Annotated in this window: 82 protein-coding genes and 2 riboswitches; of the genes, 52 read left to right on the top strand and 30 right to left on the bottom strand. The window is 53.2% G+C overall.

What is annotated here, in order from left to right:
* Window positions 1–179: 179 nt before the first annotated feature.
* Window positions 180–452 (bottom strand): DUF4242 domain-containing protein, encoded by a 273-nt coding sequence (locus RC73_RS10390; protein WP_039034576.1) that lies wholly within the window; start codon window positions 450–452, stop codon window positions 180–182.
* Window positions 453–689: 237 nt separating this feature from the next.
* Here RC73_RS10390 and RC73_RS10395 point away from each other — a divergent pair, with 237 nt between their 5' ends.
* The 3 genes from RC73_RS10395 (at window position 690) to mog (ending at window position 2,668) form a co-directional block, all read left to right on the top strand.
* Complete coding sequence (locus RC73_RS10395; RefSeq protein WP_052248131.1) at window positions 690–1,205, top strand: NlpC/P60 family protein; 516 nt, start codon at window positions 690–692, stop codon at window positions 1,203–1,205.
* Between the two features lie 16 nt (window positions 1,206–1,221).
* The gene (locus RC73_RS10400) at window positions 1,222–2,061 is read left to right on the top strand and encodes a hypothetical protein (RefSeq protein WP_052248132.1); all 840 of its coding nucleotides are present in this window, start codon (window positions 1,222–1,224) and stop codon (window positions 2,059–2,061) included.
* A gap of 73 nt (window positions 2,062–2,134) precedes the next feature.
* Window positions 2,135–2,668: a molybdopterin adenylyltransferase gene (mog, locus tag RC73_RS10405; RefSeq protein ID WP_039034577.1), complete on the top strand. Its 534-nt coding sequence runs from the start codon at window positions 2,135–2,137 to the stop codon at window positions 2,666–2,668.
* Between the two features lie 124 nt (window positions 2,669–2,792).
* On the opposite strand, the gene RC73_RS10410 is transcribed toward mog, so the two are convergent.
* From RC73_RS10410 to RC73_RS10420, 3 genes are read right to left on the bottom strand one after another with little or no spacing between them, the layout of a single operon-like run.
* A complete protein-coding gene (locus RC73_RS10410) occupies window positions 2,793–3,929 on the bottom strand; it encodes an ABC transporter permease (RefSeq protein WP_372584299.1) in 1,137 nt (378 codons plus the stop codon).
* Window positions 3,926–4,660 carry an ABC transporter ATP-binding protein gene (locus RC73_RS10415; RefSeq protein ID WP_025888473.1) on the bottom strand — a complete coding sequence of 245 codons (735 nt, stop codon included), beginning with the start codon at window positions 4,658–4,660 and terminating at the stop codon, window positions 3,926–3,928. Before RC73_RS10415 ends, RC73_RS10410 begins: the two co-directional genes overlap by 4 nt.
* On the bottom strand, window positions 4,657–6,147 hold the full coding sequence (locus tag RC73_RS10420; RefSeq protein WP_039034578.1) for an alpha/beta fold hydrolase: 1,491 nt from the start codon (window positions 6,145–6,147) through the stop codon (window positions 4,657–4,659). The genes RC73_RS10415 and RC73_RS10420 overlap by 4 nt, the downstream gene beginning before the upstream one ends.
* 83 nt (window positions 6,148–6,230) lie before the next feature.
* Here RC73_RS10420 and RC73_RS10425 point away from each other — a divergent pair, with 83 nt between their 5' ends.
* The 5 genes from RC73_RS10425 to RC73_RS10450 all read left to right on the top strand — a co-directional run bounded on the left by RC73_RS10425 (window position 6,231) and on the right by RC73_RS10450 (window position 11,383).
* Window positions 6,231–6,614: a GntR family transcriptional regulator gene (locus RC73_RS10425; RefSeq protein ID WP_039034579.1), complete on the top strand. Its 384-nt coding sequence runs from the start codon at window positions 6,231–6,233 to the stop codon at window positions 6,612–6,614.
* A 12-nt stretch (window positions 6,615–6,626) separates the two neighbouring features.
* A complete protein-coding gene (locus tag RC73_RS10430; RefSeq protein WP_039034580.1) occupies window positions 6,627–7,478 on the top strand; it encodes an ABC transporter ATP-binding protein in 852 nt (283 codons plus the stop codon).
* Window positions 7,475–8,707: a hypothetical protein gene (locus RC73_RS10435; protein WP_039034581.1), complete on the top strand. Its 1,233-nt coding sequence runs from the start codon at window positions 7,475–7,477 to the stop codon at window positions 8,705–8,707. The genes RC73_RS10430 and RC73_RS10435 overlap by 4 nt, the downstream gene beginning before the upstream one ends.
* A 137-nt stretch (window positions 8,708–8,844) precedes the next feature.
* A complete protein-coding gene (locus tag RC73_RS10440) occupies window positions 8,845–10,638 on the top strand; it encodes an AMP-dependent synthetase/ligase (RefSeq protein WP_039034582.1) in 1,794 nt (597 codons plus the stop codon).
* A gap of 346 nt (window positions 10,639–10,984) precedes the next feature.
* Window positions 10,985–11,383: an acyl-CoA thioesterase gene (locus RC73_RS10450; protein ID WP_039034584.1), complete on the top strand. Its 399-nt coding sequence runs from the start codon at window positions 10,985–10,987 to the stop codon at window positions 11,381–11,383.
* A 37-nt stretch (window positions 11,384–11,420) separates the two neighbouring features.
* Here the strand turns inward: RC73_RS10450 and RC73_RS10455 are convergent, their stop codons facing one another.
* A complete protein-coding gene (locus tag RC73_RS10455; RefSeq protein WP_233962818.1) occupies window positions 11,421–12,248 on the bottom strand; it encodes an AraC family transcriptional regulator in 828 nt (275 codons plus the stop codon).
* 86 nt (window positions 12,249–12,334) lie between these two features.
* Between RC73_RS10455 and RC73_RS10460 the strand changes: the two genes are divergently transcribed.
* Window positions 12,335–13,033 (top strand): glutamine amidotransferase-related protein, encoded by a 699-nt coding sequence (locus tag RC73_RS10460; protein ID WP_039034585.1) that lies wholly within the window; start codon window positions 12,335–12,337, stop codon window positions 13,031–13,033.
* Between the two features lie 109 nt (window positions 13,034–13,142).
* On the opposite strand, the gene RC73_RS10465 is transcribed toward RC73_RS10460, so the two are convergent.
* From RC73_RS10465 to RC73_RS10490, 6 genes are all read right to left on the bottom strand, one after another.
* Complete coding sequence (locus RC73_RS10465; RefSeq protein WP_039034586.1) at window positions 13,143–16,637, bottom strand: hypothetical protein; 3,495 nt, start codon at window positions 16,635–16,637, stop codon at window positions 13,143–13,145.
* A gap of 125 nt (window positions 16,638–16,762) precedes the next feature.
* Entirely contained in the window at window positions 16,763–17,665 is a 903-nt protein-coding gene (gene pbpG, locus RC73_RS10470; protein ID WP_082014298.1) for a D-alanyl-D-alanine endopeptidase, read from the bottom strand.
* A gap of 74 nt (window positions 17,666–17,739) precedes the next feature.
* Window positions 17,740–18,165 carry an acyl-CoA thioesterase gene (locus RC73_RS10475; RefSeq protein WP_039034587.1) on the bottom strand — a complete coding sequence of 142 codons (426 nt, stop codon included), beginning with the start codon at window positions 18,163–18,165 and terminating at the stop codon, window positions 17,740–17,742.
* Between the two features lie 173 nt (window positions 18,166–18,338).
* Complete coding sequence (gene mtnC, locus RC73_RS10480; RefSeq protein ID WP_039034588.1) at window positions 18,339–19,019, bottom strand: acireductone synthase; 681 nt, start codon at window positions 19,017–19,019, stop codon at window positions 18,339–18,341.
* 239 nt (window positions 19,020–19,258) lie between these two features.
* On the bottom strand, window positions 19,259–22,390 hold the full coding sequence (locus RC73_RS10485) for an efflux RND transporter permease subunit (protein WP_039034589.1): 3,132 nt from the start codon (window positions 22,388–22,390) through the stop codon (window positions 19,259–19,261).
* 13 nt (window positions 22,391–22,403) lie between these two features.
* Entirely contained in the window at window positions 22,404–23,546 is a 1,143-nt protein-coding gene (locus RC73_RS10490; protein WP_039034590.1) for an efflux RND transporter periplasmic adaptor subunit, read from the bottom strand.
* 468 nt (window positions 23,547–24,014) lie between these two features.
* On the opposite strand from RC73_RS10490, the gene RC73_RS10495 reads away from it, so the two are divergent.
* Both RC73_RS10495 and RC73_RS10500 read left to right on the top strand, forming a co-directional pair.
* On the top strand, window positions 24,015–24,962 hold the full coding sequence (locus tag RC73_RS10495) for a LysR family transcriptional regulator (protein ID WP_039034591.1): 948 nt from the start codon (window positions 24,015–24,017) through the stop codon (window positions 24,960–24,962).
* A 139-nt stretch (window positions 24,963–25,101) separates the two neighbouring features.
* Window positions 25,102–25,839: a TorF family putative porin gene (locus RC73_RS10500; protein WP_039034592.1), complete on the top strand. Its 738-nt coding sequence runs from the start codon at window positions 25,102–25,104 to the stop codon at window positions 25,837–25,839.
* Between the two features lie 156 nt (window positions 25,840–25,995).
* On the opposite strand, the gene RC73_RS10505 is transcribed toward RC73_RS10500, so the two are convergent.
* Window positions 25,996–26,460 carry a GNAT family N-acetyltransferase gene (locus RC73_RS10505; protein WP_308428155.1) on the bottom strand — a complete coding sequence of 155 codons (465 nt, stop codon included), beginning with the start codon at window positions 26,458–26,460 and terminating at the stop codon, window positions 25,996–25,998.
* Window positions 26,461–26,544: 84 nt separating this feature from the next.
* The gene (locus RC73_RS10510; protein ID WP_039034594.1) at window positions 26,545–27,204 is read right to left on the bottom strand and encodes a 7-cyano-7-deazaguanine/7-aminomethyl-7-deazaguanine transporter; all 660 of its coding nucleotides are present in this window, start codon (window positions 27,202–27,204) and stop codon (window positions 26,545–26,547) included.
* 237 nt (window positions 27,205–27,441) lie between these two features.
* On the opposite strand from RC73_RS10510, the gene RC73_RS10515 reads away from it, so the two are divergent.
* On the top strand, window positions 27,442–28,188 hold the full coding sequence (locus RC73_RS10515) for a substrate-binding periplasmic protein (protein WP_039034595.1): 747 nt from the start codon (window positions 27,442–27,444) through the stop codon (window positions 28,186–28,188).
* Here the strand turns inward: RC73_RS10515 and RC73_RS10520 are convergent.
* Window positions 28,185–29,543, bottom strand: a complete 1,359-nt coding sequence (locus tag RC73_RS10520) for an isochorismate synthase (protein ID WP_039034596.1) — start codon at window positions 29,541–29,543, stop codon at window positions 28,185–28,187. The genes RC73_RS10515 and RC73_RS10520 overlap by 4 nt on opposite strands.
* Window positions 29,544–29,893: 350 nt before the next feature.
* On the opposite strand from RC73_RS10520, the gene RC73_RS10525 reads away from it, so the two are divergent.
* The 8 genes from RC73_RS10525 (at window position 29,894) to RC73_RS10560 (ending at window position 37,627) form a co-directional block, all read left to right on the top strand.
* On the top strand, window positions 29,894–32,065 hold the full coding sequence (locus RC73_RS10525) for a TonB-dependent receptor plug domain-containing protein (protein WP_039034597.1): 2,172 nt from the start codon (window positions 29,894–29,896) through the stop codon (window positions 32,063–32,065).
* 2 nt (window positions 32,066–32,067) lie between these two features.
* Window positions 32,068–33,417 (top strand): ATP-binding cassette domain-containing protein, encoded by a 1,350-nt coding sequence (locus RC73_RS10530; protein ID WP_039034598.1) that lies wholly within the window; start codon window positions 32,068–32,070, stop codon window positions 33,415–33,417.
* The gene (locus RC73_RS10535; protein ID WP_143078389.1) at window positions 33,407–34,090 is read left to right on the top strand and encodes an energy-coupling factor transporter transmembrane component T; all 684 of its coding nucleotides are present in this window, start codon (window positions 33,407–33,409) and stop codon (window positions 34,088–34,090) included. The genes RC73_RS10530 and RC73_RS10535 overlap by 11 nt, the downstream gene beginning before the upstream one ends.
* Window positions 34,077–34,631, top strand: a complete 555-nt coding sequence (locus tag RC73_RS10540; protein ID WP_039034599.1) for a hypothetical protein — start codon at window positions 34,077–34,079, stop codon at window positions 34,629–34,631. Before RC73_RS10535 ends, RC73_RS10540 begins: the two co-directional genes overlap by 14 nt.
* A 13-nt stretch (window positions 34,632–34,644) precedes the next feature.
* Window positions 34,645–35,376 (top strand): DNA-binding protein, encoded by a 732-nt coding sequence (locus RC73_RS10545; RefSeq protein ID WP_039034600.1) that lies wholly within the window; start codon window positions 34,645–34,647, stop codon window positions 35,374–35,376.
* A complete protein-coding gene (locus RC73_RS10550; protein ID WP_039034601.1) occupies window positions 35,377–35,592 on the top strand; it encodes a hypothetical protein in 216 nt (71 codons plus the stop codon).
* A 160-nt stretch (window positions 35,593–35,752) separates the two neighbouring features.
* Window positions 35,753–36,934 (top strand): HD-GYP domain-containing protein, encoded by a 1,182-nt coding sequence (locus RC73_RS10555; protein WP_039034602.1) that lies wholly within the window; start codon window positions 35,753–35,755, stop codon window positions 36,932–36,934.
* Window positions 36,935–37,009: 75 nt separating this feature from the next.
* Window positions 37,010–37,627, top strand: coding sequence for a paraquat-inducible protein A (locus tag RC73_RS10560; RefSeq protein ID WP_039034603.1), 618 nt, complete (start codon window positions 37,010–37,012; stop codon window positions 37,625–37,627).
* Here the strand turns inward: RC73_RS10560 and RC73_RS10565 are convergent.
* Genes RC73_RS10565 through RC73_RS10580 form a run of 4 tightly spaced genes read right to left on the bottom strand, consistent with a single transcriptional unit; the run spans window position 37,618 to window position 43,172 of the window.
* On the bottom strand, window positions 37,618–37,923 hold the full coding sequence (locus RC73_RS10565) for a DUF3240 family protein (protein ID WP_025009174.1): 306 nt from the start codon (window positions 37,921–37,923) through the stop codon (window positions 37,618–37,620). The genes RC73_RS10560 and RC73_RS10565 overlap by 10 nt on opposite strands.
* Complete coding sequence (locus tag RC73_RS10570) at window positions 37,920–40,973, bottom strand: efflux RND transporter permease subunit (protein WP_039034604.1); 3,054 nt, start codon at window positions 40,971–40,973, stop codon at window positions 37,920–37,922. The genes RC73_RS10565 and RC73_RS10570 overlap by 4 nt, the downstream gene beginning before the upstream one ends.
* Before the next feature lies 1 nt (window position 40,974).
* Window positions 40,975–41,997 (bottom strand): hypothetical protein, encoded by a 1,023-nt coding sequence (locus RC73_RS10575; RefSeq protein ID WP_039034605.1) that lies wholly within the window; start codon window positions 41,995–41,997, stop codon window positions 40,975–40,977.
* Window positions 41,994–43,172 carry a TolC family protein gene (locus RC73_RS10580; RefSeq protein ID WP_052248134.1) on the bottom strand — a complete coding sequence of 393 codons (1,179 nt, stop codon included), beginning with the start codon at window positions 43,170–43,172 and terminating at the stop codon, window positions 41,994–41,996. The genes RC73_RS10575 and RC73_RS10580 overlap by 4 nt, the downstream gene beginning before the upstream one ends.
* A 150-nt stretch (window positions 43,173–43,322) precedes the next feature.
* Between RC73_RS10580 and RC73_RS10585 the strand changes: the two genes are divergently transcribed.
* On the top strand, window positions 43,323–43,847 hold the full coding sequence (locus RC73_RS10585; protein ID WP_039034606.1) for a helix-turn-helix transcriptional regulator: 525 nt from the start codon (window positions 43,323–43,325) through the stop codon (window positions 43,845–43,847).
* A 394-nt stretch (window positions 43,848–44,241) separates the two neighbouring features.
* Here RC73_RS10585 and RC73_RS10590 read toward each other — a convergent pair whose 3' ends face one another.
* Both RC73_RS10590 and RC73_RS10595 read right to left on the bottom strand, forming a co-directional pair.
* A complete protein-coding gene (locus RC73_RS10590) occupies window positions 44,242–45,165 on the bottom strand; it encodes a YeiH family protein (RefSeq protein ID WP_052248135.1) in 924 nt (307 codons plus the stop codon).
* 227 nt (window positions 45,166–45,392) lie between these two features.
* Window positions 45,393–45,947, bottom strand: coding sequence for a hypothetical protein (locus RC73_RS10595; RefSeq protein WP_039034607.1), 555 nt, complete (start codon window positions 45,945–45,947; stop codon window positions 45,393–45,395).
* A 146-nt stretch (window positions 45,948–46,093) separates the two neighbouring features.
* On the opposite strand from RC73_RS10595, the gene RC73_RS10600 reads away from it, so the two are divergent.
* The gene (locus RC73_RS10600) at window positions 46,094–47,632 is read left to right on the top strand and encodes a DUF3612 domain-containing protein (RefSeq protein WP_052248136.1); all 1,539 of its coding nucleotides are present in this window, start codon (window positions 46,094–46,096) and stop codon (window positions 47,630–47,632) included.
* A 102-nt stretch (window positions 47,633–47,734) separates the two neighbouring features.
* On the opposite strand, the gene RC73_RS10605 is transcribed toward RC73_RS10600, so the two are convergent.
* The 3 genes from RC73_RS10605 to RC73_RS10615 all read right to left on the bottom strand — a co-directional run bounded on the left by RC73_RS10605 (window position 47,735) and on the right by RC73_RS10615 (window position 52,038).
* The gene (locus RC73_RS10605) at window positions 47,735–48,052 is read right to left on the bottom strand and encodes a hypothetical protein (RefSeq protein WP_039034608.1); all 318 of its coding nucleotides are present in this window, start codon (window positions 48,050–48,052) and stop codon (window positions 47,735–47,737) included.
* Between the two features lie 151 nt (window positions 48,053–48,203).
* A complete protein-coding gene (locus RC73_RS10610; RefSeq protein WP_039034609.1) occupies window positions 48,204–50,114 on the bottom strand; it encodes a methyl-accepting chemotaxis protein in 1,911 nt (636 codons plus the stop codon).
* 274 nt (window positions 50,115–50,388) lie between these two features.
* Entirely contained in the window at window positions 50,389–52,038 is a 1,650-nt protein-coding gene (locus RC73_RS10615; RefSeq protein WP_039034647.1) for an electron transfer flavoprotein-ubiquinone oxidoreductase, read from the bottom strand.
* 232 nt (window positions 52,039–52,270) lie between these two features.
* Window positions 52,271–52,406: riboswitch (molybdenum cofactor riboswitch) on the top strand.
* Window positions 52,407–52,441: 35 nt separating this feature from the next.
* Between RC73_RS10615 and moaA the strand changes: the two genes are divergently transcribed.
* From moaA to RC73_RS20100, 14 genes are all read left to right on the top strand, one after another.
* On the top strand, window positions 52,442–53,374 hold the full coding sequence (gene moaA, locus RC73_RS10620) for a GTP 3',8-cyclase MoaA (protein WP_229800075.1): 933 nt from the start codon (window positions 52,442–52,444) through the stop codon (window positions 53,372–53,374).
* 70 nt (window positions 53,375–53,444) lie between these two features.
* Complete coding sequence (gene moaB, locus RC73_RS10625) at window positions 53,445–53,975, top strand: molybdenum cofactor biosynthesis protein B (protein WP_039034611.1); 531 nt, start codon at window positions 53,445–53,447, stop codon at window positions 53,973–53,975.
* Complete coding sequence (gene moaC, locus RC73_RS10630) at window positions 53,968–54,444, top strand: cyclic pyranopterin monophosphate synthase MoaC (RefSeq protein ID WP_025889198.1); 477 nt, start codon at window positions 53,968–53,970, stop codon at window positions 54,442–54,444. Before moaB ends, moaC begins: the two co-directional genes overlap by 8 nt.
* A gap of 4 nt (window positions 54,445–54,448) precedes the next feature.
* A complete protein-coding gene (moaD, locus tag RC73_RS10635) occupies window positions 54,449–54,697 on the top strand; it encodes a molybdopterin synthase sulfur carrier subunit (RefSeq protein ID WP_039034612.1) in 249 nt (82 codons plus the stop codon).
* Window position 54,698: 1 nt separating this feature from the next.
* Window positions 54,699–55,157, top strand: coding sequence for a molybdopterin synthase catalytic subunit MoaE (moaE, locus tag RC73_RS10640; protein WP_039034613.1), 459 nt, complete (start codon window positions 54,699–54,701; stop codon window positions 55,155–55,157).
* A 12-nt stretch (window positions 55,158–55,169) separates the two neighbouring features.
* Complete coding sequence (modA, locus tag RC73_RS10645) at window positions 55,170–55,970, top strand: molybdate ABC transporter substrate-binding protein (protein WP_039034614.1); 801 nt, start codon at window positions 55,170–55,172, stop codon at window positions 55,968–55,970.
* The gene (modB, locus tag RC73_RS10650) at window positions 55,971–56,636 is read left to right on the top strand and encodes a molybdate ABC transporter permease subunit (RefSeq protein ID WP_039034615.1); all 666 of its coding nucleotides are present in this window, start codon (window positions 55,971–55,973) and stop codon (window positions 56,634–56,636) included. It begins immediately after the preceding gene.
* Window positions 56,633–57,727: an ABC transporter ATP-binding protein gene (locus tag RC73_RS10655; protein WP_052248137.1), complete on the top strand. Its 1,095-nt coding sequence runs from the start codon at window positions 56,633–56,635 to the stop codon at window positions 57,725–57,727. Before modB ends, RC73_RS10655 begins: the two co-directional genes overlap by 4 nt.
* Window positions 57,728–57,848: 121 nt before the next feature.
* Window positions 57,849–58,211 (top strand): YgiW/YdeI family stress tolerance OB fold protein, encoded by a 363-nt coding sequence (locus RC73_RS10660; protein ID WP_039034616.1) that lies wholly within the window; start codon window positions 57,849–57,851, stop codon window positions 58,209–58,211.
* Window positions 58,212–58,266: 55 nt separating this feature from the next.
* Complete coding sequence (locus RC73_RS10665) at window positions 58,267–58,788, top strand: PepSY domain-containing protein (RefSeq protein WP_039034617.1); 522 nt, start codon at window positions 58,267–58,269, stop codon at window positions 58,786–58,788.
* 2 nt (window positions 58,789–58,790) lie between these two features.
* Entirely contained in the window at window positions 58,791–59,468 is a 678-nt protein-coding gene (locus RC73_RS10670; protein WP_039034618.1) for a response regulator transcription factor, read from the top strand.
* Window positions 59,469–59,517: 49 nt separating this feature from the next.
* Entirely contained in the window at window positions 59,518–60,780 is a 1,263-nt protein-coding gene (locus RC73_RS10675) for a sensor histidine kinase (RefSeq protein WP_039034649.1), read from the top strand.
* 3 nt (window positions 60,781–60,783) lie between these two features.
* Window positions 60,784–61,464 carry a TIGR01621 family pseudouridine synthase gene (locus RC73_RS10680; protein ID WP_039034619.1) on the top strand — a complete coding sequence of 227 codons (681 nt, stop codon included), beginning with the start codon at window positions 60,784–60,786 and terminating at the stop codon, window positions 61,462–61,464.
* A gap of 116 nt (window positions 61,465–61,580) precedes the next feature.
* Entirely contained in the window at window positions 61,581–61,748 is a 168-nt protein-coding gene (locus RC73_RS20100; RefSeq protein WP_039034620.1) for a YqaE/Pmp3 family membrane protein, read from the top strand.
* Between the two features lie 85 nt (window positions 61,749–61,833).
* On the opposite strand, the gene RC73_RS10690 is transcribed toward RC73_RS20100, so the two are convergent.
* Entirely contained in the window at window positions 61,834–62,490 is a 657-nt protein-coding gene (locus RC73_RS10690) for an FMN-dependent NADH-azoreductase (protein WP_039034621.1), read from the bottom strand.
* Between the two features lie 108 nt (window positions 62,491–62,598).
* On the opposite strand from RC73_RS10690, the gene RC73_RS10695 reads away from it, so the two are divergent.
* Window positions 62,599–63,483, top strand: a complete 885-nt coding sequence (locus RC73_RS10695; protein ID WP_039034622.1) for a LysR substrate-binding domain-containing protein — start codon at window positions 62,599–62,601, stop codon at window positions 63,481–63,483.
* On the opposite strand, the gene RC73_RS10700 is transcribed toward RC73_RS10695, so the two are convergent.
* Window positions 63,452–63,961 (bottom strand): M23 family metallopeptidase, encoded by a 510-nt coding sequence (locus RC73_RS10700; protein ID WP_028780729.1) that lies wholly within the window; start codon window positions 63,959–63,961, stop codon window positions 63,452–63,454. The two genes, RC73_RS10695 and RC73_RS10700, sit on opposite strands and share 32 nt — an antisense overlap.
* Before the next feature lie 210 nt (window positions 63,962–64,171).
* On the bottom strand, window positions 64,172–64,831 hold the full coding sequence (locus RC73_RS10705) for a Bax inhibitor-1 family protein (protein ID WP_039034623.1): 660 nt from the start codon (window positions 64,829–64,831) through the stop codon (window positions 64,172–64,174).
* Between the two features lie 272 nt (window positions 64,832–65,103).
* On the opposite strand from RC73_RS10705, the gene RC73_RS10710 reads away from it, so the two are divergent.
* Complete coding sequence (locus RC73_RS10710) at window positions 65,104–66,933, top strand: LamG-like jellyroll fold domain-containing protein (RefSeq protein ID WP_052248139.1); 1,830 nt, start codon at window positions 65,104–65,106, stop codon at window positions 66,931–66,933.
* A gap of 50 nt (window positions 66,934–66,983) precedes the next feature.
* Here the strand turns inward: RC73_RS10710 and moeB are convergent, their stop codons facing one another.
* Both moeB and moeA read right to left on the bottom strand, forming a co-directional pair.
* Window positions 66,984–67,736, bottom strand: a complete 753-nt coding sequence (gene moeB, locus RC73_RS10715) for a molybdopterin-synthase adenylyltransferase MoeB (protein WP_039034624.1) — start codon at window positions 67,734–67,736, stop codon at window positions 66,984–66,986.
* A gap of 7 nt (window positions 67,737–67,743) precedes the next feature.
* The gene (moeA, locus tag RC73_RS10720; RefSeq protein ID WP_039034625.1) at window positions 67,744–68,988 is read right to left on the bottom strand and encodes a molybdopterin molybdotransferase MoeA; all 1,245 of its coding nucleotides are present in this window, start codon (window positions 68,986–68,988) and stop codon (window positions 67,744–67,746) included.
* Window positions 68,989–69,262: 274 nt separating this feature from the next.
* Between moeA and ftnA the strand changes: the two genes are divergently transcribed.
* Window positions 69,263–69,790 carry a non-heme ferritin gene (ftnA, locus tag RC73_RS10725; RefSeq protein WP_039034651.1) on the top strand — a complete coding sequence of 176 codons (528 nt, stop codon included), beginning with the start codon at window positions 69,263–69,265 and terminating at the stop codon, window positions 69,788–69,790.
* A 41-nt stretch (window positions 69,791–69,831) separates the two neighbouring features.
* Here ftnA and RC73_RS10730 read toward each other — a convergent pair whose 3' ends face one another.
* Both RC73_RS10730 and ribB read right to left on the bottom strand, forming a co-directional pair.
* Window positions 69,832–73,029, bottom strand: coding sequence for an EAL domain-containing protein (locus RC73_RS10730; RefSeq protein ID WP_039034626.1), 3,198 nt, complete (start codon window positions 73,027–73,029; stop codon window positions 69,832–69,834).
* A 259-nt stretch (window positions 73,030–73,288) separates the two neighbouring features.
* Complete coding sequence (gene ribB / locus RC73_RS10735; RefSeq protein WP_039034627.1) at window positions 73,289–73,942, bottom strand: 3,4-dihydroxy-2-butanone-4-phosphate synthase; 654 nt, start codon at window positions 73,940–73,942, stop codon at window positions 73,289–73,291.
* A gap of 113 nt (window positions 73,943–74,055) precedes the next feature.
* A riboswitch (FMN riboswitch) is annotated at window positions 74,056–74,242 on the bottom strand.
* Window positions 74,243–74,446: 204 nt separating this feature from the next.
* Here ribB and RC73_RS10740 point away from each other — a divergent pair.
* The 13 genes from RC73_RS10740 to fusA all read left to right on the top strand — a co-directional run bounded on the left by RC73_RS10740 (window position 74,447) and on the right by fusA (window position 92,834).
* A complete protein-coding gene (locus RC73_RS10740; RefSeq protein WP_039034628.1) occupies window positions 74,447–76,585 on the top strand; it encodes a S9 family peptidase in 2,139 nt (712 codons plus the stop codon).
* Window positions 76,582–76,857 (top strand): GIY-YIG nuclease family protein, encoded by a 276-nt coding sequence (locus tag RC73_RS10745; protein WP_039034629.1) that lies wholly within the window; start codon window positions 76,582–76,584, stop codon window positions 76,855–76,857. Before RC73_RS10740 ends, RC73_RS10745 begins: the two co-directional genes overlap by 4 nt.
* Window positions 76,858–77,619: 762 nt before the next feature.
* Window positions 77,620–78,000, top strand: coding sequence for a preprotein translocase subunit SecE (gene secE / locus RC73_RS10750; protein WP_039034630.1), 381 nt, complete (start codon window positions 77,620–77,622; stop codon window positions 77,998–78,000).
* A gap of 8 nt (window positions 78,001–78,008) precedes the next feature.
* A complete protein-coding gene (gene nusG / locus RC73_RS10755; RefSeq protein WP_025012047.1) occupies window positions 78,009–78,560 on the top strand; it encodes a transcription termination/antitermination protein NusG in 552 nt (183 codons plus the stop codon).
* A 123-nt stretch (window positions 78,561–78,683) separates the two neighbouring features.
* Complete coding sequence (rplK, locus tag RC73_RS10760; RefSeq protein WP_039034631.1) at window positions 78,684–79,112, top strand: 50S ribosomal protein L11; 429 nt, start codon at window positions 78,684–78,686, stop codon at window positions 79,110–79,112.
* Window positions 79,113–79,116: 4 nt separating this feature from the next.
* Window positions 79,117–79,818 (top strand): 50S ribosomal protein L1, encoded by a 702-nt coding sequence (rplA, locus tag RC73_RS10765; RefSeq protein WP_039034632.1) that lies wholly within the window; start codon window positions 79,117–79,119, stop codon window positions 79,816–79,818.
* 262 nt (window positions 79,819–80,080) lie between these two features.
* Complete coding sequence (gene rplJ, locus RC73_RS10770; RefSeq protein WP_039034633.1) at window positions 80,081–80,581, top strand: 50S ribosomal protein L10; 501 nt, start codon at window positions 80,081–80,083, stop codon at window positions 80,579–80,581.
* Between the two features lie 54 nt (window positions 80,582–80,635).
* Window positions 80,636–81,004 carry a 50S ribosomal protein L7/L12 gene (gene rplL, locus RC73_RS10775; protein WP_039034634.1) on the top strand — a complete coding sequence of 123 codons (369 nt, stop codon included), beginning with the start codon at window positions 80,636–80,638 and terminating at the stop codon, window positions 81,002–81,004.
* A 233-nt stretch (window positions 81,005–81,237) separates the two neighbouring features.
* Window positions 81,238–85,269 carry a DNA-directed RNA polymerase subunit beta gene (rpoB, locus tag RC73_RS10780; protein WP_039034635.1) on the top strand — a complete coding sequence of 1,344 codons (4,032 nt, stop codon included), beginning with the start codon at window positions 81,238–81,240 and terminating at the stop codon, window positions 85,267–85,269.
* Window positions 85,270–85,353: 84 nt separating this feature from the next.
* On the top strand, window positions 85,354–89,565 hold the full coding sequence (gene rpoC, locus RC73_RS10785) for a DNA-directed RNA polymerase subunit beta' (protein WP_039034636.1): 4,212 nt from the start codon (window positions 85,354–85,356) through the stop codon (window positions 89,563–89,565).
* 178 nt (window positions 89,566–89,743) lie between these two features.
* Window positions 89,744–90,118 carry a 30S ribosomal protein S12 gene (rpsL, locus tag RC73_RS10790; protein ID WP_039034652.1) on the top strand — a complete coding sequence of 125 codons (375 nt, stop codon included), beginning with the start codon at window positions 89,744–89,746 and terminating at the stop codon, window positions 90,116–90,118.
* Window positions 90,119–90,194: 76 nt separating this feature from the next.
* The gene (gene rpsG, locus RC73_RS10795; RefSeq protein WP_025012041.1) at window positions 90,195–90,665 is read left to right on the top strand and encodes a 30S ribosomal protein S7; all 471 of its coding nucleotides are present in this window, start codon (window positions 90,195–90,197) and stop codon (window positions 90,663–90,665) included.
* Window positions 90,666–90,737: 72 nt separating this feature from the next.
* Complete coding sequence (fusA, locus tag RC73_RS10800) at window positions 90,738–92,834, top strand: elongation factor G (protein WP_039034637.1); 2,097 nt, start codon at window positions 90,738–90,740, stop codon at window positions 92,832–92,834.
* Window positions 92,835–92,990: the final 156 nt, after the last annotated feature.

Below are 92,990 nucleotides of genomic sequence, written 5' to 3' on the forward strand. Positions count from 1 at the left end.
AAGCCTAGTCAAGCCTGGGCGAAACATCAAAAAGATATGGCTGTCCTGTCTTTTTCTTGGGCGAAACATCAAAAAGATATGGCTGTCCTGTCTTTTCTGTCTTTTGAGCGGGGATTTCGGCTACGTTGGGGTGTCCTTGAGGATACAAGGGACTTTGAATAAGCAAAGTCCCTTTTGAGTTACTCCGCCGTCGTTGGGTCGATTGAACGTCTCACCTCATTGACGGCATTGATAGGAAAACCGCCCCTTTCCGCATGTTCACGCACCAGTGTCTCATTGGGGGCTATGTAAACGCAGTAGATCTTATCTGGGGTCACAAAGCTCTCTACCCACTGGACCTTCGGCCCCATATCTTCCAACACGGCACAGGACTTTTGTGAGATTTCACGAAACTCTGCCGTGGATAAACCTCCGGCTCCGGGTAAGTCTCTTTCAATGATGAATTTAGGCATAACAACCTCCTTACGGGATCTTGCTGAGTATAGTTCCTGAAGGGAAGCTCTTCCGCTTGGCTAGAGCTCTGGTCGCTGTGATTCTTTGGCATGCCGGTTTAAATGAAAACATCTTAGCTCAGTTGATATATCTGCTTTATTGGCCGAGGAAAACTCAATGTTAACCACAGATTTTGCAAATAGCGGCGGCTTATTGCACATTAGGGGTTCTTCAATGGCATCTGAGTTGGAAAGTGCATGCAGCTGTGGCAGATATTGGCGACATTCCTGTTGTTGGGCGCCCTGAGTGGCTGTTCCGGTCGTCCCGATCCTGTTTCCGCTCCGGCTACAGTGGCTAAGCCCCAAGTGGGCACAGAGTCCGAAGCCAAGCGATATGAGCAAGTGCCCCTGTCACAGCAGCGGCTGCTGACGATGCAGCGAGAATGGCATGGGGTTCCCTATCGTTTGGGAGGCATGAGCAAGCGAGGTGTCGACTGTTCGGGCTTTGTCAGCCTGACTTACCGGCGATTGAGCGACATCATGCTGCCGCGCACAGTGGAGGAACAGCGCAAGCTGGGGTTCGCGGTCAAGAAAAGCCAGCTCAAGGTGGGCGATCTTCTGTTCTTCAAGACTGGCTGGAGTAGCCGCCATGTGGGGATCTATATAGGCAACAATGAGTTTATGCACGCCTCTACCAGTCAGGGGGTGATGATCTCATCGTTAGATAACAGCTACTGGAAGCAAAAGTATTGGCAGGCCAGGCGCCTGCTCTAGTGTCGGGAGAAGGGAGATGGATAGCCTGTTACTCGCCAAAATAGCTACCGCCATCATAGCCGTGGTGGGCCTGTCGCTGGTGGCTGAGCGGGTCAGCCCCAGAGTGGCGGGTATTTTGTCCGGCTATCCGCTTGGTACGGCTATCGCACTGTTTTTTATCGGCATTGAATTGGGTGAACCCTTTGCTGCCGCCAGTGCTACCGCGGCCTTGTCCGGTTTTATCGCTTCGTTGCTGCTGATTTGTGGTTATGCCCTGGGTATTCGTCTCGGCGGTGGGCGGCCACTGCCGTTAGTGGCACTGCTGGGGTCAGGCCTGGGATTGCTGGCCTTTGGCCTCAGTGGCTATCTTCTGAGTCTGTTGAATCTTAATCTCCTCGGCGGAAGCCTGGCGCTGCTGCTGGCGATTGTGCTTGTGGGTTTGGTGCTTGCCAAAATACCGGACGCTACAGTAGCCAAGCCCGTTCGACTCAGCCCACTGGTATTGCTGCTTAGGGCTGCGGCAGCCGCCATAATAGTGCTGTTGGTCACGGCGGCGGCCAAACTGCTGACGCCGGCTCAGGCCGGTATTCTGGCCGCTTTCCCCATTACGCTTTATCCGTTTTTGTTGATCATTCATCTGGCCTATGGTGCGCCGCAGGCACAAACCATTATCAAGCATTATCCCAGAGGCCTGGGGTCGCTCATGTGTTATGTGATTGCGGTGAGCTGGCTCTATCCGCGGCTCGGCATTGTCTGGGGAACTGTGCTGGCGTTTGTGGTGGCAACCCTGTATTTGCTGGCGTTGAGCGCCTGGCACCGCTTGAGAACCAAGCCTCTTGAGACTCCCGACCCCGAGACGACAAAATGCTCCCGCTGATGGGGGCAGCAAAGCCTAATTGTGGTATGTTAGGCGCCACTGCAACACAAGTATTTTTGCCAAGGGGAACAGCATGGCCAAAGCCAAAATCGGGATAGTAACCGTTAGTGACCGTGCCAGCGCCGGAGTTTATGAAGACATTTCCGGTAAGGCGATCATAGAGACTCTCAATGCTTATCTCACCAGTGAGTGGGAAAGTGTTTATGAAGTGATCCCGGACGAGAGGACGGTGATTGAAGCCACCCTCAAGCGGATGGCCGATGAAGACGGCTGTTGTCTGGTGGTGACCACAGGGGGCACAGGGCCGGCCAAGCGCGATGTTACGCCCGAGGCGACCGAAGCCGTGTGCGATCGTATGATGCCTGGCTTTGGCGAGCTGATGCGCGCCGAGTCACTCAAGTTTGTTCCGACAGCGATTTTGTCACGGCAAACCGCCGGGTTGAGAGATGACACCCTGATAGTCAACTTACCGGGTAAGCCCAAGTCGATTCGTGAGTGCCTGGATGCGGTATTCCCGGCGATTCCTTACTGTATCGATTTGATGGAAGGCCCCTTCCTCGAATGTGATGAGACAGTGATCAAGCCGTTTCGTCCCAAGGCGAAATAAGCCAACCCGGTTTTTACCCGGCCGATACCCTTGGGTTTCGGGGGACGGGTTTCGGGGTTTCGGCAATCGAAAGGCAAGCCAATATTGAATCTCGGCTTGCCTTTTCTTTTGCGGCCTTGGGGGATCAGAGGCCGAACACCACCTTTTCGCTCTTGAGTGAGCGTTCCAGTCCCAGCACCAGGGCGGCGGCGATGGCCAACGTCAGCAAGCTGGATACCAACAGCTGCAGCAGCGGCAACTCCTTACCCTTGATAAAAGCCATCAGTGCCTGTTGCTGCCCCGAGACCGGCAACCACTGCAAGGTGTCCGGCGCTATGTCGTAGCTGGCGGTCATTGCCAGGGCCAAGGGCACGAACAGTACTATGGTCAGATAGGACTGGGCTTCCTTGAAGGTCTTGGCCAGGAAGGACACAAACAGCTGCATGCTGGCGGCCAGCAGGGCGACCGGCAAGCCTATCAACAGCATCAGGGCAATAAACTCGGCGCTGATACTGATGCTGAAGCCGAGCTCCTGCCAGGGCACCATGGGATAGGCAAACTTGGAGATCAGCAAAATCAGCATCAAGCCCAGCATGGCAAACACAGTCACCGCCAGCAGTTTGGAGATCACCAATTGCCTCGGAGTGACAGGGTGACTCAGTAGCAGCGCCAATGAGTTGCGTTCACGTTCGCCGGCACTGGTATCTATCGCCAGATTCATCCCGGAAATAAATACCGAGTAGATCATGGTGAAAATGGCGATCCCGAGGATCATTCCGCCCTTGGAGTCGGGCGTGGCCTGATCCTGCAGTTGCACCTTAATCGGCTGCATTATCCTGGGATCTATACCGCGGGCCAGTAGGCGCAGGCTGCCCATTTCGGAGGAATAACCCTGCAGCGCCCGCTCCAGACGGCGAATCGATTTCTGCAGCTTTTCATCCGAGTTGTCGGCTATCAGGATCACCTCGGCCCTTTCGCCTTTGGCCATCTGCGCCCGATATTGCTCGCTTATCTGCAGTATCAGAGCGCCTGCCTGCTCGCCGCTGTCCTGATTTATCCCCTTCTGGCCGAGATAGCGCACCAGATCCGGCGCCTGTTCGGCGTTGTCTATGCGAATTTGCAGATCATCCGGGCTGGAGAGCTGACCAATCAGCACCACAAACAGACCGCACATGATCAACGGCGTGCCTATGGCATAGTAGAGACCTGCCATTACAGAACGCTTGTCGCGGGCGGCATCCAGCAGTTCCTTGCGAACCAGTGTCAAGAGTCGACTCATCATGCGGCTATCCCCTCATCCGTGCCTATCAGTTGTATAAAGGCATCTTCCAATGACTCCTTACCGGTTTGACGGCATAGATCGGTCGGGCTGCCAACGGCCACTACGCGTCCCTGGGTCATGACTATCACCTTGTCACAGAGGGCGGCGACCTCCTGCATCACATGGCTGGAGAACAACACACAGTGGCCCTGGCGTTTGAGATCCAACAGCAGCTCCCGCAGAACCCGGGTGCTCATCACATCCAGCCCGCGGGTGGGTTCGTCGAGAATAATATTGGTAGGTTGATGCACTATGGCCTGAGCCAGCGCCGTCTTCATCCGCTGCCCCTGGGAAAAGCCCTTGCAGTGGCGATCGGCAATATCGTCCATCTTGAGTTTGCCGAGCACATCGGCAGTCGCCTGCTTGGCGGCCTTGCTCGGCATGCCGCTGAGTTCGGCGAAGAAACGAATATATTCCCTCGGACTCAGGCGTTCATAGAGGCCGAAGGGATCCGGAAACAACCCCAGTTGCTGCTTGGCCGCCAGCGGATTGCGACCGACATCTATGCCGTCGACTTCGGCTATGCCTTCGTCCGGTTTCAACAGGCCAAACACAGTGCGCAGGCAGGTAGTCTTGCCTGCGCCATTGGGGCCGAGCAGGCCGGTAATCATGCCATCTTCGGCGCTGAAACTCAGGCCATCCAGGGCTTGAACCTTGCCAATGCGCTTACTCAGATTGGTCACCTTGATCATTTTGTTCCTCCTGGAATGGCTTCCACTGTGCTGGCGTTGAGATAGAAACTGCGACGCACATCTTTGTTGAGACACTCGCCATCCAACTTGTCCGGCGCCGTGCCCTTGACCAGCTCGGCGATCAGCTCATTGGCGCAGGACTGGGCGGCGACACCATGGGTGGCATAGGGGGAGATCAAGTGTCTGGCGTTGCTCAACTGGGTCATGGCCAGCTCGCCCCAGGAAGGCGGCGTGGCGGGGTCCTTGGCTCCGGAAAGCAGCAGGGTGGGGATATCGCTGGCTATCGGCTCGGCAAAGGTGGCCGCCGCGGCCGGGACATTCCAGATAGGGCAGCTTCTGTCCAGGCTGCTGAGCATCTCTTTGCCTATGACGCTGGCCTCGGCCTGTTGACGCTCGGCGGCGGTCAATCTGGGCCAATCTTCACCGCAAACCACGGCGGCGTGCATGCCCATGGCGATACCTGTGCTATCGACACTGAGAGCCATCAGCCCCAGCAGGGGTTGGTATTCCTCCATTGCCGCTCGGTGGATGGCGTAGGGCAGCAAGGCTCTGACCGAGGGGCTGTAGAGCGCCATTCTCAGGCTGCCGAGCAGCTTGCTACGGGTCAGGGTCAGCATGGCGATATCGCCGGTTACCGGATGAGGCACCTTCTTCATCACCGCATGTTGCCCCAGGCGCTCGGCCAGTTGGTTCAGTTCCTGACGCAACTGTGGGTAGGTTTGAGCGCACAAAGCGTCCTGTTCACAATCGCTCAGCAGCAGATCCTGGGCCCGGCCAATGGCGGCGCCTATGGCCAGCACACTCTGCTGCATAGGTACGACGCCATCCAGGGTCACTGTTTTGAGTACCTCTGGATAGTGGCGCATATAGAGCTGGGCCATACGGCTGCCGTAGGAGATGCCATAAAGGTGCAGTTTCTGATAACCCAGATGCCGGCGAACCGCTTCGAAGTCGTGCAATGCTTGCTCGCTGCCGTATTGGCTGATATCGGCATCCAACTTGCTCAGGCAGTTACGGGTTTCCTGTTCGACATCCAGTGCTTCGTCGTTATAGGCCAGGGTTTGTTCCAAATCCAACGCTGCACATTCAAGGGCGTTGGACTGGCCGGTGCCGCGCTGATCTATCAGCAATATGTCCCGGTTTTGACGCACTTTGCTTAAGATCAGGTTGAAGGTGGCGGCATTTTCGATGGCCGACTGTCCCGGCCCACCTGAAATGGCCAATACGGCTTCATCGGGGGCGGTATTCTTGATGGCCGGCAAGACGGCATAGTGGATTGCCAACTGGCGGCCATCGGGTTTTTGCGGATCCTCCGCGACTCGAATTGTGCCGCAACGCAGACGCTCAGATAGACCGTCGATATAACAGCCCGTGCTTTCGGAAGCTGTCTGTGCCTGACTCAGCGGCGTCCAACAGAGCCCCAGTGCCAACAACAGCATGCTGGTTACGGCAGGCCAGTATTGTTGGCCAAAGTTCCTTTGCTTCATGCTTGTGTCCCTTTTTGGCATTCCTGCCGGATTGTGTTAGTTTAACTACTGTATCAATGTATTAATACAGTGTTTCAAGGCTAATGTTAGAACTATTGAATGTCAACCCCAGCAGCGGCGACCCCATCTACCGCCAATTGAGCGAGCAGATTATTCATCTGATCGTCGGCGGTCAGCTGCCCGAGGAAACCGTATTGCCCTCGGTGCGGCAGATGGCTGAGCATCTGGCTGTAAACCCCATGACAGTTTCCAGGGCGGTGCAGCAGTTGGTGGAGCAGGGATGGCTGGAGCGGCGACGCGGCCAGGCAACCCGGGTAGCCCTGCGTCAGGCTCATCAGAGTCTATCGGCTGAGGCCATAATAACGCCGCAGCTTGAAGACTTGTTGGTGACGGCGCAACAGTTGGGGTTGTCGCAGCAGGGGCTGCAGCAGCTGGTAGTCAAATATTGGCCCCAAACCAAGGAATAACAGGGAAAAAGTATGGAACAGCCAGCCGGGTCATTATTGTGTTTCACTAAGGTCGACAAGAGCTTCGACGGCAAATCTGTGTTAACCGCGGTAGATCTGCAGTTGGAGCCAGGGATGGTGGTAGGGCTGCTTGGTGCCAATGGCGCCGGTAAATCGACCCTGATGCGTATTGCGCTTGGGATAATTCCCTGTGACAGTGGCCTGGTGACGACTCTGGGACAGGCGCCGCAGCAGCTGGATTCAGGCCATAAGCAGCGTTTGGGCTATGTGCCGCAGCAGCCCTTCGGCTATGAGGGGTTCAGTGTCGAGCGGGCGCTGGCCATGCACAGCAGTTTCTATCCTCAGTGGGACATGGAGTTGCAGCAACAATGGTTGCAGCGTTTCGGTCTGGATCTCAAAGCTCAGGTGCAACGGCTTTCAGGGGGACAACGTCAGTCTCTGGCGCTCATTATGGCAATGGCCTATCGACCTCAGTTGCTGGTGTTGGATGAGCCTGTGGCCAGTCTGGATCCCGTTGCCAGACGTCGTTTTATGGCTGATCTGTTCGAGCTGGCGTTGGAATCAGGTTCCGCCGTACTGTTTTCATCACATATCACTTCAGATCTGGAACGGGTCGCCAGTCATCTGGCGTTGCTGAAAGCAGGGGAATTACTGCTGTTTAAGGAGATAGATGCGCTCAGGGAGGAGGTGCGTTTGCTGAAGTTCGCTGCAGACAGTGACATCCAGTTGCCTGAATCCATGCGGCTGTTGGCGACAACCCGTGCCGGCTGTGTGGTGGATGGTTATCGGGGGCAGGCCTTGCCCGGCATGATAGATGCCCGCCGCCTGAATCTGGAGCAGCTGTTTATGGAGCTGCATCCATGAGGCTGGCTTTTTTCCCTGCCTTATGGCTTAAAGATATCGGCAGTGTCAGCTTCCTGATAACGGCCGGACTGGGCTTGTTTTTGGCCCTGGTGATACAGTTGAGTGGGGATAGCGACAAGACCGGGATGTTCCAGGCAATGGCAATTCTTTCTGGATGTGCCGCCTTTGCCTGGCAATCCAATCGTCTGGCCGCCTGTGAATGGCTGGTATTGGTGCCGGGTTTTAAAAAGGCGCTACTGCTGCAGGCCACAGTGCTGGCGATACTGGTTCAGCTTATTTGTTTGGCGATTTCACCTGCGAATTTGGCTATTCAAGGTGTTGCCTGGAGTCTGGGGCTGGCGTTTGTACTGGCATGTTTGCGCTATCCCAAGTGTTTTTACTGGTCGGTACTGCTGTTCTTGGTCTTGCCAATCAGCGAGTCCATTGCCCGTCTTTTACCCGCCTGGAGCTGGTGGTTGGCAACGACAGTGTTATTGGTCATGCTCGCCAGACAGTTACGCTTGCTTTGCTGGCACCCACAGGCGCGTAGCATCTATCTCAATGGGCTGGAGGCGGGTTGGGTTTTAGGCCCAAGGCTGGGGATATGGCCGCCGCTGCTGAGGTTGGAAGCCTGGCTGCATCCGGTCAATTTTTTCATCGGCCCCACCTTGAGCTGGTTGCTGATCCTGCTGCCGGGCAGCAGTCTGCTGTTGATACTTGTTAATTTAGGTTGGCATAAACAATTGCCGGTGATTTATATCGCCGGCCAGTTAGCCATGCTCATCTGCTCCCTGGTGCACTGGAGTCGGCTGCAACGCTGGCGAGGGGCTGAGTTATTGCTGTTGCTGCCCGGGCATACTGGACTTGCTGGGTTGACGGCCGCATTTGCCCGCGGTCAAACCCGATTGCTGGCGTTGTTGGGGCTGATGTTAACCTTGATCCTGATGTTGGATTGGTTCGTCGGCGAAACCCAAGGCTTAGCTGGAGTGCACCAATTGCTGGCGGCTCTCTGGGGCTCGGCGCTGCTCCTGGCGCTGGGAAGTATCAGCCACCAGAAAGGCTATCTGGCTGGCGTCATGCTGCTGTTTATTGTCAATTCTACTTGGAGTTCCGGCCTGGCACGGGGGTTACAACAAGGTTCGGGCAGCGTTGTTTGGCTGAGCCTTGACCTGATTATGCTGGTATTGGCGCTAGTAGTGTTTCATCGTTGTAGCCGTAGATTATGGCGTACAGGAGTCGTTGAACCTTGATACCACAACTGGTCTGATCTCTATGGGGGAAGCGTGATACTGTACGAAACTAGAGCAAAAGCTCTTATGTTTACTTGAGCCTTGGGGTAGAATCGCAAAAAGCGGAACAGCTGTAAGCTAAAAAGGTAAACCGAGTTATGTCTCTAGAGCAGTACAGAATCACCCATCTCTTGCGTCAGCAGCTTGAAGCGCGTGCAGAGGATATCGCCCTGGAAGGCTTCGAAATAGCTGCGCCTTGGGATAAGGTCAGCTGGAACGAATTTGACCGCATCAGTGCGGCTATTGCCGGAATCCTGATTGCCAATGGCTTTGAGGTTCAGGATCGCGCCGTGATCCTGTCCCATAACTGCCCGCAGTGGACTTGCGCCGATGTCGGCGTCGTTCGTGCCCGTGGCGTTGTGGTGCCGGTTTACCCTACCTCCACCCTGAAGCAAGCTGCCTATATCATCAATGATGCCGGCGCAAAAGTTTTATTTGTGGCCAATAAGGCACAGTATCGACTGGCTTGTCAGTTAGAAGCAATGTGTCCGACATTGGAACTTGTGGTGGTGTTTGACAAACATGTTACTTTGGAAAAACTGCATCATCATCATCTGGATGTATTACTGAACCAAGTTGTATCCGAAGAAGCACGCACTGAGTTGGCTGTCCGTGAACAGAATGCCACTCTGGATGACCTGCTGACTCTGATCTACACCTCAGGCACCACCGGCGATCCCAAGGGGGTTATGCTGGATCAACGTAACTTTGCTTCGGCTATGCGCCAACACTTTCAATTGATCCCCTTTGAAGCTGATCAGGTTTCCTTGGTATTCCTGCCTCTGAGCCATGTTTATGAGCGCGGTTGGACCTTCTATGTACTCAGTCGTGGTGGCAGAAATGTCTACCTGGCTGACACTCATAGGGTAAAGGAAGCCATTGCCGCCGTGCGTCCTCACACCTTGTGTGTGGTGCCCAGATTCCTGGAGAAGGTTTACAGCGCAGTACAGGATAAAGTGACCCGGGCCGGGAATGGCAATCGCAAGTTGTTTGCTTGGGCACTGGCTGTGGGCGAGCGCCAGTTTGAAGTGATGCAGGGCCGGGCTCAACCCAGTAAAAAATTGTCATTGCAGTGGTATTTGGCTGACAAGTTGGTTTATCGCCGGCTCAGAGCGGCTCTTGGCGGTCGTCTGCGGTTGATGCCCTGTGGTGGTGCCGCCTTGGATGCTAAAGTGAGTGCATTCTTTGCTGCCATTAACCTGCCGGTACTTTGTGGTTACGGTATGACAGAAACCACGGCAACCGTCACCTGTAATACATTGGACAATAGGGTGACAGGTTCCAATGGTCGCTGTATGCCCGAAGTGGAAATTCGTCTCGGGGCCGAGAATGAGATTTTGGTTCGCGGCGATACCGTGATGCGCGGTTATTTTAACCGTCCCGAAGACACCGCCGAAGCCTTCGAGGATGGTTGGCTCAAGACTGGGGATGCCGGTTACCTGGATGAACAGGGTAATCTGTTTATCACCGACAGGATCAAAGAGCTGATGAAGACCTCCAATGGCAAGTATATTGCGCCACAGCGGGTCGAAGGCAAAGTAGGTTGCTGCCCCTTCATCGAACAGGTGGCGGTAGTCGCCGATGCCCGTAACTATGTGACGGCACTAATCGTTCCTGCCTTTGAAGCTCTGGAGGTTTGGGCCAGACAGAAGGGGATCCGTTATGAGTCGCCGCTGGAGTTGATACGTCACAGCCATGTGGTGGAGCATTTTGAAGAACGGCTCAAACACCTGCAACAGGAACTGGCGGGTTTTGAGCAGATTAAAAAGTTTACCCTGTTGCCTGAGGCCTTCTCTATGGAGGCGGGTTTAATCACCCCGACCCTCAAGCTCAGACGTAAGATGATCTATCACAAGTATTCCCGTGAAATTAACGCCATGTATGGCGGTTAAGTCCGAAGAAGGCTGCCTGGGCAGCCTTTTTAATATCCTGATTCCTTCAGGTTCAATCTTGGCTGTTGTAGTATTGGCGCCCAAGATTGACCTTGTTGCCAAGGCCATTTCTCAAGGACGCAGTATATGGAAGGACTATTCCAACAGGGCTGGCTCACAGGCTTGTTTCTCCTGATGTTCTCATCATTTTCACTCGCCTCTGAACTGGCTTACGCCCCCCCGTGGACACCTCAAGTGGATGACGGCGACCGGCAAGATGGTTGAGCCAGGTGCCATGAATGGTAAGCTGAAGGTCGGCAAAGACAAGTGCGAGTTTTAATCAACAATAATAACAATAGGATACCCTATGGAAGCGTTAAGCCTGGATATTCAACCCAGATTCAATGAAACCGATGGCCTGGGCCATATCAATAACACTGTGCTGCCCGTGTGGTTTGAAGCTGCCAGAGAGCCTGTGTTCGAAATCTTCAACCCAGGTCTGGATCTGGCTAACTGGAACCTGATTGTGGCCGGATTCACCATCGCCTTTAAGGCGCCCACCTATTACGGTAAGACAGTCAGAGTATTGACCTCGGTCAGCCGCATAGGCAACAGCTCGTTCGAAGTATTGCAACAGAGTTGGCAGGGAGAGCTGCTGACCGCCGAAGCCAAGACCACCCTGGTGCACTACGACTACAGCTGTGAGCAGAGTCGACCTATTCCGGATGAGATCCGTCAGCGTCTGCAGTCTTTGCTGCGGGAGTGAGTCGGCGTTTTCCAAGTACAGATTAAGCCAGCGTCTTCTACGTTGGCCTATTCTGGCTACGGTATTGGTGAGGTGTCTGATCAAAGAGACCTTTGAAGGCACAGATAAAGGCAGAATCGGACTGATAGCCCGCCTGAAATGCCACCTGTTGCACTGTTTCACCTTGTTCCAACTGCGTCAGCGAACTCAACAAACGTAGGTGCTGGCGCCAGAGTGGATAGCTGCAACCCAGTTCCCGGGCAAACAGCCGGGAAAGAGTGCGCTCGGATGCGCCCACCCGCTCGGCCCATTGCGCCAGAGTCATTTCCAATGCCGGCCTGGCAACTTGTTCATCAAAAATCCGCAGCAGACGTTTGTCTTTTGGCAGCAGTAACCCCAAACGATAGGGCGCCGCCTGGATCACCTCATCCTTGAGAACCGCCAATAACCTCAACCTTGCGTCTGAGGCTTGCGGGCTGGGTGCTTGTGTCATATGTAGCAGCAATTCCCTTAGAAAGGGAGATACTGCCAAGGGTTTGGCCTGAGTGGGAAAGCCCTGGCTATATGCGGGATCCAGGTAGAGACCGATGAACTGGGTATCCACCAGGACTCTGGACTCATGCTCCTGGGTTGCCGGAATAAACAGGGCGCCGTTATGGGGCAGTATAAAGCGGGTATCCCTGACCTGAGTCTGTAACAGGCCGCTTGCCGGAAACACCAACTGATGCCAGTTGTGGCAGTGCCAGCTATCGACATGCCCTCTGGGCATCCACAGCACTTTGCTGAGCACCCGGGCGTAGGGATAAGCCGCTATCAGCCCGTTGGCATCGAACCGTGCTTCTGAAGCTAGGGTATCTGTTGGGGAAATAGCTTGGCGGTTTGGCAATGTTATCTGTCTTTGTGTCGATACCTGTCGATCTGCTGTCAAGGCTAACATGACGGTCAACTGAACAACAAACGCGGGAGCGACAGGTGAAGGTACATTTTATTCAACATGAGTCTTTCGAAGGGCCGGGGGTTTTGGCGAACTGGTGTCGCGCGCGCGGCTATGAAGCCAGCTATACCCGCCTCTGGCTTGGTGAATCCTTGCCGCAGAGCCTCCAAGGCGTAGGTTTATTGGTTGTGCTCGGAGGCCCACAGTCACCGGCAACCGGCATTGCCGAGTGCCACTATTTTGATGCCCGGGCGGAACAGGCCTTGATAGCCAGAGCCATTGCCGGGCAGGTGGCTGTGTTGGGTATCTGTTTGGGAGCACAGCTGATTGGCGAGGCGCTCGGTGCTTCTTTCGAACCCAGCCCAGAGGTTGAGATAGGCTTCTTTCCCGTGACCTTAACCGCGGCCGGCAGGGTGCATCCAGGCCTGGAAAGCTTCGGCGACAGTGTCACTCTGGGGCATTGGCACCATGATATGCCTGGGCTGACGGCCGATAGCAAGGTGTTGGCATTCAGTGAGGTATGTCCGAGGCAGATAGTGGAATATGGTGCCAGAGTGTACGGCTTTCAGTGCCATCTGGAATTTGACGCCGAGGCGATAGAGGCGCTTATCAGTCACAGTACCGCCGAGTTTAGTCAGCCCCATCCTTGGGTGCAGCCACCTGATGTACTGCGCCAGGCCGAGACTCAGGAGATGAATGTCTTGCTATGGCAATTTCTGGACTGGCTGGTGCGCTGAAGCGGGCAGCATAGACAGCCTAAAAGGCGTGCCCATGCTGCTAGGCGTCTATGTGGTCCATAGCCTATGTAGCCCGCCAAACCCCTTGCCTTACCCAAATCGGCGGCGGTTAGGCAAGCTCTGCCATGGCATCTCTGACCCGGCGGGAGTCATCGTTGGCCAGTGCCGAGAGCAACTCGGCCGCGTCGGGGTAGTCGCCTTCCAGGCAATCGATCAGCTCGATTTTCTCATTGACAGTCAACTGAGTAATAAGGGGCGTCAGCGTGCCGTTTCTCAGTTGAGCGACTAGCCAGTCACAGGGAGCCTCATATTCCCCCTTGCCGAGGCAAAAACGCAGCAGTTTCATCGGCTCAAGCCGCAGCGGCTCCAAGGTTTGCAGCAGCCAGCTCAGCGCGGCTTCCTGCAGCTCATCGCTGTCCTGGTATCTCCTGTCTATGTATCGCGTTGCTGGCCAGTCGCCGCGGCCCACCTTGTCGGCCATAAAGGCCCGCAATAGCTGCTTATCGAACAGTTCAAATCCCAGTTGGTAGCCAAGCAGGAGCTGCAGCAGTCGCTGCCGGGTTGGGGTGGGAAGCAGCCACAGGCACTGCTTGAGGTCATAACGCTCGAAGGATGAGTAGATACTCAGCTCTTCAAGGGCGAACAGGCGTTGCAGGCAGGCTTGCATGGCTGCCAGCGGCAGTTCACCACTCAGGTATGCTTGCAGTCGAGCATTGACCAAGGCGACCCTGGCATCGACCGAGTACAGGGCCTTGAATGCCGCCAAGATCTCCTCGGCGCTGACACTCTCGTCAAACAGCAGCACCTCGCCCGCAACACCTTGGGGCAAGCCCTCCGGCGGTATCGCTTGGGTCAGCAATAATGCCTGTAACTCTTCACCCTGACGCCGAAGCAGGCTGACATTGAGCCAGTCCCATCTGTCATCTTGGGCCTGCTCGCAAACCACAAGTTGCGGCGCGGCAACCACAGGCTGCTTTATGCCCCGCTCCAGCAACTGGCAGCGGCCATCAAAGTCTTGAGCCAGTACCCGCTGCCAACTCTTGAGGTTGTCGCGAATAAAATACTCGAGGCAGAGTGACAACTCCCGCTGCAGCTCGGGGTGTTGGATAAAGCCTTGTCCGGGGTATTGCAGCTCCAGCAGTTCGAAGGCATTGAGCTTCTCTCTATCCGGCAGTCGTCTCAGTGCCTGCAGCAGTGGATCTGCCTGGCTCGATGAGGCCTGGGCCAACTGGCTCAGCTGCGCTAGCGCGCGCAGTGTGTTATCGCCATCGCCGCTGCTCAGCGACAGTTGGAAGTCAAACACTGTCAGTAAGGCTTCACTGACGCCGAGTGATTGCATGCTGCTGACAAAGCCCAGGCGCTCGGTATCAGAGTCAAACTCAGGGTCGAAATTATCGTCACTGTAAGGCATGGCGGCATAATGCAAGAGCTTGAGTGGCGCCAGTTCCAGCAGCCATTGCCACAGGCGCCGGGCCAGTATGAGTGCCGGCGCTTGCGGCTCATTTGGCTGAGCCGAGGAGTGAGTTAAAGTGTGCTGCGAGGCCAGCAGGAAATAGCACAGCATGGCACCGCGGCGAAAACCGTCTTGTTTGTCGAACAATAGGTATTTGGGCTGGAAGTCACTGATGGGCTCCTGGGTCAATTGGCGGCCAACACTATCACGCCCTCTTCGATAGAGCTGGTCTTGTGCCAGTTGCAGCGCCTCAAGCTCACAAAGAGAGGACTCGGGCCGACAGATAAACGCCTTGAGCGGCTTGGCATCGTCTGCGGCCTGTTTGAGCACTTGCCCGGCAAGCAGTTCCCAAGGGCTATTAGCGTTTAATCTCTCGCTCAGCGCCCGGCTGGTGGCGTCATGGCACCCGGCCAGACAGTCCTGTTGCCAAAGGAAGGCCAGCAACACATAGTGGCCGAGCTCCATCTGGCTCAGCGGCCAGTTATCCGGGTTGGCAAGTTGCCGGTGTTGCCGGAACAAGGCCAGGGTCTTGTTCAACAAGGGGCGGTTGTAGACCTGGCGCTTGTCGTTCCATTGCTGCAGCAGTTTAGCCAGTTGCGCCTCGAGCAGCGCCTGCTCACTGGTGTCACTGAGGTTGCCGTAGCGCTGCAGATATTGGACATCATCGAGCAGTCCTTCATCGTCGACCAGGTTTTCGCGGATCTCTTCCAGCTCGGGTTTACCAAGCCAAGCGAACCAGATATCCAGCAGGCGTAAATACTGCTGTTGCCTTTGCGGTAGAGTCTTTGATGGCAAGATATCGGCAAAGGCTTCGACATCTTCTTGATCACCATAGAGCAGTTCATAACGGCTATCGCTGAGAATACTGCTCAGCTCTTCGGCAATATGTCGATTGGATTCTGCCGTAACGCAGTAGTCGACTATGTAGTGATAGAGCCCCAGGGCTTTGGCCTTACAGGCGGGAATTAATGCTATTGGTTGCTGAGCCGCCAGCGCCTGGGGTTGGCTGCCATCATGCAGATATTGCCACAATGCCGCGCCTTGGGGTTGCGCCAGTACCAATGGCTTTAACAGACGCAGCAGCCTGCCCGGCCGCTGATCGTCCTCATCCTGATAGCTGCCTTCTTGTTCATCTGCGTCGGTTTCAACACTCTCGGTTATGCCGCATCTGTAACAGGCCAGCGCGCCACTGGCCTGGCTCTCTATGGCGGCGCGCAGGTCGCTTATCTCCTCTTCGAGGCTGGCGCAGATAAACTGGCTTTCAAGCAGGGTATCCAGCCCCTCGCTCTGTTCAACTTCAAACCAGGCAAACTCAATCGGGTACATGCTGACAAAGAAATGCAGCACGGCATCGACTCTGCCGAGTGGGCGGTCTTCGGCGGCGAGCAGTTTCGGGCTATTGAGTAAACGCTCGCTCAACAGCTGTTTGAACAGAGGATATTGCTGTGAATTTTGCTTGAGGAAGTCGGCCAGAGGCTGATGACTCTGAATGCCGGTTTCGCCACTGTAGAAGAAGCCCTGGCGCAGATGGTCACTGTCGCACCAGACAAAGGCCCGCAGCATATCCGGGCTCCAGCCATTGAGCTCGAGCAGCCGTGCCATATATTGCTCATAGCCATTGCTGTAGACATTGTCCCAGGCGGGGATCAGGAAGCGTGCCAATAGCCAGGCCAGTTCGGGTGTGCGCCGGGCCAGCAGAAACAGGGCCTCGACCCCGAAAATGCGGCTGTCGTCCAGCCACATGCGCTGCAGATCATTGTGCCTGCGGGCGAAGTCTATCATGGCCTCGGCGGTGGCCAGCAGTTCGGGGGTCAGGTGCGGGTGTTGCATGGCAATGGCGAACAGCAAAGGTTCAGAGAGGTAAAGGTCACACTCGTCACTGATGAGTGGCGGCAGCATGAATACTTCGCCATCCGGGCCCAGGCTCAGGGCTTCCTGCAGCAGGCTGCGCAGTCCTGAATCTTGCAGATCATCGATCTGCAGGCGGCGGTTGCCGCTGTCTGTCTCGGCGACAAATTCGATATCGAACATCCCTTTACGCAGAATAGTGCTTTGCTGCAGTTGTTGCCGGTATTGAGCCAGTGCTTGGCTGATGGAGAGCGGATCCCGGGGATCCAGCGGGATAAGAGTGTGCTTTTTAAATGACTGCATCTTCCTGACTCAGTAACGGCTAAGGCCAAAGGCCTTTAAAAGGTGGCGGGATGATAACAAATACCGACATGGGGGCGACCGCGCAAAAGTAAAAATCTGCGCGGGGTCACCGGCGGTTTTGAATATTAACGGGCAGAGAGCAATGATTGACGCTCTGTTTGCTTTTGTTGTTTATAGTCCAGAGCTTCTTGGGGAACCTGACTGATTTTGCCGGTTTCCAGCCACTTCTTTAAGCGGTTGGCATCGGCCAGATGGCTTAGCTTGCCGAAGGCGTCCAGCACCACAAAGGCGACTTCCCGCTTGGCCATTTGGGTCAGCATCACCAGACAGCGGCCGGCGTCATCGGTATAACCCGTCTTGGAAAGCGAAATTTGCCAGTTTGGTTTATTCACCAGCCGATTAGTGTTGTAAAACGCCAGGTTATATCTGGGTTTACGAAAGGTGACGCTGCGATTGGGGGCCGAGCTCAGCTCGCCTATCAAGGGATACTTTTTAGTCTCTTGCAGCAGTTTGACTAAGTCCCTGGCACTGGAGACATTTTGTTCCGACAGCCCCGTTGGTTCAACAAAGTGACTGTCTGTCATCCCCAACTCTTCCGCCTTGGCATTCATCGCCTGGATAAAGGCCGGATAGCCGCCGGGATAGTGATGCGCCAGGGTCGCGGCAGCTCGATTTTCCGAAGACATCAATGCCAGCGCCAGTGCTTCTTTGCGTTTTAGCTCACTGCCGATACGGATACGAGATACCACATTTTGCATGACTTGGGTTTGGCTGACATCCACGGCAATCCGCTCGTTGAGCGGTAACTTGGCATCCAGCGTCACCAGCGCCGTCATCAATTTGGTGATGGAGGCGATGGGTTGTACCTGCTGCGGGTTGTCCTCATAGAGGATTTCACCGGTTTTCATGTCCACCAAGATAGCGCTGGCCGAGGCCAGTTGCTGTTCAGGAGAAGAAGTGGCTCCGGGTGCAGATTTGACCTGGAAGCACATAAAGCAAGTCATGAAGAGCAGCAGAAAGAGTCTCATTGAGGGGCTTTTCTCTTATTATTGTGTTTATTAATAGGAAAAAAGTGTAATAGAGACTCGCTCGAACACCAACTTTATTCTTGGTATTCCTTGAGAACTGCCAGCAATTCCTGCGGTAATTTGGCCTTGGTGCCTTTCTTGAAATCGTACATGACGGCGACAGAGCTACCTGTAGTGGTAATGGCTCGCTGTGCCTTACTGTACGCCTCGTAATGCATGGTAAACCTGTCTTCACCTATATCGCTGATTTTGACCCCTATCAGCAGGGTATCCGGGTAGGTAACCGGGCGCTTGTACCTGGCCTGGTTTTCGCTTATTACCGGCCCCATTCCCTGTTTGTACATCTCACCCAAGGGAAAATGGCGGTTGAAGAAGTCGATTCTGGCGCTCTCAAAGTAGCGGAAATAGACCACATTGTTGACGTGTTGCAGGGCATCCATTTCGCCCCAGGCCACCGGGATTTGTGAGTGTTGTGGGTAACGCTGAGTAAAATCTTCCATATTTAAACGACCGTTTTATTTTGGTTGGCTCAGGATAACAACAGCGCCTCTCTGTCTCAAGAGGGGAACAACATTCCGTACAGGTGTTGATTTTCCGGGATAAGGAATAGGTGTTGTAAACAATAAGGGGAGCCATTGGCTCCCCTTGATTCATCAGTTAACTTAGGCGGTTATCAGTCAATTTTTAGCTCGGCGAAGCTCTTTACCTGCCGGAAATCACCTGTGCGTTGCCCGGCTTCACGTACCATCTGACAGGTGATCAGCCCGGCAGCGGCAGCGGCCTTGAGTTCGTCCAACATGTCCGAGACAAACAGTATCTGCTTCGGGCTCAGACTTATGGTGTTAATAATGTTGCAGTAGGCTTGCTTGTCGAGTTTGCCGCCGGTGCGGGTATCAAAATGACCGTTGAACAGTTCGGTCAGATCGCCGCCATCACTGTGGCTGAATAGTAGCTTCTGGGCTTCCACTGAGCCGGAAGAGAAGCTGTATACTCTGAGTCCCTGAGCCTTGTATTCCTTGATGGCTTCAATGAAGTCAGGATAGATGTGACCGGTGAACTCGTTCTTGGCATAGCCCTGTTTCCAGATCAGACCCTGCAGTGTCTTCAACGGAGTGGCTTTGCGATCTTCGGCAACCCATTGTTGGAGTATTTCTATTACTCGCGGCAGATCGGCATCAGGTTCCAATGCCATCTCTTTGGTGTCGCTGATACAGTTTTCTACCAGAATATTATCTTGATAACGTTCTAAAAACTCCGGCAATGCCTCGGCCGAATAGGGGAAAAGCACATCCTGAATAAAGTTAAGATCTGTCGTAGTGCCGGCGGTGTCGACGACTATGGCTCTGATACCCATAAGGTGAATTACTCCAAAAAGTGCTGTTTTCTGTGCAGATCCTAAGCTTTATTGGCGCGCTTGACCAGCTTCTTTAACCCTTTGTTGCCCACCAATTTTACATTTTGGGCGGAATGACAAGTCCTAAGGCCGGATGCGAACCTAACAGGTGTTAAGTCTTTGAAGCTCCATATAGAAGTGGTTTGCAACAGGCAACAAAAAGCCCGGCATATCAGCCGGGCTTTGAGGCGACAGGCGAATTATTTGGCCTGTTTTCGCAGTTTGCGCTCTTCACGCTCACGCTTACTGAACATGCGCTCTACCACCACGAAGAAGAGTGGGATAAAGAAGATACCCAGGAAGGTTGAGCTGATCATACCACCCAGTACCCCGGTACCTATGGCATTCTGACTGCCTGAACCCACACCTGTACTGACGGCCAGAGGTACAACCCCGAGACCGAATGCCAGCGAGGTCATCAGAATTGGCCGCAAACGTACCCGCACTGCGTGCAGGGTGGCATCGACAAGTTTGGAGCCCTGCTCATAGTATTCTTTGGCGAACTCCACGATCAGAATGGCGTTCTTGGTCGCCAGACCCACAGTGGTCAACAGACCCACCTGGAAGAACACGTCGTTTGGCAGGCCACGGCCATTCATGGCGATTAGGGCACCGATAATACCCAGAGGCACCACCAGAATTACCGCGAAAGGCACGGACCAGCTTTCATACAGAGCCGCCAATACCAGGAATACCACCAGGATAGACAGCGCGTAGAGTGCAGGCGCCTGGTTGCCTGACAGACGTTCCTCGTAGGAGAGGCCGTTCCATTCGATACCAAAGCCTGGTGGCAGCTGGTTAACCATGTCTTCCATGATGTTCATCGCTTCACCGGTACTGAAGCCCGGAACCGTTGCCCCCTGGATGTTCATTGCCGGTAGACCGTTAAAGCGTTCCAGACGCGGTGAACCATACTCCCAGCTGCCGGTGGCAAAGGCTGAGAAGGGCACCATGTCTCCCTGGGTGTTACGCACATACCAGGAGTCCAGATCTTCAGGTTGCATCCGGTATTTGGCATCGGCCTGAACATAAACCTTCTTCACCCTACCACGGTCTATGAAGTCGTTGACATAGGAGCCACCCCAAGCGGCAGAAAGCACGTTGTTGACATCACCTATGTTGACACTCAGTGCCCGCAGCTTGGCATGATCTATATGCAGCTGATACATGGGCGCATCTTCCTGACCATTGGGGCGTACACCCACCAGGTTGGGATTTTGAGCCGCCATGCCCAGCAGTTGGTTACGGGCTTGAACCAGTTTTTCGTGTCCTTGACCATTCTTGTCCTGCAGGAAGAGGTCAAAACCGTTGGCTGTACCCAGCTCAATTACTGCAGGTGGTACGAAGGCAAACACGAAGGCTTCTTTCATCTGGCTGAATACCGCCATGGCGCGGCCGGCAACCGCCTGAACATCACTGCCTGGAGCCGTACGTTCAGACCAGTCTTTCAGCCCGACGAAGGCGATACCCATATTCTGCCCCTGACCGGCGAAACTGAAGCCCGCCACACTCAGAACCGATTTGACGTTTTCGTCTGCCAGGAATTGATCCGAGACCTTTTCCAGTACCTTCATGGTACTTTCTTGAGTGGCGTTGGTTGGCAGTATGGTCTGGGTAAACAGCATGCCCTGATCTTCGTCCGGCAAGAAGGCGGTTGGCATGCGGATAAAGATCCAGCCTACGGCCACAACCAGTGCCAGATAGACGGCGCTCATACGTACTGAACGTTTGATGATGCTAGCAACAGTACTTTCGTACTTGCCAGTCATGCGATCGAAGTTACGGTTAAACCAGCCGAAGAAGCCGGTTTCGGCATGGGTATGCCCCTTCTTCAGTGGCTTAAGCATAGTGGCACAAAGTGCCGGAGTCAGAATGATGGCCACCAATACCGACAAGGCCATCGCCGATACGATAGTGATGGAGAACTGACGGTAAATAACCCCGGTAGAGCCGGACATGAAGGCCATAGGTACAAACACTGCTGACAGTGTCAGACCGATACCCACCAGTGCACCGGTGATCTGGCCCATGGATTTCTTGGTTGCTTCCTTGGGGCTGAGCCCCTCTTCGGACATCACCCGCTCAACGTTTTCCACCACCACGATGGCATCATCCACCAAGAGGCCGATGGCCAGTACCATGGCGAACATGGTCAGGGTGTTAATCGAAAATCCGGTGAATGACAGGATGGCGAAGGTACCCAGCAATACTACCGGTACCGCAATCGTTGGGATCAAGGTGGCACGGAAGTTTTGCAGGAACAGATACATGATGACGAACACCAGTACCACGGCTTCCAGCAGAGTATGAACCACACCTTCGATGGAGTTCTTTACGAAGGGTGTCGTGTCATAGGGATACACCACCTGCATGCTGGCCGGGAAGAAGGGACGCATCTCTTCTACCTTGGCGCGCACGGCTTCGGCGGTATCCAGTGCGTTGGCACCAGTGGCCAGCTTGATCGCCAGACCTGTGGCAGGGCGTCCATTGTAGAGTGATTCGATGGAATAACTCTCAGAACCCAGTTCAACCTTGGCGACATCACTCAGATAGACATTGGCTCCCGAGGGGTTCGACTTGAGGATAATGTTGCGGAATTCCTCAGGCGTTTGCAGACGGCTCTGAGCCGATATAGTCGCATTCAACTCCTGGCCTTGGACCGCAGGGGCACCACCCAACTGACCGGCAGAAACCTGAGCATTCTGTTCTTTAATCGCAGCGATTACATCCAGAGTGGTTAGGTTGTAGTTAGTCAGCTTCAGTGGGTCGACCCAGATACGCATTGAGTACTGGGCGCCGAACAGGGTGGTTTCACCCACACCGGGTACACGACTCATGGGATCCTGAACGTTGGAACCCACGTAGTCGGCGAGGTCGGCCTTGGTCATGGAGCCGTCATCTGAAATAAAGGCGACTACCATCAGGAAGCCGGAGCTGGATTTGTTAACCCTTACACCTTGAGCTGTTACTTCTTGAGGCAGCAAAGCCATGGCGGCCTGCAGCTTGTTCTGTACCTGAACCTGGGCGATGTCGGGATCCGCCTCGGCGTTAAAGGTCAGAGTGATTTCGGCGTTACCGAAGCTGTCACTGGTGGACTTGATATAGCGCAGATGGTCGAGACCTGTCATACGCTGTTCAATCACCTGGGTCACAGAATCTTCAACAGTTTTGGCCGACGCACCTGGATAGTTGGCAGCGACCACAATGGTTGGTGGCGCAATATCCGGGTACTGGGAAACCGGCAGGGCCTTAATGGCCAGGACACCCGCCAGCATGATAATAATCGCGATCACCCATGCGAAGATGGGGCGATCGATAAAGAAACGTGCCATAACTTCCGCCCTGTTATTGCTGGTTTGCTGTCATGGGTTTAGCCGTCACAGGCATGCCGGGACGGATTTTTTGCAGCCCTTCGACAATCAGTTTGTCACCTGGCTTGAGTCCTTCTGTTACCCGCCACTGGTGATTGATGACATCGGCAGTCTTGATCACCCGAGCTTCTACCTTGTTTTCGCCATTCACCAACATGGCTACAGCCTCACCCTTGGGACTACGGGTAATGGCTTTTTGCGGTACCAGAATCGCTTGAGGATCGACACCTGTGTTGAGGATGGCGCGCACATACATACCAGGCAACAGCGTATGTTCCGGGTTAGGGAACTCGGCTCTCAGCGTCACAGAACCTGTGCTCTGATCGACACTGACTTCGGCAAATTGTAAGCGACCCTTGTGATCATAAGTAGAGCCATCTTCCAGTAGCAGAGTCACTTCGGCATCATCGGAAGCCTGCAGTTTACCGGCCTTCAACATGCTCTTGAGACGCAGCATCTGGGTACTGGACTGCACTATATCCACATTAATGGGATCCAGTTGTTGGATGGTCGCCAGTGGCTGAGGCTGGTTGGCGGTCACCAGAGCACCGGCCGTGACGCTGGATTTACCGATACGACCTGAGATAGGCGCCTGTACTTCGGTATAGTTGACGTTAATGGTCGCGGTATTGATGGCCGCCTTGGCCACTTCCACCGCTGCCAGTGCTTCTTTATAGGAAGCATCTGCCTTATCGTACTCTTCTTTACTTATGTATTTGGTTTTGACCAGTTCCTGATAACGGGCCTGAGTTGCCTTGGCCGATGCCAGAGACGCTTCGGCGCGGGCCAGATCCGCCTTGGCGCTCTGTAGAGATGCCTTATAGGTGGAAGGGTCAATTTGATACAGTGACTCACCCTGTTTCACATCGCCGCCTTCGGTAAAGCTGCGTTTCAGAATGATGCCGTTGACCTGAGGCCGAACTTCGGCTTCAAGGAAAGCTATGCTGCGCCCAGGCAGTTGCACTTGCAGTGCCTGCGGAGCCGACTTGACTTCCAGGACACTGACTTCCATAGCGGGGGCCGCCTGATTGCTTGTGGCTTTTTCAGCTTCCGACCCACAGGCCGTCACCCATAACGCCATACTTACAACTGAGGCAACTTTTAATACATGCCGCATGATAACTCCTAATCAGTATCTGCTTGCCGGGAAGGGAAAATGTCTCGTACGACAGGCTTCCTGGCGCAGTTCGCCAGCAAAATTTTCGAACCCATATTTATCGCACAAGCATCCTGTATCAACAAGCTACAGGATAAGCGAAAAGTGTAAATGAATGAAAATTTTTTAATCAATAAACGACACTATTGCCATTTATTTACATTTAGTTGTGAGATTTATGAATTCAACAACTTATGTATCCAAATCTCGTTTTTGCCTGTATGGGAGATATCCTGTTTTGTCTTGGAGGCAAAGACAGCTTTCCCAACTGCTGCAAGCGTTTTATGGTTGGGTGACCCAAGGCTAAACTGCAGAAATTTCTCTGCACCATGCTGGATCCTCCACCGCGAGGCGAGTATTCTACTACTGTCACGATAATTTGATTAGTCATATAGAAATAAACCCACTGTCCCACAGGTGCAACAATAAATGGATCTAAACAGGGTACAAATATTTGCTCAAGTTGTTGAACAAGGCAGCTTTACCGGCGCGGCCAAGGCGTTGGGGCTAACCAAGACTACCGTCAGTCGCAAAGTCGCAGAGTTGGAAAAGGCGACCGGTGTTCAGCTACTGTTCAGAACCACCAGGGCATTGAGGTTAACCGAGGCCGGCGCTGAGTATTACAACAAGATCACCAAGATTTTGGTGGATCTGGAAAATGCCGAGGCGCAGCTCAGTGCCAATCAACAGCGGGTCAAGGGCAATCTGAGAGTAGTCTGCCCGATTGAGATGGGGCAGTTATTCCTCGGCCCGGTATTTGCTCGTTTTCTTGAAGCATACCCGGATATTACCATAGAAGCTGAGCTGACTAATCGCAAGGTGGATATGGTTGAAGAAGGGATAGACATACTGTTTCACCTGTGCGGCATCGAAGACTCACGTCTGCAGCATTATCAACTGGTGAAGACCAGCACCACCTTGATGGCAAGCCCTGATTACCTTAAGCGTCATGGTACTCCTCAGTCCCCGGATGATCTTTGGCACCACAAGGGCATAGAGCAGGGCGGGATCCAGCTTATCAATGACGGTTGCTGGAAGATTTTTGATGGTAATGAATGGCAGGTGATCACCCCTGAGGTGCAGCTTAAGGTCAACAATATCACTTTAGCCCGGGAAGCGGCCATTGCCGGCTTGGGGATCACTTGTCTGCCGCCGATGATTGCCGATGAGGCCTTGCAAAAGGGAGAGTTGGTGGCTGTGCTGGAAGACTTTCCCATGGAACACAACACCTTGTTGCTGTCTTATCCAAAACGGGCCTACTTGCCTCGTAAATACATAATTTTTATAGATTTTATCTATCAGGCCTTGTTCGGTTACTGGGGTAACATGTTGCTGGAGATCCCCGAGTATGTGAAGCGTCCAGAAGGCTTCGAGTAAGTCGCCATGACTGCGGCTCCGTCGCAGTCATTCATAATTGTTCACATTTATTCCTTCACGGTTCATTAACCTAGATAACCCTGTTCATAACTTCTTCTTACTATCCGGGCTAACAATAATCATGCTCTGGTGGATAAAGATGAACCCAACTCATAAGCTGTTTTTATCAAGTTTGCTGCTGTGCAGCAGTTCAATGGTGCTGGCAGACGAAGCTCCCCGTTTCGCCGGTGGCAGTTTTGCCGGCAATCTGACCTTTGCCTCTGACTATGTGTTCCGTGGCGAATCGGAAACCCTGGATGGCGATGTGCCTGTCGTCCAGGGCACATTCAGCTGGAACCATGATGCCGGTTGGTACGCCGGGGTATTTGCTTCCAACATCAAGTTTGCCGACCCCAATCTTGAGATAGTCACTGCGCCTTTCATCGGCAAGAGTGGTGAGTTGGGTGATTCAGGTTTCACCTATGATGTCATGTTGTTCTCTTATCTCTATCCAGGCGCGTCCTACTCCAACTACACAGAGCTGTGGCTGAAACTCGGCAAGTCTTTCGGTCGGGCCCATCTGCAACTGGAAGTGACGCCGACTGTGGATGATTGGTTTGGTGTCGATGGTTGGCACGGGGTCAACTATGCGCTGCACCCAAGTTATAGTTTTGAGAACGGTATCAAGGTTTCCGGTTCTGTCGGTTATCAAGACCTGAGCGGCAATGGTGCCGAAGGATGGGGACATTGGAATCTGGGGGTCAGTAAGGAGTTCTATGGTTTCAACCTGGATCTGCGCTACCACGGCAGTACGGTTGAATCAGATCACAAGGTTTATGGTACCCAGACTGAGATCTTCGATGACAGGTTAGTGATAGGTATCAGCAAAGCGTTTTAAGAACTGCTTCCCTGCAGTCTTTGTGAGTACGCCATTTGGCGTGCTCTTTTTTTAGGTAAGGTGCGAACAAGCCCCATCTATGTTCTGCGTCGGCTAACAGGCTTGGAGGCAAGGCGTGGTTTGCAGCAAATGGCCCAAGTCCTTTGCAAGACTTCCTTAGAACATGCTCTTTTCAAGATAGAGACGGTTGTCGGCAATATGTCCAGGCTCGGCGCGGAAGTCCACCACCTGATACTTATGGCTGATCAGCATATTCAGCATAGAACGGAACTGATTGCGGGTCTTGACCTGGATCTGCTTGTAACCGGCTTGAGTGGCCCAACGCTCCTGCGCTTCCAGCATGCTGCGCGCCAGCCCCAGGCTGCGATAATCGGGTAATACTCCGCCTAACCAACTGTAAAAACACTGCTCGTCCAGAGCATAACCCAGCTTGAATCCCGCCAATTCACCTTCCACGAAGGCCAACAACAACAAACAGGCATTGCCTGTCAGCCGACGTTCAAATTCTTGCTGTTGGTAGCTGGAATCAAACTCGGGGATCTGAGCACTCAAGGCCATGATCTCGTCGATCTGTTGCTGATCTATTTCAGTAATAGCTTTGATTTCAATGGAGTACATCATTATTCTCTCAACGGGCCGCAACGTGTCACAGATTGCGGGATAAAAACTGGCCAAAATTATAACAGGTCTGGCCAGTTGAATGCATCAGGAGAATTGCTGCTGGTTTTCTGTCTGCAAGATCTTGTCCTGTAGTACCCGCAGCAGCACACCATAAGCGGGCAGGAACAGCCCCAGACTAACCAACAGTTTAAAGCTGTAATCCACGGCGGCAATTTCCGGCCAGTTGGCGGCCATAAAGGGGTCGCTGGAGGCGAAGAAGGCGATACTGAAGAACACCAGAGTATCCACCAGGTTGCCTACCAGGGTTGAGGCTGCCGGAGCGACCCACCAGGCACACTGGCGGCGAATTCGGGCAAATACTGCGATATCCATCAGCTGGCCCACCAGATAGGCGGCGAAACTGGCAAAGGCGATACGGAATATAAAGGTATTGAAGTCCGACAGGGCACTTAGCCCCTGAAAGTTACCTTGATGAAACAATACGCCCATGGCATAGGAGATTAACAAGGCCGGCAGCATGGCCTTGAAGATGATCTGCCGGGCGGCAGCTTGGCCGAATATCCGTACCGTTAGATCGGTTGCCAGATAGACAAAAGGAAAGCTGAAGGCGCCCCAGGTTGTATGGAAGCCGAATAGCTGAAACGGAAGCTGTACCAGATAGTTACTGGCACTGATAATCAGGATGTGAAAACTGACCAAGAGGATCAGTGCGCGTTTGAGCTGCGCGCTGGTTAACATTAACATATTGTGACCTTTTTAGTTGGCTGGGCGGGGTGAGGGAACCCGCATCTTCGGTTCGACCGAAAGGGCGCACATTATAGAGCCCATAATCCGGCTGACAAGAGGGAAGTGTAAAAAATGTCCAACCTATCTAAGGAAGTTTCTGTATTTGGGCGTTTAAGTCTATGCAGGGCAGGCATGGGGCTTGCTCGCACCTTCCTTAAAGCTACTCTACACTGAAAGGGAAGACAGGAGAGTTAAATGAATCGAATCTGCTGCCTGCTGCTGGCCTTATTGACGTTTGTCTGGCCGGCCATTGCCGAACCGACCAAGATCCAGATAGCTACCGCCAGTTGGGGCGGTTATACCGAAACCAATGGTGAAGGCTATTATTTTGAACTGTTACGAAGGGTCTTTCCCAAGCCGGAATGGCAACTGGAAATCCAGTTTGTTCCCTTTCCCCGCTCCCTCTACATGCTGGAGCGTGAACAGGTGGACATGGTGTTGGGACTTTATTTGGGGGATATCTCCAAGGGGATTTTCAGTGCTCACAAAGTAGAAACCGAGGTGATAGATGCCGCAGTAACCCCTGAGTTGGCCAGTGTATGGCAGGGCATGGTGTCTTTGGCCCATAGAAAGGTTCAGGCTTTGATCGCCTATCGCTTTTTTACCCTGACCCAGGTACCCATGCTCTATCAGGAAAACAGCAGCCTGCTGGAGATGCTGCGTAAGGTGAATGAAGGCAAAATCGACGCCGTGCTCGATTATAAACCCGACATGCAGCCACTGTTGGCGCAGTTAGAACAGCCAAGAAGACTGGTTCTTATCGAAGATGTGCTGCGGGCAGATGTTTATTTTGCCTTCGCCAATAATCCTAAAGGGCTCGAGTTGAAGGCCTTGTTCGACCAAGGCTTTGAGCAGTTGGAACGTTCCGGGGAATTGGCGGAGATAAAACAGCAGAGCCTGGAGCAGCTGCAACTGAAGATACAGGAGCCGCCATCACCCTAAAAATCCAGCAAAATCGACATTATGGTGGCGAGTTTGTTTTCCAGCTCCTGCCACTCGGCTGCCGGATCAGAGCCGGCAACTATGCCGGCACCGGCAAACAGGTTGATACAGCCGGGTTCCAGTAGGGCGCAGCGGATGGCTACCGCAAATTCACTCTCATATTTATTCAGATAACCACAGGCTCCGGCATACCAACCGCGCATATAGCCTTCCCGCTGGCGCAGAAAACTGATGGCAGATTCCCGCGGTAAACCACCGACGGCCGGGGTTGGGTGCAAGGCCTGCAGCAGTTGAAAATCTTTTACTCCGTGACGCAGTTCGGCGCGAATCGATCTGTGCAGATGTTGAATATGGTTGAGTTTGAATATGGTGGGTGTCTCATCGGCACCGACATAGCGGCTCAGCGGGGTCAACGCCTTGACAATATGCTCTCTGACCAGCTGATTTTCATGACTATTCTTGTTGTCATCCAATAGCTGCTGCGCCAGGCGTTCATCTTCTTCCGGGCTCAGGCCGCGAACTGTGGTGCCTGCCAGCGCTTCGGTATACAGCTCCTGTTGTTGACGGCGATAGAGGCGTTCGGGTGAGCAGGAGATAAAGCTGCGCTCGGGACTGAATTCGAAACCGAACTGAAAACTGTTGGGGTTACGTCCCTGCCAACTGGCCAATACTTGCCAGGGATCCGGCGTGTCTTTCACTTGCAGCTGGGTCAGGCGCGACAGCACTACTTTGGGCGTGTCCTGATTGAATCTGGGGGCGGTAACCTGTTCCACCAAGGCTTTCCAGCGCGGATAATCGGGCCTGTCATTGCGTGACAGCTGTTCGGTCTTGGTCGGCGGCGTCATGGGCCGGGCCGGCACAAGCGCATCCAGTGCGGCTTGTGCTTGAGCTATCTCTTGCTGCTGGTCTGCTTGACCCAGGTTCAGATTGACCAAGAGACGGAAATGATCTGAACTGCGTCTCAACTCAATTCGGGGTAGCAGGAATCTGGCGCGGCCAAACTCGGGCCAGGAGGCGATTTCGCGATCGAAGGCGACCCCGCCGTAGTAACGGATCTCCTGATTACTGGAGTAGGCCCGCTGTGTCTCATAGACTTCGGCCAGAGCCTCGTCTGTGACTTCATCTTCGAAACGGAAATCCAGGCAACTGCCAATGGCGGCTACCTCCTCGAGTCGGTCCCTTCCTTGCCAATAAATTCTTGGGTAACTGGGCTGGGAAGCCAGCCAGGAGATCAGTGGGATCGCCTGTACCTCGGCGGCCAGTTGGACAATAGGTTCTGCTGGTGTCGGCTTGGTCAATTGACACAGCTTGTCTTGAAGTGACGAAATGGCCTGAGACAGGGTAAGTGCAGACAAGGGGAGCTCCGAACATCCGAACAAAGGGATCCGGAAGCAGAAAGCGTCCGGCTATCAGTATCTTTAACACAAACTAAAGTTCCACACCTCTAGTGTCAAGCCATCGAAGGGGCCGGTGTGACGTATAGCATGATCCCATTAATCAGCTTAGGTTAATGTGATGTAAGTGGACATTTTTGCTAGGCAAATTGTCTTGCTGGGACAATCTGTCCGTAGTCGACTCTGTTATCTACTCCCTTTGTATTAATTTGTCGATCTGTATTGGTTTTTACCGTCACTGAGCTTGTAGCTTTTTTGGGCGGCGCCAGAATAGCCCGGATAATCCCTATCAGAAACGACAGAAGAGCCTTATGTCCCATATTCCGGTAAAACTCTCTGCCCTCGCACTGGCGCTGGGCTGTGCCATGCAGGCCAATGCGACCTCTATTGAACGTGACCCTCTGGTCAATAACGCGATGGACGTGATTGTAGTGCACGGTGAGCGTGCCAACGCCACCGAAGTTGCCACCACCAACTGGAGCATTTCTGAAGAAGAAATCAAAGCTCTGGGGGCCCAGAGCCTGGATGAGGTGCTGAAGAATGTTCCCGGCGTTTACGTGCGTTACGGCGGTGATGGTACGCCTAGGGTGGATATCCGTGGTTTCAAGACCCGCCATGTCACTCTGTTGATCAATGGTGTACCGGCCAATAGTGCCGATGATGGTCAGTTTGATCCCAGCGTGATCCCAACCAGCCAGATTGCCAGAGTTGAAGTCTCCGTTGGTCCAACCTCGGTTCTCTATGGCCCAGGCGGCGCCGGCGGTGTTATCAACATCATCACTAAGCGTGGCGACAGCGCTCCGGCAGTATCCGGCAACCTGGAATTGGCCAAGGATGACACCTTCAAGGGCGATATCAGTGCCGCCGGTTCTGGCGATAACTGGCAGGGACTCATCAGTGCCAGTTATCAGCACACAGATGGTTTCCCTATGTCTTCTGACTATCAAACCACTGAGTATCAAGATAAATATCAGCGCAACAATGCAGACAAAGAACTGTCCAATCTGTATGCCCAAGGCAGCTATTGGCTCAGCGACAACACTCAACTCATTGCCAATATGGCGCTGCGTTCCGGTGAGTGGGGCAAGCCCCCAAGAGATGGCAGTGGCAGTGGCCGGGTGAAGTTTGAGCGGGTCGATGACTATGATTCACAGACTTTCCAGTTGGGTCTGGCACATAAGTTCAATGATACTTTCACTTTCCGTGGCTTTGGTTATCACAACCAGAGTGATACCTATGAAACCGTGTACGGCGATCACAGCTACGCCGAGCTGACTCAAGCTCAGGATGGCACTTCCAAAGTGCAGGGCGCAAATCTGCAGTTGATCTCCGACTTCGACACCGCGGGTATTCTAACCACCTCAGTGATTGCTGAAAAACAGAGCTGGGAAGCGGTAGCTGAAAGCTTTGGCTCCTCCAAGAAGTCCGGCAGCAGCAAGATTGCAGCAACCAAGGGCTCAGGCGGCGGCAGTGGAACTGGTGGTGGCAGTGGTTCCGGCGGTGGCAGTGGAACTGGTGGTGGCAGTGGTTCCGGCGGTGGCAGTGGAACTGGTGGTGGTAGTGGTTCCGGCGGCGGTACTGGCTCAGGTGGTGGCAGCGGTTCCGGTGGCGGTAATGGCTCAGGTGGTGGCAGCGGTGAGTCTTTCGATGATTCGGCCTGGGTTTATACCGCAGCGGCTGAGTATCAGTTCCAGTCCGACGGTGATTGGGGCTTTACTCTGGGTGGTGCATACCACGACATGGACAAGACCGAAGGCAACGAGAACGATTACTCGGCGCTGGCCTCAGGTTTCTGGCAAGCGGCCGATGAGACCCGTTTGAGCCTGAGTGCGGCTCGTAAGGTACGCTTCCCCTCAATGCGTAACCTGTACTCCCTGTCTTCAGGCAATCAGGAACTGGAAACGGAAATCTCCAAGCATGTTGAGTTGGGGTTGGAGCAGGGGCTGGGTATGAATACCGAGCTGCAGTTATACCTCTATCACACTGATGCAGATGATTATATTGCCAAAGATGCCAGTGGTATGTATCAGAACATAGGCAACTATCGCTTCCAGGGTTTGGATACCGTGCTGTCCAACAACAGTATAGAGAATCTGGATCTGAGCTTGAGCTACAGCTATCTGCACGCCGAAGACAGAGACAGCAGCACAGGGTTTGATGGTTTGGACTATCGTCCCAAGCATCAACTGCGCTTCCAGTTGGGCTACAAGCTGCCGACCGAGACTCGTATCCACCTGAACGTAGAACGCATTATGGATCAGAACTACTACGATCAGGAGAAGATCGGCGGTCAAAAGGTTTGGCAGGAGAAGTCCTTGGATGATTACACCCTGGTGGACATCAATCTGGTACAACCTTTGCTTAAAGATAATCTAGAGCTCTATTTACGAGCCACCAACCTGCTGGACGAGAACTACTATCAGAGTGATTCTCTGCCTCAGGCCGGTAGACAAGTCTTTGTTGGGATTAACTGGCAGATCTGATAATGCGCTTACTCGAACTCGAAGGGATCAATTTCAATCATGGTTGTTTGCAGCCTTTGATATTGAGGGATCTGGATCTGAAAATAGAATCCGGATCCTGCCACTGCATCAGTGGCCCCACGGGTTCGGGTAAATCCAGTTTGCTGGCTTTGCTTGCCGGGCTGCAACGGCGTCCCTGTGAAGGCGGTATTTTCCGTCGTCAGGGGTTGTTGGTGGGCCTGGTGATGCAAGATCCCCAAGTGCAAATATTGCGTCAAACAGTCGGTGCCGAGGTGGCCTTTGCCTTGGAAAACCTCGGTGTGCCCAGCGGCCAGATGATCTCCAGAGTGCAGCATGCATTGCGCCGGGTGGGCTTGTTTGTCTCGCTGGAAACCCAAGTCAGCAAGTTGTCTCTCGGACAGAAATATCGCTTGATGATTGCCGCCCAGTTGGTGAGTGAACCGGCGGTTCTGCTGTTGGATGAACCTTGGGCGCAACTGGATGATGCCGGTGTCGATGAATTGCTGGCAGTGATCCGTAATCTGCGGGCTGAAGGTATGGCCGTCGTGCTGGTGGAGCATAATCCCCTGGCTTTTGCTTCGGTTGTTGAGCACTTCTGGTACTTGCACCAAGGGCGGCTATTACCAGGTTGTTACCGGGCTGAATCCGGTAGTCATATGCAGCGACTGGAGCCGGACCGAAGCCGGGAGCTGGTCAGTGCCACTTCATTTGAATTTCGTTACCAGGGGCATTCGCCCCTGTTTGTGTGTCAGCAGGGCCTGTCTTTGGGCGCTGGAGAATTGGTCACACTGGTGGGGAATAATGGTTCGGGCAAGAGTAGCCTGCTGAAGGCGATAGCCGGAATTCAACCCGCGGTGGCGTCATTGCCGCTAAGGGTCTTTGGCCGTAAACCCAAGCCAGGGATCTACGGCCCCATGCTGGGCCTTCTGATGCAGCGTCCCAACCGTCAGTTATTTGAGGCCACAGTGATTGAGGAGATGCAGTTCAGCCTGCGTCGCTTCGACTTGCCGTTGTCTCGGGCGGAGAGTTTGCTTGAGCAACTCGATTTGTTGCATCTGGCCCACAGTTCTCCACACACACTTTCCTATGGTCAGCAGCACTTGATTGCCCTGGCTTCTATCGCTTGTTTGACTCCCAGCTTGATGCTGCTGGATGACCCCTTGGCAGGGTTGGATGGCAAACATTTGGGGCAGCTTTGGCAGATACTCAATTATCTGCGTGAACAGGGAGGCAGTATAGTGATAGCCAGCCACAGACCCTTGCAAGATTTACCTTGTAGTCAGTTGTGGCAGTTGCAGCAAGGTCAACTGGAAATAGCGTTTTCCCCAGAGGAGGTTGCCTGTGTGGGTTAAGGGGCAGCGCCACGGCCGTACTTCTCCGAAGGGGCTGGATTTAGGTTTGTGGGGCAGTGCCGCGGCTTTACTGCTGGTGCTGAGTCTGTCGTCGGCGGCCTTTATTTTGCCTCAGGCGCAGCTTCCCTGGTTGGCGGCTATCAATCTGATATTGGTGGCTCATGGCATGCTGCAGCGCGGCGCCATAGGTGGGGTGATACGCTTTGTCTTGTTGCAGCTCGGTTTTACTTTGGGGCTGTATGCATTGATGCACGGCGGCGAGCAGTTGGGACAAGGTACTTTGGCTGTGGCCCGCATTACTCTGGCTTTGCTGCCGGGATGGTGGCTGTCGGTGACAGTGCGCCCGGAGCGTATCGGTGAGGTGTTATGCTTGGTCATGCCGAGCAAATGGGCCTTTGTGGTGGCAGCTTCTATTGGGTTGTTGCCCTTTATGACCCAGGAGATCGCCGAGATCTATCAACTGCAGCGGCTGCGGGGGGCGCGCATTGCTCCCAAGCAACTGCTCAATCCGCGCAATTGGCCGGAACTGGCTTACTGTGTGCTGTTTCCCCTCTTGATCCAACTGCTTAAGTTGGCCAAACAGATGGCGCTGGCCGCCAAGAGCCGCCACTTTGGTCACACTTCCAAGCCGACCCATTGGCGGGACAACCGGAGCGAACATGGCAACAAATAACGTCAAAGGATTTCAACTGCAGGATGCGCTCTTTATCGGCTTTTGTGCCACCTTATTGGTGGCGGTCAAGAGCATGCTCAGATTGAAACTTGGCTTGTCGGGACATTCTATGCTGCTGATGAGCTTCTTCTATCTCACCTGTTACGGCATTGTCGGACGTATGGGGGCGATGACTGCTTGCGGCGCCTTGGCCGGAGTGGTCGCCATGACCTTGGGCGTTGGCAAAGGCGGCCCGCTTATTCTGCTCAAATTCCTGATCCCGGCGGTGTCCATGGATCTGGCGCTTCTACTGTTGGCCAATGCGTTTAATTTGCGCTGGCGTTTCATCGCCCTGGCATTGGTGGGTTGTATCGCCTGGGCCGCAAAAGGTCTGGTAGAGGATCTGCTGGTGGGCATGAGTGAGCAGGTGGCCTTGGTACGTTTTGGTCTCAAGTGTTTACAAGGTGGTGCCTTTGCCATAGTCGGGGCGCTGCTGGTGCCCCCTGTCTTGAGACGCCTCAAGGCCCACGATCTTCTCCACAAAGATATTCAGACAGATTGATTAAGGTTTATTGATGAAAGATTGGCTGATTTGTATAGATGATACCGATGATATTGGCACCAAAGGCACCGGCGAGATAGCTGCCGAGATAGCTGAATTGTTGACCCAGCAAGGCGGGCAAACCTCCCTGGTGACCCGGCATCAGCTCTATGTGCATCCGGATATTCCTTACACTTCCCACAATAGTGCCATGTGCTTTGGTTATCGCGGTGAGCTTACCTTAGAGGCGATCCGTGAGTTGGCTATAGCTCATTTGCTCAGGGAGTCTGCCAGCGCGGCCGACCCTGGGTTGGCGCTCTTGTCTCTGGCCGATTTCAGCGGTCAGGACGTGCTGATGGCTTTTGGCCGTGAGGCCAAGCAAGAGGTCAAGACCAAGGAACAAGCCTACGGCTTGGCTAAACACTTGGGTATCAGTCTCAGCGAGCACGGCGGCACAGGGCAGGGCGTTATCGGCGCTCTGGCGGGCCTTGGGCTCAGGCTTACAGGTAATGATGGCCGGGTGAAAGGCCAACTGAAATTGGGTCAGACAGATGAAGCCGCGCCTTTTGGCGTTGCCGACATACTAAAGCGCTCTGAGCTGGATGGCGTATTGACTACCACAGGTGAATGGTTGCAGGAAACCGACTCTGTCTGGCTTAGCGGCAAGGTTAAAGCCGTGTGGGCCGAACACAAGTTTGCCCTCCTGGTCAGCAAACGTGGCGCCGAGTGGCACAATGCCGGTAAACAGGAACTGAAGGAGTTCTGAATGCAGCAATGGTTTGAACTCAAGCAGGGTAAACGTTTGTTTCTCGGTGGCAACAGCAATCTGCAGGCTGCCCGCGAGGTAGCCATCCAATGTGCTTGTTTTGCCGAAGACGACGAAGACGAGCAGATAGACGATATAACCCGCTCCTGTTACAACTGTCAGTATCGCCGTTGGTTGAGTGAAGGTTTTCAGTGTCTTGGCCCTATACCTGAGTGAGATTGGCATCATAAAGGCAAACTTTACCCCCTTAGGTGCATAGGCATTTCCGGATTTGGCTTCTAGAATACGGCAAAGCCGAGTGACATTTGTTGGAGAGTCGTTAACCCCTGACAAACGTTGTTCGGATGAGGACAGAAGCATTTGCCGGAGTGAAAGAATGACTGATGCGGTTCCGACAGCAGCCCTGTTGAAGTTGCCCGTTACCCGATTGGGGATAGGCATGTATGTGTCGGCCATTGAGAACAATGGCCGGTTAGCTGTCGCCAATGCCGGCCAGATCAGGAGCCGTCAGGCGATCACTCAACTCAGCAACAGCGGCATCCGTTTTGTCTGGGTTGATGTTGAGCGTTCCAGCGACAACTGCGGCCTGAAAAAACAGCGCCCCGTTTGCGATAACCATACTCGTAAAACCTCGGTTAATCCTGAATTGGCAAGAGGTCAGGCCAAACAGCTACTGACAGAAGCCAAGGGCTTGGTGCGTAAAGTCCTCAGTGAAACCTTCGAAGGCAAGGCGATAGAAGTCGAGCCGTTTGCGGCATTGGCAGACAATATGATCGAGTCGGTGATGCTCGACTCTGATGCGATGAAGTGCATATCGGCGCTGAGATCCAAAGATGCCTACTTACTGGAACATTCGGTCAATGTTGCCTTCCTGCTGATCACCTTTGGTAAATATCTCAAGCTGGATCGCGAGATGCTCAGGCAGCTGGCCATCGGCGGTATTCTCCACGATATCGGCAAGATCAAGGTGGATAACAAGATACTGCACAAGCCGGGCAAGCTGACGCCGGAAGAGTTTGAGCACATGAAGCTGCACCAAGTCTACGCCATCGAGATTATGGAACAGGCCAAGGGCTTGTCTCAAGTGAGCAAGGATGTGTGCCTGATGCACCACGAAAAACTCGATGGTCGTGGTTACCCACAGGGCCTGACTGGAGATGCATTGCCGCTGCATGGGCGTATGAGCTGTATCGTGGATATCTATGATGCCCTTACCGCCACCCGCTGCTATAAAGAGGCGATGAGCCCGGCAGCTGCCTTTAAAATTCTGCTCAGTCTGACGCCCTTTCATCTGGATGAGAGCCTGGTGTATGAGTTTATTCGTTGTATCGGTGTCTACCCGGTCGGTTCATTGGTGCAACTGTCTGATGGCCGAGTGGGCATAGTCTGGGAATCCAAAGACAGGGATGTGTTGCACCCCATAGTCAAATGCTTCTATTCATTGAAGTTTAAGCGATATACCGATGTGACCATGGTGGATCTGCAAAAGTCGGATCTCAACATAGACAGAGGTGTATCGCCCAGCTCTTTGGATGTCGACCCCAAGCCCTTCTATTGATCTGGCGGTAAACTGGGTAAACTGATGGGCCCGCCGAGTGGTGGGCCTTTTTGTTGAGTTTGTGGAGTGACCCCGATGCGCCGAATTTTACCTATCATGACCCTATTATTGTCGCTGGCCTTGCTGATCCCCGGGGTGACTCAACCTATTTTGACTGTCAGCGGCACGGTAGAAAAGGCCGAGCTGACCGAAGCCGGGTTGGACATGATTGCCGAAGCCGTCAGTGATGGTTCCGGGCGCGACAGTGCCAGGGGAATGCTGGCGATGATTAGCGGTATGTTGGGGCTTAACAACCTTCAAGGTGAAATGGAGGTGTTCAACAAGACCCGCAGTATCTGGGGCACAGTGACCGAGCTGCATCAACACGGCAATACCCTGGTGGCGGCGCTGGTGATGCTGTTTTCCGTGATAGTGCCGGCCTGCAAGCTGGGGCTGATGCTGCTGGCTCAGGCGCCGCTGTCCAGTAAGGTGCGGCAGATCATCGACAGTATTACCGCTGCCATCGCCAAATGGTCCATGGCCGACGTATTTGTGGTGGCACTTATTATCACTTATATGTCCGGCAACGCCTCGGCCGGCATGGGCGATTTGGTTCACACCCACGCCAGCCTGGAGTCGGGCTTTTGGTTCTTCCTCGGTTATTGCCTGTTGGCTATTGCGGGCCAGTATTGGCTTAAATCCCGTCAGTCCTGACCCAGCACGCCGTCTGTCGCTATCGGTACTATCCAATAGCGGCAGGGGTTGTGGCGGCAGACCTCCGCCAGGGTTTGCAGCAGCGCCTGCTGTGACTCTTGCGGGTGCATCACCTCAAACTTGTAGAATTCCCGATAACCTTCCACCTGTTCCTTGAGATTGAAGTGGCTGTGCTCGCGGCTGAAGCCACAGATATTGATCAGGCTGAAGCCGGAGAGGTAGTCCAGCGACATCAGGGTGTCGACCACATCGTCTTTTAGATTGTGCTGCACTATCAGCACCAAGAGTTGTTTCATTGGCGTTTCTCCAGGGTTTGATACAGCAGCGGCAACAAATAGAGGGTGGTGATAGTGGAGGTGATCAGCCCGCCTATGACCACGATTGCCAGCGGCCTTTGAATTTCGGCGCCGGGCCCGGTGGCAAAGGCCAGCGGGATCAGGCCGAACATGGCGGTGGTGGCCGTCATCAGAATCGGCCGTAGTCTGCGGGCGGCACCTTGTTCGATCCGCTCACTGAGGCTGGCAAACAGATGCCGCGACTGTTCATAGTAACTGACCATCACCACGCCGTTGAGCACGGCTACCCCCAGCAGGGCGATAAAGCCCACTGAGGCCGGCACCGACAGGTATTCGCCCGAGATAAACAGGCTGAAGATACCGCCCATCATGGCAAAGGGGACGTTGGCCAGGATCAGCAAGGCTTTGGAGATATTGCCGAAGGTGGTGAACAGGATCAGGTTGATCAGCATCAGCGCCACGGGCACCACCAACAGCAGGTTACGGGTCGCCCGTTGCTGGTTCTCGAATTCGCCGCCGAAATTCAGGCTGTAACCGCTGGGCAGAGACAGCTCAGCGGCCAGCTTGCCCTGTAGTTCTTCGACAAAGCCGACGATATCGCGGCCGCTGACATTGGTGGTGACCACGGCAAAGCGGTTGCCTTGCTCGCGTTCAATCAGTATCGGCCCTTCGCGATAGCTTATTTGCGCCAGTTCACCAAGGGGCCTGAGGCTGGCATCCGGCATCACCAATAGCCTTTGCTCCAGTTGCGGCAGGCTGTTGATACCATCTGCTGCCTGGGCGATCAGCACGGGAGTTCGCTTCTTGCCCTGGATTATCTCGGTTATGGCCAGGCCTTCCAGTTGGCTCTTGAGATATCGACCAAACTCATCGGCACTCATGTTGTAACTGCGGGCCAAACCCTCCTTGAGACGGAGGTTGATAAAGGGGCTGCCTTCGGTCATGGCGGTTTTGACATCCTGGCTGCCGCGAGTGGCGCTGGTCAGGTGTGCTGTCTCGCTGGCCAATCTTGAAAGCGTCTCAAGATCTTCACCGAAAATTTTAATCGCCACATCGCCTATGCTGCCGGTAAGCATCTCGGAGACCCGCATCTGGATAGGTTGGGTGAAGTTGAAATTGATCCCCGGAAACTTGAGCACTTCGGTGCGTATGGCATCAATAAGCTCCTCCTTGCTGGCAAAGCGCCACTCCTCCACGGGTTTAAGTTCCATGAATACATCGGTTTCATTCAGCCCCATGGGATCCAGCCCCAGCTCATCGGCGCCGGTGCGGGCGACCAACTGGCGTATCTCGGGTACAGTGGTCAGCAGGTGCTGCTCTATCTGAGTATCCAGTGCCAGCGAGGCCTGCAGCGAAATCGACGGGGACTTCTCCAACTGCAGAATAATGTCACCCTCATCCAGGGTCGGCATAAAGGTTTTACCCACCTGAGTAAACAGCCCCAGGCTCAGTACCAGTGCCACCAGTGCCGTGGCGCAAAAAGCCTTACCGTGCTGTAACACCCACTGCAGGCTGAGCAGGTAGCGGGCCTTGAGCCAGCCAATGGCCTTGGGTTCGTTGGCCGCTTTTTCATTGACCAGATAGGAGGCCAGCACAGGGATCACCGTCAGCGACAGTGCCAGTGCCGACAGCATGGCAAACACTATGGTGATAGCCACTGGGGTGAACAGTTTGCCTTCGAGGCCGCTGAGAGTCAGTAGCGGTGAGAAGACTATGATCACTATCAGGGTGCCGGACACCACAGGCACGGCCACATCTTTGGTGGCGCGGTAGATGAGGTGCAGCCTGGGCAGGCGTTTGCCGCCGGCAATCTGGTTGACCATGTTCTCCACCACCACCACGGAGGAGTCCACTAACATGCCGATGGCGATCACCAGGCCGCCGAGACTCATCAGGTTGGCCGACAGATTGAAGTAACGCATCAGCATAAAGGTGGCCAGCGCCGCCAGCGGCAGCGACAGTGATACCACCAATGCAGCGCGCAAATTGCCGAGAAACAGCGCTAGCAGCAGAATAACCAATACCACGGCCTGAAACAGGGCATCTGAAATGGTGCCTATGGCTGTATCTATCAGGTTGGCCCTGTCGTAGAACACATTCAGCTGGCTACCGGGAGGCAGAGTTTTTTCTATCTGGGCCAGCTTTTCCCGTACCAGTTTGATGACCTGATCGGTATTGGCATCCTTGAGGCCGACGATCAAGGCCTCTGTGGTTTCTTCACCATTACGGGTCACGGCGCCGTAGCGGCTGAGATGACCTATTTCGACTTTTGCAAGGTCTTGCAGGCGATAGCTGCCGCCCTGATTGGTGGCAATCACCAGTTGTTGCAGGGCCTCCAGCGAGTCGATGCGCCCTTCGGTGCGAACCGTCAGGTTATCTGTCCCGAGCGTGATGCGTCCGGCACCCGTGTTGCTGTTGTTGCTCTCAATACGGGCTATCAACTCTTCCTGGCTGATACCGGCCTGAGCCAGAGCGACGGGATCCGGGGTGATCTGCAGTGTCTTGGCAAAACCGCCGAGAATGTTGACATCGGCGACTCCGGGCACGGTACGCAGCAGCGGCCTGACTTCCCATTCCAGCAACTGACGGCGCTCCAGTAGCGACAGCGAGGGATTCTCCAGCGAGAACATAAAGATTTCACTGAGCGGGGTGCTCATGGGGGCGACACCGCCTTCCAGATCGGCGGGCAACTTGTCCCATACCGCCGCCAAGCGTTCACTCACCTGTTGTCTGGCCCAGTAAATATCTGTGCCTTCGTTGAAGTCCAGGGTGATATCGGTAATTGCATACTTGCTGGTGGAACGCAGTATCGCCTGCTTGGGGATCCCCAGTAGCTCAGTCTCAACCGGTACTGTCACCTGGGCTTCTATCTCTTCGGCTGTCATGCCGGGAGCCTTGAGGATGATTTTCACCTGGGTCGGCGAGATATCCGGGAAGGCGTCCAGCGGCAGCCCCAACCAGGAATAGGCGCCGGCACCACAGAGCAGCAGCGCTGTTATCAGGGTAAACAGCCTTTGAGTCAGGGAGAAACGGATAATGGCACTGAGCATGCTATTCGCCCCCCAAACCCAGGAGTATGCCTTTGACGGCCGCCACTGAGTCGCTCAGCACCTCGGCACCGACCAGAGTTTCATTGGGTGCCAGGAAGTAGCTGTCGGCGCTGGCACCTATAACCTGCACGTCGGTTGGTCGCAGTTTATTTTGGCTGTGACTCAGCACCTGGCTGCCAGTGCCCCAGGAATAGAGACTCTGCTTGGGCACCACCAGGGCATTGATGGCCTGCAGCGGAATAACCTGCAACTGCTGCCCGGGTTGCAGGCCGCAGCTTGGGGGAACGGCCTGGCTCCAGGCATCGACAAAGCCCTGTTTGGCCAACTGGTCCTTGCGGCTTATCTGCAGTTGGCACTCTCCGGCCATCACGGCATTGACACTGTCTTTCTGGGCCAGGGGTAAACGCAGCTTAAGCCTGAGTTCGTCGGCGGGTAGTATCCCCAGCAGTGGGGCGCCGCTCATCAGCGGTTCACTGCTATCGCCATATTGCAGCAGTCCGGCCATGGGCGCGTGCAATATCAGAGTTTCGGGATTGTCCCCCGGCTTAAGCAATTCACTGAAATGCTGCAGGTGTTCATATTGCAGCAAAGCGTCGAAATACTGGCGGCTTATCTGCGACCAAGTTTCGGCACCTATGGCGCCGTTGGCCCGCAGCTTTTGGTTGCGATCATAGCGTTGCTTGGCGAGCTTGAATGCCGCTTCGGCGGCGGCAAATTGCAGTTGAAAGTGGGCAATTTCGGCGCCCTTAAGTTGCACCAGTGCTTGACCTTCATCGACCCATTCTCCTTCGGCCACCAACCAGCGTCGCTGTTGGATGGTTTCCGGTGCCGTGAGATAGAAGCTGCTGCCGGGCTGAGCCGCCAATATTGCCGGTACAGGGGCGGCCTCTATCTGTTGTACTTGGTTCACTGAGGTGAAGCTGAGTGTCAGCTTGCCGAGGTCAGCAACCGAAATTTCCTGCGCCCACAGCGGGGAGAAGAACAGGGTCGACACCAGTGTGCCAACCAGGGTTTTAGGGGTCATAGGGTAACTCCGAGCGCTTGCAGTTGTTGGGAATGCAGCTGGGCTTGTGCCAGATGGTTGAGCGACAGCCTGGCTTGGGTATCCAGGGCCTCAAGGTGGCGCCGCAGCCAGGATTCATACTGGGCTGGGCCTTGTTCGGCCGTGGTCAGCAGGGTTTGGCTGAGCTGTTTGCTCAGCTGCATGGCTTGTTCCAGCCCTTGCTGCTGTTGTTGTAGTTGGGCTTGGCGCTGTTTGAGTTGTTGCAACTGCAGTTGGCTCTGCAGTAGCTGCTGTTGTTGCTGTTGCTCCAGTTGCAGTCTTTGTTGCTGCAACTCGCCAAGCTGTTGCTGGTTCAGGCCGTTGCCAACAGGCAAGGGGATCTCCAGTGCCAGACCCAGAGACTGTTCATCTTGTCCCAGAGTTGCAGTGTTTTTGGCCGTGACTGAAACCAACCAAGGAGTGTCATCTCCTTCGAGTTGGGTGTTTGTGGTGAGCTGTTGACGTTGCTGCTGCAGCGCCAGCAATTGCCACATGGGATGCCCGGCACCGGCATCATTCGGCAGTGGGGTGTCACTTTCATCCAGCGATGGCAGCTGTTGCAGCCCGGTCAGGCGCTTGAGTGCCTCATTGGCCTCTTGTCGCTGCTGCTCCAGTGGGAGCTTTGCGAGCGACAACTCCAGCAGTTCACGTTTTAATAGCAGTACCGCAGTTGCCGGCATTTCACCACTTCGGCTCAGGGCTTGTTGCCGCTGCAACAGTTGCTGCAGTACTTGTTGCTTGTGGCGCAGTTGCGCCAGTTCCTGCTCGGCTTGTGCCTGTTGCCACCAATACTGACGCAATAGTCCAGAGAGATAGAGGCGCTGCAATTGGCTCTGCAATTCCAGCATGCGTTCGTTAATGGGCTTGAGTTTGGCGTTCTGGCGCTGCATGGCCGGCGACTGAAAAGGCAGGTTGAGCGAGAGCTCCTGCTCATAGTTGTTGTGGCTTTCCAGGCTGCCAAGATGGCTCAAACTGATGCTTGGCAGCCCTGCCAGCCAGTCCGAGCTGTGATATATTGGAGCCAATTGTGCCGAAGAGGTGTGCAGCCTGTTTTGACTTAGGGACAAAAGGGCGTCTCTGTCTGTTTCCGGGGCCGCTCTCAGCTGAAACACCATTAACAGCAGGCTACAGCCCAGGTAGAGGGGGCGGATTTTCATGGGAGTTTCTCTTGGGGAAATATCTGCCGCCAGCCTGGCACTGATTTGGCTTGTCGTCTTCGGCAACATGTATCATATTTGGGCTTATGGGACATATGTACCATAATTTAACTGTATGTTTTTGAAGGTTATTAGTCGGGAGTTGTGCCAATGAAGGATCTGGTGATGATAGGGCTGCTCAGTGTGATCATGACGCTGAATTTGCTGGATGTGTTGTCAGATATGCAGCTCGGAGTGCCGACTTATCATATAGTGCAGGAGAGCATTCTGGTGGCTCTTTCTGCCTGTGGTGCCTTGTATATCAGTTTTGATCTGATCCGCCGTAGCCGCGAGATGCAGCTACTCAAGTCAAAGTTGGCCAATGCCGACGCCAGGATCTGCAACATCTCCAGCCGAATGCAAGCCGCCCGCCAGGAATACACTCAGGCGGTACAGCAACAATTTGAACTCTGGTCGCTGACCCGCAGTGAGCAGGAAGTGGCTTTATTACTGTTGAAAGGCTTGAGTTTCAAGGAGATTGCCAGTGTTCGCAGTACCAAGGAGAAGACGGTGCGACAGCAGGCCTCGGCAATTTACGCCAAGGCGGATGTCGATGGCCGCCATACCTTCTGTGCCTGGTTTATGGAAGATTTTATTCAGCCCGTTGCTAGCACCGATGCTTCACAGGCGGCCTAAGACACAATTGGCATCTGTCGTTTTGAAAGCGGTTTTATCCGCGTTTATTGAAGCCAATCCAGTGGCTGCTGAGCGAGTAGGATTAGGCATTTCCCCGGCAACTTTTCTTATTGCTACCAGACTACCGCTGTCACAGAGAGCAGGTCTTCTGCCATAAAAAGGTATAAAAAATTTTTTCTTAGTGCTTTGGGTTCTTTATTATCGAGAATCGATATTGGCACCCAGGCTCCACAGACACCAATAATAGCGGCATTATTTAACTGTGGAGGTGGCGGTGAAGCCTGGCTATATCTTGCTGTTTCTCTTACTGGTGGTACTGGCATCGACCCAGACCCAAGGCTTGTTGCGGGCCCTGATTGAACTCAGCGCCTTCGCAGGCTTTTGTTACCTGTTTTCAACCCTGCCAGAGAATATAACCAAGAGACGAACTGCCGATAAACAGCCAGAGGATCACGCCGAGAAGTAAGGGCTTACTACCACTTTGCTGTAGTTTCCTGAAGGTGATACCGCAGCCAATCAGGAACAAACACACCACCAGGGCACGCTTTGCCAGCGCAAATAGCTCCTGATAGATAAATTGGCCTTGCGGCAACAAACTGGTGATGGCGATAGCCAGGCAGTAAAACAGAATAAATCCGGGAATATTGAGTTTACCCTTGCCACCAAATAACAAGGCGCTGATAGCCGCCAGAGGCACTATCCACAAGGCACGTGCCAGTTTGATGGTGGTTGCTGTCTTAAGTGCTTCTTCACCATAGGCGGACGCGGCGCCCACCACGGAAGAGGTGTCATGAATGGCGATGGCGCTCCAAACCCCGAAGTCATGTTGACTTAATTGCAGCAGATGACCTATCACGGGAAAAACGAACAGCGCAACCGAGTTGAGTACAAAGACGCAGGCCAGTGCAATGGCGGTTTGTTCGTTGCGGGCATTGATAGCCGGTGCCACAGCTGCGATGGCGCTGCCACCACAGATGGCGGTGCCACTGGCAATCAAGTGACCGACTCGCCTATCCAACCCCAAAACCCGAGTCAACGTCGTGCCCGCCAGCAGGGTCAGCAATATTGATCCCAGGATTAACGGCAAATTGCCTACAGAGGCGTCGATCGCCTGTTGCAGCGGAATGCCAAAACCCAGGCCGACAATGGAGATGGCCAGCAGTTTTTTGGTCAGTTTCCCCAGATCCCAGTCCGATGGCAACCAGCCGAGATTAGCCAGCACAAATCCCACCAAGAGTGCCAGAGGTGAGGAGATGGCGGGGTGTAGGCAGGCGAGGGCAAGCAGGCAAAACAGCCACTTTTTCTGCAGTTGGCTCATGGATAAGAGATAGTAAAATTCCGGGAGCGTTAGTATAAATTAGGCAAAATGCTAGGAAAACTAAAATTAACTTAATATCCAGCGTAAGTTTTACTGAATCTCTGACTAAAACAACAGGACCAGGGAAGCCAGTTCCCCGATCCTGAGTCTATGTCACTTCTGGCACAAGTTTACTGTGTCTTTTGCTGTGTTTAATAAGGCCAAGTGCCTATGACATTCTTCGGCGCTTAGACTTGTGATGACAACTGATACTCATGACCATCTTTAGTGGTAAAGCGCTTGCAGCACTTATTGCTGCGTGGCTGACCGCCATCATTGTGCAACAGGCTAATCCACTCACGTTTGAGCCTGTTGTCCTGACAGCGGCCATCGATGAGACAGCGTTCCAGCTGAATGTCTTCAATGGCGGCGCAGTCGCGGCTGCCGACACAGCCTTGGCGGTCGAAACTTAGCTCCAGGTGACAGTCGCGATCATCCTTGAGCAATATGGCTTCTGGTTCGCTGCGGTGGCCGCTTAGGGCAACAAACTGTTGTGGCTGTTTGAGGCCACACTGGCTGCCATCGGCAAAGCAGGCCAAGAGATGCTGATAGTAGACCACATAGCAAACCACCTCGGCATGTGAGCCGTTTGCCAGTGGGAATAGCCGGTCAAGCAGTTGCTTGGCATTGGCCATCTTGTCGGCGATATGGCGTTCACCGAGTGCTTCCACGGCAAAGACGGCTTCGGCGATGAAAGGGTTGTGCTCTTGATTGATTTTTTGCTGCATAGTGGAGATGTTCATCGTCTCGCCCTCGTGTTTTGCTTTCCTTGACCAGATGGCACCTTTGCCTCATGGCCGGACAATTCCTGTGAATTGCTTAATTTGTAGGCTAGCGGTTTTTTGATTACAATTTCACAATAAAAATTTTACAGTGTGAATTTTACAAAATGCGCCAAGACCAAAGCCTGATCCGTAAGTCACATTTTCTGGGAACTAAAATAAGAAACCTCAGAAAACGCAATCACTTAACTATGGAAGATTTGTCGGCACGCTGTGTCAGGGTCGATCCTGAGTCGGCGCCGTCTGTGTCATACCTGTCGATGATCGAAAGGGGCAAGCGTGTTCCCAGTGCAGGTATGCTGGCGGTCATAGCTGCAGTTTTTCAAAAAGAGGTGAGTTGGTTTCTGGACGATGCGCCGGAGGAGCAAGCTATCACCCCGGACAAGGGGCGACGCGGTGGTGTCAGTGGTATGCCGCTGGAGCCCGGCTTCCTGTTTTCCAATGATATTCTGCAGATAGCCATTCCCGAGATGCTGTCACAGACGGGGATCAGCGGCCGCCAGTTTGCCCACTTATTGATCCGCGCCCATCAGGAACACCATCAAAACCATTTCCCCGATCTGGAACGGGCCGCCGAAGAGGTGGGTAAGAAGCGTCTGCCCTTGTCGGTAGAAGAGATGCTGGATCTCGCCGCGGCGCAGGGACTGAAGATCCAATGGTTCGCCCGGCCGGCAAAACAGCTGACGGATGCCCAGGGGATATGTACCGGAGAGTTGGTGACCTCTTACATGGAGCCGCCGGGAACGCTATTTCTCAACGAGATCCTCAAGTCTCAACCAACCAGGCTCAAGTACGATTTGGCGGTGCATATAGGTCACTGTGTGCTGCATAACCGCGATGGGCTGAGCAATGTGTTGACCGTGGGCCGCAGTGGTTTCAGTGAAACCGATCCCCAGATCCAGAGTTCGTCTCTCAATGCCCAGGATATACTCCAGGCCTGGCGTGGCTTTGAGGCCAGTTTCTTTGCCGGGGCCTTGCTCTGCCCAAAGGTGGCATTCAGACAACTGCTGGACAGATACGGCTACGAGATAGATGCTCACCGGCTGGCGGGGGTTTCTCCTTCGGTAGCGATGCGGCGTATGACAGTGGTTTCACCTTATCCTCACTGGCACTACTTCGACGCCTATGCTCCGGGCAAGCTAAAAGCAGTGTATCGCGGCAATGGTATCCCGCTACCCTGGGGTAATATGCGGGCGGTGGCCGATCCTTGTCAGCACTGGGCGGTATTTCGGATGATCACCGAGCCCAAGGAAGGCAGTTCGGCGCAGATATCCATTCTGGATGTGGAGCAACAACCTAGGATCTATTGTTGTGAATCGGTCAAGGTCAAAGACTTGGCCGGCAATCACCATGTGCTTTGTGCCGGGATAGATCTCAATCCTGCCATAGAGGCCCAAGGGGAAGATGCCTTGTCACTGGCGCAAGATCTTAAACAGGCTTGTGTCGAGCAGGGCGGAGAAGGCGCCATTCCCAGAAAGATAAAACAGCAACTGCTGACGGTTGCGCGGATCCTCAATATCAATTGGGTCGAGCGTGGGATTGCCGGTGATGCTAGATTGATCTGCTCCAGAGGTGCGGTTTGCCCAAGACGCCCCACCTGTTATGGCGAGCAGCCTGAGGTGAGCTTTCCCTGGCCCAAACAATAACCTTGGAACACTAGCAGAACTTTGGGTTGATAAAACAGACCATAGATAACTTATATTCATCTATGGTCTGTTTTGAATGACGCAGTTACTAACGGGTTTAGCTCACTCGAATATAGCCATTACAAAGCCAATAGTGAGTAAAATGGCCATAATAAGCCTAAGGCTGCTCTGTTGTTTCTGATAGCGAATAATCACAGGATCCTGGCTGTTGGCCAGAGTGCCAGAATCCAGCGACTGTTTGACTCTTATCGCTATATTGGGTGAATAATTTTCATCTGTTTGAACCAGTTCAGGATACTGAACCCGTATATGTTTCAATAGCTGCTGCCAACGCCAAAGCTGCAAGACAAAGAAGAGTCCTGCCAGAATAAACATCAGCCAGGCGATATGTGACAGCGCCCATTCTATCTGTGGTTCCATGAATACTCTTTTATTAGCCGAAAGATAGTTACGACTATGTTATACCAATCAGCAGCAAGATTCAGGAGTTGCATGTGTACTCAAGGTTTTGCGGGAATGAGGTTCAGTATTCCCAACGGCAGTTGCAAGGCTGCCGTTGGGGAACCTGAGGCTAAACCTTGAAGCGGGCGACTAAGGTATCCAACCTGTAGGCCAGATTATTGAGCGCGTCACTGGCCGCGGCGGCAGCTTCGGCGGTCTGGGCTGTGCGCTGGGTTATCTCATTGATCTCACTGACGTTACGATTAATATCTTCCACTACAGTGGATTGCTCCTCTGTGGCTGCCGCCACTTGGATATTCATATCGCTTATCTGGGCAATTTGCCCCGAGATACCGCTGAGCGCCTGGCTGGCTTCATCCACGGCCTGAACGCCTTCATGGGATCGATTGCGACTCAGCTCCATGGCACTGACGGCTCTGGCGGCTTCGGCCTGCAGCTTATCTATCATTACCTGCACCTCATCGGTTGAGGCGGCAGTGCGGGAAGCCAGGTTTCGGACTTCATCGGCCACAACTGCAAAACCACGGCCGGCTTCGCCGGCCCGAGCCGCCTCAATGGCGGCATTCAGTGCCAGCAGGTTGGTTTGCTCTGAGATGGCACGGATCACATCCAGAATACTGCCTATCGACTTGGTATGGGTTGCCAGTGATTCGATCACCTCGCCGACCTGAGCCACATCCTGCGACAACTGGTTAATGGTATTGCGGGCACGGGTCACCACCTGTTGGCCGGTGGCCGATTCGCCGTCGGCATCTTTGGCTGTTACCGCCGCCTGGGCCGCATTGGCGGCAATTTCGTTAACGGTTGCCCCCATTTCGTTGATGGCGGTTACCACCATCATGGTGCGGTCTTTCTGATCCTGGCTGTCGCTCATGGTCTGTTTGGCTTGCGCCGAGACGTCCTTGGCGGATAGCCCCAACTGTTCGCTGGTGGCGGCCACTTCGACCACAGAGTCCTGTATTTTGGAGATAAAGCTGTTGAAGCCCTTGGCCAGTTGGGCTATTTCATCCTCACCCTCTACCGGCAGACGTTGGCGCAAGTCGCCTTCGCCTTCGCCTATGTCGCGGAACATTTCTGCCACCTTGCTGATGGGACGGCTAACCGAGCCAGCCACTATCACCGCCAGGAAGATGAAGCCAGCGGCAATCAACACTGTCCATAATAAAATTTGATAGGCTGCCTCTTGCAACAGGGCAAAGATTTCCCCCTGAGGAACCTGGGCTACCAGATACCAATCCATTGATGGAATATAGCTACTGGCAACCAGCATGTCGGTACCATTAACTTTGGTTTCGAGCAGCTGGAAGTCGCTTTTATCAAGCAGCTTGCTAAGATTGCCTGGGTAGAGATCCTGCAGGCTGCGCTTGCCTGTCAGGCTCTTGTCCGGATGCAGTTGGATCTTGCCCTGATTGTCGGTGAGGAACACATAGCCGCTTTGCTCTATCTTGAAGGAGTTGAGCAGGCGCACCATATCGTCGAGTGACTTGGCCAGCCCCACCAGGCCGCGACCGTTGGGCTGTTGATAGTTAATGAAGAGTTTGACCTCGCCGTTGGCTTCGGTGAACACATTCAACATGCGTTCCTGGCGGCTGTCTCTGTAGTTGAAAAACCAGCTGTCCTGCTGTTGATTGAGGATCCGCAAAAAGCCGTCCTGGGTGTAATAGGCCGCTGTTTCCCGATCGGCATAGGAAGCTTGCGCCAAGTGATACTGGCGAGTCATGTCCTTGAGTTGTGAGATGACCAAAGGGAGTTCGGCTTCGGGGCGTCCCTGTTCCAACCAGTGCCTGAGCATTTGACTGTGGGCCAGTTGCTCGGCGCCATTCATCAGCGTGCTGATTTCCAGATCTAATTTATTGCGGATCTGTAGCATTAAGCTGGGCAGTTCGGAGTCGAGCATACGTTGTTCAACGACCTTACGGGCACTGCGTTGACTGAGAACACCGACTAAAATCGTCGACATCAGTACCGCCAGAGTCACTGTCAGTAGAATCTTTTGTTTGATGGTGAGTTTGAGTTTCATAGCGACCGCCTATCCATATCCTTATAGTGTGGACAACAGCATTAACTGATTTAACGTTAATTACACTTGAGCATAGTAATTAACGCATTGGCAGGGATTTCCCCGTAAGTCTTTGTAGAGTATAGGCAGGCCAGCTGTTTTATGGGGCTGGATCTTATTGTAGAACCGGGATTATGACCAAAAAGCCTTAATGTATCAATAGGTGCTAATATTGCTTTTGCGTAAATAAAAAACGCGTCTTAAAAGACGCGTTCTTATGGCTTACAGTCACTAATTACATATTGGGATAGTTAGGGCCACCACCCCCTTCGGGGGTCACCCAGGTGATGTTCTGGCTGGGGTCCTTGATGTCACAGGTCTTGCAGTGAATGCAGTTCTGGCTGTTGATCACAAACTTGGGTTGCCCCTCGTCTTCAACCACCTCATAGACACCCGCAGGGCAATAGCGCTGCGCCGGTTCATCGTATTTCACCAGGTTGACTGCAATAGGGACATTGGCATCTTTCAAGCGCAAATGGCAGGGTTGGTCTTCCTCGTGGAAGGTATTGGACAGATAAACTGAAGAGAGCTTGTCGAAGCTAAGCTTGCCGTCCGGCTTGGGGTAGTTAATCTTGCTGTAGGCACTGGCTTCAGCCATCTGGGCATAGTCGGGATGCTCGTCTCTCAGGGTCACAGGGAACTTGCCGCCAAACCAGTTTTGATCGATGTAGTTAAAGGCGCCCCCCAGGAAGGTGCCGAACTTGTGCATGGCCGGGCCGAAGTTACGGGAACGGTAAAGCTCATCAAAGAGCCAGCTCTGTTCCAGCCGCTCCTGGAAGCAGTCGAGATCTTTTCCGCCTTCAACTCCGGCGATAAGGCCTTCTGCCAGGGTCTCGGCCGCCAGCATACCGCTCTTGATGGCGGTGTGAGTGCCCTTGATCTTGGCGAAGTTGAGTGTCCCGGCATCACAACCTATTACCAGACCACCGGGGAAGCTCATCTTGGGCAGAGAGTTTAGTCCCCCTTTGGTGATGGCGCGGGCACCATAGCTCAAACGCTCGCCGCCGCTTAAGGTCTTGGCGATGACAGGGTGGGTCTTGTAGCGCTGAAATTCATCAAAGGGGCTCAGATGCGGGTTCTTGTAGTTGAGGTCGATGATCAGCCCCACGGCAACCTGGTTGTCTTCCATATGGTAGAGGAAACCGCCGCCGCTGGCGCCTTCCTGTAGCGGCCAGCCGCCACTGTGAACCACTTTACCTTGTTGGTGTTGTTCGGCCGGGATCTTCCAAATCTCTTTGAAGCCTATGCCGTAATGTTGTGGTGTCTTGCCGTTATCCAGGTGGAATTTTTCTATCAGCTGCTTGCCCAGATGGCCACGGCAGCCTTCGGCAAACACAGTATATTTGGCGTGTAGCTCCATACCCGGCATATAGCTGTCTTTGGGCTGGCCATCGGCGCCTATGCCCATGTCGCCGATCAATATTCCCTTGACGCTGCCGTCTTCATTGAGCAGCAATTCGCTGGCAGCAAAACCGGGGAATATCTCCACTCCCAGGCCTTCGGCTTGCTCGGCCATCCAGCGGCAGAGATTACCGACGCTGATAATATAGTTGCCATGGTTGTGCATGGTCTTGGGTACCAGGCTGTTGGGCAGATGTTTGCCATCTTCGGCCGACTTGAGCAGATAGATTTCATCTTCTGTAACCTGGGTATGCAGGGGGGCTCCCAGTTCTTTCCAGTCACCGAAGAGTTCTTCCAATACGCTGGGTTCAAAGACGGCACCGGAGAGAATATGCGCGCCTACTTCAGAGCCTTTTTCGACCACACAGACACTGATCTCTTTGCCGCTGTCTTTGGAGATCTGCATCAAACGGCAAGCCGTAGCCAGTCCGGCGGGGCCTGCACCAACGATAACAACATCGAATTCCATTGATTCGCGTTCCATCATGTCACCTCTATCCTTCAAAGTCCCCCGATGTAAACGGGTGTTTTATTTTTATCCAGCTCCAACCTTACCTGAAAATCTATTCAGGGCACAGTATTTGATCGGAAAGCAGCCGTTAGTTTTGATGAAATTTATGAGTGAAGCTTGTCACAAAAAGTCCACGCAGATTTGAACCAGATCGGGAAATCCATTTTTAGGGGTATGGTTCACCCCCCTTTTCGTCCTATAATTGGCGCAGACGGTTCTCCGAGCTTTTGGTCCTACGTCAGTGAAGATATGGTCCTTTAGCCGTGGCAATTTTGCCACCGGGGTGAGTAAAGAAATGCTCTCACCTCCCTGACTTGGAAAGGTGATCATGTCCCAATTACAAGACAATTTTGGTCGAAGATTTCACTATTTGCGGATGTCAGTTACTGACGTCTGTAACTTCAAATGCAGTTACTGCCTGCCGGATGGTTATCGCCCGGAGGGCAAGCCCTCTTTTCTGACGCTCAGCGAGATTGAGAATCTGGTTGCTGCCTTTGCCAAAGTAGGTACCCGCAAGGTACGGATCACAGGTGGCGAGCCTACGCTGCGCAAAGACTTTACCGATATCATTCGCGCAGTTGCCGACAACAGCGAAATTCACACTATCGCCACTACCACCAATGGTTATAGGCTCGAGAAGCACGCCAAAGAGTGGTACGACGCCGGACTGAGGCGGATCAACGTGTCTGTGGACAGCCTGGACCCCAGGATGTTTTATCAGATCACCGGCGAGAACAAGTTCGATGAGGTCATGCGCGGTATAGATACGGCGCTGGAAGCCGGCTTTGAGCGGGTCAAGATCAACGCTGTGCTGCTCAAGGATCTCAACGACAAGGACCTGCCACGTTTCCTGCATTGGATCAAACATACCCCCATAGATCTGCGTTTCATCGAGCTGATGGAAACCGGTTTGGGTCACGACTACTTCAAGGCGCATCACCTGGCTGGAGCCGATATCAAGGCCAGACTCGAGGCCGAAGGTTGGCAGTATGATCAGCCCGCGGCCGAAGATGGCCCGGCGCAAAACTTCAGCCACCCTGATTATCGTGGCCGTATTGGGCTGATCATGCCTTATGCCAAAAACTTCTGCGCCAGCTGTAACAGGTTGCGGGTTTCTGCCAAGGGTAAGCTGCACCTGTGTCTGTTCACCGAACATGGTGTCGATCTTCGGGATCTGCTTCAGAGTCCTGAACAGCAGGATGAGTTGATTGCCCGTTTGCATCAGCAGTTGCAACAGAAGAAAGAGACTCACTATCTGCACCAAGGCATTACCGGTGTAACCCAACATCTGGCCTCTATCGGCGGTTGAGGGTGGCGCTCGTTTGGGCGCCAGATACTTATCATCGCCATCTCGGTAGCATTCAGCAGCAGGAACTGACATGGGACATTGCATTCATACCCATTTTGAGCCCTTGAATATCGCCATTCTTACCCTTTCAGACAGCCGGGAGCTGCAAACAGATACCTCCGGGCGTTTTCTGGTACAGGCACTGCAGGAGGCTGGGCATAACTTGGTCGAGCGTAAGCTATGCCCGGATGATAAATACCAGATGCGCGCTATCGTCAGCCAATGGATAGCCGCGGCCAATGTCCAGGTGATCATCACCACCGGCGGCACCGGCTTTAGCGGCAGAGACAACACCCCGGAGGCGCTGCGGCCGTTGTTTGATGCTGAAATAGAAGGCTTTGGTGAACTCTTTCGCCACATCACTTACACTGAGCTGGGCACTTCTACTGTGCAGTCGCGGGCATTGGCCGGTATCGCCAATCAAACGGCGTTGTTTTGTTTGCCCGGTTCCACCGGCGCATGTCGTACGGCCTGGAACAAGATCCTCAAAGAGCAGCTGGATGCCCGGCACCGGCCCTGTAACTTCGTATCCCATTTGAAAAAGGTTGCTATAGATGACTAATGCCTTTACCCATATCAATGCCGACGGCAACGCCCATATGGTGGATGTGACCGAAAAGTCGATCACTGAACGCGAAGCCCGTGCCGAGGCTTATATTGAGATGTCAGCCGAGACGCTGCAGATGATCATGAGTGGCAGCCACCATAAGGGCGATGTGTTTGCCACTGCCAGAATCGCCGGCATTATGGCCGCGAAGAAAACCTCAGAGCTGATCCCTCTGTGCCATCCCTTGATGTTGACCAAGGTCGAGGTGGATCTGCAGGCCGAGCCGGAGCAAAACCGGGTCAGGATCACCAGCCTGTGTAAGCTGGCTGGCAAAACCGGGGTTGAAATGGAAGCCCTGACGGCGGCCTCGGTTGCGGCGCTGACTATCTACGATATGTGTAAAGCGGTGCAGAAAGATATGGTGATTACCCAGGTAAGACTGCTGGAGAAACGCGGCGGTAAATCCGGTCATTTTAAGGTGTAACGATATGATTAAAGTGCTGTTTTTTGCTCAAGTACGCGAATTATTGGGAACGGCTGCCATTGAAGTCGAGAGCCAGCCGGGTTTGACGGCCGAGGCGCTGCGTGCCCAACTGGCGGGCACAGACGACAAGTGGGCCAGAGTGATGGCGTCCGACAAGCTGTTGGTAGCCGTCAACCAAACTCTCAGCCCTTGGCATACAGAGATCAAAGCGGGTGATGAGGTGGCCTTCTTCCCACCGGTAACCGGAGGTTGAGATGCAAAGCGATCGTATTTTGGTACAAACCGCCGACTTTGATGTCCCGGCCGAATATGCCCGCATCGCCGCCGATAACAGCGATGGCGCCGTGGTGACCTTTGTCGGCAAGGTACGCGACTTCAACGATGGCAGTGCGGTTACCGACCTGACGCTGGAACACTATCCCGGGATGACAGAAGCCGTTTTGGGGCAAATCGCCACTCAAGCCCGTGAGCGCTGGCCGCTGAATCAGCTGACCATCATTCACCGGGTTGGCACTATGCATCTGGGCGAACAGATAGTGTTTATCGGTGTCAGCAGTGCCCACCGCAAGGCGGCGTTTGCGGCTTGTGAGTTTCTCATCGATTTCCTCAAGACCAAGGCACCATTCTGGAAGCTGGAGGCCGGTGACAGTGGCCAACACTGGGTTGAGGCCCGCGATGCCGATGAGCAGGCCGCCAAGGCCTGGGAAAAGTAACCGGAGCGTTTGATGGTGCTATTGGAGCGATTGCTGAATTCGACGACCAAGGCCGTGCTGACCGCACTGGCGCTGCTCGGTCTGTGTCTGCCGGCTGCGGCGGCGCAAAGCGTTCATGTGGCTGCGGCGGCCAATATCAAGTTTGCCCTGGATGATATCGCCGAGCGCTATCAGCAACAGACAGGACGCCAACTCAAGATCTCCTACGGTTCTTCCGGTAACTTTGTAGCGCAGATAAAGCATGGTGCGCCGTTCGAGCTGTTTCTCTCGGCCGACGAGCGTTATGTCGAGGCGCTGGCTGACGCCGGCATCACCCGTGACAAGGGGGTGGTCTACGCTTACGGGCGCTTGGCACTGGTGGCTCCCAAGAATTCGCCACTGAAACTGGATCAAGAATTACTGGGGCTGCAACAAGCACTGGCCGCCGGGCAGATCAAGCGCTTTGCCATCGCCAACCCGGATCATGCTCCCTATGGCGAGCGCGCCCGTGCGTTGCTCAAGCAAAAGGGTTTGTGGCAGGAGTTGCAGGCCAACCTCATCTATGGCGAAAACGTTTCCCAGGCGGCGCAGTTTGCCTTGAGTGGCTCGACTCAAGGCGGCATAGTTGCCTTGTCGCTGGCGGTAGCACCGCAGTTTCAGGCGAGAGGTCGCTATCTGGCGTTGCCGGTAGATTCCCATGCCCCGCTGACCCAGCGGATGGTGCTGCTTGAGAAAGCCGGCGACGATGCCAAAGCCTTTTACGACTATCTGCAGGGGCCGGAAGCGCGACAAGTGTTCAGCGCCTATGGCTTTGCCCTGCCCGAGGGAAGCTGAATGGATTGGCAGTCGCTATGGCTCTCGGTCAAACTGGCTGCTATCAGTGTCTTGGTGCTCTTGCCGCTTGCCATCTTGTTGAGCCGCTTGCTGGCCTACCGTGAGTTTCGCGGTAAGTCCTGGATAGAAGCGCTGATCATGGTGCCCCTGGTGTTGCCACCTACGGTGATCGGTTATTACCTCTTGGTAGGGCTTGGCAGTGAAAGCTGGCTGGGCCTATGGCTACAGCAAACCCTGGGGGTGCAGCTGGTATTTCATTTCTCCGGCCTGGTGGTCGCCTCGGTACTGGTCAATATTCCCTTTGCGGTGCAGCCTATTCAAAGGGCCTTTGAAGCTATTCCACAGGATGTGCGTGATGCCTGCGCCTGTTGTGGCATGAGTCGCACCAAGCAGCTATTCAAGGTGGAGTTGCCCTTGGTATGGCCGGGGATCCTGACGGCCCTGGTGCTGTGTTTCTCCCATGTACTCGGCGAGTTTGGTGTCGTCCTGATGATGGGGGGCTCCATCGCGGGAGAGACCAAGACGATTTCCATCGCCATCTATGACAGTGTCCAGGCATTTGACTTCGCCTCGGCCGGTACCATGTCGCTGGTACTCTTGCTGTTTGCCATCACCACATTGGCATTGACCACAGGGTTGTCGCGGCGGCTCGGGAGATTGAAATGACCCCGACAGATCTGCATGTCAGCGTCCATCAAACCAAGGGGATCCCACTGCAGGCAGACTTTGTTTGCCGAGCCGGTGAAGTCCTGGCCGTGGTGGGGCCCTCCGGTGGCGGCAAGACCACGCTGCTGAGGATGATTGCCGGTCTCAATAAGCCGCAATCCGGCAGCATCCGCTATGGTGATAAACCCTGGTTTTCCGAGACGGTGAACCTGAGCCCACAGCAGCGCCATCTGGGGTTTGTGCCGCAACACTTTGGCCTGTTTCCCAATCTGAGTGCGGTCGACAATGTTATCGCCGGGCTTGACCATCTGCCCAAGGCCGAACGCCGGGCCAGGGCGCTGGATTGGCTGGAGCGGGTTAATCTGCAAGGTTTGCCGGATCGTTTGCCTGAGCAGTTGTCCGGTGGTCAGAGACAGAGAGTGGCACTGGCCAGAGCGCTGGCGCGTGAGCCTTCGGTATTGCTGCTGGATGAGCCTTTTTCTGCCGTCGATCGCGAAACCCGTGAGCGCCTGTATCTGGAGCTGGCACGACTTAAATCGCAGCTGCATATTCCGGTGATCATGGTGACCCATGATCTCAACGAAGCCTTGTTGCTGGCCGACCGCATGGTGCTTATCAGCCAAGGGCAGTTGCTGCAACAGGGTGTGCCCCATGAAGTGTTGGCTAAACCTCGTAACGAGGCGGTTGCCCGGCAGATGGGTCTTAGAAACCTGTTTGACTCCGAAGTGGTGGCCCTGGAGCAGGAGCGGCAACTCACCTGGCTCAAGTTTGGCGAGCAACTGATTGCCTGTGACTATGATGCGCGCCTGAATCCGGGAGATAAGGTACGTTGGGTCGTGCCTAATCAAGGCGTCAGATTCAACTCCATCAGCCGTGGCCGCCTGTGCCGCAGCTTCAACAAACTCAATGTCAGGCTCGAATCCCTACTGGTGATGGGCGAGTCTGTGCGCTTGCTGGCAGTAATCGAAGGCGTGGATCAGACTCTCAGCGCCGAAGTGCCGTTACATCTGGCACGTAAGCTGGAGTTGGTTGCCGGTATGCAGACTGAAGTAGCCCTCAAATCCGAACAAATTCATATTCTCGAACACTGATAAAGACGGTCTTTATGCCTGTTGTCGGTTAGATGATCAAAACTTAATTTAGCTTCAATCCTGAGTTCAAGCGCTGAAATCTATACTGCAGCCATTGAAACAACCTCAGGAGAGAAACAAGATGCAAAAGTTGGCATATTTACTGGTATTATCCTCACTCTGCAGTGGTGCTGCTCTTGCGGCCTATACCGGGCCGGGAGTCGAAAATCGGGTCATTACAGCGTCTCAGGTCGAGCAGGCCAAGGACGATACCCTGGTTGAGCTGACAGGTTACCTGGTGAAGAGTCTGGGCGACGAAACTTATCTGTTCCGTGATGATTCCGGCGAGGTTAAAGTCGAAATCGATCATAAGCTGTGGCGCAATATCAATGCCGATGTGAAAGAAAGCACTCTGGTGAAACTGACCGGCGAGGTTGACAAGGAGTGGAACGGCAATGAAGTTGAAATTGAAAGTATCACTTTGATTGGTGACACTGCGAAATGAATCTTGGCTTGTATGAGTAGCTGGCCTTCGGTGCCAGCGCTCGGATGGAGGCAAAATGAGACGTTTATTGGCGGGGCTGGTGCTGTTTTCTTCGGTGGCAGTCGCGGCTCCCTCGCTGCTGGAATTGTTGAATGATAATGACCGTATTCAACCTATAGAGCTGATGCAGCGTATTGAGTCCCAGTTTCCCGGGGTGATCGTCGAGTTTGAAACCGATGTGGATAATGGGGTCCTGGTCTATGAAATTGACTTAATAAACCCGGATGATCACACTACCACTGAGCTGGATATACTCGCCGGTAGCGGCGAGATCCTCAAACGCAAAGTCGATCGTCTGGAGGCTGACGATATGGCCGAGTTGGCCGCGGTCAAACTCTTGGTGCAGAAAAAGCTCAGTTTTTCCCAACTGGTGGCAATGGCGATGCAAAACAGTAAGGCTCATCTGCTGGAGGCTCAGTTGGACAAAGATCTGGGGATTGCTTACCTGGAGCTGAAAGTAATGGATGAACGAGGCAAGCATAAGCTGGCGTTTGATATTGAAAAACAGCGGCCATTGCCTCTACTGAAATGGGACTGACAATGAAGATATTACTGGTCGAAGATGACGTAACCACTCAGGATTATATCGTCAAGGGCTTTCTGGAGCAGGGACACAACATTGAAACTGCGGCCGATGGCCATCAGGGGTTGCTGCTGGCGACCAGTAGTCAATACGACTTGGTGATCCTGGATCGTATGTTACCCGGGCTCGATGGTCTCAAGGTTTTGGCGGCACTTCGGGCCACCGGTAATCAAACCCCGGTGTTGATCCTCTCGGCACTCAGTCACGTTGACGAGAGGGTCAAGGGACTGCGAGCCGGTGGTGACGACTATATGACCAAGCCGTTCGCCTTCTCCGAGCTGCTGGTACGGGCTGAGAAACTGATGTTGCGTGGCCAGTCACTGCCGGCTAAAACAGAGCTCAAGGTGGGTTTATTGGAGATGGAGTTACTGACCCGTAAAGTGACCCTGGACGGCACTGAACTAATGCTGCAGCCCAAGGAGTTCCAGCTGCTCAAGTACCTGATGGAACATGCCAATCAGGTGATCAGCCGCACCCTGCTGTTTGAAGCCGTATGGGACTACCACTTTGACCCCAGAACCAATGTTATTGATGTGCATATCGCCAAGCTGAGACGTAAGTTCGAAGAGTTGGGGCATGGCGAGCTGATTGAAACCATAAGAGGGGCTGGTTATCGTCTCCGCCAAAGCCATTAAGCCGTATCAGAGCAGCGTATGGCGTATCACCATCTTCTTCTCTGTGCTGGTGACTCTGATCATCGGCGCGTTACTGTTTGCCCTCTATCAACAGCTGGTAACCGAACAACAGTCTCAGGTTGAGAAGCATCTGGCATCGGAGGCGCAGCGTTACCAGCAACTGGCCTTGAGCGTAGATAAGCGCAGCTTTGCGGCGCAAATTCATGCCGCTGATCCGCAAACGGCACTGATTGCCTGGCAGGGTAGCCCGGATATGGTCGGGGCGTTGACCTTTATGCCGGACAATATGCCGCTGCTGCCGAAAACCCGCGATTTCCCGATCCTTACCGGTGGCCCGGATAAGCTGCATATTCTCACCGGTGGCGTGGTAATGACACGCTATGGCCCTGTGCTGATCGCCACCCGTACCGACCACTTGGCGACCTTGATCGAAAAGTTTCTCAGCGCGGCAGCCACCGCTGTGATGCTGACAGTGGTACTGACGCTGGCTATGGGGTATCTGTTTTCCAAGGCGCTGCTCAGGCGTCTGGTGCAATACAACCGCTTGAGTGAACGCATAGAGCGAGGTTACTACAACACCCGCTTGCCTGTGAGTCGCAACAGTGATGAATTCGATATGCTGGCGCGCCAATTCAACCGAGTGTTGGATACCCTGGAACGCAACCTTGCCGCCGTGCGCGGGGTGACAGACAATATCGCCCATGACCTGCGAACTCCTCTTTCGCACCTGAGGATAGGGTTGGAGCAGTTGCCGCAGTATCCGGCAGAGGAACTCCCTGAACGCAGCGCCATCTTGATCGAAAAGCTGGATCACTGCTTGGCGACCTTCAACGCCATGTTGTCGCTGACCCGTATTGAAGAAGGGCAACAACAACTGGAGCTGGAGAGCTTCAGCTTGCAGCAGATGTGTCACGATCTGCTGGATATGGCCGATGTATTGGCCGAGGCACAAGAGCAACAACTCAAGCTGGAAACCAGTGAGGATTGCCCTATCACAGGCGACAAGCACCTCTTGTTCCAGGCGCTGTTCAATCTGGTCGACAACGCCATTCGCTATGCAGGCGAGGGAGCCTGTATCACCATTTTGCAGCAAGCCAACCAAGTCATCATCAGCGACAATGGCCCCGGGATCCCGGAAGCGGAGCGTGAGCGGGTCTTCGAGCGGCTGGTGCGGCTGGATCCCAGCCGTCATAAGCAAGGCACCGGCTTGGGGCTTTCTATGGTCAAGGCGATTCTTTCGCGGCACAACGCCAGTATTTCGCTGCAGGATAACCACCCCGGCCTTAGGGTCATAGTCACATTTCAGGTTTAACCCATGTATTCAGTGATAGCCACAGAGCCCGACTTTATCCTGCTGGACAAGCGGCCCGGGGTTCATTTTCACAGCCAGCACGGTGAGGCAGGTTTAGTGGCCAGTGCCGAGCGAAAATTGGGTTATAAGCTCTATCCCGTACATAGGCTAGATACCTTGACCTCCGGCCTATTGCTGTTGGCCCGTTCATCCGAGGCGGCGGCCGAATTTACCCGCATGTTCAGTGAACACAAGGTGCAGAAATATTATTTGGCGTTGGCCAAGGGTAAACCGGGTAAGAAACAGGGTTGGATCATAGGTGATATGGCCAAGTCCCGCCGTAGCCAGTATAAACTGCTGCGTTCCACCGATAACCCGGCCGTTACCCAGTTCTTTTCCTGGTCGGTCGCCGAGGGGCTGCGCCTGTACCTGCTCAAGCCTCACAGCGGCAAGACCCATCAGCTGAGGGTAGCGCTTTCCAGCCTGGGAGTGCCGATTCTGGGGGATACTCTCTATGGCGGCAGCGCTGTTGATGCCGACCGTGGCTACCTGCACGCTTATGCGCTGGAGTTTGAATGGCACGGGCAAGTGCTCAGATACCTGAGTTTACCATCGCAGGGCGAGGCTTTTATGCAGTCGGGCGTTTTGAGTCAGTTGCAAAAGCTTAAGCAACCCTGGGATTTGCACTGGCCCAAGCGCAAATAAATACTGGTAGTTGACATTTAGGTTCACTCTCGGGGAAAGAGAAAAGGTTGCAAGCTGGGCATCATGCTGCCAAGTTAAATGGGTTGTCCCTTTAATTCCTCGCCAGGAGTCATACCATGGATACCAATAAACTCTTGCTCGTCATCATCGCCATTTTATTGCCGCCGGTGGCGGTATTTCTCAAAGCCGGTGCCGGTAAAGACCTGCTGATCAATATCATTCTCTGTCTGTTCTTCTGGTTCCCCGGATTGCTGCATGCACTCTGGGTGGTAACCAAGGACTGAGAACAAACGCTGAGACAGCGGCATTGGCTGGTCTTTGTTCGCGGCCAATCCGGGCTTTAGCTTCTTAAATGCAGTGGTTTGATTGCTAAATTTTTAGGGCCAGCTCCGTCAGTGAGGCGCTGGCCGCTTTGATGGAAGCCCGATGGCGCTCGTCGGCAAACTCCTGATATTCGCTGCGCACTTCATAAAACTGCTCCACCCCCAGATAGTGGCTCAGGGTCTTGATATGAGGACTCAGGTGATTCATTCCGGCGCGGATCCCCTCTTCGCCAAAGCCAAACTCGCCGCAGGAGTAAACCAAAACCAGTTTTTTGCCGCTGAGTATCGGCCGCAGCGGAAAATCGCCGCGCTTTAAGTCGAAGCTGAATGTGCGGTTGATGCGGATGACCTGATCAAACCAGGCCTTGAGTGCCGCCGGCATGCCATAGTTGTACATGGGGGTTGAGATCAGAATGATATCGGCCCGCTGCAGCTCGTCGATAAGGCAGTCCGACAGTGCCAGCAGCCGTTGCTGCTCTGTACTTTGGTGTTCCTCCGGAGTGAATACGGCGGCAATCCAATCTTGGGTGATGGCCGGCGGTACTTGGTCACCCAGATCACGATAGATGAATTCTGATAGATTATTTTGGGCTTGCCAGTGATCGCAAAATAGCTGCGCCAACGACTTGGAAATCGAATTATAGCTGGGCTTGTCATTGTCGGTTCTTCTCGCGCTGGCATCTATTCTTAATAGGGTTTTCATCACTTTCTCCGTTTGTTTGCTCAGGGCATAACTATCTGGAATACCGCTCGAGTTGACAAAGGGTCATTTCTCACTTATAGATGAGTAAAATTCACTTATTTGATCGCAATGTTTGCCCATTTACCCACACTGAATAACTTGAGAGTGTTCGAAGCCGCCGCCAGGCATCTGAGCTTCAAGCTGGCTGCGGAGGAGTTGACCCTGACTCCGACCGCCGTTTCTCATCAGATAAGAAACCTAGAGACCCAGCTGGACACCCGCTTGTTTATCCGCCAGACCCGGGCGGTATCACTGACACCGGCCGGAGCCGAGTTGGCAGAATCCTGTCGCCAGGCCTTGCTCGGCATAGCCCAGGGGATTGAACGTTTGGGCGTGACACCAAACCAGCTGAGAGTTTCCACTACCCATGGCTTTGCCGCCCTATGGCTGGCGCAGCGCTTGCCGGACTTTCAGCAGCGTTTCCCCGATATTCGGGTGTCGGTCAGCAGCGATGAGGGGCTGCAGCCTAGCGACCCTCTGGGTGAGACTGATCTCTGCATACGCTACGGCAAAGCGGCAGAAGGCGAAGAGGTGTTATTTAGCGAGACCTTCGGCATTTACGCCAGTCCCGGTTATCTCAAGAGCAAGCAACCTCAGGTGACGCTGTTGCAGACCCGCTGGCAGAACCCGGCTCTCGACGGGCTCGATTGGCAGCAATGGCAACAGACCTATCACGAGTTCAAGGGTGCCAGATTGCTGGAGTTTACCCAGGAGGATCACCTGGTGCAGGCCGCTCTGGCCGGTGAAGGCCTGGCGCTTGCCAGTTCTGTGCTGGTGGCCTCTTTGGTGGAGCGGGGTTGGTTGAAACCTTGCTTGCCGGGCAAGGTGTTGCCTGGACTCAGTTATCGGCTGCTGCCGGCTCCCGGCCGCGAGCAGAGCCACAGAGTCAGGGTGTTTCTCGAATGGCTCAGGCAGCAGGCACTCAGCGGGGCGCCAGATAGGTCACAGGATTGAGATAAAACGCCTTCTTGTATCCCTGGGGCGCGTCATCCATCAACCAAGGCATGGGCATCAGGCTGACTATGCTGTAGTGCAGATGGGGCGGCTTGCCTTTGGCATTGCCCGAGTCGCCGACTGTGCCCAGTTTGCTGCCCTGAGGTAGATAAAAACCGTTCGGCTCCAGGCTGTCCAGATGGGCGAAATAATGCAACTTCCAGCCTGGCCCCAAGGCCAGCACCACCTTGCCGCCGAGACGCCACTCCCCTTGATAGAGGCGCAGCATGGGCGTCGGGGCCTGCACTTGAGTGCCGCGGGCGGCGAAGATGTCTATGCCCTTGTGTACCCCTGAGGTGCCCCAGGGATAATACCAGAAACTGTCTTTATGCCAGTCTTTGGCGCTGGCTTGGTGAACCGGCACCTGTGGGGTTTCCGGGATCAGGGCACCGACAAAGATCAGCAGTAGCAGCAGGATAAAGCCATAACGTTTCTTCATTGCCGACACCTTCCTTAGCTTCAAAATTGAAAGCAGATCGTTATTCGCGCTATCGAGCTTTGGTTCATCACGAACCGAACAAGATAGCGCTTAGATGCAAAACCTATCCTGGTTCTGGAGCTTTACACTTGGCTTGCGTCCGGGAATTCTATCACCGTTCGGAGAGCAAAAAGGTATAGACAGCAGCAACAGCAAGAGTAAACGCATGGGTTAATTTCTTCTTCCCAGAATGCTCAGGATCCGCAGGAACAGGTTGATGATATCCATATAAAGCGCGGCGGCGCTGTCGATGGCGTTGTCGACAGTCTTTTCCTTGGCGTTGGCTCGGCCCCAGTCATAGCCAATGTAGCCGCAGAAGATCAATACCACTATCCAGTCGGTAATGCCGTGATGGCTCTTGAAGATAAATAGTTCCACCAGTTCGACAATGATCACCAACAGCAGGGCTATGGCCAGGGCGCCGGCTATGCGGGCAAAAAAGGCGGGAAATAGGGTGCCCAATATCATCATTGCCAGAGTCACGATAGTCGTTATCCGCAGTGCCTCCAACACCAGAGTTGGGTCATAGCTGCTGACCACCAGGTTAATTATCAGGCCGAAGGGAACAACGACCAGGTTGTAGCCGAGAAAGCTGACGGCAGGCATCTTTGACGTTTCAAACAGATAGACGCCTGCCATACAGCAGACGAAGTAGCCGATAAAGAACAACCAGATTGGAATCGTGGCGATGATTTCGGGATCGATATTCAACACCATCAGATAGTTGACCACAAAACCCCAGATCAGAGTCAGGCCAACGACCAGGTTGTATTTGCCGGCACTGATCTGGCCCTTATCTGTGCCAAAGTTGCGTCGCAGGCTATTGTCCATAGTGGGAAATTTCCTTGTTTGTGGATGTCAGGCGAGATGAAAGCGCCACACAATATAGAAAAATATTAAGCTCAACAAGCCGCTATCACCCAAAACTCTGTACGACATTTTCCAACCATCAAGCACTTGCTGCAATAGTGACTTATGTTGCCAATATGTTTGTTTTGGCGTTATTTTGTAACTTAATGATTTTGAAATAAAAGTATTTATTTTGCTTCATCTGTCCTTGTTTAAATTCAGACTTTCTTACTAGCCTTAACTGGAGAGATTTAATGCGTTACTCAATTGGAGCACTGGTTCTGGGCGCCGTGCTTGGCCTGACCGGGTGTAACTCAGATAGCGACAGTGGCACTCAAGCCGCAGCCGAGAGTTATACTCTGGTGGTCATGCCCGATACCCAGAAGTACTCCCGCTATAATCCCGAGCGCTACAATGCTCAAACTCAATGGATTGCCGATAACTACCAGCAACAAAATATCGTTTTTACGGCGCATCTGGGGGATGTGGTTGACCTGCCTGACTCAGAGCAGGAATGGCTCAATGCCCGCGCGGCCATGAGCATTTTGGAGGCCAATCCAGCCACCCCATACAGCATATTGGCGGGTAACCATGATGTGCTGGCTTACCGTCAGTCCGGGGTTGATATCAACAGCAACCTCGACAGCGACAGAAGCCTGGCGGCAGAGCCTTTCCTCAAGCATTTCCCGGCGTCTTTGCAGCAAAATAACTTTGCCAGTTTCCAGGGGGCGGATGCCACCGGCTTCAACAGTTATCACCTCTTCAAGGGCGGTGAGCGCGAGTATCTGTTGCTGGCGCTCGATTGGCGTACCTCGGCGGCCAGTATCGCCTGGGCACAGTCGGTATTGGATGCTCACCCGGAAACACCAACCATACTCACTACCCATCAGTTATTAAATGTGGCCGATGATGGCAATAGCGCCATATTTACCGACAATGGCGCCATGCTGTGGGACAAGTTGATCAAAGACAATGACCAGATCTTCCTCACCTTTAACGGCCATCACCATGGTGAGGCCAAGATGGTGGCCAAGAACCGCTATGGCCGCGATGTGGTCATGATCTTGGTGGACTATCAATCGGGATTCTGGGGTGGCAACGGTATGCTGCAACTGGTGAGTTTCGATGAAGCCAACAAGCGGTTGCAGTTCCGTTCATTCTCACCTTGGGTAGCCGCCATTCCGGATGCAGAGAGGCAGCCGCAGGATGTGCTGCAACGCTGGGAGTTTGAACAGCCGCTGGACTTTGAAAAACGTTTTGCCAAGCTGAATCAGGAAGTGGAAACCGAAGGCCCGGGTAAGCTTGAAGGAACACTCGCTTACTGGATATTCGATGCTGAGCACAAGTTAACCAGCACAGATCCGACCAAGGTGCAGTTTATGGATCTATCCGGGCGCGGCAATACCTTGAGCCTCAAGGCCAAGGGGAGCAGCAGTGGCACTCAGGAGCAATTGTTTGAACTGCTCGATGAAGCTCCTGGCTTTGGCCACGCCACTGGAGCGGCTCGTTTCAAGGGCGGCAATACCCAGGGCGGCTATTATCTTTCCAGCCAGGCACCGACGCTGGTTTCTGCCGATGGTCAGGCGGGTGTTCTGCCGCAGTATACGGTAGAGATGATAGTGCGCCTGGCACCAGAATGGCAGGCATCGGAAAATGCCTGGGGCGCAGTCTTTGCTCATAAACCCAGCCAGAGCCAGGTGTGTGAACACCATAAGCTGGATTGTGGCGGCGGCGATCCTTCGCTGGCGTTGACTGCTTCCAGTCTCAAGGAGTTTCAGTGGATCTCCACCTCCAGCAATGGCGTGGGGCCCAGCAATTGGTCATGGGAAGTGGACAGGGATTATTGGTATCACGTGGCTATAGTCAATGACGGCCAATACGCCACCATGTATGTGGATAACTCCAGGGTAATGCGTACCGCCGAAGCCGAGCAGCATGGGCTGGTGAGTATTCCCGGCGGTGAATGGATGGTGGGGGCCTCCAGTTGGGACGGTGAGGTGGCCGATCTGTTCCGCGGTGATATTGCCGAGATCCGGATTGTCGACAGGGTATTGCCTGAGTCTGACTGGCTTAACGCCAAGTAAAAATACTGAAAATTAAAGAGGCTGCCCAGGCAGCCTCTTGTTATATCTGTTCAACCGCAGACGGGACAGTTGGAGATCTGCGGCAGCTTCATCTCGCGAAACTCCATGGTCATGGCATCGAACATCAGCAAACGACCGTAGAGTGGTTTGCCAATACCACTGATCACCTTGATGGCTTCTACTGCTTGCAGGCAGCCCATCATACCAACTACCGGCGCTAAAATGCCCGACTCGACACAGCTGAGCTGCTGCTCGCCGAACAGGCTGCTGAAACAGTGGTAACAAGGCATTTGTTGCTGATAGCCGAAGACGGAGATCACCCCTTCCATACGGATGGCAGCGGCAGACACTAAGGGCACCTTATGCCGAAAACAGCTGCGATTAAGCTGTTCGCGCACCGCAACATTGTCGGTGCAGTCCAGCACCAGATGGTGCTCGGCAACCAGTTGATCCAATTCGGGATCATCCAACACCCCATTGATGGCATTTATCTGCACATGGGGATTGAGCGCACTCAGGCTCTCTTTGGCCGATTCCACCTTGGGCTGGCCTATATTGCCATCCTGGTGCAGTACCTGGCGCTGCAGATTAGACAGTTCGACAGTATCGAAGTCCACCAGGGTCAACTTGCCGACCCCGGCTACAGTCAGATACTGACCGGCAGCGCAGCCTAGGCCACCGGCACCTATCATTAGCACCTTGGCCTGTTTGAGCTTCTCCTGCCCTTCAATGTCCATTGCCTTGATGGAGATCTGCCGGCTGTAGCGCAACATCTCGGCATCTGTGAGTATCTCGTCGCTCATATCGGCCTCAGCACAGCACGCTGTTAAAGGGTTCAACCGTGACTCTGGTACCAGCAGGTGTGTCGCCCTGCATCTGCTCCAGAATAATAAAACAGTTAGCCAGGCTCATGGAGGTCAGCATGCCTGAACCCTGTGAGCCGGTGACCGCCACTTCCAGTTCTCCATCCTGGTTGCGGCTCAGAATACCGCGCTGGTATTCCACCCGTCCTGGCTGTTTACGTATAGGGGCGGTCAATTTAGCATCCAGTAGTAGCGGGGTTGGTTGTGGCAGCCCCTGCAGTTTATGCAGTAAAGGCCACACCAGCTTGTAGAAAGTCACCATGGATGAAACCGGGTTGCCCGGCAGACCGCAGAACACTGCCTTGCCTATGTGGCCGAGGGCAAAGGGTTTGCCCGGCTTGATCGCCAGTTTCCAGAAGCTTATTTTGCCTTCCTCATCGAGGATCTGCTTGGTGAAGTCGGCCTCACCGACCGAGACACCACCTGAGGTGATCACCATATCTGCGCTGGCTGAGGCGTTGCGAAACGCCTGACGGATAGCCTCAGGATCATCCGCAATCACCCCAAGATCCTGCCACTCGACACCGGCGCGGCTGAGCAGGCCCTGAATCGAGTAGCGGTTGGAGTCGTAGATCTGCCCGGGCGCCAACTCTGAACCCACTGGGCGCAATTCATCACCTGTGGAGAAGAAAGCGATTTTAACCTTGCGGATCACTCTAAGGCTGCTGATCCCTATGGTGGCCATCACCCCCATTTCGGCGGCACCTATCAGAGTGCCAGCCCTGAGGACCTTGGTGCCGGCCAGCAGCTCTTCGCCGCGGCCACGCACATTGTCTCCGGCCTGCTTGCAAGGTTCTATGGTGATCTGCTCGCCATTGGCCTCGGTTTTTTCCTGCATCTGCACTGTATCAAAGCCAGCAGGCACTGGAGCGCCAGTCATGATGCGAACACAGCCGCCGGGTTGATACTGGCCTTCAAAAGGGTGGCCGGCAAAGGAGCTACCCAGTAATTTCAGGCTGGCCTTCTCGGGCAGGTCGGCATAACGATAGGCGTAGCCGTCCATCGCCGAGTTATCGAACGGGGGCAAGTCTATGCTGCTGGCCAAGTCTTCTGCCAGTACCCGTCCCAGAGAATCCGACAGTTGCACGGTTTCGGTATCTTCCAACGGGGTGACCTGCTCGAGTAGCAGGGGCAGAGCGAGATCCGGGTGCATCAGCCCTGGATGGGCACAGACGTCTTGCGGCTTGGACATAGAGCAACCTTATTTGAGCTATTACTGAACCTGGTTGGCTATTATGCCACGCTGAAAGTGGATGACTATGATCTGCATGCCAGTTTTCGTGCACTGGGCGTAGACTTTTCCTTTTACAGTCAGCGGATTGCGGCAAATAGCAAATGATAATTCAAGTTAAATGAAAAGTGTTTTCATTATAAATCATTGCGTTAGGTAAAGATTCTTGCATTTGTTGTGTCCCTTGATAACAATAGCGCCCATGAAACAGATACCCGAAATGAGAGGCAAGGATATGTTGGCACAAGCCATGATTGATAAGTTGAACGAGCAGATCAATATGGAGTTTTTTTCCTCCAACCTGTATCTGCAGATGAGCGCTTGGTGTGAAGACAAGGGCTTTGAAGGCGCGGCCAAGTTCCTGCGGGATCATGCTGATGAAGAGATGCAGCATATGCGTCGCCTGTTCACCTATGTCAGTGAAACCGGTGGCATGCCTCTGCTGGGAGCCATTGAAGCGCCCAAAGCCGACTTTGAATCCCTGCTGTCCCTGTTCGAGTACACTTACGAGCACGAACAGCTGATCACCAGCAAGATCAATGCATTGGCTCATACCGCCTTCACGACTCAAGACTATTCCACCTTCAATTTCCTGCAATGGTATGTGGCCGAGCAGCACGAAGAAGAGAAGCTGTTCAAGTCGATAGTCGATAAGATCCGTCTGGTGGGCGAGGATGGCAAGGCGCTGTTCCTGGTGGACAAGGATCTGATGCAATTGGCGAGCGAAGGTGGCGAGACAGTAATGAACGCACAGATGGCTTAAGGCTATCCAGCGATGACAAGAGCAGCCTCAAGGCTGCTTTTTTATGCCAGAAGTTGACGGATGAAAGTTTCACCCTGAGCTAGGATTGGCGTCAGGCTCTTGGCCGGCAGTGGTCTTGAAAGTAGATAGCCCTGGCCAAAATCACAGCCCATGGACTTGAGCAAGATCCATTGCGCGCGGGTCTCTATGCCCTCTGCCACCAGTTGCAAGTCCAGGCTCTTGCCCATCATGACTATTGCCCGCACCAGGCTGGCATCTGCCTCATTCACCAAGGCATTATCGACAAAACTCTTGTCGATTTTGATCACAGAGATAGGGAACTTGCGCAGATAGCTCAACGAGGAGAAGCCGGTTCCAAAATCATCCATATGAATCGTCACCCCGAGTTGGCGAATGCTGTTGAGCACTTCCAGACAATGGGGACTGTCATCCAGCAACATGGATTCGGTGATCTCTATATGCAGTCTCTCCGGCGCTATGGCGTGACGTTTGATGGCGTCAGTCAGCAAGGAGTCGAAGCGTACCCCACTGACATTGATACATTGGCGGCTGGAGACATTGATTGCCATATCCAGCTCAATTCCCTTGGCATGCCATTGGCTTAGGTCTTTCAGTGCTTGTTCCAGTACCCATTCGCCTATAGGTTCTATCAGGCCGCTGTTCTCTGCGATAGGAATGAATTTCTCCGGCGAAACCCAGCCATATTCGGGGTCATTCCAACGTATCAAAGCTTCGACAGAAGTGATTTGGCCGGTTTCCATTGAGACTATGGGCTGATAATGCAAGCAAAACGCTTGATGTAACACGGCGCTTCTGAGACGTTGCTCCAACTGCAAGCGCTCCAGCATGCTGGCGTTCATGCTGGGAGTGAAATACTGGTAGTTGTCGCGGCCGTTGTCTTTGGCGCTGTACATGGCGGTTTCTGTGTTGCGGGTCAGGGCATCTATATCATCGCCGTCCTCGGGATAGACACCTATACCAAAGCTGACCGAGATCAAGGTGTCCTGACCATCGATATCGAAGCTATTGCTGAATAGGGCTTTTACTCTGTCGGCTACGGCTGTCAGGGCGGCATCATTCTTATAGTGCGGCAGGATCACGGCAAATTCATCGCCCCCTAGGCGGGCGACAAATTTTTGTTCATCCGGGAGTGATTCCAATCTTCTTGCCACTTGTTGTAACAGTAGATCACCGCGTTTGTGGCCCAGTACATCATTGATATATTTGAATCTGTCGAGATCGATCAATAGAATCGCCAGCTTGTGACCATGGATACGGGCCTGTAACAGCTCGTGGTGCAGTCGCTCGTTGAACATCTTACGATTGGGCAGCTTGGTCAGAATATCGAAATGGGCCTGATACCAGATGTCTTGTTCATACTTTTTCCGATGGCTGATATCGACAAACAAACCTATGTGTTTGAGTATGTTATTGTTATCGTCTCGCACCAAGGTGATAGCCAGATACTCAGGATAAATTTCACCGTCTTTGCGCTTATTCCAGATCTCACCTTCCCATTTGTTATTGGTCAGCAGGCTGTCCCACATCTCCCTGAAGAAGGCATCATCGTGGCGACAGGAGTTGAGTATTGAAGGATTCTTGCCCTTGACCTCTTTCAGCTTGTAACCGGTAATACGGCTGAATGCCGGGTTGACCAATTCAATACGGTTATTGGCATCCGTGATGACAATCCCTTCGCCTGAGTAGTCGAATACCGCCGCGGCCTGTTTCAACTGTTGATAGGATTTTTGCCTTTCATTAAGCATTTGACCCAGTGCCTTGGCCATATCGGCCAATTCATCCTTGCCCTCGACCTTGATATCCAGATCCAGGTTGGGATCTTTACTCATCAAGCGCATGTTGTCGGCTATGGCGTAGATGCGCCTGAGTAGGTTGTGACTCAGGGCCCTGCCCAGGAGCAATAGCAGGCCGATAGTGATGGCGGCTGAAAGGAGATAGAGGGCGATAAGGCGCAGCGACTGGGCGCGCTGAGCGTTGGAAAGATTGAGAATATCATCGGAAACACTGTCGGCTATGGCATCCATTTGGCGGATCCTTTCACTGGCCAACAGCCACCAGACTTCGGGAGTCACAGGGGGCTTGGGTTGGGTCAGGGCCTTCAGAGCATTGAGCATTTGATCGTCGGAAATCTGTACCAGGGAGTCTATCTCTTTCACCTTGGCCCCCCGGCTTTGCATGGATGCTATCAGCTGCATCTTGTGGCGATATTCGTTGAGTTTGTCCCTGATTTGGGCAATCGCCTGTTGTTGTGTACTAGAGAGCACCCAGTTTGAGCTTAGTTTATTGAGGATCTGTTCCAGGGACTCAAGTTTGATATAGAAGTCTTGTTGGTATCTGCTTTCTCCCCGAAGAAGAAAGTTTTTAAATTCATGCAATAGGCCGCCATAACCCAGCTGGGAGCTGAACTTGTGCGCCTGACGCGTTATGGCATCTTGTTGGCGCAGTTGTTCCCTGACGTTATTCAATGCCTGGCTCTTATTGTCCTGCAGCATAGCTTCCAGGCGTTGTTTGTGTTCCGCTATGGCACTGGCGCGGAACAGATCTATGCTCTGATCTTGCTCTGTTATTAATGCCAACAGCTGTTCATAACTGTCGGTATCAAACTGACGTTTCAGCAGCATGCCGTTGATCAGGCCGCGCTCACGCACCGCCAACTCCTGAATCCGCAACAGTGCAGCCAGATCGGCATAGGCTCTGGCCTGTTGCACATTGCTCGACAGGGATTGCAGATTGGCAATACCCAACAGGAGTTCGTAGTTGAAGTCGGAATAGAAATTCAGTGCGTCGCTTTCATTGCGACTCAAGAGTTCGCGCCGGTTATTTTCCAGCGCCTGCTTGCCGAGCCGCAGAGCTTCCAGCTTGGTTTGTAGTAGGTGCTGGGCTGCAGAAGACAGTTGTTCAGTAAGTTGCAATAAGTGGGGAGAGTTTTGCAGGGCGGTTATCTGTGCCGATACTCGCTGCTGCTGCATCTGGAGACTATCGGCAAAGCACTTACCATCGCAGGCGATATAAGCGGCGCTGAGACCCCGTTCCTGCTGCAATTCATAGATGAGATCGGCCAGACGACGTCCTACCTCGACGGCATGATAACTTTGGTTGGCCAAACGATAGTTATGCAGCAGTTCAAATAAACGTACACAACCCAGTAGGCTGAGAACCAAAACAGGCACTAAGGCAAACAAGAGTAATTTGCGCTTTAGGCTCAGTTGGCTTAACACCTATGGCTCTCCTCGAAATCCTAACTGATAAAGACCTGCCTGTAAGCTATTGGGATACAGGCAATAACTCTCGATAAGTAACACATTGCCTATCAGGGGGCGACCCGTTATTCAAGGATTTCTAATCTAGGTCACGAAAATAAACCTTAAAAAGAGGAGGGTTAATGTAAGCCTTGTTGTAACCTAGTTTGCCGGTTTGTTTAAAACAAAAGCGGCTATGTAGCCGCTTTTGATCAAATAGTTAGGGGGTGCTGGTTTATTAGCCTGCGTTGGCCAGCAGAGATTCGCGATAACTGACAATATCCTCGATGGAGAGAACCGGCAGGTTGTGTTGGGCGCCAAAAGCAATGATTTGTGGCAGTCTGGCCATGGTGCCATCCGGGTTGGTTACTTCGCACAGCACTCCGGCGGGTTTTAGGCCAGCCAGTTGCATCAAGTCCACAGTGCCCTCGGTGTGACCGCGGCGGGTCATCACACCACCGGGTTGAGCCCGCAGCGGATAGACGTGCCCAGGGCGGGCCAGGTCTTCCGGTTTGGCGTTGTCGGCAATGGCGGTCTTGATAGTGGTCACCCGGTCGGCAGCGGAAACCCCGGTCGTGACTCCGACTTTGGCCTCAATGCTTACGGTAAAGGCGGTGCCGAATTGGCTGGAGTTGTTTTCCACCATGGGCGGCAACTGCAGGGCCTTGATTTTCTCGTCGGTAAGGCAGAGACAGACAATGCCGCTGCATTCGCGGATCAGCATCGCCATCTGGGCGTTGGTCAAGCTCTCGGCGGCAAAGATTAGATCGCCTTCGTTTTCTCTGTCTTCATCGTCGACCACCAAAACACCGCGGCCTTGACGCAATGCTTCGAGGGCGGTTTCGACTCTTTTAATTGGGGTGCCAAAAGGCGCTAATAATGACTGATTCATGGTAAAAATCCTTAAATTACGGCTTGGGTTTTCCAGAATCAGGGCAAAGAAAGGAATAGCGGTGTCTCTGCCATTGGCAGAGACATATCACTAAGCGGATCGCCTGGCGGCAATCTGATTCTCTTTCATCCGGACTGAGCCATCTAAATGGCAACACCGTCGGCTCTGGATTAGTCACGCTAGGATGTGATGACACCAGATCTGCTGACCCCGCCAAAATCTGGCGGGCGCTCGCGGGCTTTCATGTCGCTGACACGATTTACCGCCGGTGGGGAATTTCACCCCGCCCTGAGAATTTACCCGTCATTTGTATATAACAGGCGGCAACAGCATGCGCTTGTAATATACAAATGACAAGCGGACAGGGTCACATTTTCTGCCGGCAACTTTGATATCAAGGCTTAGGTGACAGGGCTTGCCGTTGGCGCCGGTCGGCGTCACTATATGCAGGCGGCCTGTAGTCGAGGGAGTAGGCCGCAGATATTAACGCTTTAAGGAAGAGTGATGAGTCGAGCAGGATCCCTGATGTTGGTTTTAGGCACAGCCTTGTGGCTGTGCGGATGCAGTGGAATGAATTCAGAAAATAAGCTGGTGGCACCGGTTGCCGAAAAACGTCCCCACACCATGAGCCTTCACGGTGTGACCAGGACAGACGACTATTATTGGCTGCGTGACGATGAGCGCAAGGCCCTGGACGTTATCGACTATCTGGAGCGGGAAAACGCCTATACCGCCGCACGTCTTAAGCCTTGGGAGCCGCTGAAACAGAAACTGTTTAAAGAGCTGATCTCCAGGCTGGAGCAGGATGAAAGCAGCGTGCCATATCGCTGGCATAACCATTGGTATTATCGCCGTTTCGAGGCTGGGCTTGAGTATCCGGTGATCGCCAGAAGCCGTGAGCTCAATGGTGAAGAGCAGTTGCTGCTAGATGTTAACCGGCGCGCCGAGGGGCAGGAGTTTTATGCTCTGGGCGGAGTGTCTGTCAGCCCGGATGAGCAGATACTGGCCTTTGCCGAGGATACCCTCAGCCGCCGTATTTACAGCGTCTATTTTAAAGATCTTGCCACCGGTGAACTGCTTGCCGACAAGCTGACGGGCGTCGATGGCCGGGTGGTCTGGAGCAATGACAACCGTTATGTGTTCTATATCGCCAAAGACCCACAGACCCTGCTGGGATACCAGGTTTTCCGGCACAAGCTGGGAAGCCCCCAGAGCGAGGATCTGCTGGTTTATGAAGAGCAGGACGATACCTTCTATATCTCCCTCGGCAAGAGTCTGGATGAATCCCTGATTGTATTGCACCACGAGAGCACCACGACCAGTGAAGTTTCCCTGCTCGATGCCAACGCCCCGCTCGGCGAATTCCGGGCGTTTCTGCCACGGGAAGAGGGCCACGAATACAGCATCGCCAAGCGTGGTGATGAATTCTTCATCCTCAGCAACTGGCAGGCGACCAATTTCAGGCTGATGAAAACCACGGCTGCCGATGCCGGCGACAAGCGCAAGTGGCAGCAGGTACTGGCCCATGATCCCGAGGTGCGCCTCGAAGATCTGTTATTGCTGGACGATTATCTGATAGTACAGAGCCGCAGCCAGGGGCTGAGCCAGATCAAGGTCTATCCCCATACCGATCTCAGCCGCGGCTATGAATTGGCCTTTGATGACCCGGCCTATGTGATTGGTCTGGATATCAATCCCAGCCAGCACAGTCGCGAACTGAGGTTATATTACTCGAGCCCGACTACCCCCGAGAGTATTTACAGTTATCAACTGGATAAGCCGGGTGAGCGTAAACTGCTCAAACAGGAAAAGGTATTGGGGGATTTCGAGCCCGGCAACTATCAGGCCGAGCGCTTGTTGATCCCGGCACGTGATGGTGCCCAGGTGCCCGTGACTCTGGTGTATCGCAAGGACAAGTTCCGTAAAGACGGTAGTAACCCACTGTATCAATACGGTTATGGTGCTTACGGCCATATCATAGAGCCGGATTTCGATGCCTCTGTTCTCAGCCTGCTGGATCGCGGCGTGGTTTATGCCATTGCCCATGTCCGGGGAGGAGAGATGCTCGGCAGGCCTTGGTACGATGATGGCAGGCTGTTTAATAAACGAAACAGTTTCAATGACTTTGAGGACACTACCCGAGCACTTTTGGACCTGGGTTATGCCGCACCCGGCAAAGTGGTTGCCGCCGGAGGCAGTGCCGGTGGTTTATTGATGGGTGCCGTGGTCAATCAGGCTCCGGATCTTTACCTGGCGGTGGCCGCCCATGTGCCCTTTGTGGATATAGTTACCACCATGCTCGATGAGTCGATTCCACTGACGACCAATGAATATGATGAGTGGGGCAACCCCAATGACAAGCCCTACTTTGACTACATGCTGAGCTACTCGCCTTATGACAACATTCGCCATCAGGCCTACCCGCATCTGTTGGTGACCACAGGGCTGCACGATTCTCAGGTGCAATATTTTGAGCCGGCCAAGTGGGTGGCCAAACTCAGGGATTATAAGACGGACGACAATCTGCTGCTGTTACAGACGGATATGGAGGCCGGCCATGGCGGCAAGAGCGGACGTTTCCGGCAATTTGAAGATACCGCGCTGGAATACGCCTTCTTCCTCGGCCTGTTGGGACTGGAATGAGTGGTGATAACTGGCAGCTGTATATCCTGCGCTGCGCCGGGGGCGAACTGTACACAGGGATCACCAAGGATGTGACCCGGCGCCTGCAGGAGCATCAGAGTGGCGGCCCCAAAGCCGCCAAATATCTGCGTGGTCGCGGGCCTTTGCAACTCGTTTATCGTGAAGAGATTGGCAGCCACGGTGATGCCTTACGGCGGGAAATGGCGATAAAAAAGCTGAGCAAGCGCGCCAAACTGAGTTTGATTGCGAAGTCCGCAGCTATGCCGGGGTGAGTGACCTTAAAAAAGAAAAAGGAGCAGGAGCGCCAATGGCCGGGCCATTACAGCGGGCGCTTCCTGCGGTCGGGAAGAGGGTCCCCAAGGAGGGGGTGATGGCTCATCGGCGATGGCCCATCAGCAAGATAGTGACAAAGGGCCGCGGCCGGCGAGTTCCACAACGCCAGTCGACGGCTGTTTCGCTACTCAGCTAGATAAAGCAGAAAACATGCCAAAGCAATAACACATTGTTTATATTTGTTATTCTTGCGCCCACCTTGCAGTAAGTGTCCGCACTAGTGTCCTCTTTTCTTAAAAAGTGACCGATTTGGCTATTCAGGTGTCCGCTGGACACTCAAACCGGCTCTTAAAGTGGTCCATTTAAAGGTGGGTTATTGAGGCAAACAGGAAACCAGGCGCATGCTTGATGTCACACTCTCAAACAGATAGAAAACTCGGTAGGTTATTGTTTCCGAGCGGACGAATTGATTTTCGAGCCTTTTTGGGAAAAGTATTGGTCCTGGATTTGGTTCTTGGCATCAAGGCGCTTAACTGTGCTTTTTGGTTAACTGACACAAAGAGTCCGCCTTTCTCTTGGTTTCGCCCCGTGTATCCTTGATAACAAAGTTGATTAAGAATACAATCTATGGCCGATTTTTGTGCCCTGAGCCGGAGAATTCTCGTCAGGGGCGAGTTCGAAAGCGGGCTGGCGCTGAATTAAGCCTTAAACTTACTCAGCTGTCCCTAGGCTCAGGTCGTAATGAGTAACGGAATTAACCGATGACAACAAATACTGAAAACCAGGGCAACTCTCTGGATATCGTAAAGTGGGTAGTAGCTATACTACTGGTGGCTGCAGCGATTGTTGGCAACCAGATGTACAACGACAGTGAAATCTTCACTCTGCCAATCCGCGCAGCGGGTGTGGTTGTCGTATTTGCTATTGCAGGTTTTATAGCCCTGCAAACGATTAAGGGTAAGCAAGCCTTGGCCTTTGCCCGTGAGTCACAAATCGAAGTGCGCAAAGTTGTATGGCCTACTCGCCAAGAGGCGTTGAATACCACCTTTATCGTACTGGCTGCGACAGGTATCCTGGCCTTGATCCTTTGGGGATTGGATGCGGTATTGCTGCGCATTGTCAACTTTATTACTGGCGTATAGGCACTAGAATGACTGAAGCTAAAGAAGCTAAGAAAAGATGGTATGTGGTTCAGGCTTTTTCCGGTTATGAAGGCCGTGTATGTAAGTCTTTGCTTGAACACATCAAGATGCATGGTATGGAAGAGTTCTTCGGCGAAGTACTGGTTCCTACCGAAGAAGTCGTGGAAATGCGTGCCGGCCAACGCCGCAAGAGTGAGCGTAAGTTTTTCCCCGGTTATGTGCTGGTACAGATGGAAATGAACGATCAAAGCTGGCACTTGGTGAAGAGTATTCCTCGAGTGATGGGCTTTATTGGTGGCACATCTGATCGCCCAGCACCTATTTCTGATAAAGAAGCCGAGGCTATCCTGCGTCGCTTGCAGGAGACGACTGATTCTCCGACTCATCGCGTTATGTTCGAACCCGGCGAAGTGGTTCGGGTTACCGATGGTCCATTTGCCGACTTCAACGGTACTGTTGAGGAAGTGGATTATGACAAGAACCGCGTTAAGGTGTCTGTGATGATCTTCGGCCGCTCAACTCCGGTTGAGTTGGACTTTAATCAGGTTGAAAAATCCTGATTAAATAAAATACAAAATCCGTTTGGCAACGGGTGCGGATTTCTATATAATCCGCACCCGTTGTTTTCGGGGAGCTTAAGGCATGTTGCCTGAGCGTTTGAACCCAAACTGAGGAAATGTCAGATGGCAAAGAAAATTGAAGCTTACATCAAGCTGCAAGTAGCAGCCGGTGCTGCAAACCCGTCTCCACCAGTTGGTCCAGCTCTGGGTCAGAAAGGTGTGAACATCATGGAATTCTGTAAAGCATTCAACGCTCGTACTGAAAAGTTCGAAAAAGGTATGCCAATTCCAGTAGTGATCACTGTTTACAATGATCGCTCATTCACTTTCGAAACCAAGACTCCACCTGCAGCCTTCTTGCTGAAGAAAGCCGCTGGCCTGAAGTCAGGTTCTGCCCGTCCTAACACTGAGAAAGTGGGTACTATCAAGCGTAGCCAGGTTCAGGAAATTGCTGAAACCAAGGCAACCGATATGACTGGTGCTGACATTGAAGCGATGATTCGCTCAATCGAAGGTACTGCGCGTTCCATGGGTTTGGTAGTAGAGGACTAATATAATGGCAAAGCTGACTAAGCGCATGCGCACCATCCGCGAGAAAGTGGACGTAACCAAAGCATACGACATCAACGAAGCTGTAGCTCTGCTGAAAGAACTGGCTACTGCCAAGTTCGTTGAGAGCGTAGACGTTGCCGTTAACCTGGGTGTTGATCCTCGTAAATCAGACCAAAACGTTCGTGGTGCCACTGTGCTGCCACACGGTACCGGTCGTGAAGTACGTGTTGCTGTATTCACTCAAGGTGCCAATGCCGAAGCTGCGAAAGAAGCTGGTGCTGAACTGGTAGGTATGGAAGATCTGGCTGAGCAGGTGAAAGCCGGCGAAATGAACTTCGACGTAGTTATCGCATCTCCTGATGCAATGCGCGTTGTTGGTATGCTGGGTCAAATCCTGGGCCCACGCGGCCTGATGCCTAACCCTAAAACCGGTACTGTAACTCCTAACGTTGCCGAAGCTGTTAAGAACGCCAAGGCAGGTCAGGTTCGTTACCGTAACGACAAGAACGGCATCATCCACACTACTATCGGTAAAGTGGACTTCGAAACTGTTCAACTGAAAGAAAACCTAGAAGCACTGCTGTCTGCACTGAGAAAGGCTAAGCCTGCTGCAGCCAAAGGTCAGTATGTGAAGAAGGTAAGCATCTCCACCACTATGGGTGCAGGTGTAGCTGTCGACCAGAACACTCTGGACGCTGCTAGCTAATTTTACAAAATGCGCGTGTTAGCCTATAATGCGCGCACTTTTGTGGGTTGGAACCTATGACGGGTGTTTTCACTCTGATGGGTTTCCGTCCAAGACCGCAGGTGTTGACCGTCTGGAATACTTAATTTCCTGCGTAGACGGTGTCAGGCCCCAGATAGATTTATTTCTGCTGGATTATCTGCACCGTAAGTAACTGAGTACGTTTGTATTCAGTATGGTAAACACTGGGGGAACCCCCAGGTAGAATCCAGGAGTAAAGCCAATGGCATTAAGACTCGAAGACAAAAAAGCGATTGTTGCTGAAGTCAACGAAGCTGCCAAAGGTGCGCTTTCTGCAGTTGTCGCCGATTCACGCGGTGTAACTGTAGGTGCTATGACAGTTCTGCGTAAGACTGCTCGCGCAAACGGTGTGTATGTACGTGTAGTACGTAACACTCTGGCTCGCCGCGCAGTAGAAGGCACTGCTTTTGAGTGTCTGACAGAGGTGTTCTCTGGCCCAACTTTGATTGCTTTCTCTAACGAGCACCCAGGTGCTGCAGCTCGTCTGTTAAAAGACTTTGCTAAAGAGCAAGCCGCTTTCGAAGTTAAAGGTGCAGCTTTTGAAGGGGAATTCATCCCTGCAGCTGACATTGATCGTTTGGCAAAACTGCCAACTTACGAAGAAGCACTGGCACAGCTGATGATGACTATGAAAGAAGCATCTGCTGGCAAGTTCGTTCGTACTCTGGCCGCTCTGCGCGATCAAAAACAAGAAGCCGCTTAATCTCAAGCTGGCTGCTTAACAGAATTGAATTCAGAACAATAGGAAACATTTGTTATGTCTATCACTAAAGACCAAATCCTTGAAGCCTTTGCAGCTATGTCTGTAATGGAAGTTGTTGAACTGATCGAAGCTATGGAAGAGAAGTTCGGCGTATCTGCTGCTGCTGCAGTAGTTGCTGGCGGCGCTGGTGAAGCTGCTGCTGCTGAAGAGAAAACCGAGTTCGACGTAGTTATGACTTCTCACGGTGACAACAAAGTTGCTGTGATCAAGGCTGTACGTGGTGCCACAGGTCTGGGTCTGAAAGAAGCCAAAGCTATGGCTGAATCTGCTCCAGTAGCTGTTAAAGAAGGCGTCTCTAAAGAAGAAGCTGAAGCTCTGAAGAAAGATCTTGAAGAAGCTGGTGCTCAAGTAGAGATCAAGTAAGTCATACTGACTTACAATCACCCAAGCCAATTGGGTGGAGGCTGGCGGTTTTTTGACCGTCGGCCTTTTTTGCGCTGTAAGCGTTGGCGATTTTTTTCACCGTTTGTCGCCAGATTTTGCAGTCCCTAGCAGTGATTATTGGTTAGGTTCTTGCCATCAACGGTGATGGGCAAACGTGCTGGATTAACTGTGTTGATCCAGTCTTGGTCACATCTCGCAAGCAGAGGAAACCCATGGTTTACTCCTATTCTGAAAAGAAGCGTATTCGCAAAGACTTCGGTAAGCGTCCACAGGTATTGGACATCCCTTACTTGTTGTCTATTCAGTTAGACTCTTTTAAGAAGTTCACCGATCAAGATCCTACCGGTGAGCGTGGCCTAGAGGCCGCCTTCCGTAGCGTTTTTCCCATCAAGAGCTTTTCTGGTAATTCAGAACTGCAGTACGTCAGCTATAAGCTGGGCGAGCCTGTTTTTGATGTGAAAGAGTGTCAAATCCGCGGTGTGACATACTCCGCTCCACTGCGTGTTAAGCTGCGCATGGTGCTGTATGATCGTGAAGCTGCCGCCGGCACTGTAAAAGATATAAAAGAACAAGAAGTCTACATGGGGGATATCCCTCTGATGACTGAAAACGGTACCTTTGTCATCAATGGTACTGAGCGTGTTATCGTATCTCAGTTGCACCGTAGCCCAGGTGTGTTCTTCGACCACGACCGTGGTAAGACACACTCCTCAGGTAAAGTGCTGTATAACGCGCGTATTATTCCTTACCGCGGTTCATGGCTCGACTTCGAGTTCGACCCTAAAGATGCGTTGTTTGTACGTATTGACCGTCGCCGTAAGCTGCCTGCCAGCATCATTCTGCGTGCCCTGGAATATTCTACTCAGGATATCCTCGACATCTTCTTCGAGCGTATTGACTTCAAGATCAAGAAAGATTCTCTGGTCATGACACTGGTTCCTGAGCGTCTGCGTGGTGAAACTGCCAGCTATGACATCAAGGACTCTGAAGGCACTGTGCTGGTAGAGAAGGGCCGTCGTATCACTGCCCGTCATATCCGCCAACTGGAAAAAACCAACACCACTGAACTGGAAGTACCGGTTGAGTATATTGTTGGTAAAGTGGCGGCTCAGGACTATATCGATCCTGACACAGGTGAAGTACTGGTTACCGCCAACAACGAGATCAGCCTGGAAGACCTGGCCAATCTGTCACTGGCCGGTATCAAAGAGGTCAGCACCCTGTACATCAACGAGCTGGATCACGGTGCTTACATTTCTGACACCCTGCGTATTGACTCAACCACCAACCGTTTGGAAGCGCTGGTTGAAATCTATCGCATGATGCGTCCTGGCGAGCCACCAACCAAGGATGCCGCCGAAGCTCTGTTCCAGAATCTGTTCTTCAGCGAAGAGCGCTATGATCTGTCTAAAGTGGGCCGGATGAAGTTCAACCGTCGTCTTGAAATCGACGAGAACGAAGGTACCGGTGTACTGACCAAAGAAGACATAGTTGCCGTAATGAAGAAGATCATCGAAATCCGTAACGGTTTTGATGAAGTCGATGATATCGACCACCTGGGTAACCGTCGTATCCGTAGCGTTGGCGAAATGGCCGAGAACCAGTTCCGTGTCGGTCTGGTACGTGTTGAGCGCGCAGTACGTGAACGTCTGTCTCTGGGCGATCTGAACGAGCTGATGCCTCAGGATCTGATCAACGCCAAGCCAATCTCTGCAGCAGTGAAGGAGTTCTTCGGTTCTTCTCAGCTGTCGCAGTTTATGGATCAGAACAACCCACTGTCAGAAGTGACTCACAAGCGCCGTATTTCGGCTCTTGGTCCTGGCGGTCTGACCCGTGAGCGTGCCGGCTTCGAAGTTCGAGACGTGCACCCAACTCACTATGGTCGTCTGTGTCCAATTGAGACCCCTGAAGGTCCAAACATTGGTCTGATCAACTCACTGTCTACCTTTGCCCGTACCAACTCATACGGCTTCCTGGAAACACCTTACCGCAAGGTGATCGACAGTGTGGTTACTGATGAAGTGGAATATCTGTCAGCCATCGAAGAAGGCCGCTATGTGATTGCACAGGCCAACATCGAGCTCGACAACGAAGGTCGCATTGTGGAAGAGCAGGTTGCCTGTCGCCACAAGGGTGAATCCACCTTTATGCGCGCTTCCGATATCCAGTATATGGACGTATCTCCACAGCAGATCATCTCTGTGGCGGCATCTTTGATCCCATTCCTTGAGCACGACGACGCTAACCGTGCATTGATGGGTGCAAACATGCAACGTCAGGCAGTACCAACACTCAAGTCAGAGAAGCCTCTGGTGGGTACAGGTATTGAACGTACACTGGCTGTTGACTCAGGCGTGGTTGTGGCTGCCAAGCGTGGCGGTGTGATCGACTATGTTGATGCCAGCCGCATCGTGGTTAAGGTTAACGAAGATGAGCTGCGCCCAGGCGAAGCCGGTATCGATATCTACAACCTGACCAAGTACACCCGCTCCAACCAGAACACCTGCATCAACCAGCGTCCATGCTGTAGCGTAGATGAGCCTGTGGTGCGTGGTGACGTGCTGGCCGATGGTCCGTCAACCGACTTGGGCGACCTGGCTCTGGGTCAGAACATGCGCGTGGCGTTCATGCCATGGAACGGTTACAACTTTGAGGATTCCATCCTTATTTCCGAGCGCGTAGCGCAGGAAGACCGTTTCACGACTATCCACATTCAGGAACTGTCCTGTATCGCTCGTGACACCAAGCTGGGTAGCGAAGAGATCACTGCCGATATCCCTAACGTAGGTGAGTCTGCACTGAGCAAGCTGGATGAATCCGGTATCGTTTACATCGGCGCCGAAGTTAAAGGCGGTGACATTCTGGTTGGTAAGGTAACGCCTAAGGGTGAAACTCAGCTGACTCCGGAAGAGAAACTGCTGCGGGCTATTTTCGGTGAGAAAGCGTCTGACGTTAAAGACAGCTCTCTGCGTGTACCTAACTCAGTGAAGGGTACCGTTATCGACGTGCAAGTCTTCACCCGTGATGGTGTTGAAAAAGACAAGCGCGCCATCGAAATCGAAGAGATGCACATTGCTCAAGCCCGTAAGGACTTGACAGAAGAGTTCAAGATCCTTGAAGAAGGTGTTCTGAGCCGTGCCCGTAACTTGCTGCTGAGCGCTGGTTTCAGTGAAGCCAAACTGGCTGAACTGCCACGCAAAGACGTATTGGTTCAGGTTATCGACGATGAAGCCAAGCAAACCGAATTGGAACAGCTGGCTGAACAGCACGAAGAGCTGAAAGCCGACTTTGACAAGAAGTTCGAAATCAAGCGTCGCAAGATCACCCAAGGTGATGATCTGGCTCCAGGCGTACTGAAGATCGTTAAGGTTTACCTGGCAGTTAAGCGTACCATCCAGCCTGGTGACAAGATGGCGGGTCGTCACGGTAACAAGGGTGTGATCTCCAAGATCTGTCCTATCGAAGATATGCCATACGACGAGCAGGGTAACCCTGTCGACATCGTACTGAACCCTCTGGGTGTACCTTCGCGGATGAACATAGGTCAGGTACTGGAAGTTCACTTGGGTGCTGCGGCTAAAGGTATTGGTAATCGCATCAATGCCATGCTGGAAGAACAGCGTGAGCTGGCCGAACTGCGTGGCTACATCAAACAGGTCTATGAACTGGGCGATGAAGTGAAGCAGCGCGTGGATATCGATTCATTTACCGATGATGAAGTTCTGCGTCTGGCCAAACACCTGAAGGATGGTCTGCCAACGGCAACCCCAGCCTTCGACGGTGCCAAAGAGAAAGAGATCAAGCAGATGCTTGAGCTTGCAGGTCTGCCGACTTCTGGTCAGCTGAATCTGTTTGATGGTCGTACCGGTAACCAGTTCGAGCGTCCTGTGACCGTAGGTTACATGTACATGCTCAAACTGAACCACTTGGTTGATGACAAGATGCACGCCCGTTCTACCGGTTCGTACAGCTTGGTTACTCAGCAGCCTCTGGGCGGTAAAGCTCAGTTCGGTGGTCAGCGTTTCGGTGAGATGGAAGTGTGGGCCCTGGAGGCATACGGTGCTGCGTATACTCTGCAGGAAATGCTCACAGTGAAATCGGATGACGTTAACGGTCGTACTCAGATGTACAAGAACATCGTTGACGGTAACCATCAGATGCAGCCAGGAATGCCAGAGTCCTTCAACGTATTGCTGAAGGAGATCCGTTCTCTCGGTATCAACATCGAGTTGGATCAAGAGTAAGACGCGGGTTAAAGCCTGCGTTTGGCAACGAATTGGTGCTCCGCGAGAGCGGGGCACCGGGTTTAACTCCTTCAGGAGAGAAACGTGAAAGACTTATTAAAGTTTCTGAAACAGCAAAGCAAGACTGAAGAATTTGAAGGCATCAAGATCGGCCTGGCGTCGCCTGATCTGATCCGTTCTTGGTCATTTGGTGAAGTTAAGAAGCCTGAAACCATCAACTACCGTACATTCAAGCCTGAGCGTGAAGGCCTGTTCTGTGCCCGTATCTTTGGCCCGGTCAAAGACTACGAGTGTCTGTGCGGTAAGTACAAGCGTCTCAAGCACCGCGGTGTGATCTGTGAGAAGTGTGGCGTTGAAGTGACCCAGACCAAAGTACGTCGTGAGCGTATGGGCCACATCGAACTGGCCAGCCCAGTTGCCCACATCTGGTTCCTCAAGTCACTGCCATCCCGTATCGGTCTGATGCTGGACATGACTCTGCGTGATATTGAGCGAGTACTCTACTTCGAATCTTATGTGGTTATCGAGCCAGGCATGACCAGCCTGGAGCGCGGTCAAATGCTGACCGAAGAAACCTACCTGGATGCGCTGGAAGAGTATGGTGACGAGTTTGAAGCCAAGATGGGTGCCGAAGCGGTTCTGGAACTGCTGCGCGCTATCGATCTGGAGAAAGAAGTTGAGCAGATGCGCGAAGAGCTGCCATCTATTAACTCTGAGACCCGTCGCAAGAAAGTCACCAAGCGTTTGAAGCTGGTTGAGGCCTTCTACCATTCAGGCAACAAGCCAGAGTGGATGATCCTCAAGGTGCTGCCGGTTCTGCCACCTGATCTGCGTCCTCTGGTTCCACTGGACGGCGGTCGTTTCGCGACTTCAGATCTGAACGATCTGTATCGCCGCGTGATCAACCGTAACAACCGTTTGAAGCGTCTGCTGGATCTGGCCGCTCCGGATATCATAGTTCGCAACGAAAAGCGTATGCTGCAGGAATCTGTTGATGCCCTGCTGGATAACGGTCGTCGCGGTCGTGCCATTACCGGTTCCAACAAGCGTCCTCTGAAGTCCTTGGCCGATATGATCAAGGGTAAGCAAGGTCGTTTCCGTCAGAACCTGCTGGGTAAGCGTGTTGACTACTCAGGCCGTTCGGTAATTACCGTGGGCCCAACTCTGCGTCTGCACCAGTGTGGTCTGCCGAAGAAAATGGCGCTGGAACTGTTCAAACCATTCATTTACGGCAAGCTGGAAGGTCGTGGCCTGGCCACTACCATCAAAGCCGCCAAGAAGATGGTTGAGCGTGAAGTTGCCGAGGTTTGGGACGTACTGGATGAAGTGATCCGCGAACACCCTGTGATGCTGAACCGTGCACCAACACTGCACCGTTTGGGTATCCAGGCGTTCGAACCTGTACTGATCGAAGGTAAAGCGATTCAACTGCACCCACTGGTGTGTGCGGCCTATAACGCCGACTTCGACGGTGACCAAATGGCGGTACACGTGCCTCTGACGCTGGAAGCCCAGCTGGAAGCCCGTGCGTTGATGATGTCAACCAATAACATTCTGTCACCTGCCAACGGTGAGCCGGTTATCACTCCTTCTCAGGACGTGGTACTGGGTCTGTACTACATGAGCCGTGAGCGCGTAAATGGCCGCGGTGAAGGTATGGCCTTTGAGTCTGTTGCCGAAGCCGAGAAAGCCTATCGCACAGGTGCCGCCGAGCTGCACGCCCGGGTTAAAGTTCGTATCACCGAAACTCATATCGATGAGAACGGTGAGCGCACCCAGCAGCGTCGCATTGTCGACACCACAGTAGGTCGTGCTCTGTTGTCATTGATCCTGCCAGCCGGTATGTCTTTTGATCTGGTTAACCAGAACATGGGCAAGAAGCAGATCTCCCGTTTGCTGAACACCTGCTACCGTCAGCTGGGTCTGAAAGATACCGTTATCTTTGCTGACCAACTGATGTACACAGGTTTCCAATACGCCACTATCTCAGGTGCCTCTGTCGGTATCAACGATATGGAAATCCCGGAAGCCAAGTACAAGCTGGTTGCCGACGCAGAAGCCGAAGTTTTGGAAATCCAGGAACAGTTCCAGTCTGGTCTGGTAACTGCCGGTGAGCGTTACAACAAGGTTATCGATATCTGGGCCAGCGCCAACGAGAAAGTCTCCAAGGCGATGATGGAAAACCTGTCTTCCGAAGTGGTTATCAACCGCGACGGTGAAGAAGAGAAACAGGCTTCTTTCAACAGCATCTACATGATGGCCGACTCAGGCGCTCGTGGTAGTGCCGCTCAGATCCGTCAGTTGGCGGGTATGCGTGGTCTGATGGCCAAGCCAGACGGCTCTATCATCGAAACGCCCATCGTGGCGAACTTCCGTGAAGGTCTGAACGTACTGCAGTACTTTATTTCAACCCACGGTGCTCGTAAGGGTCTGGCGGATACCGCACTTAAGACAGCAAACTCAGGTTACCTGACTCGTCGTCTGGTGGATGTTGCCCAGGATCTGGTCGTTATCGAAGATGACTGTGGTACTCACGAAGGTCTGATCATGAAACCGCTGATTGAAGGTGGTGACGTGGTTGAGCCACTGCGTGAGCGCGTACTGGGTCGTGTTGTTGCCGAGGATGTTTACTATCCTGGTTCCGACGAAGTCCTGGCGCCACGTAACACTTTGCTGGATGAGGCATGGTGTGACAAGCTGGAAGAGTACAGCGTTGACGAAGTTAAAGTTCGCTCTGTGATCTCCTGTGATACCGACTTCGGTGTTTGTGCCAAGTGTTATGGTCGCGACCTGGCCCGTGGTCACCTGATCAACCAAGGTGAAGCAATCGGTGTTGTTGCTGCTCAGTCAATCGGTGAGCCTGGTACACAGCTGACGATGCGTACCTTCCACATCGGTGGTGCGGCATCCAGGGCTTCTGCAGAAAACAACGTTCAGGTGAAGAACGCCGGTAACCTGAAGCTGCATAACGCCAAGTTCGTTAAGAACAGCGATGGCAAGTTGGTTATCGTATCGCGCTCGTCTGAGCTGGCGATTATCGATGAACTGGGCCGTGAGAAAGAGCGCTACAAAGTGCCTTACGGTACTGTGCTCGAAACGCTGGAAGGCGCTGAAGTTAACGCTGGCCAGACCATCGCTAACTGGGATCCACATACTCACCCAATCATCACTGAAGTGGCGGGTTATGTGAAGTTTGAGCAGATGATTGACGGTGTCACCATCTCGCGTCAAACCGACGAGCTGACCGGTCTGTCTTCCATCGTGGTATTGGATGTGGCCCAGCGCCCAAGCGCCGGCAAAGAAATGCGTCCAATGATCCGCTTGGTGGATGAAAACGGTAATGACCTGACTATTCCTGGTACCGACGTACCTGCGCAGTACTTCCTGCCCAGCAATGCGATCGTAAACCTGGAAGATAATGCTCAGATCAGCGTCGGTGATGCACTGGCTCGTATTCCTCAGGAATCGTCCAAGACACGCGATATTACCGGTGGTCTGCCAAGGGTTGCTGACCTGTTCGAAGCCCGTAAGCCGAAAGAGCCTGCGATTCTGGCTGAGATCAGCGGTACCATCTCCTTCGGTAAAGAGACCAAAGGTAAGCGTCGTCTGGTTATTACTCCTGCCGAGGGCGGTAACCCATACGAAGAGATGATCCCCAAGTGGCGTAACCTGAACGTGTTCGAAGGTGAAAAAGTCGAACGCGGTGAAGTGATCGCCGATGGTCCAGAGTCTGCTCACGATATTCTGCGTCTGCGCGGTATCCACAACGTAGCCAACTACATTGTGAATGAAGTACAGGACGTATATCGTCTGCAGGGTGTGAAGATTAACGACAAGCACATCGAGGTGATCATTCGCCAGATGCTGCGTAAGTGTCTGATCACTGAAGCCGGTGATTCTGAGTTCCTCGAAGGGGAGCAGGTTGAGGTGTCCCGCGTCAAGATCGCTAACCGCGAACTGGAAGAGCAGGGCAAGATTCCGGCCAAGTTCGAACGTGAACTGCTGGGTATCACCAAAGCCTCTCTGGCGACTGAGTCCTTCATCTCTGCGGCCTCGTTCCAGGAAACCACTCGCGTACTGACCGAAGCGGCAGTAGGTGGTAAGAGTGATAACCTGCGCGGTCTGAAAGAGAACGTGATCGTAGGTCGTTTGATCCCGGCTGGTACGGGTTATGCTTACCACAACAACCGTAACCAGGCTCGCGGTGAAGTAGCGACTGAAGCACCTAGCATCAGCGCCAGCGAAGCCGAACAGAACCTGGCCGATCTGTTGAACCTGGCTGGCAGTCAGGAATAAGTAGCATAGATGTTACAAAAGGCGCCGAAAGGCGCCTTTTTCATTGGAATACGCTGCAAAAGTTGGCTATTTCTTGACAGCCAAGCCTTACCTTTCTAAAATTCCGCGTCCCACTATTGTGGGATTAGATTTTTCACACCTTATTGTTGAGTTGAAATCAACTGATTCGGAGCTATACATGGCAACTGTAAACCAGTTGGTACGTAAGCCTCGCGCACCTAAAGTCGAAAAGACTAACGTGCCTGCGTTGAACGCGTGCCCACAAAAGCGTGGTGTTTGTACTCGTGTGTACACCACTACTCCAAAAAAACCTAACTCTGCACTACGTAAAGTAGCTCGTGTGCGTCTGACCAACGGTTTCGAAGTATCTTCGTACATCGGCGGTGAAGGCCACAACCTGCAGGAACACAGTGTAATCCTGATCCGTGGTGGTCGTGTTAAAGACTTACCTGGTGTGCGTTATCACACTGTTCGTGGCGCCCTGGACTGTGCTGGTGTGACTTCACGTCGCCAAGCTCGTTCTAAGTACGGTGCTAAGCGTCCTAAGTCTTAATGGTTTTCCGTTAAGTAAGGCCAAGCTAAATATAAATTCCAGTTTTGGAAATACCTGAAGCATACGGAGAATAGTTATGCCAAGACGTCGCGTAGTAGGACAACGTAAAATCCTACCTGATCCAAAGTTTCAAAGTGAGTTGCTGGCTAAGTTCATCAACGTCATTATGCAGGACGGCAAAAAGTCGACTGCTGAAAAAATTATCTACAAAGCACTGGATGTTGTCGCCGATAAGAAAGGCGAAGAGCATCTGGTTATCCTTGAAGCAGCCCTGGAAAACGTTCGCCCAGCGGTAGAGGTTAAGTCTCGCCGTGTTGGTGGTTCTACTTACCAGGTTCCATGTGAAGTTCGTCCAGTTCGTCGTAACGCACTGGCGATGCGCTGGTTGGTTGAAGCTGCTCGTAAGCGTGGTGAAAAATCTATGGCTCTGCGCCTGGCAGGTGAACTGCTGGACGCTTCCGAAAACAAAGGTACTGCCGTTAAGAAGCGCGAAGACGTGCATCGTATGGCAGAAGCCAACAAAGCGTTTGCTCATTACCGTTGGTAATATCGGGCGCGGGCTTGCCCGCGCTTTCTCTGACATTGCTAAGATTTTTATCTTAGTCAAGAGGGTATAATCGTGGCTCGTACAACTCCAATTGAGCGTTATCGCAACATAGGTATTTGTGCTCACGTTGACGCAGGTAAAACCACTACCACAGAGCGAGTCCTGTTCTATACAGGGGTAAACCACAAGATGGGTGAAACCCATGACGGTGCGTCTACCACTGACTGGATGGTTCAGGAGCAGGAGCGGGGTATTACTATTACCTCAGCGGCTGTTACCACGTTCTGGCGCGGTATGGATGCCCAGTTTACTGAGCATCGTATCAATATCATCGATACCCCAGGTCACGTCGATTTTACTATTGAGGTAGAGCGTTCTCTGCGCGTACTTGACGGTGCTGTAGTGGTCTTTTGTGGTTCTTCTGGTGTGGAACCTCAGTCTGAGACCGTATGGCGTCAGGCCGACAAGTATCATGTCCCCCGTCTGGTGTTCGTCAATAAGATGGACCGTGCCGGTGCCGACTTTGATCGCGTAGTAGGACAGATCCGTAACCGTCTCGGTGCAACTTGTGTGCCTATTCAATTGAATATTGGTGCAGAAGAAAACTTTAGCGGGGTTATCGATCTCATCAAGATGAAAGCCATCAACTGGAATGAAGAAGACCAGGGCCTGACTTTCACTCACGAAGAGATCCCAGAGCATTTGCTTGCCAAGGCAACCGAAATGCGCGAATACCTGGTAGAGAGTGCCGCAGAGGCTTCTGATGAGCTGATGGACAAATACCTTGAAGAAGGTGAGCTCACAGAAGAAGAGATCAAAAAAGCGCTTCGTCAACGTACTATCAACAACGAAATTGTGCTGGCTACCTGTGGTAGTGCCTTTAAAAATAAAGGCGTACAGGCAGTTCTCGATGCTGTTGTTGAATACCTTCCTGCTCCGGTTGATGTTCCTGCGATTAAGGGCATCGATGACAGAGAACAGGAAGTTGAGCGTGTTTCTGATGACAATGCACCTTTCTCTGCGTTGGCATTCAAAATCGCAACAGACCCATTTGTGGGTACTTTGACCTTTATCCGGGTTTACTCAGGTGTCCTGGAGTCAGGTTCAGCCGTTTACAACTCTGTAAAAGAGAAGCGTGAGCGTATCGGCCGTATCGTGCAGATGCACGCCAACGACCGTAAAGAACTGAAAGAAGTGCGCGCAGGTGATATAGCTGCTGCTATCGGCCTGAAAGATGTGACAACCGGTGACACCCTGTGTGACCCAGACCATAAGGTAATTCTGGAGCGGATGGAATTTCCCGAGCCGGTCATTACCATTGCTGTGGAACCTCGTTCCAAAGCCGACCAGGAAAAGATGGGCATTGCGCTGCAGAAGCTGGCAATGGAAGATCCTTCTTTCCGGGTTGAGACTGATGAGGAGTCGGGTCAGACTCTGATTTCAGGTATGGGTGAGCTACACTTGGACATTATCATCGACCGTATGCGCCGTGAGTTCAGCGTTGAATGTAACGTTGGTAAACCTCAGGTGGCTTATCGTGAAACTATCCGCAGTGCTGTGGAAGTGGAAGGTAAGTTTGTGCGTCAGTCTGGTGGTCGTGGTCAATTCGGTCATGTCTGGCTGAAACTGGAGCCTCGTGAAGAGGGTGCCGGTTATGAGTTTGTCAACGAAATCGTTGGTGGTGTCGTTCCTAGGGAATACATCCCTGCGGTTGACAAAGGGATCCAAGAACAGATGAAGAACGGTGTTGTCGCCGGCTTCCCTGTATTGGACGTGAAGGTCACTCTGTTCGATGGTTCATATCATGATGTGGACTCGAACGAAATGGCGTTCAAAGTTGCAGGTTCTATGGGCTTCAAGAAGGGGGCGCTGCAAGCTAACCCTGTGTTGCTCGAGCCTTGCATGAAGGTTGAAGTGACAACCCCAGAAGACTACATGGGTGACGTAGTAGGTGATCTGAACCGTCGTCGTGGTCTTATCGAAGGTATGGATGACGGCGTCGCCGGTATCAAGATTATTCGAGCTGTGGTACCTTTGGCTGAAATGTTTGGTTATGCAACAGATTTGCGCTCAGCGACTCAGGGACGGGCTTCATACTCCATGGAGTTTTTGAAGTACTCTGAAGCGCCGCAAAACGTTGCTAAAGCAGTTATCGAAGCTCGTACCTGATTTAGGTAACGGCATTAACTGTTATTTTGATTGATGGTGTCCGGCAAAGCCGGACTCTTCTGAAAAGAAAGGAATATATCGTGTCTAAAGCTAAATTTGAACGTTCCAAGCCCCACGTTAACGTGGGCACCATTGGTCACGTTGACCATGGTAAAA

This window comes from Shewanella sp. ECSMB14102 (genome assembly GCF_000813075.1).
Taxonomy (GTDB): domain Bacteria; phylum Pseudomonadota; class Gammaproteobacteria; order Enterobacterales; family Shewanellaceae; genus Shewanella; species Shewanella indica.

Coding starts and splice junctions, on each gene's coding strand:
- RC73_RS10390 (WP_039034576.1), bottom strand. CDS start 452: ATGCCTAAATTCATCATTGAAAGAGACTTACCCGGAGCCGGAGGTTTA.
- RC73_RS10395 (WP_052248131.1), top strand. CDS start 690: ATGCAGCTGTGGCAGATATTGGCGACATTCCTGTTGTTGGGCGCCCTG.
- RC73_RS10400 (WP_052248132.1), top strand. CDS start 1,222: ATGGATAGCCTGTTACTCGCCAAAATAGCTACCGCCATCATAGCCGTG.
- mog (WP_039034577.1), top strand. CDS start 2,135: ATGGCCAAAGCCAAAATCGGGATAGTAACCGTTAGTGACCGTGCCAGC.
- RC73_RS10410 (WP_372584299.1), bottom strand. CDS start 3,929: ATGATGAGTCGACTCTTGACACTGGTTCGCAAGGAACTGCTGGATGCC.
- RC73_RS10415 (WP_025888473.1), bottom strand. CDS start 4,660: ATGATCAAGGTGACCAATCTGAGTAAGCGCATTGGCAAGGTTCAAGCC.
- RC73_RS10420 (WP_039034578.1), bottom strand. CDS start 6,147: ATGAAGCAAAGGAACTTTGGCCAACAATACTGGCCTGCCGTAACCAGC.
- RC73_RS10425 (WP_039034579.1), top strand. CDS start 6,231: ATGTTAGAACTATTGAATGTCAACCCCAGCAGCGGCGACCCCATCTAC.
- RC73_RS10430 (WP_039034580.1), top strand. CDS start 6,627: ATGGAACAGCCAGCCGGGTCATTATTGTGTTTCACTAAGGTCGACAAG.
- RC73_RS10435 (WP_039034581.1), top strand. CDS start 7,475: ATGAGGCTGGCTTTTTTCCCTGCCTTATGGCTTAAAGATATCGGCAGT.
- RC73_RS10440 (WP_039034582.1), top strand. CDS start 8,845: ATGTCTCTAGAGCAGTACAGAATCACCCATCTCTTGCGTCAGCAGCTT.
- RC73_RS10450 (WP_039034584.1), top strand. CDS start 10,985: ATGGAAGCGTTAAGCCTGGATATTCAACCCAGATTCAATGAAACCGAT.
- RC73_RS10465 (WP_039034586.1), bottom strand. CDS start 16,637: ATGCAGTCATTTAAAAAGCACACTCTTATCCCGCTGGATCCCCGGGAT.
- pbpG (WP_082014298.1), bottom strand. CDS start 17,665: ATGAGACTCTTTCTGCTGCTCTTCATGACTTGCTTTATGTGCTTCCAG.
- RC73_RS10475 (WP_039034587.1), bottom strand. CDS start 18,165: ATGGAAGATTTTACTCAGCGTTACCCACAACACTCACAAATCCCGGTG.
- mtnC (WP_039034588.1), bottom strand. CDS start 19,019: ATGGGTATCAGAGCCATAGTCGTCGACACCGCCGGCACTACGACAGAT.
- RC73_RS10485 (WP_039034589.1), bottom strand. CDS start 22,390: ATGGCACGTTTCTTTATCGATCGCCCCATCTTCGCATGGGTGATCGCG.
- RC73_RS10490 (WP_039034590.1), bottom strand. CDS start 23,546: ATGCGGCATGTATTAAAAGTTGCCTCAGTTGTAAGTATGGCGTTATGG.
- RC73_RS10495 (WP_039034591.1), top strand. CDS start 24,015: ATGGATCTAAACAGGGTACAAATATTTGCTCAAGTTGTTGAACAAGGC.
- RC73_RS10500 (WP_039034592.1), top strand. CDS start 25,102: ATGAACCCAACTCATAAGCTGTTTTTATCAAGTTTGCTGCTGTGCAGC.
- RC73_RS10505 (WP_308428155.1), bottom strand. CDS start 26,460: ATGATGTACTCCATTGAAATCAAAGCTATTACTGAAATAGATCAGCAA.
- RC73_RS10510 (WP_039034594.1), bottom strand. CDS start 27,204: ATGTTAATGTTAACCAGCGCGCAGCTCAAACGCGCACTGATCCTCTTG.
- RC73_RS10515 (WP_039034595.1), top strand. CDS start 27,442: ATGAATCGAATCTGCTGCCTGCTGCTGGCCTTATTGACGTTTGTCTGG.
- RC73_RS10525 (WP_039034597.1), top strand. CDS start 29,894: ATGTCCCATATTCCGGTAAAACTCTCTGCCCTCGCACTGGCGCTGGGC.
- RC73_RS10530 (WP_039034598.1), top strand. CDS start 32,068: ATGCGCTTACTCGAACTCGAAGGGATCAATTTCAATCATGGTTGTTTG.
- RC73_RS10540 (WP_039034599.1), top strand. CDS start 34,077: ATGGCAACAAATAACGTCAAAGGATTTCAACTGCAGGATGCGCTCTTT.
- RC73_RS10545 (WP_039034600.1), top strand. CDS start 34,645: ATGAAAGATTGGCTGATTTGTATAGATGATACCGATGATATTGGCACC.
- RC73_RS10550 (WP_039034601.1), top strand. CDS start 35,377: ATGCAGCAATGGTTTGAACTCAAGCAGGGTAAACGTTTGTTTCTCGGT.
- RC73_RS10555 (WP_039034602.1), top strand. CDS start 35,753: ATGACTGATGCGGTTCCGACAGCAGCCCTGTTGAAGTTGCCCGTTACC.
- RC73_RS10560 (WP_039034603.1), top strand. CDS start 37,010: ATGCGCCGAATTTTACCTATCATGACCCTATTATTGTCGCTGGCCTTG.
- RC73_RS10565 (WP_025009174.1), bottom strand. CDS start 37,923: ATGAAACAACTCTTGGTGCTGATAGTGCAGCACAATCTAAAAGACGAT.
- RC73_RS10570 (WP_039034604.1), bottom strand. CDS start 40,973: ATGCTCAGTGCCATTATCCGTTTCTCCCTGACTCAAAGGCTGTTTACC.
- RC73_RS10575 (WP_039034605.1), bottom strand. CDS start 41,997: ATGACCCCTAAAACCCTGGTTGGCACACTGGTGTCGACCCTGTTCTTC.
- RC73_RS10580 (WP_052248134.1), bottom strand. CDS start 43,172: ATGAAAATCCGCCCCCTCTACCTGGGCTGTAGCCTGCTGTTAATGGTG.
- RC73_RS10585 (WP_039034606.1), top strand. CDS start 43,323: ATGAAGGATCTGGTGATGATAGGGCTGCTCAGTGTGATCATGACGCTG.
- RC73_RS10590 (WP_052248135.1), bottom strand. CDS start 45,165: ATGAGCCAACTGCAGAAAAAGTGGCTGTTTTGCCTGCTTGCCCTCGCC.
- RC73_RS10595 (WP_039034607.1), bottom strand. CDS start 45,947: ATGAACATCTCCACTATGCAGCAAAAAATCAATCAAGAGCACAACCCT.
- RC73_RS10600 (WP_052248136.1), top strand. CDS start 46,094: ATGCGCCAAGACCAAAGCCTGATCCGTAAGTCACATTTTCTGGGAACT.
- RC73_RS10605 (WP_039034608.1), bottom strand. CDS start 48,052: ATGGAACCACAGATAGAATGGGCGCTGTCACATATCGCCTGGCTGATG.
- RC73_RS10610 (WP_039034609.1), bottom strand. CDS start 50,114: ATGAAACTCAAACTCACCATCAAACAAAAGATTCTACTGACAGTGACT.
- RC73_RS10615 (WP_039034647.1), bottom strand. CDS start 52,038: ATGGAACGCGAATCAATGGAATTCGATGTTGTTATCGTTGGTGCAGGC.
- moaA (WP_229800075.1), top strand. CDS start 52,442: ATGTCAGTTACTGACGTCTGTAACTTCAAATGCAGTTACTGCCTGCCG.
- moaB (WP_039034611.1), top strand. CDS start 53,445: ATGGGACATTGCATTCATACCCATTTTGAGCCCTTGAATATCGCCATT.
- moaC (WP_025889198.1), top strand. CDS start 53,968: ATGACTAATGCCTTTACCCATATCAATGCCGACGGCAACGCCCATATG.
- moaD (WP_039034612.1), top strand. CDS start 54,449: ATGATTAAAGTGCTGTTTTTTGCTCAAGTACGCGAATTATTGGGAACG.
- moaE (WP_039034613.1), top strand. CDS start 54,699: ATGCAAAGCGATCGTATTTTGGTACAAACCGCCGACTTTGATGTCCCG.
- modA (WP_039034614.1), top strand. CDS start 55,170: ATGGTGCTATTGGAGCGATTGCTGAATTCGACGACCAAGGCCGTGCTG.
- modB (WP_039034615.1), top strand. CDS start 55,971: ATGGATTGGCAGTCGCTATGGCTCTCGGTCAAACTGGCTGCTATCAGT.
- RC73_RS10655 (WP_052248137.1), top strand. CDS start 56,633: ATGACCCCGACAGATCTGCATGTCAGCGTCCATCAAACCAAGGGGATC.
- RC73_RS10660 (WP_039034616.1), top strand. CDS start 57,849: ATGCAAAAGTTGGCATATTTACTGGTATTATCCTCACTCTGCAGTGGT.
- RC73_RS10665 (WP_039034617.1), top strand. CDS start 58,267: ATGAGACGTTTATTGGCGGGGCTGGTGCTGTTTTCTTCGGTGGCAGTC.
- RC73_RS10670 (WP_039034618.1), top strand. CDS start 58,791: ATGAAGATATTACTGGTCGAAGATGACGTAACCACTCAGGATTATATC.
- RC73_RS10680 (WP_039034619.1), top strand. CDS start 60,784: ATGTATTCAGTGATAGCCACAGAGCCCGACTTTATCCTGCTGGACAAG.
- RC73_RS20100 (WP_039034620.1), top strand. CDS start 61,581: ATGGATACCAATAAACTCTTGCTCGTCATCATCGCCATTTTATTGCCG.
- RC73_RS10690 (WP_039034621.1), bottom strand. CDS start 62,490: ATGAAAACCCTATTAAGAATAGATGCCAGCGCGAGAAGAACCGACAAT.
- RC73_RS10695 (WP_039034622.1), top strand. CDS start 62,599: ATGTTTGCCCATTTACCCACACTGAATAACTTGAGAGTGTTCGAAGCC.
- RC73_RS10700 (WP_028780729.1), bottom strand. CDS start 63,961: ATGAAGAAACGTTATGGCTTTATCCTGCTGCTACTGCTGATCTTTGTC.
- RC73_RS10705 (WP_039034623.1), bottom strand. CDS start 64,831: ATGGACAATAGCCTGCGACGCAACTTTGGCACAGATAAGGGCCAGATC.
- RC73_RS10710 (WP_052248139.1), top strand. CDS start 65,104: ATGCGTTACTCAATTGGAGCACTGGTTCTGGGCGCCGTGCTTGGCCTG.
- moeB (WP_039034624.1), bottom strand. CDS start 67,736: ATGAGCGACGAGATACTCACAGATGCCGAGATGTTGCGCTACAGCCGG.
- moeA (WP_039034625.1), bottom strand. CDS start 68,988: ATGTCCAAGCCGCAAGACGTCTGTGCCCATCCAGGGCTGATGCACCCG.
- ftnA (WP_039034651.1), top strand. CDS start 69,263: ATGTTGGCACAAGCCATGATTGATAAGTTGAACGAGCAGATCAATATG.
- ribB (WP_039034627.1), bottom strand. CDS start 73,942: ATGAATCAGTCATTATTAGCGCCTTTTGGCACCCCAATTAAAAGAGTC.
- RC73_RS10740 (WP_039034628.1), top strand. CDS start 74,447: ATGAGTCGAGCAGGATCCCTGATGTTGGTTTTAGGCACAGCCTTGTGG.
- RC73_RS10745 (WP_039034629.1), top strand. CDS start 76,582: ATGAGTGGTGATAACTGGCAGCTGTATATCCTGCGCTGCGCCGGGGGC.
- secE (WP_039034630.1), top strand. CDS start 77,620: ATGACAACAAATACTGAAAACCAGGGCAACTCTCTGGATATCGTAAAG.
- nusG (WP_025012047.1), top strand. CDS start 78,009: ATGACTGAAGCTAAAGAAGCTAAGAAAAGATGGTATGTGGTTCAGGCT.
- rplK (WP_039034631.1), top strand. CDS start 78,684: ATGGCAAAGAAAATTGAAGCTTACATCAAGCTGCAAGTAGCAGCCGGT.
- rplA (WP_039034632.1), top strand. CDS start 79,117: ATGGCAAAGCTGACTAAGCGCATGCGCACCATCCGCGAGAAAGTGGAC.
- rplJ (WP_039034633.1), top strand. CDS start 80,081: ATGGCATTAAGACTCGAAGACAAAAAAGCGATTGTTGCTGAAGTCAAC.
- rplL (WP_039034634.1), top strand. CDS start 80,636: ATGTCTATCACTAAAGACCAAATCCTTGAAGCCTTTGCAGCTATGTCT.
- rpoB (WP_039034635.1), top strand. CDS start 81,238: ATGGTTTACTCCTATTCTGAAAAGAAGCGTATTCGCAAAGACTTCGGT.
- rpsL (WP_039034652.1), top strand. CDS start 89,744: ATGGCAACTGTAAACCAGTTGGTACGTAAGCCTCGCGCACCTAAAGTC.
- rpsG (WP_025012041.1), top strand. CDS start 90,195: ATGCCAAGACGTCGCGTAGTAGGACAACGTAAAATCCTACCTGATCCA.